Raw genomic sequence first — 112,131 nt, 5'->3', positions numbered from 1 at the left:
GGCATCCCCGTCGCCTCCTTCCGTGGATCCATCGTCCTCAGACTCCATTTCGGTTTCTGCCCCCTGGTCCTCCACGGGGGCAGTGATATCGTCAGGGGCGTCGGAGGCGCCGTCCGCCGCCTCCTGCTCCGCCTGCCGCAAGGCGTCCTCGATCAGCCCCAGGACGAACTCCCGCTGGGTTACCTTCCGTCCCTGGCGCTCACTCTCGCGGGCCAGATAGTCCTTGATCCTCTGGAACAGGTCCTCGCTGATTTGAAATGCCATTGTTCTCGTCTGTGCCATGTCGTTTTTTCCTCCGTTTTCATAGTAGTTGGTGAGCAGTTCCGTGATGTACTCGCTGAGGGATTGGTTTACCGCGACGCGCTCCGCCGTCACCCTGGCATGCAGGGATTCCGGGATCTGGCAGGAGAGACCCTTTGTCTGTTCCATGTCTGACTGCCTCCTTTTCTTGATTTGCAACGCAAGTATAGCCTGAAAGCATCACGAAAGCCATTACCAACACCACCAAGGAATGGCGAACAGACGCAGCAACTGCAACAATTTCATCCCGCGTTGGGGAGATGGAAATAACCGGCGTCCTTATGGTCACGGTAGAACTGTTCCACGGCCCGCAGGCACCCCGTCACCGGCATCTCCGGCAGGGCCTCCACCATGCTCTGGAAATATCTCCGGCCGCGGGCGGCGCGGGGATCCAGCATGGCGACGGCACAGGTGTCCGTTTCCGTGCGGATGGCCCGGCCAAAGCCCTGCCGCAGTTTGATCTGCATTTCCGGGACAACGACGGAGCGCAGGAACTCCCGCAGGTTCGGGTAGTCCTCCCGCTCTTTTTCTTTTACAGCGTCCGGGTAGGCGAAGGGCAGGCGCGGGATGATGAGCAGGGACACGCCGTCGCCGGCGAAGTCCAGCCCCTCCCACGCCGCACCGGTGGCCAGCAGGATACTGCCGGGAGCGGCGCGAAATGCCGCCAGGGTGCGGGCCGGGCGTCTGCCCATCGTAAATACGGGGAAGGGCAGCGCCGCGGCCTGCAGCCGTTCCTTGACCGCCGACATGGCGAGGTAGGAAGTGAACAGCACCAGGGCGTGGCCGTGGGATGCCGCCGCCAGCTGCCGGATCTGTGCGGCCAGCCGGTCGTAGTAGTCCGCCGCATCCAGCGGGATCGGGTCCGTGGGAAGATAGAGGAGGCAGTTGTGCTGATAGTCAAAGGGTGACGGACACACAGTTTCCGTCACGGGCCGTTCCTCTGTCAGGCCGGCGGCGGTGCGGAACCGGCTGAAATCCTTCCCAACGGCAAGGGTGCCGGAGGTCAGGATGATGGGCTGTTCCTGCCGCCAGAGCGTGGCCTGGAGCTGCGCGGCCAGTTCCGACACCGTGCCGCACAGCATGGACCCGCCGTGGTCGTCGTCTGCCGCGTAGAAGATCATCTCGGGATTCCCCAGGTAAAAGAGGGATACTGTGGAGGCGACGGCGGACAGCAGGCGCCAGGTTTCCCTGGTCAGCAGGCCCTCCAGCTGCCGGCAGATCACCGTCAGGACCTGATGCGGCCGCTCCAGGAACATCTGGTAGGCGTCAAATCCGGCCCCTTCCTCCACCGGGAGCGACAGTTTCTCCGCCAGCGGCTCCACGGCCTCGGACAGCAGTTCCGCCGCGAGGACATACCGCTCCACATGCAGGCTGCAGATCAGCTCCGCGAAGTCCTGGGCGGTCAACGTCACGCCGAACATCTGCCGTGCGGTTTCCGGCAGCTTGTGGGCCTCGTCTATGATGATGGCCGCGCTGTCCGGCAGGAGGGGCTTTTTCTTTTGGCTGCGGTGGATGAGGTCCGCCAGCAGGAGGTTGTGGTTGCAGATCTGAACCGTGTACTGCCCGCTCTGGCAGGCGTCCAGAAAACAGCGGTATCGGCAGTCCTTCCGCCGGCAATTACACCGCTTGGGAACGCAGATCCGCTCCCGGTCATAACTGCTCATCCCGGACAGCTGGTCCAGATCCAGCACATGCCAGGCGGTGTGCAGGGCTTGGCGGGCGGCGGGATTCTTATGGCTGCCCTCCACCTGACGGACCCGCCGTTCCAGCCGGGCGTCGCAGGCGTAGTGAGCCTTGCCCTTGCGGATGACCGCCTCAATGGGCGCGGAGATCAGCCCCTCGGACAGCAGCACGCCGGACAGCAGGGGCAGGTACTCCTTCTGGATGGCGCTCTGCAGCGCGATGCTGGAGGTGGAGATCAGGATAGGACGCTGCGGTTTACCCTCTGCCGCCCGGCACTTGCCATGCAGGATGCCGGCGATCAGGTAGGCGAAGGTCTTGCCGATGCCGGTCCCCGCGTCGCACAGGGCGATGCTGCCGTCCAGCATGGCGTCCAGGATGCTGTGGCACAGCCGGATCTGTTCCGGCCGCTCCGCCATGCCCCTCTGAGGCAATAGGGTTTTAAAAATATAGTCGATTTCCTCATGGGCCTTTTCATGGGTATATTTCTTCATGGATACTTCCGTCCTTTTATCTTTTTTCGTGTTCCCATCGTATTCGCACGCGCTCCCCGATGGGTTCGGGAACAATGCGGGCAGGCCCCTGGCCGGGGCCTCACGGGCATATTTCCGGGATCTCTACTGCTTTCAATCCCGGAGCAGCGCCGCCTGTCTTACGCGCAGGCCGTGCTTGGTGTGTCATTGTATGAGCCGTCCCATCTCTTGCCCGGCCTGCCGGGGCCGGCCACAGGCTGAATCGCTCGCCGGCCGCTGGGGCCGGGTCCTGGCGCGCGCTGTGGGGTGGGTACGGCTGCGTGTTACCCGCATTGCTGGTATGCACTTTTCAAGGAGCAGCGAAGGGGGAGGTATTTCCCCCTTCCGCTGTCCTCCCGAAAAAGGGGCTGGGTGAATACCCTCACGCCGCAAATTTTTCAAAATATTTTTTCATGTCCCGCAGGATCCGGTCCCTGCGCTTGATAACGGCCCGCTGGGTCACGCCGATTCGCCGGGCGTATTCTCTGGTGGAGAGGTGGTCGTAGAACAGCGCGGTGATGAGCTGCCTGTCCCGGTCCTCCAAGGCGATAAGCGCCGCCAGCAGCAGGCTGGTCAGTTCTTCCCGCTCCCGTTCCGACTCCCGTGCAAGGACGCAGTCCTCGGCGCTGGGCGCCGTTTCCGCGCCCACATAGTCCGGCAAAACGCCGTCCTCTGCCATCTGTTCCATGGAGAGGACCTTGCCAGTGGGCAGATCCTCGCTGAGATACCGCTCCCGCCGGTCCATCTGGGCATACGCCGCGAATACGTCCTCTGTGACCGCTACATCCCTACCATCCACGGTGATGATGTTGGCGATGACAGTTCCATTCTCGTCCCTGATTTTTCTGTAGTTGCGATTTTCCTGCCATTTTTCCATAGTCGTGATCTCCAATCTCAGATTTTTTAGGGGAAACTTCTGAGTTGGGGATCATGGGTACTTTGCTATGTAGGGCTGCCAGGCGTTCCGCATTTCGTGCCTTTCCGCTGTTCTGCCGCGGAAAAGCGCAAAAAAAGAGCCTTACAGCACAGCAGAACTGCTGCCTGTAAGGCTCCGAACACGGTGGATCCCGCTGCTGATGCGGGCGGTTGGTGCGCTTGACGAGGTCGATACTCTATATTTTATTTGCTTTTAGGAATGTCCTGCCTTTTCAAAGGAGATGCCGATCTGCAGCCCACACTTTGGACATTTGGAGAACAACTCCGCTTTGTCCGCATGCTCCGGGCCATAGAGGCGCAGGCGCCCCGGATACACGTCGGCTGCGGCATCAATGACGCGCCCTTTACCGCACACAGGGCAGCGCACCGCATGGGTTCTTTTCACTTGTTGCATGGCGTCCCTCCTTCTAAAGTGTTCTCAATTTTGAGAACACTACAGTAAAAAATTTTACAGCAGATGGTGGTTGGTGAGCCGGATCCGCATGGCTTGGCGGGATACCTGAAACACCTCCGACATGGCCTGCACAATGGCCTGATTATCCCGGCCGGACCGCATTTGGTAGAAACACCGCTTGACCATTGGCATGGGCATGAGCAGGGCGGACCCGAGCATATTCGCCTGGATCTCCATACTGGTTTCCTTGACGGCAGGCTGCAGCGCCGCGCTCTCCCCGGTGCCCACATACAGCCCCTTGTGCAGGATCCAGTGGGACAGTTCGTGGGCCTCGGTAAACCGCAGGCGGCCGGTGCTGGTTTCTTCTTCACACAGCGAGGCGTCTATGAGGATCGTGCCGGCTTTCACCGGGAACAGGGTATACTCGCCCAGTTCCATGTCGTACACGGCCTCCAGGCCGGTGTCAAACACGGTTTTCCCCAGAATCCGGCCATTTTTGCGGAGGTACTGGAACTCCAGCGTCAGTCCGTGGCGCTCGATAATGTCCTCGATGGGGATGGCGCGGGGCTGACCGCGGTAGAGGTGCGTATCGTAGGCATCCAGCACACGCCGGGCGATGCTCTCCATCGTCTGCTCGGTATAATACTTCCGCATGCGCTTGCCTCCCTTTTCACTCGTCCCGCTTTCCCCGCTGGGTGATGCGGTCTATAAACTCCTGCCATTCCTCGTCTGTGGCGTCCACTTCCTTGGCCGTCCGCAGGGCGGCCCGGACGATATCCCGTTCCATGATGTACTCCGGCAGGTCCGCGGAGACTCGCTGCGTCTTAGATTTGGCGGCCAGATCCAGCAGCAGTTCCGTGTCCGCCTGGCATAGTCCCAAAATCTCGATAAGGCGGTCCAGTTTTTCTTTCGTGGGCGCCGGCCTACGGTCATTCTCCATGTTGCTCATATAGACCGGGGACACCTCCAGCTGTGCCGCGAGACCACGCAGGGACAGTCCGCGGGCCATCCGCTTTTCCCGCACATAACTGCCGAATGTCTGCTCCATTATGGCGTGCCTCCTATTCTGTGTTCTCTTTTTCGAGAACGGCTACGCTTAGTATACACGCCTCCATCTCATGCCGCAAGAGGCCAAACGCGAGGTGCTCCTTTTATGGAACACCTCGCGCCTTTTCTTAATATGGGTATTCACTTGCCCTGTTTTTCGGGAGGTGGATGAAGGGGATTTTTCTTTTCGGGCATAAACGTAAGGCGGGACCGGGTTTGGCAACGCTGCCGGACCCGATATGCCGTTTCCTGGCCCCTCACATTTTGTAGAGGAGGGACGCAATGCCCAAAGTCATTCCTATGCCCGGCTGGGCGGAAAAAGTTGTGGCCGAGCGCGACCAGCTGAGTCACGGACGGCTGATTCATGTGGTTTCCGTGTTCCCCGCGGACGGCGCCTGTTCACCGGAGGAGAAACTGAAAACACTCATTGACATGGACCTCAAAAATTCCCACACAGTTTCGGAAAGGGGTGGACAAACCGCCCCGGCAGAGGTAACATCACACAAACTCTGGACGGTTTGACTGGAGAGAAGGAGGATTGCATGAGTCAGTCAAACCAAATGAAAATCACCGCCCTGTACTGCCGTCTGAGTCAGGATGACGGTCTGGACGGGGAGTCCAACAGCATCCAAAACCAAAAAAGAATATTAGAGCAGTACGCCCGGGACCACCGCTTTCCCAACATCCAATTCTATGTGGATGACGGATACTCCGGGGCCAGTTTCAACCGGCCGGATTTCCAGCGCATGATGTCCGACATGGAGGACGGGAAAATCGGGATCATCATCACCAAGGATCTCAGCCGTCTGGGGCGAAACCAGTTGCACACAGGGCTGTACATCGAGGAGCGGTTCCCGCAGTTCGGCGTCCGCTACATCGCCATCAACGACAATGTGGACACGGAAAACGCCGAGAGCAACGACCTGATGCCCTTCAAAAACCTGTTCAACGAGTGGTTCGTGCGGGACACCAGCCGGAAGATCCGGGCGGTACAGCGGGCCAAGGCTCAGCGCGGGGAGCGCCTGGGGACACGGGCACCCTACGGCTACAAAAAGGATGAGAATGCCAAGGGCAAACTCGTTGTTGATGAGGAGGCCGCCGCTGTGGTGCGTCGCATTTTTGCCCTCTGCGCTGCCGGCCGCGGCCCGAGTCAGATTGCTAAACAGTTGAGAGCCGAAAACGTGCTTTGTCCGGCGGTCTACACCTACCGCAAGTTGGGATCCGGCCATACCTGCCTCGATCTGTCCCAGCCCTATAACTGGTCCGACAGCACCATCGCCAACATCCTGGAGAATGAAACCTACCTTGGGAACACGGTCAACATGAAGTTCACCACAAAATCCTATAAGGACAAGCGGTATGTGCAGCATCCCAGGGAGGAGTGTCTGGTGTTTGAGGGGACCCATCCGGCGCTGATCACGCGGGAGGTTTGGGATATCGTCCAGCGGGTCCGGCAAAACCGGAAGCGCCCCACAAAGATGGAGGAACTCAACAAGTATTCCGGCCTCGTCATCTGTGCCGACTGCGGTTCCACAATGGTCCTGCATAGGGCGCGCACCATGAAACCAACGCAAAACAATTTCACCTGCCGAACCTATAAGAAAGCAGGGTCTGAGGTCTGCACGGCCCACTACATTCGGGAGTGTGTCCTCGACGAGATTGTGCTGGAGGACATCCGCAGGGTGACGGCGATGGCGCGGGAGCATACGCAGGAGTTCGCCGCCTATATCTGTGACCGGCAGTCCGCTGAACTGCGGCGGGAGATCCGCAGGCAGGAGTTGGAACTTTCAGGGATGAAAAAGCGCGAGGCGGAATTGGAGGCCATCTTCAAGCGACTGTATGAGGACAGCGTACTGGGCCGCATCACCACGGAGCAGTTCCAGACCCTCTCCGCCAGTTATGTGGCGGAGCAGGAGCAGTTGAAAACTGCCATCCCGCAAAAGGAGCGGGAGGTCGCCAAACTGAAGGCCACGGTGTCCGGCGCAGACAACTTCATTGCCAGGGCCAAACGCTACACAGACATTCAGAAGCTGACACCGGAGTTGCTGCGGCTGTTTATTGAGAAAATCGTGGTGCATGAGAAGGATGTGAAGTGGTCCAAACACGCCAGCCAAACGGTGGAAATCCATTACACGGATATTGGCGTGATTGGGAATATGAACATCACGAAAAGTGCGTAAAGGAACAGGCAGGTGCTGCCAATGCAACACCTGCCTATCCTTAAAATTTGTAGTTGTCCCTGTCAGGCCGGACCTAAGGCGGCCCCGGGTGTCCTTACATCTTGGGGAACAGGTCCTGTTCGAGCGCTACTTCGAGCGGCAGACCCGAGAACCCGACCGCCGCAAGGCCGTCAATGAACCGGGTGACCGCTGCCATGAGCAGCGAGATGTTGTCGGCAAAGAAAGTGATGATCTGCTCGAGTTCGAGCGAACCGTCGATCAGGGTGTTATGCTTTAAATAGAGCTGTCCGGCGTCGGCAAACAGGCCGAGATGCCCGAGCGCACAAAAATCATTGCAGTAGTCGCACGCAGCGCGCAGCTGCTTGGCGTAGGTTTCGGGCGCATTCTGGAACAGGGTCACAAAGAACTGCAAAAGCCCGGTATCCTCGCTCGGCAGGCCGATCGGGATGAAGCAGCACTCGACCGTAACATCCTTGGCGACCTTGCCCTGGCGTTGTGCTTCGCACCGCAACAGAAGCGGCGCACCTTCCTGCTGCATGACCTCGGCACGGAACCCGTTCTGGTTCAGGACATCGGCCATGCAGGAAAAAATCTGCTGTTGTTTTTCCAGTTTCATGGTGTTCCCCTTTACTTGACTCCGATGTCGGTGCGGTAATGCGCCCCATCGAAGTGGATTTTCTTCACGTCTGCATACGCCTTGCGGATGGCTTCGTCGAGCGTGGGCGCGGTTGCGGTCACGCCGAGTACACGGCCGCCCGCGGTAAGCATCTTACCGTCCTGCACCTTGGTACCCGCGTGGAAGACGAACGAATCGGTCACGTCCGAAAGGCCGGTGATCTCTTTGCCCTTTTCGTAGGCCTTGGGATAGCCGCCCGACGCCATACACACGCAGCAAGCCGCGTTATCCGCCCACTGGATGTCCATTTCGTCCAGCTTTTCATCGATGACGGCGTTAAAGATGTCAAACAGGTCGCTGTCCAGACGGCTCAAAACCGCCTGGGTTTCCGGGTCGCCGAAGCGGGCGTTGTATTCGATGACCTTGGGGCCCTTGGGGGTCAGCATCAGGCCGAAATACAGTACGCCCTTGAACGGACGGCCTTCCTTGGCCATGGCTTCGACCGTGGGCTTGAAAATGGTTTCCATGCAGGTCTTTGCGATGTCATCGGTGTAGAAGCGCGAGGGCGAGAACGCACCCATGCCGCCAGTGTTCGGGCCTTCGTCGTGGTCGTAGGCACGCTTGTGGTCCTGCGCGGAGGGCATGGTCTTGAGGTGCTTGCCGTCCACAAACGCCAGCACCGACACTTCGGGGCCGGTGAGGTATTCTTCGATGACCACGCGGGCGCCCGCGCCGCCGAATGCGCCGCCGTCGATGGCGTCCTTGACGGCTGCAATCGCGTCGTCTTCGGTCATCGCGACCGTGACACCCTTGCCGAGTGCCAGGCCGTCGGCCTTGACGACAATCGGCGCGCCCTGCTCTTTGATGTAGGCGATGGCGTCGGCCGAGTTTTCAAACACGGCATAGCCCGCGGTCGGGATGTTGTACTTGTGCATCAAATCCTTGGCAAAGGACTTGGAGCCTTCGATGATGGCCGCATTCTTCTTGGGGCCAAAGGCACGCAGGCCGGCTTCCTCCATAGCGTCTACCATGCCGAGGGCGAGCGGGTCGTCGGGCGCAACCATCACGAGGTCGGGCTGCACTTCCTTGGCAAAGGCGACCATTTTTTCGATGTCGGTGGCCTTAATGTCCACACATTCGGCTACGTCTGCGATGCCGCCGTTGCCGGGAGCGCACCAGATTTTATCGACTTTGGGGCTCTTGGCGAGCGTCACGCAGATGGCGTGTTCGCGGCCGCCGCCGCCCACAACCAAAACTTTCATGGGGTAACCTCCTTGATTTTCCGTCGTTTGATGAGTAGGAACACAGCCAGCAGCGCGCCGCCCAGCGCATGGAACGCCAGCGCCATCGCTTGCGCGATGAGATAAATGGGCATCTGCAAGCCGCCAAAAATGCTGAGTCCCAGCAGTGTGCTCGAAAGCATGAGCGCCGTGTACAGCAAGGTCGCGCACAGGGCCGCGCGGCCCAGGCGGTTGCCGTCCGCGCACATGCGGCCAAAGGCCTGCCATACAGCATAGACCAGCAGGGTTTCGAGCACGGGTAACGCAAAACAGACCAGCGCTGCCGCTACGGTACTGGACAGTACAAGGCAGACCAGCGCGCACAGGCTGGCAAAAAGCTGCACCCGGTCAAAGCCCGGCCGCAGCGGCCGCATCCGGATGGCATACAGGGCCAGCAGCAGAAAGCCGAGCACCCCGGCCAGCCAGTGGACCGGATGCAGGATGGTGAGGATGCTGCCGAGCGCCATGCAGCGGGCAGCCGTAGCCACCTGGCCGCGCTGCTCAGCATCCATATCGTCGATGTGCATATCCTTCTCCTGATAAATCCATAGGGGACGACGGGAGTCGCCCCCTATTTTGATGCTTAGTGATGGAACAGCCGGATGCCGGTGAAGCTCATCACGATGCCATACTTGTTGCAGGTGGCAATGACATGGTCATCGCGGATGGAGCCGCCCGGCTGGGCGATATACTGTACACCCGACTTGCGCGCGCGCTCGACGTTGTCGCCAAACGGGAAGAAGGCATCCGAGCCGACGGTCACGCCGGTGTTCTGCGCGATCCAGGCCTTCTTTTCTTCCGGAGTGAGCACTTCGGGCTTGACCTTGAAGGTGTTCTGCCAAACGCCGTCGGCCAGAACGTCCTCATACTCGTCCGAAATGTAGATGTCGATGGCGTTGTCGCGGTCCGGACGGCGGATGCCGTCCACAAATTGCAGGCCGAGGACCTTGGGATGCTGCCGCAGGAACCAGTTATCGGCCTTGCTGCCCGCGAGTCGGGTGCAGTGGATGCGGCTCTGCTGGCCCGCGCCCACGCCGATGGTCTGGCCGTTCTTGACGTAGCAAACCGAGTTGGACTGGGTGTACTTGAGGGTAATCAGCGACACGATCATATCAAGTGCCGCCGCGTCGGGCAGGTCCTTGTTATCGGTGACGATGTTGTCCAGCATCGCGCGGTCGATCTTCAGATTGTTGTGACCCTGCTCGAAGGTCACGCCAAATACGTCGCGCTGCTCGATGGCCTTGGGCTCATACGCCGGGTCAATCTTCACGACATTGTAGCCGCCCTTGCGCTTGCGCTTTAAGATTTCGAGCGCTTCGTCGGTGTAACCGGGCGCGATGATGCCGTCCGATACCTCGACGAGCAGCAGGTTGGCCACATCGGCGTCGCAGGTGTCCGACAGAGCGACCCAGTCGCCGTACGAGCACAGGCGGTCAGCGCCGCGCGCACGCGCATAGGCGCAGGCGATGGGGCTGAGTTCGTGGTCCGCGTCTACGAAATACATAGCCTTGTCGGTGTCGGTCAGCGGATAGCCGAGCGCGGCGCCCGCCGGAGATACGTGCTTAAACGAAGCCGCGGCCGGATACCCGGTCGCTTCTTTCAGTTCGCGCACGAGCTGCCAGGAGTTGAAAGCATCCAGGAAGTTGATATAACCCGGCTTGCCGTTTAATACCTCGATGGGCAGCTCGCCCTCGGTCATAAAGATGCGGGACGGCTTCTGGTTGGGGTTGCAGCCGTATTTGAGTGCGAGTTCATTCATAAAAAATCCCCTTTCTGCCATGGGTGCAGCCGGATGGCCCGGTCTGCGGATCATTTCGTTTGGATAAATACGCCGCGCTCTGCGCTCCAGTCCACATGGAATCCAAGAGCATTGCCCAGGTCACGCAGCTTGTAGTAGGTGTAGTCGCCGCCGGCGTCGTCGGTCAGTACGATCGCGTCCAGCGCGGTCGGGGTACCGTTGACCTTGGTCATCGACTGCGGCACAGTGTAAGTCCGGTTGCCGGAGAAGGGCGTGCGCATTTCGTCCCCCGTCGCCTGATAAGCCTTCCCGCTGATGAGGTTGACTGCGCCGTCCCAGCTTACATCGAACTTGGCCGGGGTGCTGTTTAGCACAGAGGCCAGGTCACGCACCTTGATATAGTTGGTGTCGTTGCCGTTTGCATCGCGCAGGGCATACATCTGGAAGGAAACATATTTCCCGTCGATCTCGACGTTTTGCGTGGATGCATAGGCCAGTTGGGTAGGCGCGGGGATGTCCGTCAGCGGGACAAAGGCAATGCCGGCCGCTTTGGCCTTTTGTTCCGCCCGGCTGCCTGCCTTGGCGCAAATGGTGACCGGACCGTTGGCACCCCAAAATTGCAATGCCGTGACGAAATTTGTATCCTCACTGACATCCCCATAGAAAGTGACGCGTTTGAGATTAGGACACCCCGTAAAGACATAGGTCGGTTTAATATTGGCGCAAGCGAATGTCACTTCAGTCAGGTTATCGCAGTAGCTGAAAACCTGGTATTCAAAGTCGGTCACGCTGCTCGGGATGGTCATTGACCGCAGACTGTCACAATCCGAAAATGCATTGTGTTCAATGGTGGTCACGCTGCTCGGGATGGTCATCGACCGCAGACTATCACAGTTCAAAAATGCCTTCTGTTCAATAGTGGTCACGCTGCTCGGAATACTGACAGACACAAGGTTGGTGCACTCTGCAAATGCCCAAGGGCCGATAATGGTCACCCCATTCGGGATTGTGACCGATGTCAGGCTGTCGCAATTATAAAACGCACTATTCCCAATCAAGGTCACGCTGCTCGGGATGCTGGCAAACTCCAGATTGACACAGTCTGCAAAGGTGTTCATATTGATGCAGGTCACGCCGTTCGGAATAACCGCCGATTTCAGATTGGTACACTCCCGAAATGCGTTATCTCCGATGGTGGTCACACTGTCCGGGATATCCACCGAGAGCAGGTTCTCGCAGGCCCCAAAAGCATTGTCCCCAATGGAGGTCACACCGTCTGGAATGGTCACTGAGGTCAGGCTGTCACAAGCATAAAATACGCTTTCCCCGATTCGGGTCACGCCGCTTGGAATCGCAACAGCGCCGCCATTCCCCTTGTACTCAGTCAGTACGCCGTTTTCAATCACAAAGTCGCTGTTTGCAGCAGATGCCGTTACCGATACAGCACCCACGCAGAGCAGCAAAGTTAAAATACAGCCAAAAATCTTGCGTAGCATCCTTTTCTCCTCCTCATACATGGTTCGCATATCCCCCTGCGAACCTGTATCTTACTTTTGGTGCTTGTTGTAGATGATGGTTTCGGTTTCGCCGGTGGCCAGGTCGATCGAGCGGACAAACAGCGAAACCTTATTTTGTTCGTTCAGGTTTTCCCACAGACGGGCGGCAAATTCGGGCATGGGATATTCCATGCGGATGCACTTGGGTTCGCCGCGGAAGGGCGGGACCGGGTCGCCGTCGCACATGTAGGTGTGGATGAAGTGGCCCAGACTGGCAACCGGATCGTATTCATAGAAGAAACGCTTGTTGGCCGTGCGGTCGGAGGTGAAGTTTTTGAGGATGGACAGGCTGTACGAGCCGTCCTCGTTGACTACGCCCGAAATGCGGGAGGTGTAGTTGGGCGCATCGGGCTCAAACTGACGGGTGCGCAGCGCGTCGATGTAGCTCTTGCCCTCGAGCAGATAGTCGCGGATGGTGTCGGTCTGATCGCCGTTGGTGACAATGGTCTTGCCGCCTACGACGCGCACCGGGTGATAGATGATGAGCGACGGGTCGGTCATCTTGGACGGGTCGAACGCTTCGGTGCGGATGCCGTCCTCGGTTTCGACAAACACGCGGTTGCGGCTGTTTTCCGACCGGCCCATGATGAAATAGGCGATGATGTTCTTCTTGTTGTCCGGGGTGCGGCCAAAGATGATGCCGCGGCCCGGATACGCATTGCTCTGGAGCTCTTCTTCGATCTGGTATACAAAATTGCTGAACATGGGTGGTTCCCCCTTCTGTTTAAGAAATATGGACCTTGCCGTCGGCAATGGTCAAGCGGCCTTCGCAGTAAAGCGATACGGCGCGCGGCAGTATTTTCCACTCGGCTTCGCGCATGACGCGCTGCTGGAGTGTTTCGGGTGTGTCGTCCGGCTCGACCTCCACCGCTTTTTGCAGGATGATCGCGCCGCCGTCCACCACTTCGGAGACAAAATGTACGGTTGCGCCCGTGACCTTGACGCCTTTTGCGAGCGCGGCCTCGTGCACATGCAGGCCATAAAACCCTTCGCCGCAGAACGACGGAATGAGCGACGGGTGAACATTCATCACCTTGCCGGCCCAGGTTTTACAGAACGAGTCGGGCAGCACGGTCATAAATCCGGCCAGCACGACCAGTTCAGCCCCCACCTGACGCAGCAGGGTGTCAAGCGCCGCGCCATAGCTTTCGGCGTCCGCGTATTCCTTCCGGCGCAGCACATAGGACGGGATGAAAGCCTGGTTGGCTCGTTCGAGCGCATAGGCGTTCGGATTGGACGAGATGACGGCGCACAGTTCGCCGTTTCGGATGTCCCCCCGGGCCTCGGCGTCGATGAGCGCCTGGAGATTGGTCCCGCCGCCGGAAACCAAAACTGCAATCTTCACAGAGTTTACCTACCTTTTTTCATCACTTGAGCGTGATGCCCTTGTCGCCAGCGACCGTCCGGCCGATGATGTAGCCGGTTTCGCCTGCGTCCTTCAGGGCAGCGAGCGCCTTGTCGGCATCGTCTGCCGCCACGGCAACCACCAGGCCGACGCCCATGTTGAATGTATTGTACATATCCCGTTCCGGAATCTTGCCGGTCTTGGCGATTACATCGAACACCGGCGGCACGGGAGCCGCCGCCTTTTCGATCTCGGCGTGGATGCCGTCGCCCAGCATACGCGGGATGTTTTCATAGAAGCCGCCGCCCGTGATGTGGCTGATGGCCTTGACGTCTGCGGCTGCGATCAGGCGCTGGATGGCTTTGACGTAGATCTTGGTCGGGGTGAGCAGCTCTTCGCCCAGCGTCTTGCCGAATTCGTCCATGTACCGGCCGACCGACTTTTCGTTGATGCCCAGCGTCTTGCGCACGAGCGAATAGCCGTTGGAGTGTACGCCCGAGGAGGCCACACCGATGAGCACATCGCCCGGCACCAGACGGCTGCCGTCGATCATCTTGGGCTTGTCGACCATACCGACCGAGAAACCGGCCACGTCGTATTCGTCCTCCGGGTAGAAGCCCGGCATTTCGGCGGTCTCGCCGCCGACCAGCGCGCAGCCAGCCTGGCGGCAGCCTTCGGCAATGCCGGACACGATGTCCGCGATGCGGGTGGGGATGTTCTTGCCGACTGCGATATAGTCGAGGAAGAACAGCGGCTGGGCGCCGCAGCAGGCGATGTCGTTGACACACATGGCGACCGCATCGATGCCGATGGTGTCATGCTTGTTCATCAGGAAGGCCAGCTTGAGCTTGGTGCCCACGCCGTCGGTGCCCGATACGAGCACCGGTTCGCTCATGCCCGACAGGTTGGGCTGGAACAGGCCGCCAAAACCACCCAGGCTGCCGATGACGCCCGGGATGAAGGTGCTCTCCACCATGGGCTTGATGAGTTTTACGGATTCATAGCCCGCGACGACGTCTACGCCCGCGGCCTTGTAGCTTTCAGAACGGCTCTCACTCATAATTCAATCTCTCTTTCAAACATATTTTTATCCACTTGGTCGGGAACTTCCATGGGGTATTCGCCGGTAAAGCAGGCGTCGCAGAAACCGAGCTTGCAATCGAGCGCAATCCGGCGGGTGGCTTCGATGGACAGGAAGCCCAAGCTGTCCACGCCGATGATCTGCCGCATCTCTTCGACCGTGCGCTCATGGGCGAGCAGCTGGGTTCGTTCGGGGATGTCGGTGCCGAAGAAGCAGGGATGACGGAAGGGCGGGGCCGAGATGCGCATGTGTACTTCCTTGGCGCCCGCGTCGCGCACCAGCTGCACCAGCCGGGCGCTGGTCGTGCCGCGCACGATCGAGTCATCGACCATGATGACCCGCTTGCCGTTGACCGCTTCGCGCAGGGCGTTGAGCTTTAAGCGCACCGACCGTTCGCGCTTGGACTGGCCGGGCTGGATGAAAGTGCGCGCGATGTAGCGGTTTTTGATGAGACCCACACCATAGGGGATGCCCGAGCACTTGGCGTAGCCGATGGCGGCCGGGATGCCCGAATCGGGCACGCCGATGACGACATCAGCGCCGACCGGATGCTCGATGGATAGATACTTGCCGGCCTCCTGGCGGGCACGCTCGACGCTTGCGCCGTCGATGACCGAGTCCGGGCGGGCAAAGTAGATATATTCAAACACACAGGCAGCGGTCTTGCACTGGGTCTTGCAGTGCAGCGAACGCATTTCGCCGTTTTCCACCACGACCACTTCGCCCGGTTCGACGTCGCGGACAAATTCCGCGCCCAGCGCGTCCAGCGCGCACGATTCGGAAGCAAACAGAATCGCGCCTTCCCGGGTTTTGCCGATGCACAGCGGCCGCATACCGCGCGGGTCACGCGCGGCGATCAGCTTGCGCGGGGACATGATGCACAGCGAATACGCGCCCTGAATGACGTCCATGGTATTCAGGACTGCCTGCTCGATCGACCTGCACTGGAGTCGTTCGCGGACAATGGTGTAAACCAGCACTTCGGTGTCCGAGGACGAGCGGAAAATGCCGCCCGTGCTTTCAATTTCGCGGCGCAGCGGACCGGCGTTGACCAGATTGCCGTTGTGCGCGACCGCCAGATTGCCCTTGATGTGGGTGATGGACAGCGGCTGGGCATTTTCGCGGTGGGCGTCGCCGGTGGTCGAGTAGCGCACATGGCCAATGGCCATCTGGCCGGGCATGGAGTCCAGGATCTCCTGGGTGAATACCTGGCTGACCAGGCCAACATCCTTATGGCACTTGATGACGCCACGGTTGTTGACTGCAATACCGGCGGCTTCCTGGCCGCGGTGCTGCAAGGCAAACAGGGCGGTATAGGCTTCGTGCGCCGGGCTGAGATCGACGCCTTCGGGCACATAGATGCCGAACACGCCGCATTCTTCATGCACAGTGTCGCCGTCAAACGGAGTGTGGGATGCTTTTTTCATCGTATATTTCATGGATTACCTCGAGTTTCGATGCGCGGGCCGCCCACCAGGAGCGGCGCAGGGGATGGGGTTATTCTTTGCCATTCCAGCAGTAGGTGCAGACCTTGTCGCGGTCCAGGCCGATGGCCTCCAAAAGGCCGTCGAGCGACTGATAACCGAGCGAACTAAAGCCAAAGTCCTGACAAATCCGGCGCAGCATGCACTGGCCGCGCTCGGTGTCCGCGTCGGCGTATTCATCCAGGTGTTTTTGGCCTTCTTCGCCTTCCAGGGCCTGGATGGTGCGGCGCGAGAGCAGTTCCATTTCGGAATTGCTCGAGGAGAAGTTGAGATATTTACAGCCGTACATGATCTGTGGGCAGGCCGAGCGCATATGCACCTCGGCAGCGCCCGATTCGTAGAGGAATTCGACCGTTTCGCGCAGCTGCGTGCCGCGCACGATCGAGTCATCTACAAACAGGAGCTTTTTGCCTTCGATCAGCTCCGGCACCGGGATCTGTTTCATTTTGGCGACCTGGTTGCGGATCTTCTGGTTTTCCGGCATGAACGAACGCGGCCAGGTCGGGGTGTATTTGATAAACGGACGGGCGAACGGGGTATGGGATTCGTTGGCATACCCGATGGCGTGCGGCACGCCCGAATCGGGCACACCAGCGACATAGTCAATGTCCTGTGCCAGACCGCGGGCCTTATCGTTGCGGGCCAGGATGGCGCCGTTTTCGTAGCGCATGACCTCCACGTTGCGGCCTTCATAGTTGGAATTGGGATAGCCGTAGTAGGTCCACAGGAAGGAGCAGATCTTCATTTCCTTGCCGGCCGGGGACAGCGTCTTGCAGCCGTCGGCCGTCAGGTGGACGATTTCGCGCGGACCGAGTTCATAGGCGTCCTCATAACCGAGTTTATGATAGGCGAACGATTCGAACGAAACGCAGTAGCCGTCCTCACTTTTGCCGACCAGGACTGGCAGGCGGCCGACCCGGTCGCGTGCGGCGATGATGCCGTCCGGGGTTAAAATCAGGATGGTCGCCGAGCCGTCGATCTGTTCCTGGGCGTGCAGGATGCCGGATACCAAATCGTTTTTCTGGTTGATGAGCGCCGCGATGAGTTCGATCTGGTTGACCTTGCCCGAGCTCATGGCCATGAACTGGTGGCCATGGTCGGAAAAATACTGGCTGACCAGTTCTTCGGCGTTGTTGATGGCGCCGACCGCTGTGATGGCATACAGACCCAGATGCGAACGCACCAGAAGCGGCTGGGGGTCGGTGTCGCTGATGCAGCCGATGCCGCTGCATCCGTGGAAATCCCGTAAGTCTTTTTCGAATTTGGTGCGGAACGGGGTGTTTTCGATGTTGTGGATCTGGCGCTGGAATCCGGTTTTGGCGTCATGGATGATCATGCCGCCGCGCTTGGTGCCCAGATGGGAATGATAGTCTACGCCAAAGAAAATGTCGAGTACGCAGTCCCGCTTGGAAACTGCGCCAAAAAATCCTCCCATTCGATAACTCCTTTTTGTGTGTGATGGGTTTGAAAAAGCCATAGAGCCCCGCGGCAGGGCGGGGCTTTGGCATAGGGATGTCAGTTGCAGGGATGCGCAGAGGTTTGCGCGGCAGGGCGAATCTTATTCGCCCATGAGACGGCGCATCACTTCCTGATACGCCTCCTCGACGCCGCCCATATCGCGGCGGAAGCGGTCCTTGTCCAGCTTTTCGCCCGTGTCCTTATCCCACAGGCGGCAGGTGTCCGGGCTGATCTCGTCGGCCAGGATGATGGTGCCGTCGGTCGTCTTGCCAAACTCCAGCTTGAAGTCAACCAGGGTCACGTTCAGGTGGTCAAAGTAGGTCTTCATCACTTCGTTGACCTTGAATGCCATTTCCTTGATGTGCTCGATTTCTTCGCGGGTAGCGAGCTTCAGCGCAATGGCATGATAGGCGTTGATCAGCGGGTCGCCCAGATCGTCGTTCTTGTAAGAAAATTCGATGGTCGGCGCGTCAAAGACGATGCCTTCTTCCACGCCGTAGCGCTTGGCGAAGGAACCGGCCGAAATGTTGCGGATGATGACTTCGAGCGGTACGATGGAAACCTTCTTCACAACGGTTTCGCGCTCGGAGAGCTGCTCCACAAAGTGGGTCGGTACGCCCTGCTTTTCGAGCATCTGGAACATGTGATTGCTCATCACATTGTTGATGACGCCCTTGCCGGCAATGGTGCCCTTCTTTTCACCGTTGAATGCGGTGGCGTCGTCCTTATAATCGACGATGACCAGATTGGCATCGTCGGTTGCAAATACCTTCTTGGCCTTGCCTTCGTAAAGCTGTTCCTTTTTCTGCATGATGACTGATTCTCCTTATCTTTATCTAAAAAATCCGGGACGTTAACCTTGATATTCGGCGCGGACCTTTTCGTCCTTGGCGGCAACTTCCTTGGCCATATTTTCTTTAAAAGCGGCCAGTTTGTCCGCAAGCGACGCATCCTCGAGCGCCAGCATCTGCGCTGCCAGGATGGCGGCATTTTCCGCGCCATCGATCGCGACCGTTGCCACCGGGATGCCCTTGGGCATCTGGACGATAGACAGCAGGCTGTCCATGCCGCCCATTACGCTCGTGCCCATCGGTACGCCGATGACCGGAAGGGTGGTGTAAGCGGCCAGCACACCGCCCAGATGTGCTGCCTTGCCTGCGGCGGCGATGATGACGCCAAAGCCGTCGGCTGCTGCGTTTTTGGCAAGCTGCTCTGCCGCAGCCGGGGTGCGGTGGGCCGAGATGACACGCACATCAAACGGGATGCCGAAATCCTTCAGCTTGTCCGCACATTTGCTCATCACCTTCAGGTCGCTGTCCGAACCCATGACAATGCAAACTTTTTTCATAAAAAAGACCCTCCCAGTCGGAAAATATATCGTTTGACCAAAAAACAAAATGCAGGATACGGCTGTATCCTGCATGGTTTGTCATTTGTGTGCAAAAATGCCTGCACGAAGGCCGTTCATCCGCTGCTTTTGTCTATCTAATAACGCATGCAACATACCGGCACTTCCTTTCCAGCATTTCTGATACCTATTCTATCGGCATTTGCGTCCGGTTTCAAGCGTTTTGCGGGTTCTTTCGAAAAATCATCGACTTGCCCAAAACCAAACGGCCGCGGACTGGAACATTTGTTGCCTTCGACCTTGGAAAATGCACCAAAAAGCTGGCATGGAACGCCGGATTACGGACGGGAAGCCTGGTCCAGCAGTTCGCGGGCTGCCGCGGGGTTTTGACGTTCGCGATCGCGCAGCATTTCGGCGGTCTGGCGTACCTCGGCGTCGAGCGCACCGGACACGCATTCATCGATGAGGGGGATGAGCTTATCGCGGGTCACATCGCGCAGCTGGATGCAGGTGCGGCTGCCGATATATTTCAAAAAGCCGTCGACCTTGATGTCGTAGCTCATGCCGATGACCGGCACACCGGCCGCGGCCGAGAACATCAGCGAGTGCAGGCGGATGCCGATGACCGCTTTCATGCGCGCCAAGATGCCGATGGTGGTCTCGATCGACTGGCGCTTGGTGACCATATAATGCGGGCATTTGAGCTTGCCGCCCAGAATCTCGGCGGGCATCAGGTCGGAAGGGTATTCGATGGGCACAAACAGGGGAGTCAGGCCGTGCGCCGTATAGGCGTATTCGGCGGCGGCCACCACCTCGTCGATGACATCGTCAAAGCCCTTCCAGTACCGCAGGCCAAAGCCGATGTAGTTGCCCTCGGGCGGGATGCCGCACTGTTCGAGTGCTTCATCGACCAGGGCCGCCGAAGCGGGTTTTAGGATGATCGTCGGGTCGGCCGACAGGCGCACATCCGGTCCCTGGATGCCCATGCGGGTCAGTTCGCCGCGCGACAGGTCGTCGCGCAGGGTGATGATGTCCACCGACCGGTTGATGGTCGCGGCAGCGCGGCGGCGGTTGCCCGGTCGGTTGATGGGGCCAATGCCGCAGCCATACATCATAACTTTACAGCCCGCGCGCTTGGCCTGGTCGAGGGTAAACAGATAATAGCGCAGCGAGCGGGTGGAGGTCACGTCCTGCATCAGGCTGCCGCCGCCGTTGATATACAGGGCCGCATGCTGGAAGCGGCGCAGCACCTGGTCGAGCCGGAAGGTATAGACCGCGCCTGTGCGGTAGACCATGCGGGTCTCCTTGGGGCGGCGGCTCATGACCGTGATGCGGCGGTCGGGGTCGAGCTCGCGCATCTCCTGCACGATAGCCTTCAAGATGGCGTCGTCGCCCGCGTTGCCCTTGCCGTAGGCGCCGCAGATGACCACCTGGTCTCGCTTACTCTTGGGACGGGCAAAGCGGCGGATGACCATGCGGTAATTTTCCTCCTGGGTGCGGCACATGGTGCGCAGGGAAAAGTCCCGGTCGGCCTTTTCGTAGAGCCGCGCTGCAAAGGTCTTGCGCTTTTCCGGGTCGCGCGCAAAGGTCAGCAGGTGTTTGGTGAGGGTTTCGTAATCGCCCGGCTGGAAGATGAAGCCGTTTTCGCCGGTGTCGATCAGTTCGCTCATGCCGCCCACGTCCGAGCAGATGGTCGCGCAGCCCTCGCGCACGCCTTCCAGAATCGAATAGGGGAAGGTCTCGGACACCGAGGTCAAAAGATTGATGTCCATGGACGCAAAGAACTTGTCGATCGGGGACACCCAGCCGCAGAAGACCACCCGGTCTTCGATGCCGAGCTCCTTGACCAGACGGCGCAGCCGGGGCTCGTCCTCGCCGTCGCCGGCCAAAAACAGGCGCATGTTGGGCTGCTGCTTAACTGCACCGGCAAAACCCTTGACGCAGGTGAAAATGTCCTTGACTGCCGTCAAACGGGCGGCAATGCCGCACAGGACCTCGTCGTCGGTCACGGTCACGCCCCACTGCTCTTTGATGTAGGCCGTGCGGTCGAGGCCTTTGACCGGCTCGGTGAAGTCCATGCCGTTGTAGATGACGCACATGCGCTCGGGGTCAAAGCCGCGGGAGATGAGCGTGCGCGCCATGCGGTCAGCCACCGGCTGGTAAAAATCCATGAAGCGCAGCGCGATTGCATTGATGGTGCCGCGGGTATACTGTTTGAGGGGAGAACCCATGTAGTCCAGCCGGTAGTCCGAGTGCACGGTGGTCATCAGCGGGATGCGCCGCTTGGCGCGCACCATGGCGCCGATCAGGTTGGCCTTGGAGCCATGGGTGTGGATGACTTCGGGCTGGAACTCGTCGATGAGGGCCAGGACCTTGTCCCGGCAGGTGTAAGGGTTCATGTATTCGTAAACTTTGACGTTCAGGCCGCGCGCTGCCGCTTCCTTGGGAAAGGGGCCGTCGCGGAAGCTGACCAGGCAGACGTCATTATGTTCGCTGAGCGCCTGTACCAGAGTCATGATATGGGTCTTGGCGCCGCCTACGTCGCCGCCGCCCATCATCTGTAAGATTCGCATGTCGTTCCTCCATCCGCGCTACGCGCGGTGTTTTGTGAAAGATATCCAGTATCTATTATACACATTTTCCGCGTTTTCGCAACGCGGACACGTCCAAAAGTGCGAAATTTCCGCCTGCCTGATTTTTGTTGATTTTATCTAGTAAAGCAGCGAACAAAAAATATTTTTTACGTAAAAATTCAACAAGGCCTTGCCTTTTGGGAACGGAACCTTTATGATGGAGAAAAAGTTCGGCCGGGCGGCGCGCATGTCGCTGTGACACACAAGAAAGAGGGGTCTTATGAAGAAGAGAAAAATCGGGCTGGTCCCCAAACTCATCCTTGCCATCCTCCTAGGCATCCTGATCGGACAATTCCTTCCCGAAAGCATCTGCCGGGTTGTGGTCACCGCATCCGGCATCTTCAGTACCTTCCTGAAATTTGTCATCCCGCTGATGATCGTGGCCTATGTCACCATGGGCATCGCCGACCTGAGCCGCGGCGCCGGACGCCTGCTGCTCATCACGGTTGCGCTCGCCTATGGCTCCACGCTCGTGGCGGGGTCCTGTTCCTATCTGGTGGCCAGCAAACTCTTTCCCCATTTCATGAGCGCTGAGGCGATGGAGCAAATCGCCGCCACGGCCGGCAATTCTCTGGAAACCTATTTCAGTTTGTCCATTGCACCGCTGCTGGACACGCTGTCGGCGGTCACGCTGGCCTTTGTGCTCGGCCTGTGCCTGTCGACCATGCGCGGCAAGGAGATTGGCCACACGCTGTACGACGGCATGAAGGACTTTGCCGGCATCATCGATAAGGTGCTGCACACGGTCATCATCCCGCTGCTGCCGCTTTACATCTGCGGCACCTTCACCGACATGACCAAATCGGGCAAGACCTTCGCCATTTTGAGCATTCTGTGGAAGGTGTTCCTGGTGGTCATCCTGATGCACCTGCTGTGCATCACCATTCAGTTTACCATTGCCGGACTGGTCAGCCACAAAAATCCGCTGACGCTCATCCGCAATCAGATCCCCGGCTATGCCACCGCGCTGGGCACCCAATCGTCGGCGGCGACCATTCCGGTCAATCTGGAATGCGCCGAAAAAGACGGCGTGTGCGAGCAAATCCGCAATTTTGTGGTACCGCTGTGCGCGAATATCCATATGGCAGGTTCCATGATCACCATCACCGCGTGTGCAACAGCGGTCTGTCTGATGAATCAGCTCCCCATCAGCCTGATGACCGTTGTGCCGTTTATCATGACGCTCGGCGTGGCCATGGTGGCATCCCCTGGCGCGCCGGGCGGCTCGATCATGACCGCGCTGCCGTTTTTGTATATGATTTTCGGCGCCGAGGCTGGCGATCCGGACGGTCCGATCTGCGCGATCATGGTCGCGCTGTATATCACCCAGGACTCGTTCGGCACGGCCTGCAACATTTCGGGCGATAACGCCATTGGCGTGGTCGTGGACCAGATCTACCGAAAATGGATGAAAGCCGAATAAAACCATCCCTTTGGAGTGAAACACACATGCACGTATTTGATATTATCGGCCCGGTGATGATCGGGCCGTCCAGTTCGCACACGGCAGGCGCGGTGCGCCTGGGCCGTGTGGCCTGGAAAATCCTTGGCGAGCGCGCCGTCCGCGCCGACATTACTTTAAGCGGCTCGTTTGCCCAGACCTACCGCGGCCACGGTACCGACCGTGCTATCATCGCCGGCATCCAGGGGATGCACTCGGACGATGAACGCATCCGCCGCTCGCTTGAGATCGCGCAGGAAACCGGACTGGCCTTTTCCTTTGAAACCACCGACATTCCGGGCGCGCATCCCAACACGGCGCGCATCCACCTGACCGGGGAAAACGGCGCCCAGTGCACGCTGCAAGGTGCGTCCATCGGCGGGGGCAACATTCTGGTGACCGAACTCAACGGCATGCAGGTATCGTTCACCGGCCAGTTCAACACCCTGCTGGTGCTGCATTACGACAAGCCGGGCACCATTGCCGCGGTCACCAATTTCATGGCCTACTCGGGCACGAATATCGGTAATTTCCGTCTGTCTCGTCCCAAGAAGGGCGGCGAAGCGGTCATGACCATTGAAGTTGACGGCGATGTGCCCGAAAATCTCATCCAAAGCCTGCGGCTCTTGCCCAACATTCTCAATGTTGTGCTCATCCGGGCAATTTAAGGGGGAGGACCGTATGCTCGATTATGTTTCGATCGCCGCTTTGTGTCAGGCGGCAGAAGAGGCCGGAAAACCGGTTTCCGAAATCGTGCTGGCCGATCAGGCCGAGCAGATGGAAACACCGGCCGAGGAGTTATATGCGCGCATGGCGCGCAGTCTGCAAGTCATGCGCGATGCCGTGCGGGAGGGCAAGCATCCCGATCTGCGGTCGGCCTCCGGACTGACCGGGGGCGATGCCGCCCGGATGGAAGCTTATGCCGAAACCGGCGGCCTGACCGGTGGATTTTTGAACCGGGCCATCGCCCGGGCGCTGGCGGTTTCCGAATACAATGCCGCCATGGGTAAGATCGTGGCCGCGCCCACGGCGGGCTCGTGCGGCATTTTGCCGGGCACAATCATCTCCATGCTGGAGGAAGGGCGGTGCGACGAGCATGCCGCTGTGATGGCGCTGTTCACCGCAGGCGCCATCGGCATGGTCATTGCGCAGAACGCCTCGATTGCCGGCGCGCAGGGCGGCTGTCAGGCCGAATGCGGTTCGGCGTCCGCGATGGCGGCCGCGGCGCTGGTAGAACTGGCGGGTGGGACACCGACCAAGGCCGCGCATGCGTGCGCGATGGCGATCAAAAACCAGCTCGGCCTGGTGTGTGACCCGGTCGCGGGGCTGGTCGAGATCCCGTGCATCAAGCGCAATGTATCCGGCGTCGCGATTGCGTTCACTTCGGCCGAGATGGCGCTGGCCGGGGTGGAGAGCAAAATCCCGGTCGACGAATGCGTTTCTGCCATGCGGCAGGTGGGCGATACCATGCCCTGTGCGCTCAAGGAAACGGCGCAAGGCGGTCTGGCTGCCACACCGACCGGTATCCGGCTGAAAAAACAGATCTTTGGCGAACAAGCCTAAATAGTACCCGCTGTCCAAATTTAACGGCAGCGGGTATTTTTTACGGCAAAACCAAAAGCAATGCGTCTGCGGGTTGCACGAATTCCATTCCAATGGTAGACTATGGGTAGTAGAAAAAAATAGGGAATGATACGGCCCTGTGGCAGAGCGTTCGTCTGCTTTTTTGAAGGAGAGGGAAGCATGGAAATACAATTTATCTGGGAATTTTTCGAGAAACTCGATGAAATGGTCTATGTGACCGATATAGAGACCAACCTGTTGGTTTACATGAACGCACATTTACGCCAGACTCTGGGGTTCCAAAGCCATGAAGAGTATCGGGGCAAAAAGTGTTATGAAGTATTGCAGGGATGCCAGGAGCCCTGCCCGTTCTGCACCAACCAGGCGTTGCAGCCCGGCGAGTTTATCTCCTGGAGCCACAAAAACCCGGTCATGAACAGCCACTTCCTGATCAAAGACAGCGTCATCTACGCCGATGGACACAAATACCTCATCGAAATCGCCATCGACATCGATACCCGGGTGGTGTGCAAAGCGCCGTATTACTATGCGCGCAGCGAAACCATCTTAAACGAATGCCTGCACCAGGTGTTCAGCGGCACCACCCCGCAGGAATCCATCCACAAGATGCTGTCCTATATTGGGGAAACGTTTTTGTGTGACCGCACCTATATTTTTGAGATCTATGAGGACGAACGCACCAGCAATACCTATGAATGGTGCGCGCCGGGGACCATGTCCCAAAAGGATATTTTACAGAATGAACCGCTCGACAGCATTCGGTGGTGGATGGACCTGTTCCGGGAAAACAATGTGGTCGTCATCGAAGATATGGAGGAGATCCGCACCAAATATCCGGCTTCTTATGCGCTCTTAAAGGCGCAGGGCATTTCTTCGCTGGTGGTGGGACCCATTGCCATCGACGGCAAGATCGTTGGTTTTCTGGGCGCCGACAACCCCGACAACCAGATGTTCAGCCTGATTACGCCGCTGCTCAATGTCATCGGATATTTTGTGTCGTCGCTCCTGCGGCGGCGCGATCTGCTCACCTGCCTGCACGACCTGAGCTACCGCGATCAGCTCACCGGGGCCTTCAACCGCAATGCCATGGCGGAGTATTGCCAGGGCGACCTGAAAATGGAGTCCATGGGCGTCATCTATTGTGACATTACCGGTCTCAAGCGCATGAATGATTCCATGGGCCATGCGGCCGGGGATGAGATGATCCGGCATTGTTATCAACTGATGAAACAGACCTTGGACACCGACCTGATTTACCGCATTGGCGGGGACGAGTTTGTAGCGCTGTACCCCAGCTGCGAAGAAGGCTTCTTTGAACAGCAGGTGCATGCGTTGCATGTACGGGTCCATCAGGACGAATATCATCTTGCAATCGGCTATACTTGGTCCAATCGTCATCCGCTCAACTTGGAAACGCTGATGACCCAGGCCGACCAGATCATGTATCAGGACAAGCGGGAGTATTACCAGCAAATCGGCCAAAAACAGAGCGTCCGACTGGCTACAAGGGACATCCCGGTCGATCAGCCGGAGAGCGTATTCCAGCGCTTTTTGTCGGCCACCTATTGCAACAGCGAATCGTTCTTTCAGTCGATTGCCCAGCAGAACCCGTCAAGCTATTTCTACTTTGGCGATATGCAGAAGAATCTGTTCTATGTATCGGACAATCTGCGGGAAGACTTCGGTTTTCACAGCAATGTGGTGCCCGGTCTGCTGCGGCAGTGGTCGCTGCGCATCAGCACCCCGGAGTTCCAGGACCTGTTTTGGCAGGACATCACCCGCATGCTGCGGGAAAAGCGAACGCTGCACGATCTGCGGTATCAGGTGCGGGACATCCATGGAAATATCAAATGGGTACGCTGCTATGGCCTGCTCAAATGGGATTTGGAAAAGACGACCCCCTTGTTCTTCTCCGGTCGTATTACCCATCAGGATAAGGAGTTTGTCATCGACCCGATCACCAACTTCCCGCGCGAACAGGCAGCCATTGACCCCTTGCGCAGCTTGAAGCAGCGCGGGGAAAAGACCCTCATCATTGGCTTTAGCTTAAACAACATCACCGAGATCAACAACACCAAGGGCCGCAGCTTCACCGATGCACTGTTAAAGAATATCGCGGGCAGCCTGATGGAGAGTATGGCATGGAAGATGTCGTTCTATCGGTTGGAAGGCATGCGCTGCATGGCAATCGTGCAGTCGCTGTGCGCCGACGAGAGGGACAGCCTGGTGCAGCAGATTCGGGAAGTCGTTGAAAACTGCTATCGGGAGATGGGCATTTCGGTACAGAATGCCTGCTCGTTCGGCCTGATGGAATACCCGCATGAAGACCTGACGCCCGAGGACCTGATCGAAACCATCGTATCGCTCATCCGGGTGGCGCGGCAGGATGTCGACCAGCCGTATGTGGATTACTCCACCCACAATGTACAGCGCATCCGGCAGATGTCCACCATGGCGCTGACGCTCAACCAGGACGTGCTGCATGGCATGGAGAATTTCCGCATTGTGGTTCAGCCGGTGGTTTCGGCCGTTGACGGCAATGTGATCGGTGGAGAAACGCTGCTGCGGTGGACGTTCCAGGGGAAGGATATTTCCCCGGCGGTGTTTATCCCCATTCTGGAACGAGGCAACATGATTCACACGGCCGGACGCTGGGTGTTCGAGCAGGCGGTGCGCAACTGTATGCGCCTGATTACATACAATCCGTCGTTCTATTTGACCTTTAACGTCAGTCTGCATCAGCTTTCGGATGTTCACTTTTTGGATTTCATGACAGCCACACTGGAAAAGTACCGTCTGGATGGCTCGCATCTGGTGGCAGAGCTGACCGAAAGCTGCTTGGATGAACAGCCCGAAAAGCTGACCAAGTTTGTGGAAGGCTGTGACCGACTGGGCATCCGCATTGCGCTGGACGACTTTGGCAGCGGTTACTCCTCGCTGCGCATGTTGCTGCAATATCCGTCCAGCATCATCAAACTGGATCGGTCGCTGCTGACCGAGATGACCGAGTCGACCGACAAAAAGAATTTCATTGCCAGCATCGTCTATGCCTGCCATCGCTTTGGCAAAAAGGTCTGCATGGAAGGCGTGGAAACGCAGGTGCAGGATACGCTCATCAAGGACGCAGGCTGCGACACCATTCAGGGGTATTATTACTATCGTCCCATGGAAGTCTCCAGCTTGTACAAGTTGGTCAGTCGAGAATAAAAAAGTGTCAACCCATATCGGGTTGACACTTTTTTTATCCATAAAACGATTATTTCCGATTGACGGCTTTGACCTGCAAAGCAAACAGGTCCTGGAACAAACGGTCCTCCTGCCGCTCGGTGATCTGATCGAAGCTGCAACCATAGGCAAAGAGCGGTGTTTGGCCAAAGTCCAGCTGCTGGATACGCTGAACCGTACATGTGAAGGTATGCGGCCATCCGCCGGGGGAAAGCTGGAGCGAAGAAACGATGAGATGCTCGCCTCTTTCATAGGTTTCATGCGTGCTGAAACGAAGGCCGGTCAGACTGACATCCAGGGTTTTGCAGAGCACCTCGACCGCATCCGCATCGGCCACGCGGGAAATCATAGCGGACACCGCAATGGGCTGACGGAAGCTGCTGCGCCGTTCGGTGCAGGAAAACGTGTGCTTGAGTGCGATCTTCCAAAAATCGGCGGCACACCGGGTGACAAGACCATATAGCAAAAGTACATTCCCGCTGGACTGCTTGGTTTGAACATGGAGTTTGACCGGGGTGTGATAGATGATCCCCTGGGGGGTCTCCATCCCTTTGCGCAGAGAAACGGTCAATTCCTCATCGGCATCGTTGTAAGCACGGATGGCACCTGCAAATAAAAGCTTGTTATCCAGTTTTAAGACTTCACAGGAAGCGCCGATGTAGTCCTCAACGAGTTCTTTGTAATTTTGCATGGGTTCCAATCCTTTCTATGTAAAGTGGTCAGCCCTGGCTGAGCAGGCGATAGAGCGCCGGCAGCTCCATCGGACGATAGTAGTAAAAGCCCTGAATCATATCGCATCCGGTGCCCAACAGGATGGTGTTCTGGTCTTCGCGCTCGACACCCTCCACGCACACCTCCTTGCCAAACTGATGGCAGGCATACACGATACTGCGGATGAAGTGCATCTTTTCATCCGACTTGGTGATCTCCTGCAAGAGCGAGCGGTCCAGCTTGATGATGTTGGACGGATATTGCAGCAGCATGCGCAGCGAGGAATAGCCGCTGCCAAAGTCGTCGAGTGCAATGCGCATGCCCATCTGATTGCAGGATTCTACAAAACCGGTCAGCTTTTCCGGTTGTTCATCCAGACAGCTTTCGGTCAGTTCGGCCACCAGGTGCGAGCCGTCCAACTCATATTTTTGCAGGGTTTCGTGCATAAAATCGATGAATTGGGTATCTGCAAGCTGATGCAGACTGACGTTGAAGGTAAGATAAAAATCCGGGTCATAGGCGATGATGCGGGTGCAGCTGCAAACCGCCTTTTCAAATACCCATCGGCCAGCCAGATGGATCATGTTTTCCTTTTCCAAAATGGGGATAAACACAGAAGGCGGGATGTCCTCTCCTTCGAATTTCCAACGCAACAGGGTTTCGCCGCCGATGACCTTGCCATCCTTGGCCGAAACCACCGGCTGGATGACGATGCGGAAATTTTCCATGCCATTGATGACATCCTGGTTCAGGGCAAGCGCCATGTTGGCGATTTGCTTGATTTGCCGGATGTTCTGCGTGGAATAATCCACATAGGCTTGCTTGGTATTATGTCGCGCGACCTTGAGCAGCGCCACGATATTCTCCAAAATATCTTCGGGTTCCAGCGAGTCGCAGGGATATTCCATCACACCAAACGAACAGCTGTGGCGCACCGAGATGCCCATTTCCAGATAGCAATTTTCCACGATCTCCTGGATTTCCTGCACCAGTTCGTCCGCGGTTTCGGTGCAGAGCGGGTCGACCACGGCGACGCAGCGCATGCCGTCCAGCCGGTGGAAGGACATTTTCCAGTACAGTTGCTCCATCAGCTGCTCGGCAATGTTTTTGAGCAGATGATCGGAATAGGCGCGGCCGCGGGTGTTGTTGATCTCGGTGATGTTGTTCAGGCAGAAACCGATGACCAGCGAATGCTGACCATTTTTATTCATTTCGTACAGGCTGGCCAGTACCGCATGTTCACGCGGGAAATTGGTGATGGGGTCGATCAGGAAATCGTTGTCCTGATGGGTCACACGGCCGGAGAAGAACAGCGGAACAGTTTTATCTTCGTTCCATTTCAGGATGCCGAAGCAGCGGATCCATTTGGTGTTGCCACGGGCATCGCGTACCTGATACCGCAGGTCATGCAGGGTGCGTTTTTCCCGCAGCATGCTGTTGATGTCTTCCCAGAACATATCCTGCGATTCGGGTGTGCTGATGAACCGTGCCCAGATGCGCAACAAGCCGGGGACAATATTGCTGTCAAAGCCAAAGTCCTCCCGCATGTTGTCCGAAATATAGAATACATCTTTCTGCATGTCGCCGAAATAGAAATAGCTCGAGGAGTTGTCCTCTGCTATGGATCGGAACAGCGCTTCGACGTCATGATAGGTCGTCGCGAGAAAATGCTGAAATTCGTTATGGTCTTCGCTGAGCTGGGACTTGGGAAAGAGGCGCGTGGGATGCCGGCTGTTGGGGCCGTCCATGATGTAACTGTGCTCATAATAATCGCGCTTATCTTCGTACATGACTTCATCGGCCTGAATGATCAGGGATTCCAGATGGAGCGGCTGCTGGTCAGACCAGACATGTCCGACGGCAATGTGGTATTCATCCTGTCGGATGAGTTTGCGCAGCCGCTGCACCATTTCCAGAAAATCTTCTTTGGTGCAGTCCGGACACAGGGCAATGAATTCATCCCCGCCGGTGCGATAGATGAGGTCGGTATCCAGATTGTCGTTGACGAGATTATAGCAATGGCAGATCATCTGGTCGCCGGCCAGATGGCCGATCGAATCATTGACCCGTTTCAGACCCGTGATATCGAAGTAGATGACACCCACCGATTGCATGGGCAGTTGTTCATAATATTCGGCCAGGGCGTTGCGGTTGAGGGCGCCTGTGAGCTGATCGCGATAACTCAGATCGTGCAGACGGCGAACCAGATCGCGCCGCCGCAGCAGCGAAGCGACCGAATACCCGATGACGCTCAGCAGCGGCGTGATCAGATTGAGCATTTGGTCATTGGGCTCATCGACTGCCAGAAAGCCGATGACCTGTTCACCGCTGAGAATAGGGCCTGCAGCAAAGGAAGAGATGTGCAGCGACTTTAAAAAGACATAGGCCGAAGGATATTTGTGCGCAATCTCTTCCCGGTCGCGAATGACAACCACTTCATTGTTCTCAAACTCCCGGAGCCAACTGCTGATGCTGTCGCACGATTCGTGCTGTAACAGGTCTTTTTGGGAGACGACCCCGGGGGCACACCATTCGTAGGTGTTGCACATATGGTGGGAGTCATCGATTTCGAAAATGTAGGCGCGGGCACACAGGAAGGTTGTGCCAATGTAGGAAAGCATATTGTCCAGCTCATCCTCCGGATTGGTGGTCGAAAAGACTTTGTGCAGGCATCCGGTGAGAATGGCGCTGCTGTGCGCGTAATAGTGATATGGTGTCTCGCTAAGCTCTTCCGCGTCAAGATCAATGGCGATCTCGATGCGGTACCGTTTGTTTTCCACACAGATCATGCTGTCCTTGACCAGAAAACGGCGGTTGAGCACCGGGTTTTTATAGATCCATGAAATAAATTTGCCCGGTTTCAAAGCATGATTGTTACAAAAGGAGCAGGGAACTGGACTTTCCTGCAAGACTGCATGGCATTTTTTGCCGATGTATCCATTGGAAGAGTTGTATCCCAATGTGCGGCGCAAGTGCGCGTTCATGTAGACTAGGGAATGGGTGTCGATGTCAGAAACATACACCATTTCATCCAGTTCTTCGAAAAAACTCCACATGAAATCCATATGCAAACTCCTTCCGTCATAAATAAGCGGGGCTTGGCCAAAATCACGGAAACAGGGAAAAATTTTCCCTGGGTGGCGATATTTTCATTATACCAAAAAAACCATTATATGTCTTGTTGTTTTTCTCTTTTGTAAATATTTTTTCACACCGATTGGGCGGTTGCCAGATCGAAGTATTCCATATAGATGCGCTCAAATGTTTCTTCGATGTCCTGGCCTGCCTGCAAGACAGTGTGATAGACTTCCTCCTGGTGGTCGGACAGCACTTGCAGCACATAGGGGCAGATGCGTCCGGCGCGGCACATGTCGTTGAGGATCTGCATGACTTCCTGGATGGGGAAGGCCGGTTTATAGCTGCGCTTTTCCGAAAGGGCGCTGACAATGTCGCCCACTGCAACGATGCGCTGCGGCAAGGTGAGCTGGTCGCCGGAAATGCCGTAAGGATACCCGGTGCCGTTGAGGGTTTCGTGGTGGCGGATGGCGATTTGCAGTATCTCATCACTCACGCACCCCCGCAGGATGTCTTCGGTGATGGTCACATGGGATTTCATGATCTCCCACTGGCGGGCATCCAGCTTATCGGGGGATTCCAGGGTTTCGACCGGGATGGCGATCTTGCCCAAATCGTGCAGAAAAGCACCCAGATAGACGGCCTCGCGTTCATGTTCGCTCAGGCCACACAGTTCGGCCAGCGTGACGCTTGCCCGCACCATCATCGAGCAGTGCAGGGCCGTGTAATGGCTGCGGAAGTCAATGGAATAGACCAGCGTGTGCAGCAGCGCCCGCTTTTCCTCTGGAGTGAGCGCCATGTTTTTCAGCCGGACCAGCAGTTTTTGATGGATGTCGTCTGCATCGTCCAGGAAGGGGCAAGAGGATACGTTCAGGCCCGTGGGAAACTGACGGGCGACCAAACCTTCAAAAAACTGCTGGACTTCTTGCGGCGTTTTACGCGGATGGTTGACGTGGTAGAGGTCGGCTTCATCTACCAGCTTGAGGTATTTGGTGGCCCGATTCAATTTGGCATCGGGCAGCGCCCGGTCTACTTCCGCATAGGAGGTGTGGTGATACCGGACAAGGGGCGCATATTCGGCAAAGGGGAAAAAGGTCTTCAAAAAGATATAGCCATACCGGGCATGAAAATCGTCTTCGTCGTTTTCCAGCTGGGCCAGATTCCAGATATCGGCCTTGTGGAAGTTGCCGATATCGTGAAACAGGACCGTCCAGATGATGCGCACGATTTCCTCATCGGTAAAACGGCCATCCTGTTTCAGAAGCTTGGCAACACCATAGGCGACTCGCTCCCCATGACCAACCAGCAGATTGTTGACATGGTTGAGCGAACGAATGGTAATTTCGAAAAGATTTTCGTTGGATAAATAAATCATATTGGGTACCTTCCTTTGACGTTCCGGGAGCCGAGCCGCAAAGCGCGGATGAGGGAACAGCTCGTTTTCGTTCTGTCTTTTGGGAACGGTTTGGGTTTGGGCCGTGCTGCAAGATGGGGATGCAGAAAGACGGTCCGGTCTTTGCTCTTATTGTACCATGGGATGTATGTACGTGCAATTTATACCAACCAGGTTTTCATAAGTTTTCCACGCATTCGGCAAATGCCGGATGAGCTCTTGCAATCAGGGCCAAGTCATGGCAAGATAGTAGGTAATCAAGGGGGTGTGCAGCATGCTGAAAAGGCTGGGCGGATGCCTGTTTTTACTCCTCTGTACGGTGGCGGCCATTGCGCTGACCAGCTGGCCCGAACAGCCGGCCGAGCAGGCGCCGGTGATGGGCATTGTATGCACCGCGTCGGAGGACGACTGGAAGGACGAACAGTACCGGCTTTTGGAAGCCGAGGCGCAGGCGCATGGCTTTGACCGCATGGTGCTGCGCACCGAGCGCACCCAACAGGCGCAGATCGACGCCATCCGCGCGCTTATCGTCTACCGCGCCGACGTGATCGTTTTTTCGCCCATGGTGCAGAGCGGCTGGGAAAACGTGCTGCACGAGGCCAAACAGGCTGGCATCCCGGTGCTGGCGGTGGATAAGTCGCTGGCGCAGACCGACGGATTGGCCGGGTATGTGGGATTTGGATATCGCAAGGCCGCGCGGCAGGCGGCGGCCTATCTGGCGACCCAGGGGCATACCGTGGCAGCCGAGCTATACGGCACACTCAACGCGTCAAACGCACAGGAGATCGCGCGCGGTTTCCGGGAAGGCTTCGAGGATACCCGAACGACGCTCAAATACAGCCTGTGCGGCGATTTTTTGCGCTCGCGCGGGTATGAGATCATGGAGATCTTTGAACAGGAATATACGGGCATCACGCTGGTGCTCTGCCAGAACGACGCCATGGCCCTGGGGGCCATCGATTATTTGAATGCCCAGGGATTGCAGCCAGGGGTGGATGTCAAACTGTGCGTGTTTGGCGGCGGGGATGAGGTGCAGGCCTGCCGGGAAAAGGGACAAATCGACCTGGTTGCGCAGTGCGACAATGAGGAACTCGCGCATGAAACCGCCCATGCGGCCCTGCATCTGCTGGACGACCCGACCACATCGGTGCAGCGGGAAATCCCCATTGCGCTGCAAACAGGGGAGGCGGCGCCATGAGAAAAGTACGAAGCAGCATCGGCTCTATTTTACAGCAGTCGTATGTGACCATCATCCTCAGCCTGACCGTGCCGCTGGCGGTCACGCTGCTGGTTTTGCTGCTATTTGTCCATCAGTACAATGGGGTCATCGACCGCATCGACTGCGCCGTGCGCGCGCAGAACATTTTGGAAGAGGAACTGCCGGGCGAGATTTGGAACATCGTATCCGGGCGCAAATCGTTCGACGCCGGGGAGCAGGATACCTTGCAGCAGTCGCTGGATGGTCTTTTGCAAAATATGCAGCAGACCGAAGCCGAGGAGCAGCAAAAATACTTACATGCCGCCAGCCGCGCGGTGGATACCATGCAGGGATACATCACCGAGCTGGGCCGGCAGATGGAGCGCAGCGCCGCCGTCAGCCGCAACGAGAGTCTGTATGAAGAAATCGCCAGCGTGACCGGACTGGCCGCTGATATGCTCGATCAATATGCGGCCGAGGCCATCGCCCAGATGGCGGCGCTCAACCGGCGCATCAGTCTACTGACCTGGCTGCTCGCCGTCCTGACCGTGCTGACTGTTGGCGGCGCGGTGTATGCCGCCGTGCGGTCGCATCGGCGGGTCGAACACGCCATCCATGCCCCCATCCGGCAGATGGAAGAAATGGCCGCGCGCATCGCCAAAGGCGATTTGGACGTCCACCTGCCCACGCCGCCGATTGCCGAGCTCTATCCGTTGGCCACCGACTTAAACCGCATGGCCGAACAGCTGGACCGCCTGATTGCCGAACAGGTCGAGCAGGAAAAAACGCTCAAAAAGGCCGAACTGCGCGCCTTGCAGGCGCAGATCACCCCGCATTTTGTCTACAACACCCTGGAAACCATTGTCTGGCTGGCTGAGGAAGGCCGCACCCGCGAAGTGGTCGAAGTGACGCTGGCTTTTACCGACTTTTTGCGCATCAGCTTAAGCGGCGGCCAGGATTTCATCGAGGTGCAAAAGGAAGAACAGCATGTGCGCAGCTATCTGTGCATTCAGGCGTTCCGGTACGGCAGCCGCATGCGCTACGAGATCGACATCGACCCCGCGCTCGCCGGTGAGCGGATGCTCAAACTCATGCTCCAGCCGCTGGTCGAAAACGCCATCTATCATGGCATCAAAAATAAGCGCGGCCGGGGCCTGCTGCGCATCACCGGACGGCGGGAGGGCGACTGGATGGTCTTTGCCGTGCAGGATGACGGCTTGGGCATGACCGAAGAAGATTTAAACGCGCTGCGGCAGCGCCTGGAGCAGCCGGGCGGCACGAGCGGGTATGGCCTGCGCAACATCACCCAGCGGCTGCGGCTGTATGGCGGCCGCGGGCTGGAAATCGAAAGCGAGTGGCACCACGGGACGACCGTGCGGTTTGCCCTGCCCTGCACGGGGCCAGAAAGGAAGGATGACTGATGTTTCGCGTTTTTGTCGTGGACGATGAAGAGATCATACGCACCGGAATCCGCAATGCGCTCGACCGGTCGGACGGCCGCTTTTCCTTTACGGGCGAAGCCCCGGATGGCGAGATGGCGCTGCCGGTGCTGCTGGAAATCAAGCCCGATATCCTCGTCACCGATGTGCGCATGCCGTTTCTGGACGGGCTGGAACTGGCCGAGCTGGTGCGCAAGGCCATGCCCTGGGTGCGGATTATTTTTCTAAGCGGGCACGATGAGTTTGAATATGCCCAACGCGCCATCTCCTTGCAGGCAGATGCCTATATTTTAAAGCCGGTCGATTCGCACAAGCTGCTGGACGTGCTCGAACAGACCGGGCAGCGCATCCACGAGGAGCGTGAACGCCTGCGCGCTGCCGCCCAGCACTCCCGGCGGCGGGAGGAGGAACAGGACGTTCTGCGCAGCCACTTCCTCAGCGAACTGCTGACCGGCGGCATGTCGACCGCCCAGGCCATCGAGCAGGCGCGTGAATGGGACCTGTCGCTTACAGCGCGGTCTTATGTGGTGAGTCAGGCCGCCTGCGGGGCGGACAGCGCGGTGCGGCAGCAGATTCGCGCGGTGCTCGAGCATCTGTTTGCTCAGCAGAGCGATGTTATTTGGTTTTTTGAGGGCAGCGACCGGCTGGTGTGGCTTATTTTAGGCGACGATAGCAGCGCGGTGCGCGACCGCGCCTATGCCGTGGCGCAGAGCATCTGCCACGAACTGCATCAGGTGCTGGGAATGGACGTACAGGTCGGCATCGGCGAAGCCGCCGACCGGCTCAGCGGCCTGCCGCAGTCCTATCAGCAGGCCCGGCAGGCGGCCGGACAGCTGCGCGGCCTTTCGGGCGGCATTGCCGGATATGGCGACCTGCCCGCCCCCGAGGAAGGGCGGCGGTTTGACATCCGGGCCAATGTACCGCTGGTGGAAAAGCTGCGGCATGCCCGGCTGGACGACATCCCGGTGCTGCTCGAAAACCACTTCGGCGGGGTGTCCGACGACGACATCCAGAGCGTCTTGTACCGGTATTACCTACTCATGGATTTGCTGGTCACGGCCGCGCGGCTGGACAACGGCGAAAAGACCTGGGAACAGGACCCCCAGCAGGTGCTGCGCGCGGCGCAGACCCGCGAAAGCACACTGGGGTATGCGGCCGATGCCCTCCGGCAGGTGATCGGCCGCCGGGCAGGCAGCGGCCAGGTGCGCTATGCCGCCGAAATCCAGCGGGCGCAGGAATACATTGCCGCCCACTATCCCGAGGAAGAACTGTCGCTGCACGCGGTGGCAGCCGCCGTGGGCTTTAGCCCCAACCATTTTTCGACCGTCTTTTCCCAGCAGACCGGGGAAACCTTTGTCGAATACCTGACCCGGGTGCGCATCGAGGCCGCCAAGGAACGGCTGCGCACCACCAAGGACAAAATGAGCGACATTGCCTTCGATGTGGGCTATCACGACCCCAATTATTTCAGTTATCTGTTCAAAAAGCGCACCGGCCAGTCGCCGCGCGATTACCGCGCCGCGGCACAATAGCAAAAATATATCGGAAGAAAACAAAGAAATTCGCTGTACGCCCGGCAAAAGGGATTTTTTCTCATAAGCGGGCAGATGGCGGCGCAAAGGGGTGGATTGTTATAATGAGGAGGAAAGGAGGACTGTGCCGTTTCCAAGCGGTAAGACGCTGTCTGGTGCTGGCCGGTTTGGCTGCCTGGCTGCTTTGCGGATGCACCCCGCAGCAGCCGTCCGAACAGCCGCAGGCCGATGCATCGCCGCCGCCCGCGGGGCAGGCGACGTCAGGTGGCAGACTGACGGTGTACAGCGCATTACCCGAAGAGGAATTACCCGTATACCTGCATGCTTTTACCAAGGATACCGGGATCGAAGTCCAATGCGAGCGGCTATCCGCCGGCGAAATGATGCAGCGTGTGGAGCAGGAAAGGGATGCCCCGCGCGCATCCGTCGTGTTGGGTGGGCCGTCGGAACATTATGAAAATGCCGCCCAGGCAGGGCTTTTGGAGCCGTATCAAAGCAGCCAGCTGCAAAACGTGCCCGAAGCCTATTGCGATGCACAGGGTTACTGGAACCCCATCTATATCGGTGTGATCGGGTTTGTGTGCAATCAGGAATGGTTCAGCCGGACCGGGACCCCCTATCCGGACACCTGGGATGACCTGCTGGACCCGGCCTTTGCCGGGCAGGTGGTCATGGCGTCTCCGCGCAGTTCGGGCACGTCGTACACCGTTCTGGCAGCGCTGATGCAGAAATTGGGCGAACCGGCGGCGTGGACTTATTTCGCCGCATTGGACGAGAACGTCGCGTTTTATACGTCCAGCGGGCTGGGGCCGGTGGATGCGGTCAAAACCGGGGAAGTGGCCGTAGGGATCGCCTTTTCCCACGATGGAAGGCGAGCGGCATTGGATGGGTATCCGGTCGAGCTGCGGTATCCGCAGGATGGGACCGCTGTGGAGGTGGGCGCCTGTGCTTTGGTGCGAGGCGGCCCGCCGGACGAGCGGGAAAATGCCAAACGGTTCATCGATTGGTTTTTGTCCCGCCGGGGACAGGAGTGCTTTCTCGAGGCCAAAAGCTGCCGTCTGCCGGTGAACGCTTCGGCGCGCACGGCCGATGGGCTGCCCGAACTGAGCACCCTCGATCCCATTGAATCCGACTCCTCCTGGGCAGGCACAGTCCAAAAAACACTCAGCCAGCAATTCTGCGACCGGATCGAGCGAGCGCGATCCCCGCGGTCAGATTGACCTGTAATTGCTGCACTGAAAAAGAGGAGTGCGATATGCGATGAAAAAGCAGTTTTTGCGTAAGAGCCGGATCGTCAGCTTCCTTCTGGCCTGGGCGATGGTGCTGACCATGCTGCCCATGCAGGCGCTGGCGGTCAACGAACAAAACGGCCCGGCATCGTTTTTGGCAGGGCCTTACCTGCTTACCCCCAAGACCGACGGCATGGTGGTCGCCTGGGAGCTGGACAGCCCTATGAAATCCACCCTGTCTTACGGCACCTCGGCCGACGCCATGCAGACGCTGGACGTGGCCGTGGAGGAAGGCGAAGCCTTCCAGGGCAAACCGATGCACATGTACCGTGCCCGCCTGACCGGCCTGACCCCGGACACTAAGTATGTCTATGAAGTCAAGGCCGAAAACGGGCAGTCGGTCCAGGGTTCGTTCCGCACCCTGCCCACCGACCCGGAAGAGATCCGGTTTGTCGTTGTCAGTGACAGCCACCGCTTTGAAACTGCCGAACAGGTCTCGGCGGCCATCACCAAATTCGACCCGCACTTTATCCTGCACACCGGCGACACGGTCGAAGGAACGGGCAGCCAGAAAGACCAGTTTGCCTACTGGTTCCGCAACGCGGGTGACTTCTTGCACAACGTGCCGGTCATCTACAACAGCGGCAACCACGACTATGGCGTTTATTTCGACGAATACATCTCCAAAACCCAGAAGGAACAGTACCATTCCAACGAGAATGGCCGCAATGTCTCCTTTAATGTGGGAGGACTCCATATCACCATGATGGACAGCAACCCCTGGTCGCTGTTCGAGCTCAATTCTTCTTCCGGTGGCACGGTCGATGCCGCCACCCGTAAGCTGGTTGACGATTCGCTCAACTGGCTGAAGGCTGACTTGGCATCGGCCGAAGCCAAAAATGCGGACTTCCGCATCCTCACCATGCACCATCCCTATGAGGATGACCTGACCCGCAAGTACATCCCCGCCATTGCCGAAGCCGGCAATGTGAACATCATGTTCGGAGGTCATACCCACGTTTATTCGCGCGGCGTTTCCAGCGACCCCACCCGCGGCGCCAAGACGCTGTATGTCACCCAGGGCGATGCCCGCATCGGCGACTCCAAGATCGATCTGGGCTCGGATACCTCGCGCCCGAACGAGAATTTCCCCGAAATCCTCGCCACCGGTAAGGGCGATATGCTCCAGTGCACCGTTCGCGGTGACGTGCTGACCTACTCCAACGTGGGTCTGAGCGGCAGCGAAGAAAAGATCGCGGAAACCGTATCCATCACGAACGGCGACCCCTCGCTGCAATTTGACAACATTTCCATCACGCCCGATTCGGTCCTGTCGAGCGGCACCGTCAAGGTTTCCGCCAAGGTGACCAATACGGGCAAGGGCCTGGCAGCGGTCGCCTTCAAGATCAGCGACAACGGCAAGGACCGGTATCTCTATGAATTTGGCGATCCGGCGACCAGCCGCGTCATTGCCCTGAATCCGGGCGAGTCGCGCGAGCTGTCGGGCGAACTGAGCCTGCTCGAACTGGGCAAGCATACGCTTACCATGGCAGGCTACTCCAAGACGGTCGACGTGGGCTTCCGCAGCGCGACCTATTCGTACAGCAATCTGCGCGTTAAGCTGGGCGATGGCGAAACCAGCGACTTGACCAGCGATCGCCTGCACATCAAGGCAGATGTGAAGAACATCGGCAACGAAAGCGGTACCGCGACCGTTCCGTTCAAGGTAAACGGCCAGACTCTGGGCACGCAGTCGGTAGCGCTCCAGGCGGGCGAAACCAAGACCGTAGAATTTACCTACAATTTCCCGGCGGGCGGCGACTATCCGGTTACGATCGGGGACGCCCCGGCACAGACGGTCACCATCCTGGGTGACATGCAGGGTGTGCCGATTGTCAAGGACCAGTCGGGCATGGGCAATGATGGCCTGATTCGCGGCAATCCGACCCTGGTACAGTATGACGGCGGCTATGGCCTGTCGCTCGACGGCGTGGACGACTATGTCGAAATCCCGGACAACCGCAACTACACCATCGACAACGGCGTGACCGGTATGGTCTGGGCCAATGTCGACCGGCTGGCTAAGGAAGGCGAATGGGACCACAACCCGCTGCTCGTCAAGGGCGCTTCCATCAGCTATGGCACCAACTACCTCTTCCGTATGGCTGTCCGTCAGACCGGCATGGTCACCTACGGCATTGGCTTCAACAACGACAACGGCGAATATTTCTGGAACGACGACGACTCGATCGACGGCGCAGGCGTTCAGCTGGGCAAGTGGGTCCAGTACACCGGTGGCTTTGACCGTGCGACCGGCGGCATCAGCTGGGAGAACACCAAGCAGTCGGGCTCGATCGATGCTCCGGATTTTGATTCCGAAATCAAAAACTGGCCGGGCGCTTCGATGTATGCCGGTTTCTCGTTCCACCGTCATCTGCTGACGGGCCGCAACCGCGGCAAGACCCATACCATGCTCACCGGCGACATTGGCCAGATTCGCTTCTACAAAACCAAGCTGTCGGCCGATGAAAATGCAGCCATCTATGCAGCACCCCAGTCCAAGGGCCCGAAGAGCGAAAGCCTGGTCGTTTGGCTGGACTTTAACCCCAAGAACATCGTCACCAACGGCAAGCACACCACCGAATGGCGCGCGGTCAGCGACAGCCTGAAGGACCTGGCCTATGATGTTTCCATTCCGGGCGCAGCATCGGCCAAGATCACCGTCGAAGCATCGGACGATGGCAAGACGGCCAAGAACAGCAAGAGCGCCGACCTCAAGGACGGCAAGGGCACCATCGACCTGTCCGACCTGGGTGACGCCAAGTATGTACGCATCGTGACCGACCTGCACGCATCGGTGACCGAAAAGGCGACCGATGTGCCGGTCATCCATTCCTACACGGTCAATGCCGGCGAGAGCACCACCTGGGCGACCCTGGCCGCCTGGAACAAGGGCTCGTTTGAAGGCGCAGCCGGTTATGAGCCGACCGACTTCCTCAAGGACTATGCAGCCGACTTTGACGATTATTCGGGCAAGGCCGACGCAACCAGCGAAGTTACGGGCAGCACCAGCGGCACCAGCACGATTGGCGTCGATGTGCCCAAGACCCATTGGGCATATGACACCATCCAGAAGATGATCGAAAACAAGATCGTCAGCGGCGATGCAGGCAACGGCTACATCCGTCCGGATGACACCATCACCCGTGAGGAAGTCGCGACCGTTCTCCTGAAGACGAAAAACATCCCGATCACCGAAACCGGTACCATCGCGCAGGGCGACCGCTCCTCGGCCTGGGCCAAGGACATCCTGGCGACTGCCAAGAAGGCTGGTATCCTGCAAGGCGATGAAAAGGGCCACATGAACGGCCAGGACCGCGCGACGCGCGCCGAAGTGGTCACCATGGTTGCCCGTGCCGCAAACCTGGCGAGCGATGACCTGAGCGTGCTCGACCGGTTCACCGATGCGGCGAATATCCCGGAATACGCCAAGGCCAGCGCCGCCGGTCTGATTGCCAAGGGCATGCTCAGCGGCTATGAGGACGGTAGCCTGCACCTCGAGCGTCCCATCCTCCGTGCGGAAACATTTACACTCATGGTAAAATTGCTCCCATAATCCATAAGGGGTTTTCCTGAAAACGCTCGCAAACTTAGAGAATCGGGAAAACCAAAGGCCCGCAGCCGAGTACATTCGGCTGCGGGCCTTCTATTTGCAAAAAAACAAAATCACGGATTACAGTCCATTCTGTGCCCGCCAGCGACGGACCAGCGCAAGCGCTTCCCCAAGCTGCCGGCCACGCTGAGAGAAAAAGGTCTGGTATGCCTCACAGTATTGGTTCAGGCCACTGGTGCCATCGGGCAGGACAGCACGGTCGCGGCGGCAGCCGTTGCGGCACAGGGAGACATACGGACAGCTTTGGCAGGCGTCCGGCCGGGGGAGCGACTGGGCGATGAATCGCTGAGCGACCGGGCCGGATGCCATGTCGGCCAGCGGGGTCTGGCCGATGGTGCCCATGCGCCATTCATCGAGCACATAGAAGTCGCAGGGATACACCCCGCCGTCGCCCTCGACAACAAATTGAATGGAACACTGTCCGGCCATATTGCACGCCTCAGGCGGCTGGCCGAGCAGCATGAACAGCCAGTTGTCCAGGTGGCGGATGCTGATGTATTCGCCCTTGCGGAAATCATCCAGCCATAAATCAAAAAGACGGATGAGAAACTGGCCATATTCTGCTGTGGACAGATGATAGGCTTCCTGGCCGCGCTCTTGTCCGAGCGGCTCGAGGCAGGGGATGAACTGCAAATACCGGAAGCCCTGCCGCTTGTAAAACCGATAGATTTTTTCGATTGAGCGCGCATTGCGGCCGGTCACGACGCAAAGCACATTGTATTCGACGTGATAGCGGTCAAAGAGCTGCGCGGCATGCAGCACACGGGAAAAGGTGCCTTTCCCGGCGGTATCGATGCGGTTGAGGTTGTGCAGGTCGGACGGGCCGTCGAGCGACAGGCCGACCAGGAACTGGTTTTCGGCCAGAAAAGCCGCCCATTCTTCATCGATGGCCAGACCATTGGTCTGGATGCTGTTGACCACGCGCAGTCCACGGGTGTTGCAGGCTTTTTGCAGCTTGACCACCTCCCGGAAAAAATCCAGTCCGCGCAGGGTGGGCTCTCCGCCTTGGAAAGTGAAGGAACATAAATGGTCGGCATATTCAAAAGCGCTGCGGATGACGGTCTCCATGGTTTCCAAGGAAAGCATACCTTCAAAAGCAGTTTCCCGGTTGGAAGACACGTCGCGGTAAAAGCAGTAGGCGCACGCCATGTTGCAGGCCGAAGAGGCTGGTTTGATGAGAATGTTGACTGGTGGCATAAAAGATTCCCCCTTGGGATGGTGGTAAATGGGTCGAAATCCCACAAAAAACGGGTCGAACGTGGGGCGGCATGTCATTTCTTTTGATGATACCATGAAACAGAAGTCCAGGCAAGGGGCCGATGGTCGGTCCAAGAAGATATACAAATGAATTTTCGGTATATAAAAATGGGGCGTCCTACGGGATACGGGACACCAGTCTGCCGCAAGTTGCCGCGGTTGGTTCGTGCTTACTGCGTGGGGAAAATCCGCTGATTTTTGAAACTTTGGCCGCTTGTCCTGCTCGTCTTGTGCAAGAAAATGGAGATTTTTTTGTCTATTTTGTACGAACATTTGTGTTTCTAGAGTTTTCCCTTTCTTTTAAGGTGTAAAACTGCTATAATACTGATTTGTATTCCCTTTATGTTGCGGGAAAGAGAAAAAAAGAAAGGGTTTTTTGGTATGTCCAACAAAAACAGCGATTTTAAGCCATATATTCCGGCTGATCGCGTCGTACCCGAATTTACGGTCACATCGATCCTCATCGGTATCGTACTGGCCATTGTATTCGGTGCGGCAAACGCTTATCTCGGACTGCGCGTAGGTATGACCATCTCGGCCTCGATTCCGGCTGCGGTTGTGTCCATGGGCGTAATCCGAATCATTTTGCGCCGCGATTCCATTTTGGAAAACAACCTGGTGCAGACCATTGGTTCGGCCGGTGAATCGGTCGCAGCTGGTGCGATCTTCACCCTGCCCGCTCTGTTCCTGTGGGCAGATGACGGCATCATCGACCCGCCCAGCCTGCTGACCATTTTCCTGGTTGCACTGGTCGGCGGTGTGCTGGGTGTCATCTTCATGGTGCCGCTGCGTCAGGCCCTCATCGTCGAAGAGCATGGCACGCTTCCCTTCCCGGAAGGCACGGCCTGCGCCGAAGTGCTGCTGGCCGGCGAAGAAGGCGGTAGCAAGGCTGGTATCGTCTTTTCCGGCTTGGGCGTCGCAGCGCTCTACAAGCTGCTGTCCGACGGCTTCCAGTTCTTCCCGAGCGAAATCGGGCATGACATCGCCTCTTACAAGGGTTCGTCGGTCGGCATCCAGGTGCTGCCCGCCCTGGTCGGTGTCGGCTATATCTGTGGTCCCAAGATTTCCAGCTACATGCTGGCAGGCGGTACGCTGAGCTGGTTTGTCATCATGCCGCTCATCGCGCTGTTCGGCGCGGATGCAACCGTATTCCCGGGCACAGCTCCCATCAGTGCCATGGCACCGAACGCTCTGTGGAGCAATTATATCAAGTATATCGGCGCGGGCGCGGTGGCGACCGGCGGTATCATCAGCCTGATCAAGAGCTTCCCGCTCATCCTGCGCACCTTTAAGCAGGCTATGAGCAGCCTGAGCCACAAGCACACCTCGCAGGGCAGCACCCTGCGCACCCAGCAGGACCTGCCTATGCCGGCGCTGCTGGTGGTCCTCGTCATCATCGTTCTGGCCATCTGGCTGGTACCGGCCTTCCCGGTCAGCCCGATCGGCGCCCTGATCGTTGTCATCTTTGGCTTCTTCTTTGCAACCGTTTCGTCCCGTATGGTCGGCCTGATCGGCTCGTCCAACAACCCGGTTTCGGGTATGGCGATCGCGACCATCATCATCACCACCCTGCTGCTCAAGGGCACCGGCACCACCGGCACCCAGGGCATGATCGGTGCGATTGCGATTGGCGGCATCATCTGTGTCATCGCAGCTATTGCCGGCGACTGCTCGCAGGACCTCAAGACCGGCTTTATTCTGGGCGCAACCCCGAAGAAGCAGCAGCTGGCTGAGATCGTTGGTGTCATCGTTTCGTCGGCAGCCATCGGCTTTGTGCTGTACCTCTTAAATGAGGCGTGGAGCTATGGCGGCGAGGAACTGCCTGCACCGCAGGCGACCATGATGCGTATGCTGGTCGAAGGCATTATGAATGCCGAACTGCCGTGGGCGATGATCCTGACCGGCGTTGGCATTGCCATCGTTGTTGAGATCCTGAAGGTTCCGGTCATGCCGTTTGCAGTCGGCATGTACCTGCCGTTCAGCCTGAGCGCTGGCATCATGTCCGGCGGCATCGTGCGCTGGTTCATGGAAAGACGCAAGAATGTTTCCGATGAGGAGCGCAAGGAAAGCGTGGACCGCGGTGTTCTGTACACCTCGGGTCTGATCGCGGGCGAAGGCCTGATGGGCATCGTCCTGGCAGCGATTGCAGCCCTCAAGATGGACATCAATATGTCTGAAATCCTCTCGATCGGCAAGATCGGCGGCCTGGTAGTCTTCTGCCTGCTGCTGGCAAGCCTGGTCTATGTCTGCACCAAAAACAAGAAGAAATCGTAAGAACAGCAGCCTGCCCGGTTTCGGGCAGGCTGTTTATCCCATCAGAAAGGAACGGTAGGAGCTATGGCAAAGTGCAAATCCCAGCCGAATTATCTGGAATTTATCCCGGTGCGCAATCCGGAAAACGAATTTACGACCGATGATGCGGGTGTGATTATCATCTCCAAAGAGTGGAAAGGATTTTATCACACCATTGCCCAGAAATTTTTCCACAAGCCGCGCGTCAGCCAGATCAAGCTGGACAGTTACGGCAGCTTTGTCTGGAGCCTGATTGACGGCGAACGGGATGTGCATGCGATCGCGCAGGAACTGGACCGGACCTATCCGGACATGGAAAAGTCGCTTTCGCGGCTGATTCGTTTTCTGGAAATCTTGCATGACCACCGTTTTATCCTGTGGAAAGGGGAGAAAGCACGATGAACCTGCTCCGGTATATCCCCTATGTGCTGTTGTTCATGGTGGTGACCATGCTGCTGTACGGCTGGGGCATGTGGCGCAGCCAGCGCGCCGCGCAGGATGATACCAAGCTGCTGTATGCCAAAGGCGCGGCCAAGATCCGCCGCGCGCTGGCCAAGTCCGAGGGCATGACCCGGGCCGAGCTGGCCGCGGTGGTCGACGGCCTGACCGCATCCCGACCGTTTTCCAGCCGGCGCATTGCCGTGACCGATGTGAATGCGTTTTTGGACGCTCTGCTGCCGTATATGCTGACCCAAAAGCAGATCACCTGCACCAAGGAGGCAGGGGTGCCGGTCTACCGCGCCCGGTAATCATGCAGAACAGTTTGGTCCAAGGGCCGATCACCCGCAGCCTGATCGCATTTGCCGCGCCCATGATGGCCGGCAACCTGCTCCAGCAGCTTTATAACATCGCGGACACCATCATCGTGGGCCGCGTTCTCGGGGCCGACGCGCTGGCCGCCGTGGGCTCAGCCTATACGCTGATGACCTTTTTGACCTCGATTTTGCTTGGGCTGTGCATGGGCAGCGGCGCGGCCTTTTCCATCTATTTCGGCCAGAACAACCAGCAGCGGCTGCAAGCCTGTCTGGTGCACTCGTTTGGGCTGATTGCCGTGGCCGCCGTGGCACTCAATCTGGCGGTGTTTGCGCTCTTAGACCCCATCGTCTGGTTTTTGCGCACCCCGGCCCAGGTCGCACCCCTCATGCGCGAGTATTTGAGCGTCATTTTCTGGGGCATCCTGGCCGTGTTCCTGTATAACTATTTTGCCGCCCTGCTGCGCGCGGTCGGCAATTCGGTGGTGCCGCTTTTGTTCCTGGCCCTGTCGGCTGGGCTCAACATCGGGCTCGATCTGCTGTATGTGCTGGTGTTCCGGTGGGGGGTGGCCGGTGCGGCCTGGGCGACCGTACAGGCGCAAATCGTATCCGGTGTCGGCCTTGCCCTGTATACGCTGGTGCGGTTCCCGCAGTTTCGTCCCAAGCGGGAGCAATGGCGGTGGGACGGGTCAGTCCTGCGGGAGATCGCCTCGTTTTCGGTGCTGACCTGTGTGCAGCAGTCGATCATGAATTTCGGCATCCTGATGGTGCAGGGACTGGTCAACAGCTTTGGGCCTGCCGTCATGGCCGCTTTTGCCGCGGCGGTCAAGATCGATTCGTTTGCCTATATGCCCGTGCAGGACTTCGGCAACGCCTTTTCCACCTTTGTCGCGCAGAACTACGGCGCCCGCCAGCCGGACCGCGTGCGGCAGGGCATCCGCAGCGCGGCCATTAGCGCGCTGGTGTTCTGCGGGATGGTCAGCATGTTGGTCTGTGTCTTTGCCCAGCCGCTCATGCACATCTTTATCGACCCGGCGAAAACCGAGATCATCGCCATCGGCGTGCAGTATCTCCGCATCGAAGGGCTGTGCTATGCTGGCATTGGCATCTTGTTTTTGCTGTACGGCTTTTACCGGGCCGTGCGCCGGCCGGCCATGTCGGTGGTGCTGACCATTGCATCGCTCGGCACCCGGGTGGGGCTGGCCTATGCGCTCGCGCCCTTTACGGGCGTGGTGGGCATCTGGTGGTCGGTGCCCATCGGCTGGGCGCTGGCCGACCTGCTTGGCATCTGGTATTATCACCGCAACCGCACGCGCCTGCTGGACGACCCAGGCGCATGACAAAAGCCCTCCATCTGGAGGGCTTTGTTTATTCCTGTTTCATTTCCCAGTGGATGAGCAGCGTCAGCGCGGCGCGCAGCGCAATGATACCAGCCACAATGGCGATTTCTTTCCATTCGCGCACGATCACGGTGCGCAAAATCTCGCTGCCGAGCTTGAATTCCAGACCCATCGCCAGCCCGCGGGCCAGGTAGATGCGGGTATCGGGCGCCTTGCGGACATAGCGGACAAAACCGCATACACCGCTGACGATAATAATGCCCACGCCGATGAACTCAAACAGCAAAATGGCAAGACCGGAAACATTGGCTAAAAAATCTTCCAGCACAAGGATGGTGTTTTCCATAGACGGTGCCTCCTTGGGGTGCCGGGCTTACCGGCAGCCGGGGTATTGAATCTGGGTGAGGATAAGCCCCTGCGGCGGCATGGTGATGCCGGCGTCCTGCCGGTTCTGCGAGGCAAACGCGCGCAGGATGCTGTCCGGGTCCCGTTCGCCTGCGCCGATCTCGACCAACGTACCGGTCAGGATGCGCACCATGTGATAGAGGAACCCGTTGCCGCGAAAGTCCAACCGGACTTCGCCGCCGTTGGACGTGATGGTGATGGAATCGATGGTGCGCACGGTCGATTTCTGAAAGCGGCGGTTCACCGAGCTGAACGCGCGGAAATCGTGGGTGCCGCAGAGTAGGTCAGCCGCTTTGCGCATGGCGTCCAGATCGAGCGGTTTGTCCCAAAGCGTCAAATACCGGCGCTCGAACACGTTGGGCAGCTTGGAACACCACAGCCGGTAGGTGTAGTGCTTGGACGAGGGAGTGAGCCGGGCATGGAACCGCTCGGGCATACTTTCGCAGGACAAAATGCCGATGTCTTGCGGCAGATAGTGATTTAAATAATCGCGGATTTCATCCGGCTGCATGGCGGTGTTGATTTTGAAGCTGGCCACCTGTCCGGCCGCATGTACGCCCGCATCGGTGCGGCCTGCGCCGTGAATCTCGACCGCATGGCCGGTCATTTCGCTCAGCACACGCTCGATTTTGCCCTGGATGGTGTTGTCGGTATTGCCCAGCCGCTGCCAGCCGTTGTACCGGCCGCCGTCGTATTGAATGACGAGTTTAAAATTGGTCATCGTCCCTGTCCCCCCTGGCCGTTTTCCCCAAGTATAGCACAGGTTGCCCTTTTGCGCCAAGCGGCTTGCCAGAGTTTTTTCCATGCGGTATGCTAAAAAGAAGAAAGCGAGGAACATCCCATGGCCATTCCCTATCCCATTGTCCGCGCGCGGCGCAAGACCATCCAGATCCGGGTGGACGAACAGGGCAGCGTGACCATCCGTGCGCCGCGCCGGGTGCCGCTGCGCGAAATCGAACGCTTTGTGCGCGAAAAACAGGACTGGATCGACGCGCATGTCGCCGCCCAAAAGGCGCGCGCCGCGGCGCGTTATCACCCGACCGAGGCCGAGATTGCCGCCTGGAAGCAGGCAGCGCGCACCGAACTGCCCGCCCTGACGGCTGCCTGGGCCATCCGCATGGGCGTCACCTGCACGGGGGTAAAAATCACGTCCGCCGCCCGGCGGTGGGGCAGCTGCTCGGCGAAAAACAGCATCTGTTACAGCTTCCGCGTCATGCGCCTGCCGCCCGCTTTGCGGGAATATATCGTGGTGCACGAGCTGGCGCACATCCGGGTCAAAAACCACAGTCCGGCCTTTTATGCCGAGGTCGGGCGGTACCTGCCCGACTACAAACAGCGCATTGCCGCCCTGCGCGCATTCGAGCGGCAAAACCCCATGGCCTAATCGGTCAGCGGCAGGCCGTAGACCTGTTTGAGCTCCAAAAGCGGGCTGCGCGCCAGGTCGCCCGGCGTCACCAAGCCGCCACCGTTGGCGTCCAGGTCGTAGCCAAAGGCGGCAAAGGCTTCCCACACCAGATGGGCGCACTGGGTGCCGGTCACGGCGCCCGGCGTGCGCTTGGCCGATAAGATTCCTACGGTCAGTGAATAGGGCACATCGGTCAGCCGCCGGGCGGCCGTCTGCGCAATGGCCGACCGGGTCTCGGCGTCCACCCCGCGCAGACGGTACACAGCCACGGCCGGGAGCGCCTTCCAGTGGTCGATCGACCGCAGGGTGGAGTTTTGCCCGATGACGATGGCTTCCAGCGTGGTGCCTTGCTCGGCGTCGACGACCAGAGCGGCATGGCCGTTGCGCCAGCCAAACACATGCGAGCAGGGCGTTAGGAGAATGTCGCCGTCCTCCAGAGCGGTGAGAGGCGCAGCCCCTTCGGTCAGCCGCTCGGAGCGGGAAATGAGCTGATTTGCCGTACAGGTCGCGGCCACCGGCTGAAAATAGGCGTTCTGGATGTCCGGAATGGTGTCCAGTTCGCCCCGCTGCCGCAGCAGGTCGAGCGCCGCGGAGGTCAGACCGGTCTGCTCGGTGAGCATCCGATAATCGGAAGCGGTCCACGTTGTCTTTTCCAGCAGACCGGTCAGGTCGCACGGCTGCGCCGCGGGCATGGTGTGGACAGTGGGTTCGCCATGCACGGTCCAAAATAAAAAGCAAATGGATAGGCAGGTCAAAAGACCAAAGATACGGCCAATCTTGCATTTCATGCGCATTAGTGTATCCCGAGCGGTATGGTTTTATACGTTCAGGGCAGAGAAAAGCGTGCCCCGGGCTGCGGCCCGGGGCGTTTTCTGTGTCCGGCATAAACGGCGCTATGCAAAATATAAAAGAAATTATGTAAGATATAGTTGACATAATGCAAGGGATAGTATATACTAAGAGCCACAAGGAAGGTGATGGCATGAAGAACAAACGCATGCGTATGGCGCGCATGGAATGCGATCTCTCCCAGGCGCAGCTCGCCGAGGCGGTCGGCGTGACGCGGCAGACCATCAGCCTGATTGAGTCCGGGGGCTATAACCCCACGCTCAATCTCTGTCTGGCGATCTGCCGCACACTGGGAAAGACACTCGATGACTTATTTTGGGAACCGGAAGGGGCGAACGAACATGAAAAAGAAAATGGTCGATGAGCGGGTGGCGCTTGAAGTCAACCGCATTTACAAGGTGGGGTATATCATCCTGACCGTTGGGATTGCACTCGATACGCTGTTGCAGGCTTGGAGCGGCCGCATGGGGGAAATTTCGTTGCGGCCGATCGAACTGGGCACCTTTTTGCTCGCGCAGATCGTCTGTCTGGTGATGATGATCCGCCGCGGCTTGGGGGACGACAACCAGTACGCCGAAGCCGATGTATTCCCGCTGCGCTATAATATGAAGGTCGGGTTTGTGTCTGGCGTCATCATCGCGGTGCTGTTTATCGTACAGCGGCTGTGGTCGGGCAAACTGGACGGAGTGGATGCCGTGCAGCAGGCGATGATTTTGGCCATTTGCTTTGTTTCGTTTGTGGTGGTGTGCGTGGTCGGCATTGTACTGGCACAGTATCTAGTGTTCCGGCTGGCCAAGCGGCAGCGGAAAAAATGGCAGGACGAAGAGGAATAAAATACGCAGCGGCGCACCCAGAACTGGGTGCGCCGCTGTTTTCAGAATAGGGAGGATAAGAAAGGGAAGGGCTTACATGGGGTGCTGCTGCTCCTCATAGGCGCGCAGCACGGTTTTTTCCAGCGTTTCGCGCAGGCTGGGGCCGATCGGATGGACAATGTCCCGGTATTTGCCGTCCGGCATGCGGCGCGAAGGCATGGCGAGGAACAACCGGTCGTTGCCGTCAATGATCTTGATGTCATGCACGGCGAACACATCGTCGAACGTGACCGATACCAGCGCACGCAGGCGGCCCTCATCGTGAAAATGGCGAAATTTAATGTCGGTGATTTCCATAATTGAATGCTCCTTAGAAACTGTCTAAATCGGGAGATTTGCTATTTATATTTTGGACAGGTTGGCATATAATATACAAGTACGCGGAAAAAATTTTCGTTTTTTGAGAAGTTCAAATAGAGAGAAGGAGCATTTCCAAATGGAACATTCCCTGAAGCCTTATATAGATGAAAAGAAATCCATGCACCTGATTGGCATCGGCGGCGTTTCGATGAGCGCCCTGGCCGAGTTGCTGCTGTCGCTCGGCGTGCCGGTCACCGGGTCCGACCGTGCCCATTCGGCGGTGGCCGAACGGCTGGAACGGCTGGGCGCCAAAATCACCTATGCTCATCTGCCCGAAAATGTCGAGCAGGCATCGGTCATCATCCGCACCGCAGCTGTCCATGATGACAACCCGGAGATCATGCGCGCGCATGAACTGGGCCTGCCGGTGCTCGAACGCGCCGAAGCCTGGGGCAGCCTGATGAAGGATTATCAAAACGTCATCTGCCTGTCGGGCACCCATGGCAAGACCACGACCACGTCCATGATGAGCTTGATCGCCATGCACGCCAAGCTGGACCCCACGGTTATGGTGGGCAGCCATCTGCCGGCCATCGGCGGCACGCTGCGCATCGGCGGCCATGGCTGCTTTGTGGCTGAGTCGTGCGAATACTGCAATTCGTTTTTGAGTTTTTCGCCCACGGTGGCGGTCATTTTGAACATCGAAGCCGACCATCTGGACTTTTTCAAGGACCTGGATGACATCATCCATTCGTTCCATGAATTTTGCCTGCGCACGCCGGAAAACGGCCTGGTGGTCGTCAATGCGGACGATGCCAACGCCCTGCGCGCCGTGCAGGACGTGCCGCGCCGCATCCTGACCTTCGGCACATCGGAAACTGCCGATGTGCGTCCGGTCAACATCTCGATTGAAAAGGGATACTATCATTTCACCGTCGAAGTGCACGGCCAGCCGTATACGACCGTGACGCTCAATGTGCCGGGCAAGCACAATATGCTCAACGCCCTGGCCGCCTGCGCGGTATCGTATTATCTCAATCTGGACAGCGCACGCGTCGGGGAGGGCCTGTCGGCCTTTACCGGCTCGTCCCGCCGCTTCCAGCGCACCGGCACCCTGCCCAACGGCGCGGTGGTCGTGGACGACTATGCCCACCACCCCAGCGAGATGCGCGCTACCCTGACCGCGGCGCACGACATGGGATTTGACCGCATTTTGTGCGCGTTTCAGCCCCACACCTATACCCGCACCAAGGCGCTGTTTGGGGAGTTCGTAGAGGCCCTGAAATTGTGCGATCTGGCTGTTTTGGCGCCCATTTATGCCGCTCGTGAAAAGAATACCATCGGCATTTATTCGAGCGATCTGGCTGCTGCCGTGCCGGGCGCACGCTGCTTTGACAGCTTTGACGAAATCGCCGATTTTCTGCGCGAAGAAGCCCGTCCGGGCGATTTAATCCTCACCATGGGCGCCGGAAATATCGATACGGTAGGCCGAATGTTGGTCGGGGACCAAGCATAAAAGGTTACAAACAGTCAACAATAAGCAAAATGCCAGTGAAAAACGCTTGACAAATCTGCCCAAGTGGGGCATAATAATAGCATAGTTCATTGGTTAATTTGTATAAGCCCCGCGGAATGGAGGGATCGGCAATGACAGATAACCTCATCATTACAATCAGCAGACAGTACGGCACCGGCGGCCGCGAAATCGGACATAAACTGGCCAAGCGTCTGGGAATTTCGTTTCTCGACCGTGAGCTGATTACCCGTGCGGCGAAGAAATCCGGCTTTAGCGAAGAACTGTTCGAGCAGCTCGACAAGCGTGCGACCAACAGCTTTTTGTATTCGCTGACCATGTTCGGGTCCACGGGCCTGAACGGCATGAGCCTGACCGACCAGCTGTATCTGGCCCAGGCCAAAGTCATCCGCGAAGCGGCGGAGTCCGGCCCCTGCGTCATCGTAGGCCGTTGCGGCGACCACGTTTTGCGCGAATGCACCAATAAATTTGACTTCTTCATCCACGGTACCATTGAGGACCGTGTGCGTCGCATCCAGGCCCATGGCGACTATGAGATCACCGGCAAGACCCCGGAAGCCGCTCTGGAAAAGATGGATAAACAGCGTTCGACTTACTACAACTACTATACCGGCAAGGTATGGGGCAAGTGCGAGCATTATGACCTGTGCGTCAATGCTGGCCGTCTGGGCGTGGATAAGTCGGTCGATCTGTTGGCACAGTATGTAGACGCTTTGCGCAAATAAACAAACCAATACCGGTTGCTTGAGAAAAGAGAGGGAGAGAGGCAGCGCGGACCGATCGGTTCGCGCTGTTTTTCGTGTACGAAAAAAGGCTGGATGTTTCCAGCCTTTTTTTAATGCGCCAGCAGCCAATCGGCCATGGCAGCCGGGGTTTCGGCAAGTGCAGCGGCCCCAGCGTTTTGCAGTTCTTCGGCGGACCCAAAGCCAAACAGGACCCCAAGCGTGTCCAGTCCATGGGCCTTGGCGCCCTGCACATCGTGCCGCCGGTCGCCGACCATGATGGTTTCCGCGGGAGAAGGATTGTTCAGACGGCGCAGCGTTTCCTCGATGACTTCGCCCTTTTGAGAAATGCGGCCGTCGATGGTCGCGCCGCAGATGACCGTAAAGTAACGGGTCAGGTCAAAATGGTCCAAAATGCGCTGGGCGAATACCTCGGGTTTGGAGGTCGCCAGCGCCAGCGTGCGCCCGGCGGCCTGCAAGCGGGCGAGCGCTTCCGGGATGCCGTCATAGACCCGGTTTTCAAACAGCCCGACCTTTTCATAGCGGCTGCGGTAAGCATCCTTGCAGCGCACCGCGGTGTCGTAGTCTAGATGATGGTTTTCCATGAAGCCATCGATCAGCGGAGGACCGATGTAGGGCGTGAGCGTGGAAAGGTCATCGGTATGGATGCCGGCCACCGTGCGCAGCGCATAGTCGGCCGACTTGGTGATGCCCTCCTGGGAATCGGTCAAGGTGCCGTCCAGGTCAAAGAGAAGATAACGATACATAGTTTCTCCTTTGTGAAAAGACGGCGGAGACATGCTCCGCCGCTTGTATATTTTTTACTTGGCCAGCAGCTTTTTCAGCCGTTCGGCTGCTTCCAGCGTCTTCTGCTTGTCGCCAAAGGCGGTCAGGCGGAAGAAACGGTCGCCGTTCTTGCCAAAGCCAGCGCCCGGTGTGCCGACCACATTGGCATTTTCCAGCAGATAGTCAAAGAAGGTCCAGGAATCCATGCCGTTCGGGCATTCCAGCCACAGATACGGGCTGTTCTTGCCCCCCGTGTACCAGATACCCAGCTCGTCGAGCGTCTGGGCGAGCACCTTGGCGTTTTCCTTGTAGTACGCCAGGGTCTCGTGGATCTGCTTCTGGCCCTCGCGGGTAAAGACCGCCGCCGCGCCGCGCTGCACGACATAGGGCACGCCGTTGAACTTGGTGGTTTGACGGCGCAGCCACATCTTGTGCAGGTTCATGCCGCCGCGCTCGAGCGCCATGGGCACGACCGTGTAGCCGCAGCGGGTGCCGGTAAAGCCAGCCATCTTGGAGAACGAGCAGAACTCGATCGCGCAGTCCTTGGCGCCCTCGATCTCATAGATCGAACGGGGCAGGCTTTCGTCCTCGATAAAGCATTCGTAAGCCGCGTCGTACAGGATGACCGCATTCTGCGCATTGGCGTAGTCGACCCAGGCTTTCAGGCCCGCGCGGTCATAGGCCGCACCGGTCGGGTTGTTGGGCGAGCACAGATAGATGATGTCCGCCTGGACTGCCGGGTCGGGCAGGGGCAGGAAGCCGTTTTCCGCATTGGCATCCATAAAGACGATCTTGCGGCCTGCCATCACGTTGGTGTCCACATACACCGGATACACCGGGTCGGGGATCAAAACCGTGTTGTCCACATCGAACAGGTCCAGAATGTTGCCCAGGTCGCTCTTGGCGCCGTCCGAAATGAAGATCTCGTCCGCGTCCAGTTCGGTGCCGCGGCGGGCATAGTATTCCTGGATTTCATCCTTGAGGAAGCTGTAACCCTGTTCGGGGCCATAGCCGCGGAAGGATTCCTGTACGCTCATTTCGCACAGGGCCTGCTGCATGGCGTCGATGACCACGGGCGCAAGCGGCAGGGTCACGTCACCGATGCCCAGACGGATGATCTTGGCGCTCGGATTGCGCTCGCCGTATTCGGCAACCTTGCGGGCAATGGTGGAAAACAGATAGCTGTCCTCTAAATTTTGATAATTTTGATTGACTTTCATCGGAAAAAGGCTCCTTTCCAGGGAATTAAACTTCTACGGTGCCCTCAAACACCGTGGTGGCCGGACCGGTCATAAACACGGTCTGGTCGGTGTAGCGGATGGTCAGGTCGCCGCCGCGCAGATGGACTAGAATGTCCTCGCCCTTCTGGAACAGACCGGCCAGCACGGCGGTCACGCCCACAGCGCAGGCGCCGGTGCCGCACGCCCAAGTCTCGCCGCTGCCGCGCTCCCACACGCGCATCTTGAGCGTGCCGTCGGGCAGGATGTTGACAAACTCGGTGTTCACCCGTTCGGGGAACAGGGGATTGTGCTCAAACTTGGGGCCAATGCGGGTGAGATCGATGGCATCCACGTCCTCCTTGACAAACACCACGCAGTGCGGGTTGCCCATGGAAACGCAGGTGATGTGATACACGCGCTCGTCGATGACCAGCGGGGCGTCGACCACCCGGTCGCCGTCCAGATACACCGGGATACGCTTGGGGTCCAGGATGGCCGGGCCCATGTCCACGCGCACCGACTGCACCTTGCCGTCCTGCGGGTAGAGAATCAGGGTCTTGATGCCGCTGAGGGTCTCGACCGTGATCTCGGTCTTGCCATCCACCATGTTGTTATCGTATAAGTATTTGCCGACACAGCGGATGCCGTTGCCGCACATCTTGCCTTCCGAGCCGTCGGCGTTGAACATACGCATCTTGGCGTCCGCCACTTCGGACGGGCAAATCAAAATCACGCCGTCGCCGCCGATGCCGAAATGGTGGTCGGACAGGCGCACCGCCAGCTCTTCGGGGTGCTCAACCGGATGGGCAAAGCAGTTGAAGTAAATATAGTCGTTGCCACAGCCGTGCATTTTGGTAAAGGGAAGCTTCATGTTGTCAGGCTCCTTTAGATCAAAAAAATTAAGATTGAAAGAAAATACAGAATCTATGAATAAACTTGCAAAACTCACATCGGCCTTATTATAGCACAGGGCCGCCGGGGATTCAAACAAATCCGCGGTTTTTCGGCCATCCGGCGGCCAGTTTTTACAGGGCCCACAGCCAGACCGGCCTTGGCACGGCAAAATGTGCGCACATTGCATAGAAAGTATCCGAAAGGCATAAGTTTCTTCGGTGAATGCGTGGAATCTAAGACAGGGGGCAAGATTTCGCACAGCCGTGCTTGACGTGGGCTAAGCCCAAACCCTATAATGGAATCCATAAGGATGCGTGACAAGGCAGCGGCATGCGCCCGGAAGGGGCGGCGGCTGCTTTTGTGATACGAAGGAGGAGGTAGCTAGATGGATAGCTGTGAAACAAAACGGGTGCCGGAATACTTCGGCAGCATGGTGTTCAATGAAAGCGTGATGAAGGAGCGTCTGCCCAAGGAGACCTATAAGGCACTCAAGCGCACGATCGAAGAGGGGACCGCGCTTGACCCTGCCATTGCGGGTGTGGTTGCCAATGCGATGAAGGACTGGGCGCTCTCCAAGGGGGCCACCCATTTCACCCACTGGTTCCAGCCGATGACCGGCGTGACCGCCGAAAAGCACGACAGCTTTATCACCCCGGTCGACCACGACAGCGTCATCATGGAGTTTTCGGGCAAGGAACTCATCAAGGGCGAACCGGATGCGTCCTCGTTCCCGTCGGGCGGCTTGCGCGCCACCTTTGAAGCCCGCGGTTACACCGCCTGGGACCCGACCAGCTATGCGTTTATCAAGGACAATACCCTGTGTATCCCGACGGCGTTCTGCTCGTATACAGGTGAGATTCTGGACAAAAAGACCCCGCTGCTGCGCTCGATGGACGCCATCAGCAAGCAGGCCTGCCGGGTTCTCAAACTCTTTGGCAAGAACTGCCGCCGTGTCAACACCACGGTCGGCGCCGAGCAGGAGTATTTCCTCATCAACAAGGCCGATTATGCCAAGCGCCGCGACCTGATCTTCACCGGCCGTACGCTCTTTGGCGCCATGCCCCCCAAGGGCCAGGAGATGGAGGACCATTACTTTGGTTCCATCCGTCCGCGCGTCAAGGCGTTCATGGAAGAACTCGACGACGAGCTGTGGAAACTCGGCATCACCTCCAAGACCGAACACAACGAAGTGGCGCCCTGCCAGCACGAGATGGCGCCCATCTTTGAAACGACCAATGTTGCCACCGACCACAACCAGCTGACCATGGAGGTCATGAAGCGCGTGGCCGACAAGCATGGCTTTGTCTGCCTGCTGCACGAAAAGCCGTTTGCGGGCATCAACGGCTCGGGCAAGCACAACAACTGGTCGCTGTCCACCGACCGCGGCGAAAACCTGCTCGAACCGGGCTCTACCCCGCACTCGAATGCCCAGTTCATCCTGTTCCTGACCGCGGTCATCAAGGCGGTCGATGAATATCAGGACCTGCTGCGCATCTCGTCGGCCTCGGCCGGCAACGACCACCGTTTGGGCGCCTCGGAAGCGCCTCCGGCTGTGGTATCCATGTTCGTCGGCGACGAACTGGAAGCTATTTTGGATTCGCTCGTGCGCGGCATCGACTACACCGATGTGGAAAAGACCATGATGAACATCGGCGTATCCGCCCTGCCGCCCATCCCCAAGGACACGACCGACCGCAACCGTACCTCGCCCTTTGCCTTTACGGGCAACAAGTTCGAGTTCCGTATGCCCGGCTCGTCCTTCAACATCGCGTGCACCAACTTTATTTTGAACACAGCTGTGGCCGAATCGCTGCGACAGTTCGCCGATGAGCTGGAAGCGGCGACCAACTTTGATACCGCTCTGGCCGGACTGGTACAGCGTGAACTGAAGAACCACCGCCAGATCATCTTCAACGGCAACGGATACAGCGACGAGTGGCAGGAAGCGGCTGCCCAGCGCGGTCTGATGAACCTCAAGACCACGCCCGACGCCCTGATGCACTACACCGACGACAAGAATGTCAAGCTGCTTGCGCGGCACGGCATCTGTACGGCGACCGAAGTGCAGTCGCGTGAGGAAATCCTGCTCGAAGAATACTGCAAGACCTTACATATCGAAGTGCTGACCATGCTGGAAATGATCGCGCGCGAGATCATGCCGGCGTGCATCGCTTATTCCAGTAAGGTGGCGAGCAGCGTAGCGACCAAGGCGTCCATCGGCATTTCGGCGCAGGCAGAAAAGCTGCTGGCGGCCGATTTGACCGCTTGGATGGACAATCTGGCAAGCTGCCAGGCAGCCTTGCAGGATGCCGTAGAGGCCGTTCCGCAGAGCGATGTGCTGACCCAGGCAGGCTATTACCGCGATACCGTTCTTCCGGCGATGGATGCAGCCCGTGCGGCAGCCGACAAGCTGGAAACCATGGTCGGCGAAGCCGATTGGCCGTTCCCGACCTACGGCAAGATGCTGTTTTACGTTTGAGTTTGAAAGCCTTCCCCATCTTGGGGAAGGCTTTTCCCTAGATTTCACAGGAAAGGCGGATCGAGATGTCCCTTCCCACCGCATTTTGCGCGCGCATGCGCGCCTTGCTGGGCGACGAGCAAGCGCCCGTTTTTTTGGAAAGCTTTTGGGCGCCGCGCGCTCACGGCCTGCGGGTCAATCCCCGGTATCCGGCGGGCAAAGACCATCCGGCGCACCGGTATTTCACCCTGACGCCCGTTCCCTGGTGCGCCGAGGGGTTCTATTATCCGGCCGACGAGCGGCCGGGCAAGCATCCACTATACGAGGCGGGCGCGTATTATATCCAGGAGCCGAGCGCCATGGCGGTCGGCGCGCTGGCCGCGCCCGGACCGGACGAATGGGTGCTCGACCTGTGCGCTGCCCCGGGCGGCAAGACCACCCATCTGGCGCCGCATGCGGGATTCGTGCTGGCCAATGAGATTCATCCGGCGCGCGCCAAGACGCTGGCGCAGTCGGTCGAGCGCATGGGGCTGACCAACACGGTCGTGACCAACGAAACGCCCGCCCGGCTGGCAGCGCGCTTCCCCGAAGCGTTCGATTGCGTGGTCGTGGACGCCCCCTGCTCGGGCGAGGGCATGTTCCGCAAGGATGAGGATGCTGCCAGTGAGTGGAACGAGGATTCCCCAGCGCTGTGTGCCGCCCGGCAGGATGAAATTCTGGACGAGGCGGTCCGGATGCTCCGCCCGGGCGGACGGCTGATTTACTCGACCTGTACCTTTGCGCCTGAGGAGAACGAGGGCACGCTGACCCGCCTGCTGGCGCGACACCCGGACTTTACCGTGCAGGCGGTGGAAGGTTATCCGTGGTTTGCGCCTGGCGAACCGGCCTGGTATCCGGGCGCGGACGAGCGGGTGCGCCATGCCTTCCGGCTGTGGCCGCACAAGCTGCGTGGGGAGGGGCATTGCTGCGCTGTCCTGACCCGGGCGGGCGATGCACCCCGGCGCATGCCGCCCGCAGTGCAGCCGCTCACGCGCCTGCCGGACGAGCTGACCGCCTTTTGGCGGGATACCATGGCGCTGCCGCTGGACGGCCTGCGGTTTACCCAGGCGGGCGACCGTCTGTGGCTGAGCGCCCAGCCGCTGCCTGACACGGCAGGGCTCAAGACCCTGCGCACCGGCGTTGAGGTCGGCACACTCAAAAAGGGCCGTCTGGAACCGGCCCATGCGCTCGCGCACGCCTATGCGCCCGAAGAGTTTGTCCGGCGGCTGGAATTGGCAGCGGACAGCCCGGAAGCCGAACGCTACCTCAAAGGCGAAACGCTGCCGTGCAGCACCGAAAACGGCTGGACCGCCGTGTGTGTGGATGGCTGCGTACTCGGCTGGGGTAAAACGGTGGGCGGTGTGCTCAAAAATCATTATCCCAAAGGACTGCGCTGGAAATAAAAACAGCCCCCGGAAGTGTTTGGACTGCCCCAGATTGTGCGGACAGTATAAAAAAGAGCCCTGGTAGGAAAGATTGAGTTTTAAGTGGAGAGGCGTCGCGTAAGCGGCGCTTCTCCAGTCTTTAGCTGGATGCGCTCATGGTTGTAAAAGTAGATGTAGCGGTCAATCATTTCATTGGCTTGCGAGAAGGTAGCCGGTTTGTGGCGGTAGATGCACTCTGTTTTGAGGATAGAGAAGAAATTTTCCGCCATAGCGTTGTCATAAGGATTTCCACGTCTTGACATAGATGGCGTAATGCCGTATGTTTGAGTTAGCTCAAAATATGCTTGTGAGGCGTACTGAGCACCCTGGTCGCTGTGGAGCTGCAACTCTGCAGCGGCCCTCTTTTTCTCTTGCTTCATTGCCAGACGAATGGTGTCCAGAACCAGATTCACCGTTTGTTCCGTTCCGGTTTTGTAAGCCACAATACTGTTGTCATAGAGATCCCGGATCATGGACAGGTACAGTACGCCCTGCTTAGTGTGGATGTAGGAGATGTCCGTTACCCATTTGCTGTTGGGCTTGTCGGCCTGAAACTGCCTGCTTAGCAGATTCTCGTACTTGTGGAGCTGCTGCCCCATCTGCTGCCATTTCCTGCGTCGGCGGATTTCTGAGAGCAGATCATATTTCTTCATAATCCGTAGCACTGTTTTTGGATTACAGAAAATATTCTGGTTCTTCAGCCATAGACACATCCGCCGGTAGCCGTAGGTGCGGAAGCTGCGTTCCCGCTGTTGTCCAATTAGTTCTGCAAGAGCTGCGTCCTTCTCCGGCTTACCAAGGCGATGGACGAAGGCATAGTATCCGCTTCTGGATACTCCAAAGAATTTGCACATAACTGCCACGGAATACTCTGCTCTGTGACGATATATAATGTGATATTTTACCTTTGCCCTCACTTCCTTCCTATGCAGTGCAGAAAATCCCGCAGCAGCTTATTCTCCATACGAAGTCGCTGGATCTCATGTGCCTGCTCGGTTATAATATCTCTTGGTGCGGCATTTGTTCTTGGCCGCCCTTGGGGCCGCGCAAGGATGCCAGCTTCTAACATACGTTCTTTCCTCCGTTCACGCTTAAGTAGACTTTTTATCACCTGCTTATCCTGAAAACCGTAATATTCTGCAACTTCCCGCTGGGTTTTCCCCGCTGCCAGCATAGCCTTGATTTCTGGCAACAGCACTTGAATGTGTGTGTATTTTCGTTTCTCCATGACAAAACCCCCTGATGTAGTCTATTTTCCTACATCAGGGGGTTTTTGTCACTGTCCATTTTTACTGGACCGGTTCAGTTTCTTCCGGGGGCTCTTCTTATTCGGTGGATTCGTGGAAGTTTTTGCGTTCGTAGTATTCCAAGCAGCGGTATTCGTCCACGATTGCTTGGTTTTCTTTGGTCAGGGTGTCAGTGACCACACCGTCCTGCAAGTACAGACCGGATACGCTCAGCACCGGTACAGCCTCCGCACAAGCGCGGGTGGCCTGCATGTAGGCCGGACCATCCCAGCCGCACAGCGTAAACAGCTCATTCATCAGGAAGTAGGGACCCAGGTCGCGTCCTTCGCCGATGAAGTCATTGCCCAGCGCCTGCTTGGCCGCATCGTTGGCCCAGATGAGGTAACGAGTGCCATAGTAGTTATAGAAGCCTTCTTCCGAATCGGCATAGTTCAGGTCAATGCCCAATTCTTCATAGACGCTGCTGTTGTCGCCCAGCCAGGGCTTGTGGTCGCCAAACAGAACGATCACGACCGGGTCATCCGACGCGCGGTAGTGGTCGAACATGGTCTTGAGGTTTTCATTGGTGTCTGCGATGGAACCGAAATAATTGTTGAGGATGTTTTCCGATTCCTGCGAGTAGACACCCGGCTTGACATAATCGACCCCGTAGTCGTTCTCCTCAGTGTTGTAGGGGCCGTGGCCCTGATAGGTCACGCTGAAGGAGAAATACGGCTGGTCGCTCTCAGCCTTGTGCTGGTCATGCAGATTGACGATATCCGGTATGAGGATGCGGTCCATGGCAATCTCACCGTCTGCCATTTCCCCATAGCGGTTTTCCAGGAAATTATAGCTTTCAAAGCCCAGATTGGCATTGATGTTGACGCGGTTGTAGAACCAGTCATAGCTCGGGTGGCTGCCGGTGACCGTGTAGCCCTGATCGGCAAAATAGCGCACATACGAATTGGTCGCCGAGCGATAGGAACCCTGGTCGCAATAGCCGGTCAGGAAGGCGCGCTCGGAATCGATCGTGCCGCCGGCAAAAATATTGGTGAGCAGGTTGCCCGAGATGCCCTCGGCTTCCAGTTTGTGATATTCCTCGTACGGGTCGACGTTGAATTCGATCTGGTCATAGACCGAGAAGTCGGCATAGGCTTCCATCATGATGCCGATGATGTCCACCTTTTGGTTGTCCGGGATATCGGCGTCTTCATATTCGGCAAGGATTTCGGCAGCCTGCTTTTCATCATAACCAGTAGGCGGGGTGTCGATGGCATCCTGCACGCTGTACAGGAAGGGATAGACAAAGCCCTTGGAGATGTAAAGCTGGGTGGTCGACCAGCGGTTGATGAGGTCATAGTTTTCGGTCTTGGTGTTGTAGATGTCCTCGTTGGTGTAGAGATACACCATGGGCACGAGCAGCACCAGCATGACCACACAGCCGATGATGCGCGCCTTGCCGGGCAGGCGGCCGCGGGCGACAAAGGCCAGCACGGCCACAGCGACGAGCAGGATGACCAGCGCTGCGATCATGGATTTGGTCACAAACAGCGTGTACCGCTCGGACATGTTGCCAGCCTCTTTGATGAGCAGCAGATCTTCAAACAGGAGCGGGTCGTTGCGGAATTGGAGTTTGAACCAGCTTGCAATGCTCAGCCCCATCACGACCGCACTGGTCAGCGCAAACGAAAGCGCCGCGCGGCGGGTGGCAAACCACAAAAGAAACGCCAGCCAGACACAGGGAAGAATGTTGAGGAAGGCGATCCAGTGGTTTTCAAAGTAGCTGTCAAACATCTCGTCCGCCCGTAATACAGCGGCAAAATGCAGCGACAAAACGCCAAGTCCAATGGAAGAGAGCAAAAGCAGCACCGCGCTGAGGATACGGCTGCGGCACAGCTTGGAAAGCAGTTCTTTTGCGGGCATAGACAGGAGATCCTTTCTGAAAAATATCGGGTAGGCGACAAAAAGTCAATTTTTGCGCAAATATAAACCTTATTATATACCAAATCGCCGGTTTGTCAATGTAAATTCCATGGGAGCGCGTTCGCTGCGTGCACAAAAAATGCGCAAATACGCCGCAAATTGGCGTAAAAGAAGTTTAACAGATAATTTACCCGGGAATCCTTGACTTTACATGGTATTTACTGTACTATCGACATTAGTACGGTAAGGAGAGAAGGAAAATAATGATTCAAGATATCTTTGACTGGCTACTGGGCGCCGGGCGTGAGGTCGCGCTGCTGGTGATCTCCATGCTCCCGCTGATCGAGCTGCGCGGCGCGGTGCCGCTGGGGCTTGCAGCCGGGATGCCGTGGTATGAAGTGCTGCCAATTTGTTATCTGGGCAACCTGCTGCCCATTCCGTTTGTGTTGGTATTCGGTGTGCGCCTGCTCGACTGGCTGGCCGGTTTGGGCCCCTTCAAGGGCATTGCGACCCGGTATAAGCAAAAGCTGATGAGCAAATCGACCCAGGTGACCAAATATGCGCGCATTGGCCTGTTTTTGTTCGTGGCCGTGCCGCTGCCGGGCACCGGCGCGTGGTCGGGCGCTGTCATTGCAACGCTGCTGAAAATGCCGATGCGCAAAGCGTTTTTGTCCATTGCAGCCGGGGTGGTGGCGGCCGGGCTGCTCATGACCGCGGGCACGCATGGTGTACTCGGTGTCTTTAATTTAGGATAATACGGTGGGAAGACGGCAAAGAGGCCGTCTTTCTTTTTGCTTGCCCTTTGGCGCGAATGCGGGTAAGATAGAAGGAGGAACATCCGCGCCCAGGGCGCGAAAGGAGCAAGACCATGCGAAGAGATAAAACCAACTACTATTTGGACATGGCCGATGTGGCGCGCGAACGCAGCACCTGCCTGCGCCGCACCTATGGGGCGGTCATCGTCAAAAACGATACCATTGTATCCACCGGATATTCGGGCGCGCCGCGCGGCCGCGCCAACTGCATCGACCTGGGATTCTGCATGCGGGCCAAACTCAAGATTCCGCGCGGCGAACGGTATGAGTTCTGCCGCTCGGTGCATGCCGAGGCCAATGCCATCATTGCCGCCTCGCGCGAGCAGATGCTGGGCGCGACACTGTATCTGGTCGGCCGGGAGGCCGACGGCACGCTTATGCCGGATGCCAATTCGTGCACCATGTGCAAGCGTATGGTCATCAATGCGGGCATTGAGAAGGTGGTCGTGCGCCGCACCGAGGATACCTATGAGGAAATCCCGGTATCCGACTGGGTGGCCTACGACGAGCTGCTGGACGGCAAGATGGGGTATTGACGAATGGATGCGCGTTCTATCCTGCTGGCCGTGGGCATCAACGTCGTTCTGTTGGCCGTGATCGTCGCCCTGTTCCGGCTGTGGCGCGTCCGGCAGCCCATGACGGCCGCCCGGCTGCGCCGGGAAGCGGCCAACCAGGCAAAACCAATCGATGCCGCACCGCTGGAAGGCGATTTCTGCCGGATGCAAGCCATGCTGGAAGCGCTGGACGAGAGTCTGACCGATACTCGGGCGGTGGCAGCGCTGCTGTGCGGCTGGGCCGCCGACGGGACGACCATCCTGTCTCGGACCGAGAAAAAGCGGCTGAAAAGCTTTGGCGATGCGATGCAGGCCACCATCACCTTTCCGGGGGATGAGGAACATCCCTTTACGCCGAGCTCGAACGGTGCCGAAGGCAAGCTGCTCGGGCTGCTGTACGGCTGGACCGACGAAACGGCCACCTTGCAGGCCAGCGAGATTTACAACCAGGCCCGTGCCTATCCCGAAGCGGTGAAGGGGCGACTGGACCAATTTTCGCTTCAGGGCAAACACAGTCTGCGCGCGACCGGCGCCATGCAGCCGGAAAAAAAGACCCGACGGTTTGGTTTTGTGGACGAGCGCCGCTCGATCTACACCCCGCGCGGCGTGCGCGAAGCGGCTGCGCTTTTGGGCTATCGTGCCTGGCTGGGGCAGCAGGACAGCCTGCCGCCCGAAAAATGGCGAGACGCGGTGCTGCTCGGTGCGTCCCAGGCGGTCGATGCCGACGTGCTGGACCTGGCGCAGACCCTGGCCAAAGCGCTCACCGGCGGCGCCCAGGCGGGAAGAAAAGTAAATCGGGTATAAAAAACGGCGCGGGAGCGAGAAGCTTCCGCGCTTTTGGCATGCAAAAAGGGCTGCCCCAGAGGGACAGCCCAAAGTATCCTGTATGGTGTTGCTTATTCCGCCGTGAAGGGCAGGAGAGCAACGTGACGGGCGCGCTTGATCGCTTCCGTCAGCTGACGCTGATGCTTTGCGCAAGTACCGGTCATGCGGCGGGGCAGAATCTTGCCGCGCTCAGACATGTAGCGCTTGAGCTTTGCAACGTCCTTGTAGTCAATGCACTCCACCTTGTCTACGCAGAACGCGCAAACCTTTCTGCGGCGACGGCCGCCGCGCTGGCGCTCCGGACGGGGAGTAAATTCCTTTTTGGTCTCTTCCATTGCCAAGTACCTCCTTTGATAGAATATCCGGCCAATCGGCCGTTTTCGGGAGATTTACGGTTTAGAACGGCACATCGCCGTCGTCGTCACCCAGTTCCGCGAAATCCGAATCCCCGACCGGCAGGTCAAAGGACGGCGCGGGCGCCTGAGAACCGTAGTTATTTCCCTCGGGACGGATCTGCGAACCATTGTCGAAGCCGGCGTAACCGCCGTTCTGTTCGCGGGATTTCTTGGTTTCGCCAAACGAAACCTCATCCACATTGATCTCAATGGATACACGCTTGTTTCCGTTTCGGTCTTCCCAGTTTCTCGACTGGATCCGCCCTACCACGATGGCGAGCATGCCCTTCGTGAACCACTGGCTCACAAATTCGGCCTGACGGCCCCAGGCTACGCAGTCGATAAAATCAGTCTGCCGTTCGCCGTTTGGACCTTTGCGGTCACGGTCGATCGCCAAAGAGAACGATGCAACCGCCATGTTGCTCTGGGTGTGACGGAGTTCGGGGTCGCGGGTCAAACGGCCCATCAAAATTGCTTTATTGAGCATTTTGGGCGCCTCCCTTAGTCGAGGGAAACGATGATGGAACGCATGATACCGTCCGTGATCTTAAAGATACGGTCCAGTTCTGCCGGGAAAGACGGAGCGGACGTGAACTCGATCAGGGTGTAGCAACCTTCGGTCAGGTCGTTGATCGGGTACGCCAGACGACGCTTGCCCCAATCATCTACCTTTTCGAGCGTGCCGTTCGACTCTACAAGAGCCTTGAACTTGTCCACGATCGCGGCAACCTCTTCCTCGCCGAGGGTCGGGTTGACAATGAAAAGAGTCTCGTACTTGCCACTTACCTTTGCCATTTTAGCACCTCCTTTTGGACTTTAAGGCCCACATCCCACGATGTGAGCAAGGATACCTTACTTATTATATAGAACAACAGGAAAATGTCAAGCGATTTCTCCAAAAAAATTTGAAAAAAAGATTGACGCGGCTGCTTCCGTATGCTAAAATACTCTTGTTGTCACGCTGGTATGGCTCAGTTGGTAGAGCAGCGCATTCGTAATGCGCAGGTCATCGGTTCGAGTCCGATTACCAGCTCCAACGGAAAACCGCTCATTCGTTTGAATGAGCGGTTTTTTTATGTTTCGGGCAGGTTGCACACGACATAGGCCGTTCGTTCGCCGAGAAATTCCCGCAGTTTGAAGATGCTGCCGGTGAGCAGATCGCGCTTTTGCAGGACCATCACCGTCTCGTCATACGTCACCAGAAGCAGATCGTCGGTTTCCAGCACCCATTCCAGCGAAGCATAGGGGATGGTTTTGCCCTCGTCCGGGGCGTCGAGCTGGAAGGCGTGCATGCCATCTTCATTAAAAACAAGCCGCATTTGCGCGAGGCCTTGCCGCTCGGACAGCGTTTGCAGCAACTTGGTGGCCGAGCGGTTAAAGTCGGTCACACGAGTCTGCTTGCGGGTCAGTAGGCTGACAAGACCCATCATGAACCCGACGATGCCGAGAATGAGCAGGACACCCAGTTCTTCGGCGTTTGCGAGTGCGACGAAGCTGAAGAACACGCCCTGGATCAGGCTGATAATACCCAGCAGCGTGCGCTGCGTGCGCCAAAGGGCGACAACACCGGACAAATAGCCCAGCACACCCACCACCAGCGGGAACGGCCGAAGGCGCGGTTCTAGCAGTGTGGGAATCAGCCAGCACAGGCCAAGTAGCCAGTTGGCAAGCCCCCAACAGGCGCGCCGCCGGCGACGCTTTTCCAAAACCTCGGGCGTCTGTTTTTCTACACTGTTTAGTTTATCGATCAGTTCCCAGCGCTGGGGGAACTGCTTGCGCGAAATTTGTTCGGTTCGCTTTTCCAGAGCCAAGCTCACTTGGGGATGCAGCGAATCGGCATCCAAAGGCGTGAACTGAAACGAAAATGTCAAAGGCGCTCCACCTTTCTGTCAGGTTTTCGTTTCGAGTATAGCACAGCGCGAAAAGCGATGCTACGGATTTTGCGAAAATTTGTCTGTGAAGCGGTAGAATGTGCAAGAAATTATCAAATAATATGCAGTTTTGATACAAAAACGGCTGTCTATCGAAAATAGACAGCCGTTTTTTTTAGTTGCCACCGCAGCCGTGCTTGTGTTCGCCGCACTGGTGCGCCCCATCGTGATGATGGTTGCACATCGTGTTCGGGTCAAAAGCCAGCGTGCCGCCGAGCAGGGCTTTGACGCTTTCGTCCGCGTCGCCCGTAACGCCCGGATAAAGTTCAATGCCGGCGTCGGCCAGCGCGGTGCGCGCGCCGCCGCCAATGCCGCCGCAGATGAGTGTGTTCACGCCGTGGCTCTGTAAGAAGCCGGCCAGCGCGCCGTGACCGCTGCCGTTGGTGTCCACAACCGCAGACGACTGCACGGCGCCGTTTTCGACGTCATAGATCTTGAACTGTGCGCAGTGGCCAAAATGCTGGAACACCTGGCCGTTTTCGTATGTTACTGCAATTTTCATCGTATCAGACCTCCTTCTCGGTCAGTTTTATTATACTCCCCGAAGGACAAGGCTGCAATCGAAAAAGCGCAGTTTCAGGAATGGATGCGCAGCCCCAGTCGCGCGCCCAGGCGGGAAAGCAGTTCGTTGGTGATGGTGCCGCACCAGTCGGCCAGCTGTTCGGCACGGATTTCGCACCCACCGTCTCGGCCGATTAGCGTGACCGCATCGCCCGCCTGCACGCCGGGGACATCGGTCACATCCACCAGCAGCTGGTCCATGCACACCCGGCCGACCACCGGGGCACGGCGGCCGTGCACCAGCACCTGTACGCCCCGGTCGGCAGCATCGCGCGGCACGCCGTCGGCGTATCCGATGGACACGACCGCCAGCCGGGTAGGCCGCTCGGCGTGGAAGGCCCGACCATAGCCAGCCGTGTCGCCCGCCGCGAGCGGGCGCACGAGCACGACCCGCGCCTTAAGCGCCAGCACCGGCCACAGGTCGAGCGCGCGCTGGACGGGCGAAGCATCGCTGCCCACGCCGTACAGCGCAATGCCCACCCGAGCAAAGGCGCACGGCTGGGGCGGCAGGTTCCACACCCCGTAGCTGGCCTGGATGTGCGTCTGGCCGGGGTCATAGCCCGCGCGGCGAATGGTTTCGACAGTTTCAAAAAAGGCGGAAAGCTGGGCTTGGGTAAAGGAAGTGTCATCCGCCGTCAGGCTGTCGGACACGCCAAGGTGGGAAAACATGCCGTCAATGCGCAGGTTGGGCAGGTCATACACCCGCAGAAAGGCCGAGATCTCCCCGGCAGGCAGCCCCAGCCGGTGCATGCCGGTGTCTACGGCCAGATGAACGTGGATGGGCACGCCCTGCGCGGCCAGCGCCCGGGCATGGGACTCGTCGGCCACGGTCTGGGTGATGCGCCAGCGCCGCAGCGTGCGCACATGGATGGGGTCGGTGTAGCCGAGCACCAGAATCAGTCCCCGGATGCCATGTTTGCGCAGATGGACCGCCTCCTCCAGTGTGGCCACGGCAAAGGCGCGCACGCCGCTTTGCTGCAAGGTGCGCGCGGTCAGCACCGCGCCATGGCCGTAGGCTTCGGCTTTGACGACCGCCATCAGGCGGGAGTCCTTGCCCAGCCCGTCCTGCAATACGGCGGCATTGTGCCGCAGCGCGGCGCAGTCGATGTCACGCCAGGCGCGGGTGTTCGGCAGTTTGCCGCGGGGCAGCCAGGCATCCAGCAAAAAGGCGCAGGCCACGCTGGCCGCGGTGACCGCCGCAAAATGCCCCAGGCTGTTCTGCACCAGCAAGCCGTCCAGATGCAGCATCTCGGCCGCGCCGCGCACCAGCACAATCCACCACGGATGTAGGATATATACCAGGATGGATACCCGCCGCAGGCGGGGATTTTGGCCTGCATCGGCCCCCCACAGCAGCGAAAACAGAAAGAGCATACACAGGGGCAGAAAGACATACATGCTGTCGTGGCGCTGCCAGCCCAGGCGGTGAAGGGCGAACCCTTCGGCCGTCATGGCGGCAAAGGACAGCGTCAGTCCCACAGCCGCCGTGCGGGTGGAAAACCGCCGTCCGGCGGCGCCGAGCAGCAAAAAGAGCGGCGCGAAGAACAGGCCGTTGCGGGTGTAGGAAAAGACATGGAACAGGGCGGAAAACACCGGTTCCAGCCCAAGCTGCACGGCAAGACCGTAATAGCTGTCGCCCAGCAGGCCGAACAGATACAGCACCCCGGCCACGGGTAGTGCACAGCGCAGCCCCATCCGGGCCAGATGGGACGCGAGGAACGCGCCCAGCAGCACGGCCGGGAAGTACCACAGATGGTACAACGTGCCGTCAAAAAGCAGGCTGCGTACGACCCCGGCGGCGTCCCAGCCGCCCTGATACAAATTAAGCGGCAGATATAGGACGATTGAAACCGCGTAGTACAGCGCGGTCTTTTGCGCGAAATGGGGCAGGCGTCGCCAGCCGTTTCGCCCCAGAAAATACCCGGATACCATGAAAAACAGCGGTACCGCCAGCCGGGCCAGCACCCGGGTGAGGAAAAAATCCCCATCCGCCGAAACGCTCATCAGTGGGGAGGTGTGGATGGCGATGACCAGCAGCGCGGCGGCAAAACGCGCATCGTCCAGCGCGGCAAAGCCCTTTTTCATGCGCTTTCCCCCCAGACGGTGACGATAAAGCCGCCGATGTTGTCCCCCGAAACCTGACAGCAGGCATCGGGCAGCTCGATCTCGGTCTGCTCGCCCGCGCAGGGCACGTAAAACACCTGCGCCATGCGTCCGCCGTCCAGCGTGCAAGTCTGCGCGCCCGCCTGTCGCAAAAAATCCGGGTATTCTTCCAGACACAGGCCGTGCTTTTGCAGCAGCGCGGCATGGGGCGCGCCGACATAGCGGAAATGCCAGGGCTCGGGCGAAATGCCGGTGAGGGATTCCTTGCCGGCCTGATAGCGCTCGATGAAGCCGTGGCGGGCGGCGGCACGGCGGAACGCGCCGCACACGCCGTCATAGGGGAAGGCCGGCCGGATGAAGTCGATGTGGGACGCCGCCCGGCCCAGGTCGATGGCCAGCCCGGTCTGGTGCTCGCTGCACCCGGGCAGGGCCACATATTGCCGGGTGAAAGCTTCGCCGCTTTCGGCCAGGGTTTGGTCCCAGATGGCCTGCTGCTCGGTCTGGCTGCGCCAGCCGGATACGGGCACGATCTCCCGTCCACCGCGCACCGCGCCGATGCAGCAGGCGAGCAGCCGCCCGGCGGCTGCCTCCAGCAGGATGTCCGGATGCCGGGCGTCCACGGGGGCGAGCTTGCCGGCCGCCCCGCTTTGCAGCGGGTGGCGGGCATTGACTACGATCAGCGGCCCCTGATGGACGGCCTGCCGCGGAAAACGTCTGCATGTCATGCGCTCACCCCCAGTTCGACCAGGCGGGTCAGCAGGGCGGGGAAGTCCAGCCCCGCGGCGCGCATCATGCCCGGATAACGGCTGTGGGCGGTAAAGCCCGGAATGGTATTGACCTCGTTAAAGACGATCTCGCCCGCCGGGGTCAGGAAAAAGTCCACCCGCGCACACACCCGGCAGCCAAGCGCTCGGTAGACCGTGCAGGCCGCTTGCCGGATGGCGTCCTCCTGCGCCGGGGCGATGCGCGCCGGGCAGTGGATGCGCGAGGAAATCAAGTTGTATTTTTCGGTGTAGTCAAAGAAGCCGCCTGCAAGCTCGATTTCATCGACTCGGCCGGTCTGCAAGGCGTCGTTGCCGAGCACCGCGCACCCGACCTCAAAGCCCGGAATGGCCTCCTCGAGCAGGATTTCCGCATCGTGGGCAAAGGCGGCGTCCACCGCCGCGCGCAGATCGTCCGGCTGGGTCACCCGGCCTACCCCGAACGACGACCCGGCCCGCACCGGCTTGACGAACACCGGATACCCGAGCGCCCCAGCCGCCTGCGCGATGGCGGTAAAATCGGCGCCGCGGGCAAAGACCGCGCTTTGGGGCACGCGCACGCCGGCCAGGGCAGCCAGCTTGTGCGCGCGGTCCTTGTCCATGCACAGGGCGCTGGCCGCCGTGCCGCAGCCGATGAGCGGGATGCCGGCCAGCTCCAACAGGCCCTGGACCGTGCCGTCCTCACCGTTTTTGCCGTGCAGCACCGGGAAAGCAGCGTCTACATGCAGGCTTTCGGGCTGCGCGCCCAGGGTCAAAAGGGCATGGCTGCCGCGGTCGGGCGAAAAAGCGCAGGGCACGCTATTTGCCGTGTCCTCACACCAGGTGCCGTCCGCGATGCGCGCGAGCGGGCCGCGGTACAGCCGCCAGGCGCCTTCCCGCGTGATGCCGACCGGAAGGACGGCAAAGCGCGTAGGGTCTAAATGGGTCAGCACCGCGTGGGCCGATTCCAGGGATACGCTGTATTCGGTAGAGCAGCCGCCGAACAGGACGGCCAGGGTCATCTTTTTCATCATGGGAAACCTCCTTGGCAGCACAAAGCGCCTTGTTTTTTGACATCTTCAGGATATCAAAACAAGGCGCTTCATGTTTTTCGGTTTCCCCAAGGATTCCTTGCGGTTTTGGTGCAGAAATCTTACGATTTTCTTTCGGTCGGCAGCGTCACCACAAACGACACCGTATTGTCCCGGCTTTCGGCCCGGATGGCGCCGCCGTGCAGTTCGACGATCTCTTTGGCAATCGCCAGCCCCAGTCCGGCGCCGCCTGTGCGCGTGCCGCGCGACGCATCCAGCCGGAAGAACTGCTCAAACAGACGCCCCAGCTTGTCGGGCGGGATGGTCTTGCCCGGATTGGTGAACCGCAGCACGATGGAATCGGCCGCAGTCTGGGCGGAAATCTGGATGGTGCTGCCCGGGAAGCTGTAATGGCAGGCATTGCGCAGCAGGTTGCCGAACACCCGCGCGAGTTTGTCCGGGTCGCAGTCATAGGGCATCGTGTCCGGCAAGTCCAGCGCATAGCGCAGGTCCTTTTCGGCGAACATGGGCTCAAATTCGCTGGCGATCTGTTCGAGCATGCGCGTTAAGTCGACCGGGCAGGTTTCCAGCGTCAGCTGGGACAGATTAAAGCGGGTGATGTCGAAAAATTCGTTGATGAGGTCTTCCAGCCGCTCGGCTTTGTCCAGCGCGATGCCGGTGTATTTGGCGCGCAGTTCGGGCGAGATCTGCGGCTCGTCGCGCAGTAGCGACAGATAGCCGATCACGCTGGTGAGCGGGGTCTTGAGGTCGTGCGCCAGATAGACGATCAGGTCGTTTTTGCGCTGCTCGGCCTCGCGGGCTTGGGCCGCGGCGCGCAGCGCCTGCTGCCGCACGAGGTTGAGCTGGTCTTCCACATTGCGCATGGAAGCCGGCAGTTCGATGGGCGTATCGTCCGGTCGGGCCAGCCGGCCGGCGGCATCGACGAGTTCGTCCAGATAGCGCAGCGGCTTGGAAATAAAATAATAGGTGACCGCCAGTGCACCCACGCCCAAAATCAATGCGCTCCAAAAGATCAGGTTTTCACGGAACGGTTCCAGCACCTGATAGATCAGTTCGTCGCCGTACCAGGTGAACTGGGCCAGAAACGACCAGCCCACCATCACCAGCGCGGCATAGCCAATGACCAGACCGACCAGCGCGAGCAGATACTGCATGAGAAGCTGACGGGAAAGCTGGCTGCGGTAGCGCCGCTTGTGTTGCTCCTTATTCAATGGTGTAGCCCACCCCCCAGACCGTTTTGATGAATTTGGGTTTGCGGCTGGGTTCGTGCATCTTTTCCCGCAGCCGCGCGATGTGGGTCATGACCGTATTGTTGCTGTTTAAGTACTTTTCGCCCCACGCGGCCTCAAACAGCGTTTCGCTCGGCACCACCTCGCCCCGGTGGTCGCACAGGTACCACAGGATGGCAAACTCCAAGGGGGTTAAGTTCAGTTCCTCCCCGTAGAGCGTACACTTGTGGGTGGTCTTGCAGATGGTCAAGCCGCCGAAATCGTGCTCGGTGGCCTCTTCGGCCACGCGTTCGCCCAGATTGTAGCGGGTGTAACGACGCAGCTGGGTCTTGACGCGCGCCATCAGTTCGAGCGGGTTGAAGGGCTTGACGATATAGTCGTCTGCGCCCAGCGTCAGCCCCAGGATCTTGTCGCTGTCCTCGACCTTGGCCGTCAGCATCAGGATGGGATACAGGTGCTTTTCCCGAATGCGCTGCAAAAGCGTAAAGCCGTCCATATCGGGCAGCATCACGTCCAGAATGGCCAGATCGATGTGCGTGTCCGCCGCACACGCCAGCGCATCGGCGCCATTGTAGAATTTGTGGACGGCAAAACCGTCGTTTTTCAGGTAGACTTCCACCAGGTCGGCGATGGCCGCCTCGTCGTCCACTAGCAGGATGCTTTCTTGCAAGTGTCATTCCTCCCCAATTGTTTTTTCATGTTGCATCCTCTGTATTATAGCACAGACCGGGCAGAGAGAAAACCGCCCGCGCCCTGGGGGAAAACGGGCGCGGGCGGGCTATCAATGCGCCGTACCGCGGAAATGATCGACCGCGCGGCGCATGTCGGTTTCGGTGCGGAACACCACACCGCTTTGCAGGATGCTTTCCTGCACGCTTTTGGGCAGGGTACGGAAATACGCGCCCATGGCGTTGTTCATGTGATAATAATCGGTCATTCGGCTTCACCTCAAGCAAAGTATGCCCAAGGGGAACGGACCGCATACAAAAAAACCGTCCGGAAAACCGGACGGTACACTTTAAGATTCTTCGGTGGCTTCGAGGATGGAGTCCTCATGGCAGACGCATTTTTCGCGGAAGAGCGCACGGTTTTGCTCATAGATCATGCGCAGGCCGTCAAGCGTCAAATTGGAGTCAACCTCGTCGATGAGCGGGCAGTGCTCGGCCATCATGCGGCCCATGCCGCCGGTGGCGATGACGCGCACGTCGCCCTCCAGCTCTTTTTTCATGTCTTCGATGATGCCGGTCAGCGCGCCGACATAGCCGCGCACGGCGCCCGACTGCATGCTCTGCACGGTCGTGCGGCCGATGGCGCATTCGGTGGCGGCAATGTCCACCCGCGGCAGCTTGGATGCCTTCATAAACAGGGCTTCCATGGCGACCTTGATGCCTGGGAAAATTGCGCCGCCCAGATAGGCGCCGTTCTGGTCGATGGCGTCAAAGGTGATGGCGGTGCCGATGTCCACGATGATGAGCGGCTTGCCATAACGGGCCACAGCCGATACGCCGTTGACCAGACGGTCCACGCCGACTTCGCGCGGGTTGGTATACAGATTGACCATGCCGGGGTCGACATCGGTGCCCACCACGAGCGGGCGCAGCCGCAGATATTTGCGGATGGCGTTGATGAGCGAATACATGGCCGGCGGCACGACCGATGCGATGATGACCGCACTGGTCTTGGCTGCGTCGAGACCGCGGAAATGATAATACTGCAAGATTTTCAGGCCGATCTCGTCCGACGTGGCGGTCGCGTCGGTAGACATGCGGAACGTGCCGACCAGGTTCTTTTTTTCAAACAGGCCGAATACCATATTGGTATTGCCGACATCAATCGTTAATAACATAGGTCAAAACCACCTGAATTTTTTGTGTTGTTTGGGCTGCTCAGGCAGCAGGGGAGCACCGTCCGGGTCCAGAAAGCAGGCCGATACAAGCGCGCCGTTTTGCACATCGAGCATCAGGCAGCTGGCCCGGCCGTCGCGCGGCAGGCTGATGCTGCCAGGGTTCATCACCCGCACCCCACCTTCGGTCCGGTCGTAGCGCAGATGGGTGTGGCCATACAGCGCGATCGTGCAGCCTTCTTCGGCGGCGCGCGCCGCCACATTGCCCGATTGCAGCCAGGCCGCGCGTTCCCGGTGCCCGTGGGTCAGATACATGCGTACACCGGCGGGCGCGATGACCGAAAACAGCGGCGCATCCGGGTCAAAATCGTTGTTGCCCCGCACCGCATAGACGGTCAGGTTGGGATAGCTGCGGCGTAGATCGCAAGCATCCTCATAATGATCGCCCAAATGAATGACCGCATCCGGCTGCTCGCTTTCGATCAGGCCGTACATATCCAGCGTGCGGCCGTGGGAGTCGGAAAACACCAGGATCTTCATAGCAAAGCATGCCCCTTTCTTCCGTAACACGTCCACTATACACGAAAAGGAAGGTCTTGTAAAGCGGCGCGCAAAGATTTTGCCAAGTTCTTTTGGATTTTTTTGGCCGGGGCCGGACCGGTAGCACGTTGGGCACTACCCGCGCATATCTTAATTATGAAAGACAACAGGAGAGGATGAAACACATGTTTGATGCCAACGAACTCATGCGCAAGCTGCAAATGAATGCAAACGATCCCAAGACTCAAGCAGCCATGAACCGGCTGCAAAGCGCCATGCGGTCGGCCGAAGGGCAGCGCATGGCCAAACAGATCGACCGCTCCACCGCCGAACGCATCGAACGGGCGGCCAAGGCCGCGCAGGCGGGCGATGCGCGCGCGGCGCGCGAAGCGGTCGGCGAGATCCTGAAAACACCCGAAGGGGCGGCCCTGGCGGTCCAGCTGCAAAAACTCCTGGGAAAATAAGGAGGAGCGCGATATGGAACAAAACGATCTGCTTTCCGATCTGTTAAATGACCCGGAAAAGCTGCAAAGCGCCATTTCCATGGCCAGTTCGCTGCTTGGGGGCGGCGGGGATAACATCGCCCCGCCCGCCGGACAGGCGGGGGGCGCGTCTTTGGGCGCGGACAGCTATGACCCGTCGGCCGAACTGATGCAAAAGGCGATGCCGGTCATTGCCGCCATCGCCCAAAGCGGCCAACAGGCCGTCAGTCCGGAAAAACGCAATTTGTTAAACGCCGTCAAGCCCTTTGTCACCGACAACATCAGCGCCCAGATCGACCATGGCCTTCGCCTGGTGAGTATGGCGCGCATGGCGCGTAGCGCCATGAAGCAGCTCGGCGGCAAGACCGATGGAAACGGGGGGACCCATGTATAACCGCTATTTGACCGAAGCCCAGGGGGCCGAACCCGAGCCGCCCATGCAGGATACCGCGCAAGCCTCCGGTCTGCTCGAAGGGCTGACCCAGCGCATGGGCAACTTCAAGCTGGATGCCGATACGCTTATCCTGCTGGCGGTCATCTGGTTCATCCTGCGCGAAGGCGAGGACGAGATCGATACCGAATTGCTCATCGCCCTGGGGGTGCTGCTTATTCTGGGGATGTAGCCTTGGCGGCCAGACGGGCCGCAGCCGCATCGGCCAGACGGCCGTATTCGGCAAGGCTCAGCTTTTCGCCGCGCACGCGGGCATCCAGCCCGCAGCCGGTGATGAGTTCCAGGATTTCGTCCTTATTCAGCCGTCCGCCGAACGCGGGCGACACCGCATTGGCCAGCGTCTTGCGGCGCTGGTTGAACGCCGCCCGCACAATGGCGAAGAACAGTTTTTCATCCTGCACCTGTACGGCCGGGGTCTCGCGGGGCGTCAGGCGCAGCACCGCCGAATCGACCTTGGGCTGGGGCACGAAGCACCCGGCCGGCACATCGAATAAGATGCGCGCATCCGCGTGATACTGTACATAAATGGAGAAGGCGCTGTAATCGGACGACCCGGCCGGGGCGCAGATGCGCCGCGCGACCTCCTTTTGCACCATGACGGTCACACCCTGAAAGGCGTGGCTGTCCAGCAGGGCGGCAATGGCCGGGGTGGTGATGTAATAGGGCAGGTTGGCGCAGGCATAGACCGGCTTGTCGCCGAACTTCTCGCGACACAGGGCCGCCAGGTCGGTTTTGAGCACGTCGCCGTGTACGACCTCGACGTTGTCGCACCCGGCCAGCGTTTCGTCCAGCACCGGGAAGAGCGCGCGGTCCAGTTCAATGGCCACCACCTGCCCGGCGACCTTGGACAGCTCGACCGTCAGGCAGCCCATGCCTGGGCCGACCTCGAGCGCCGCCGCGTCCGGTCCGGCGCCGCATTCGGCGGCAATGCGCTCGGGCACCCATTGGGCGGTCAGAAAATTCTGCCCGAGCGATTTGGAAAAATGAAAGCCGTGCCGCGAAAGCACGTCCTTGATGACATGAATATCACAAAGTCCCATAAAAGACCTCCAAACGATTTCGGTAAGTTCCTTCTCCCGATTATACCATACAAGCCCGGTTCCGAAAAGGGCAAATGGTACAAGGGAAGGCTTGCCAAGAATTTTGCCATCTGGTAAAATGAGGACAGAAGCGCGCATGGGCGCGCGGTTTTTGGACAAGCGTTATACTTTGGAAAGGATCATGCGTATGCACGATACATGGACGGTCACGGCCGCGCTGCGCATCACGCGCGGCGGGCGCAAGGGCTTTGGGCCGGGCGTGGCCCAGCTGCTGGACGGCGTGCGGCAGAGCGGCTCCATTCGGAGCACGGCCGCCGCCATGGGCATGAGCTACAACAAGGCCTGGCACATCCTGCGCGCCTGCGAGGACGAACTGGGTTTTGCCCTGCTCGAGCGCCGCACGGGCGGTGCACACGGTGGCGGCGCCCGCCTGACCGAACAGGGGCAGGCGTTGCTCGAACATTACGAGGCGTTTGCAAAAGAAGCACACGCGGCGCTGGAAGCGCTGCTCGATAAACATTTGGGAGGCGAACTGGATGGCAAATGAGATTCAATTTTGCCGGGGCGGGGGCTGCACGGCCAAACTCGGCCCGGCAGCGCTCGCCCGGGTGCTGGAAAAGCTGCCCCGGCCGACCGACCCCAATTTGCTCATCGGCGCCGAGTCGAGCGACGATGCAGCCGTCTACCGGCTGACCGACGACCTTGCTATGGTGCAGACGCTCGATTTCTTCCCGCCCATGGTCGAAGACCCCTATGTGTTCGGCCAGATCGCGGCCACCAATGCGCTCAGCGACGTGTATGCGATGGGTGGCCGGGTGGTCACGGCGCTCAACATCGTCTGCTTCCCGGAAAGCTGGGATTTGAATATTCTGGGGCGCATCTTGCAGGGCGGCAGCGAAAAAGTGACCGAGGCGGGCGGCTCGCTCGCAGGTGGGCATTCGATCGCGGACAGCGAGGTCAAATACGGCCTGTCGGTCACCGGCGTGGTGCATCCGGCCCGCATCCGGCCCAACAACGGCGGCCATGTGGGGGACAAGCTGCTGCTGACCAAGCCGCTCGGCGTGGGGCTGACGTGTACGGCGGCCCGCGCGGGCGCGGACACCGCTGAAGCGATGGAACTCGCCGTGCGCAGCATGACCACCTTAAACCGCTATGCCGCCGAAGCGGCCGACCGGTATACCATTCACGCCTGCACCGACGTGACCGGCTTCGGTCTGCTCGGCCATCTGCACGAGATGCTGCGGCCCGACCTGTCGGCACGGGTCTGGGCGGACGCCCTGCCGCACATCCCGCAGGCGCGGTTTTTCGCCGAGGAATTTTATTTGACCGCCGCTGCCCAGCGCAACCGTAACGCCGCCGAAGGCCGGGTGCGGTTCCGGGGCGCGGATTTTGCTACCGAGGAACTGGTTTTTGACCCGCAGACCTCGGGCGGGCTGCTGTTTGCCGTGGCGGCGGATGACGCCGACGCCCTGCTGCGCGATGTGCGTGCGCTCGGCCTGCCCTGCGGCATCATCGGCGAACTGCTGCCCCGGCTGGACACCGAAATCATCGTCGAAGGAACAATATAAGGAGGAAATTATACTATGGCAACCATTGTAGACGCGCGCGGCAAAGCCTGCCCGCAGCCAGTCATTGATACAAAGAACGCGATTCGGGAGCATGGCGCCCCGGTCATCACGCTGGTCGATAACGACATCGCCCGGCAGAACGTCGAAAAAATGGCCGCCCAGATGGGGCTGGCCGCGGTCACCGATGTGATGGAGGACGGCACCTTCCGCATCGTTTTGCAGCCGGTGGCGTCCGAGGTGCTGGGCGCGGTGCTTGGCGGCGGCACCGAACCGGCCGCGAGCGGAAATATGCGGCCCGAGCCCTGCCCGGTGTGCACGCCCATGGACTTCCCGCCCGCAGGCGGGCCGACCGTGGTGGCGCTGACCTCGTCCTGCATGGGCACGGGCGACGATACCCTGGGCGCGGCGCTGATGAAGGGCTTTGTCTATGCCCTGACCCAGCTTGACCGCGCGCCGGACACCATTTTGCTTTATAACGGCGGTGCCAAACTGTCCACCGAAGGTGCCGAAACCGTGGCAGACCTCAAGATTTTGGCCGAAAACGGCTGCGAGGTGCTCACCTGCGGCACCTGCCTGAACCATTACGGCCTGACCGACAAGCTGGCAGTCGGCGAGGTGACCAATATGTACGTCATCGCCGAAAAGCTAACGAACGCCGGCAAGGTGATTCGTCCATGACCGGGCTGGTTATCGTGCGCGGCGCGGGCGACCTGGCCACAGGCACGATTTTAAAGCTGCACGCGGCAGGGCTTCGCGTGCTGGCCGTCGAATGCGCGCAGCCGAGCGCTATCCGCCGCGCAGCGGCGCTGTGCGAAGCGGTCTACGACGGCGCGGCCGAGGTCGAGGGCGTCATTGCCCGCCGCATCGATACGCCGGATGAAGAACATCTCATCCGCTGCTGGGAGCGGCATGAGGTGCCGCTTGTGGTAGATGAAGCGCTGGCCTGTGCATCTACGCTGCACCCGGCGGCGGTCGTGGACGCCATTTTAGCCAAGCGCAACCTGGGCACCACCCGCGCGATGGCGCCCATCACAGTCGGGCTTGGCCCCGGCTTTACGGCGGGCACGGACGTGGACGCGGTCATCGAAACCATGCGCGGCCACGATCTGGGGCGTATTTTGTATGCAGACGCGGCCAAACCCAACACCGGTGTGCCCGGCCTGATCGCGGGCGAGGGGGCGCGACGGGTCATGCACGCCCCGGCGGACGGGGAAATGGTGCATTTGTCGGCCATCGGCGACACGGTCGAAGAGGGGCAGGAGATCGCCCGGGTGGGCGATACGCCGGTGTACGCGAGCCTTTCGGGTGTGCTGCGCGGCCTGATCCGCGCGGGCTACCCGGTCACCAAGGGGCTTAAAATTGCCGATATTGACCCCCGCCGCGACCAGAAGAACAACTGCTTTACCGTATCGGACAAGGCGCGGTGCATTGCGGGCGGTGTGCTCGAAGCGCTGCTGCATCTGGCGCACGAAAAGGAGGTCCGGCTGCTGTGATCTATCTCGACTGCGCGGCCACCAGCTTTTTAAAGCCGTCCTGTGTGGCGCAGGCGGTGTTTGACGCCATGCACACCATCGGTTCGGACGGTCGCGGCGCACATGGACTGGCGTTGGCCGCATCCCGCGTGGTGTGGCGCTGCCGGGAACAGGTCGCGGAGCTCTTTGGTCTCACCGACCCCGCGCGCGTGTGCTTCACGTCGGGCTCAACCGAAGCGCTCAATACCGCGATTTTGGGGCTGTTCGGGCCAAAAGACCACGTTATCACCACGGCTTTGGAGCACAATTCGGTGCTTCGGCCGCTTTATCACAGCGGGGCCGAACTGACCGTCCTGCCTGCGGATGAAAAAGGACAGATCGACCTGTCCGGCTTGGAAGCCGCCCGGCAGCGGAACACCCGCGCGGTCGTGTGCACCCACGTGTCCAACGTCACGGGGGAGGTGGTGGATATCGGCCGCATCGGCGCATTCTGCCGGGAACACGGCTTGCTGTTTATCCTGGATGCGTCCCAATCGGCCGGGGTGTTCGACATCGACATGGAGCGGGACGGTATTTCGGTGCTGTGCTTTACCGGCCACAAGAGCCTGCTCGGCCCGCAGGGCACGGGCGGCCTGTGTGTGGCCGAAGGGGTGTCCATCCGGCCGCTCGTCGTGGGCGGCAGCGGGGTGCACAGTTTTTCGCGCACCCATCCGGGCGAGTACCCGACCCGGCTGGAAGCGGGCACGCTTAACGCGCATGGTTTGGCCGGACTGTCGGCTGCCTTGGATTGGCTGGATGCTCAGGGGCTGGAACCGCTCCGGCAGCGTGAGCAGGCGCTCGCCCGCCGGTTTTACCAAGGCGTGTGCGATGCGCCGGGGGTGAAAATCTACGGCGACTGGTCAAACCCTGACCGCGCCGCCATTGTGGCGCTGAACCTCGAAGGCGAGGACGCGGGCGCGGTGTCCGATGCGCTGTATGAGGATTTCGGCATCTGCACCCGGCCGGGCGCGCACTGTGCGCCGCTGATGCACCGCGCCCTGGGCACCGAAGAACAGGGCATCGTGCGCTTTTCGTTCTCGCACTTCAACACCGAAAGCGAAGTGGATGCCGCGGTGCAGGCCGTGCGCAGCCTGTGCGGCGCATAAAAGGGGGATACCGGGACAAGTCCCGTTTCCAAAAATACATTTTATAGGGGGAAATCCATGGATTTTCTGAAAAAGAAGCCCGGACTGTTTGTCCTGGGCGTGCTGGGCGGCGTGCTGGCCGCCATTCTGGCCGTGGCCGGGAACCCGGGCAATATGGCCCTGTGCATTGCCTGCTTCATCCGCGACATTGCGGGCGGTATGAAGCTGCATACGGCGCCCATCGTGCAGTACATCCGCCCCGAGATCGCGGGCATCGTGCTGGGCGCATTCGTGTTGTCGCTCGTCACGCGCGAATACCGCTCGCAGGCCGGTTCGTCTCCGGCCATCCGCTTTGTGCTCGGCTTTGCCATGATGACCGGCGCGCTGGTCTTTCTGGGCTGTCCGCTGCGCATGGTGCTGCGTATGTCGGCCGGCGACCTGAATGCTTATGTGGCCTTGATTGGCTTTGTGCTGGGCGTCGGCACAGGCGCGCTGCTGCTCAAAAAGGGCTTTTCGCTCGGCAGAACGTATGATACCCGCCCGGCATCGGGCGCAGTGCTGCCGGTCGCGCTGGCGGTTTTGTTCATCCTGTCGGTGACGGCGGCCGGGCTGTTCGCCTTCTCGGCTGAGAGGCCGGGCAGCATGCACGCCCCGGCGGCGCTCGCTTTGGTGTGCGGCCTGGCCTTCGGCGCGCTTGCCCAGCGCAGCCGCATGTGCTTTGCCGGCTCGGTGCGCGACATCCTCCTGATGAAGGATTTTACGCTCATCTGCGTCATCGGTGGTGTGTTTGTGGCCATGCTGGTGTATAATATTGCAAACGGCAGCTTCCAGCTCGGCTTTGCCGGCCAGCCGGTGGCGCACACCGAGCATCTGTGGAACATTCTTGGCATGTATGTGGTCGGTCTGGCCGCTGTGCTCGCGGGCGGCTGCCCGCTGCGTCAGCTCATCCTGGCCGGGCAGGGCTCATCGGACGCAGCAATGACCTGTATCGGTATGCTGGTCGGCGCGGCCTGCGCGCATAACTTCCAGCTTGCCTCGTCGGCCGACGGCACGACGTCGGGCGGCCGGGTGGTCTGCGTGGCGATGATCGTTCTGCTGCTCGTCATTGCGGCCGCCTGCTCGCGCCGCGCGAAGAATTAAAGGAGGAAGAAACCATGCTTACCGTAGACGCCCGCGGGCTGTCCTGCCCCGAGCCTGTCATGCTGATGCTGGACGCCATCGGCAAGACGACCGAACCGGTCGTGGTGCTGGTCGATAACGCGACCGCGCGCGGCAATGTATCCCACATGGCCGAAGAACGCGGCCGCAAGGTGACGATCACCAAAGAGGGCGGCGATTTCCGCCTGTTGCTCGAATGATCCGCCGGGAGCGTAAGCCCCGGCTGGTCATCGCCTTCCACACCACGGCCGACGCGCTGCATCTGGAACAGGCGGCCAAGGTCGCCGGATTTCCGGGGCGGCTCATCCCGGTGCCGCGGGAAATCACAGCCGGATGCGGCCTTGCCTGGCGGGATGAACCAGAAAACGAAAAAAGTCTGCGCGATTTACTCGCACAGACCGGCATCGAAGCCCAAGGGCTACACATTTTGACGTTATAAGGAGGGACCGTTATGGACCCGAATGGATACCGTGCGCTCGCGCGGCTTTTAAAGGGCGGCAGCGGTGTGATACGAAAAACCTGCCTGGACGAAGCGGCCCTCGGCCGGGCTGAGAACCTGACCGGCGCAGTCGGGCTCGTCGGCATGGACGCGGGCGGCCAGCCCTTCACCGGCTTTCCCTGCGAAGTCGAGCTGGACGGCGAGCGGGTGCTTTTTGAGCAGTTTTCGCGCGAAAAGGTGCTGCTCATCTGCGGGGGCGGGCATGTGTCCCGTCCGGTGAGCACGTTCGGCAAGCTGCTCGGCTATCAGGTGCTGGTGGCCGACGACCGGCCGGAGTTTGCGGCCCGGGAGCGGTTCCCGGACGCGGACGAAACCGCCTGCGCCGATTTTACCGACCTGTTGCGCCGGTACGACTGGGACGCGTATCCGGATACCTCGGTCGTCATCGTCACGCGCGGCCACGCGGCCGACATCGCCTGCCTGCGGCAGGTTGTGGGCCGGGACCTGCCCTACATCGGCATGATCGGCAGCCACAAGAAAAACGCCGCCGTGTTTGATGTGCTGCGGCGTGAGGGCGTGACCGACGCGCAGCTGGCCGCTGTCCATGCGCCCATCGGCCTGCCCATCGGCGGGCAGACGCCCGAGGAAATTGCGGTATCAATCGCCGCCGAGTTGGTGCAGACCCGGCAGGGCAAGGGACAGGCTGTGTTCTCCGAAGCCATGCTGGACGCCCTGCTGGACGAGGGCAGCGCGGGCGGTATCATGGCGACCGTAGTGCGCAAGCGCGGCTCGGCGCCGCGCGGGCCGGGTGCACGCCTTTTGCTACTGCCCTCGGGCGAAGCGCTGGGCACCATCGGCGGCGGACTGGCCGAATACCAGGCGCTCGAAACCATGCGCGGCCTGTTGGCTGCGCCCCGGCCCATGCTCACGCACATCGACATGGCCAACGGCGAAGCTGGGAAGGATGGACTCATCTGCGGCGGGTCGGTGGACGTACTGTTTGAGGTGGTCACGTGACCGCGGCCATCGTGCTCGCGGCCGGGCTCAGCCGCCGCATGGGGGAGACCGACAAGCTGTGGCTGCCGGTCGGCGGCGTGCCGATGTACCGCCATGCGCTGGCGCTCGCGGCAGCGGTGGGTGACACCTGCTTTGTCGTGACCAACGACCCGACTATCACCGCCGAAGGGGAAGGGATGGGCTTTCGGGTCGTGCTCAGCCCCCGCGCTGCCGAGGGCATGGGATACTCGGTCGCGGCCGGGGCCGCGGCGCTGGATGCGCGTGCCGATTACGCCCTGTTCCTTGGCGCCGACCAGCCCTTTCTGCGGCCCGAAACCGTGCGGCAGCTCGTGCGCCTGGCGCAGGAGAGCCACTGCATCGCCGTCCCGCGTGTGGACGGGAAACCGTGCGCGCCCTGCGTGTTCCCGCACCGGTTCTTTGGGGAACTGGCCGCCCTTGCGGGTGAGACCGGCGGTCGGGCGGTGTGGAAGCGCCATGCGGCTGAAGTCCGCTTTTGGGACGCCCCGAACAAAGCCGAATTTGCCGATATTGACACACCGGAGACCTATCAGCGCCTTGCTGGCCTTGACTTCCCGTCTGGTTTGTGATACCATGATGCCAAATAAGGTTTTCATGCGACGAACGGGAAGAGTACCCGCACAGTGCGCGCAAAAGAGAGGGACTTCACCGGCTGAAAGGGTCCTGCGCGGCGCGGCGGCGAACGTGCGCCCGGGAGCATCGGGGGCAACGCCCCGCGGGATTCGCCCGTTACAGCGGCCTGTAAGCGACAAACAAGAGTGGAACCGCGACCAGATTGGCCGCCTCTTTGGACAGACCAAAGGGGCGGTTTTTTGATTTTACAAAAGGAGAATGCATATGAAGCTTTTTAACACCCTGACCCGTAAGAAGGATGAATTTGTCCCCATCACGCCCGGCGAGGTGAAGATGTACTCGTGCGGCCCGACCGTGTACAACTATTTCCACATCGGCAACGCTCGCCCGTTCATCATGTTCGACCTGCTGCGCCGCTATTTCGAGTACCGCGGCTACAAGGTCACTTTTGTCCAGAACTTCACCGACATCGATGACAAGGTTATCAACAAGGCCAACGAGGAAGGCGTGGACTTCAACACCATCGCCGAGCGCTACATCAAGGAATACTACGTCGACGCCGAAGGCCTGGGCGTCAAGGCAGCCACCTTCCATCCACGTGCCACCGAAACCATGGACGCCATCATCGGCATCGTGCAGAAGCTGCTCGACAACGGCCACGCCTATCTGGCCGAGAACGGCGACGTGTATTTCCGCACCAAGTCCGACCCCGAGTACGGCAAGCTGTGCCACCAGCCCATGGAGGAGCTGCAAGCCGGCGCGCGCATTGGCGTGGGCGAGATGAAGGAAGACCCGATGGACTTTGCCGTCTGGAAGGCTGCCAAGCCAGGCGAACCGGCCTGGGATACGCCGTGGGGCTCCAAGGGCCGTCCGGGCTGGCACATCGAGTGCTCGGCCATGGCCTGCAAGTACCTGGGCGAGACCATTGACATCCATTCCGGCGGCCTGGACCTGATCTTCCCCCATCACGAGAACGAGATCGCCCAGTCCGAGTGCGCCAACGGCTGCGAATTTGCCCATTACTGGGTACACAACGGCTTCCTGACCATCGACAACGAGAAGATGTCCAAATCCAAGGGCAATTTCTTCATGGTGCGTGACGCGGCCAAGGAATTCGGCTATGAGACCATCCGTATGTTCATGCTGTCGGCGCACTACCGTTCGCCGCTGAACTACTCGGCCGAGTCGCTCGAGATGAACAAGGCCTCCCTTGCGCGTCTGTACGAGAGCCGCAACAACATGGAATTCCGCATCGAAAAGGCATCGGGCGACACCATGACCGCAGACGAAGCGGCCAAGATGGAAGCGCTCATGGCGTATAAGCAGAAGTTCATCGACGCCATGGACGACGACATGAACACCGCCGACGCACTGTCTGCCATCTTTGAGCTGGTGCGCGAGATCAACGGCTACATGTCGGCGCATGATGATGCCACCAAGGCATTCCTGACCGCAGCGCACGATTTGTTCATGGAACTGACCGGTGTGCTGAACATTGTCCAGAAGCGCGACGATGCCAAGGATCCGGATGCCGACAAGATCGAGGAACTGATCGCCCAGCGCGCAGAGGCCAAGAAGGAGAAGAACTTCGCCGAGGCCGACCGCATCCGCGGCGTGCTGGCCGACATGGGCGTCACCATCAAGGATACCCGTCAGGGCACCCAGTGGAGCCGCGTGTAAAATAGTCGAAACAGCGTCCGCACCGCACGTTATTTATACCGCGTGCGGTCGGGCGCCCAGCCGTCGAGCGGATAGCGCTGGATGGCGCCAAACACCCGGTCGCGCAGGCCGGGGAACTGCTTTTCCAAATCCTTGAGCAGGACCTTGACTTCTTCCCGCTTGGTGCTGCCGTCCGCCGGACAGGGATTGTGCACAATGGGAAGTTCATGCCGCCGGGCAAACGACTTGACATAATACTCCGGCACATAGAGCAGCGGCCGGATGAGGGTCACGCCCTTGCGGTCCAGAAAAGTTACGGGTTTGAAACAGGAGATGCGTCCCTCATAAAACAGGGACAGCATATAGGTTTCGACCACATCGTCAAAATGGTGGCCAAGGGCCACCTTTTTGCATCCTGCCGCCAAAGCGGCTTCGTGCAGCGCGCCGCGGCGCAGCTTGGCGCACAGCGAGCAGGGGTTTTCCTCCTTGCGGATGTCGAACACGATCTGCTTGATCTGGGTCGGGATACGGATGTATTCCACGCCCAGCGTTTCACACAGCGTAGCCACCGCCGAAAAGTCCATTTCTTCATACCCCATTTCAAGGGTGATGGCAACGACTTCGAATTTCTTGGGGTAAAACCGCCGCAATTCGGCCAGAGCGACCAGCAGCGTGAGCGAATCTTTGCCGCCCGAGACCCCGACCGCAATGCGGTCATTTTCTTCGATCATATGGTAATGGTCCACCGCGCGGCGGACATAGGAGAGCATTTTCTGCATAAGAATCCTCCAGGAATATCATTTCTATATAGATATAGCAGAAAACGCGGCAAACCGCAAATAAAAATTTTAAAATCGAAAGCGAGAAAACGAGAGTATACAAGAGAATAAGAGAGTATAAGCGAGAACACACAAAGATGAAAGGAAATGTTCGAAAAAGCGGTTGACATTCGAAATTCGGTGTGGTTTAATAAGGAAGGCTCGATTTGAGCCGTTTTCAGTTTGGAATCGATTAGATTTAAAATACAATGGAGGAAAAGCACTATGTCTACTTTTATGGCAAAGGCAGGAACCACCGAGCGCAAGTGGTATGTACTCGACGCTGCTGGCAAGCCGCTCGGCCGCACCGCTGCGACCGCTGCGATGCTCCTGCGCGGCAAGCATAAGACCGATTTCACCCCGCACGTGGACGGCGGCGATTTCGTCATCATCATCAACGCAGAGAAGGCGGTTCTGACCGGCAAGAAGCTGGAGCAGAAGTATTACCGTCATCACACCGGCTGGGTTGGCGGCCTGAAGGAAGTGCAGTACCGCACTCTGATGGCAGAAAAGCCCGAGCTGGCAATGCAGCTGGCTGTTAAGGGTATGCTCCCGAAGAACAGCATCGGCCGTCAGTCGGCTACCCGTCTGAAGATCTTCAAGGGCGCTGAGCACAACCATGCAGCGCAGAAGCCCGAAGTTTGGGACAAGTAATTCTTGTAAGGAGGAAATAATCCATGTATACGCCTAAGAAAGCATATTTCTACGGTACCGGCAGAAGAAAGTCCTCTGTTGCAAGAGTACGTCTTTTCCCGGGCGGTACCGGCGAGATCAAGATCAACAACCGTACCATTGACAACTACTTTGGTCTGGAAACCCTGAAGCTGATCGTTCGTCAGCCGCTGGAAGCAACCAACACCATCGGCAAGTTCGACATCGAATGCACCGTAACCGGCGGCGGCTTCACCGGCCAGGCTGGTGCAATCCGTCACGGTATTTCCCGTGCTCTGCTGCAGGCGGATTCGGATGCTTACCGTCCGACCCTGAAGGCTGCTGGCTTCCTGACCCGTGACCCGCGCATGAAGGAACGTAAGAAGTACGGCCTCAAGGCTGCCCGTCGCGCTCCGCAGTTCAGCAAGCGCTGATTTCAGTTCAAAACAGCTCAAAAACCCCGAAACCATGCGGTTTTCGGGGTTTTTCCTTTTCAGATTGTTTGGCCTGTTTTGGCATGGTCTGACCTGTTTTGAACCGATTTTTATGGGTTAAATAAAGGACAACCACCCCTAAAATGAGGGCCAATGGGTTAAATTATAGGACAACTTTTTTGCCCCTGCACCCTCCCATGAGGTCATTTTTGCATTTTTGCCCCTCCGAATTTTTATGCAAAATCGGTTTGGCAGAGTTTGACCAAATCTGAACAAATGAATATGATTTTATTGCGAAAGCGCTCAGTGTTCCTGCTGGGCGCTTTTTGCATTTCCGGGGACTAATGTTCCGGGATCAGAAAAAGCCGTCACTCTTTTTTCAAGAAAGTAGTGGCGGCTTTTTCTATTTCCAGAACCAAACACGACAAACAGAAACGAGGTGAAATACGATGAACCCACAAATCATCGCCGTCGCCAACCAGAAAGGCGGCGTCGGCAAAACGACCACCTGCGCCAACTTGGGGATAGGGCTGGCGCAGGCCGGAAAGAAGGTGCTGCTGGTGGATGCTGACCCCCAGGCCAGCCTCACCATCAGCCTGGGCAACCCCCAGCCGGACAAGCTGCCCTTTACCCTCTCGGACGCGATGGGCCGCATCCTGATGGACGAGCCTATCAAACCCGGCGAGGGCATCCTGCACCACCCGGAGGGCGTGGACCTCATGCCCGCTGACATCCAGCTCTCCGGCATGGAGGTATCGCTGGTGAACGCCATGAGCCGCGAGACCGTCCTGCGGCAGTATCTGGACACCGTGAAGGGACAGTATTCCCATATCTTGATCGACTGCCAGCCGTCTTTGGGGATGCTCACGGTCAATGCACTGGCGGCAGCCAACAGGATCATAGTCCCCGTCCAGGCGGAGTATCTGCCTGCCAAGGGCCTGGAACAACTGCTGTCCACCATCAGCAAGGTCAAGCGGCAGCTGAACCCCAAGCTCCAGATCGACGGCATCCTGCTGACGATGGTGGACAGCCGAACCAATTTTGCGAAAGAGATCGCCGCCCTGCTGCGGGAGACCTACGGCAGCAAAATCAAGGTATTCGGCACCGAGATTCCCCATTCGGTCCGGGCCAAGGAGATCAGCGCCGAGGGCAAGAGCATCTTCGCCCACGACCCCGGCGGCAAGGTGGCCGAGGGCTACCGCAATCTGACAAAGGAGGTGTTGAAACTTGAAAAGCAGCGCGAAAAAAGTAGAGCTGGCCTCGGTCGATGATCTGTTTTCCACCGAGGAAAGCCGGGCCGACGCCCAGCGGGAAAAGGTTCTGGAAATTCCCCTGTCGGAGCTGCATCCGTTCAAGGACCACCCCTTTAAGGTCAAGGACGATGAGGCCATGATGGAGACCGCCGACAGCATCCGGCAATATGGCGTGCTGGTTCCGGCCATCGCCCGCCCGGACCCCAACGGCGGCTATGAGCTGGTCGCCGGGCACCGGCGTCATCGGGCCAGCGAACTGGCTGGCAAGGATACCATGCCGGTCATTGTCCGTGACCTGGACGACGATCAGGCCACCATCATCATGGTTGACAGCAACTTGCAGCGAGAAAGCCTGCTCCCCAGCGAGCGGGCTTTTGCTTATAAGATGAAGCTGGAGGCCATCAAGCATCAGGGGGCCAGAACAGACCTGACTTCTGTTCAAGTTGAACAGAAGTTAAGCGCCCGTGACCGCGTGGCGAAAGATGCAGGTGAGCGCAGCGGCATACAGGTTATGCGCTACATCCGCCTTACCGAGTTAATTCCCGAACTGCTGGACATGGTGGATGAGAAGAAAATCGCCTTCAACCCGGCCTATGAGCTGTCCTTCCTCAAAAAAGAGGAACAGGTGGATTTGTTGGACGCGATGGACAGCGAACAGGCCACGCCATCGCTCTCCCAGGCTCAACGGCTAAAAAAGTACAGCCAGGAGGGCCACCTGACCCTCGACATGATGCGGGTCATCATGGGAGAGGAAAAGAAAAGCGACTTGGACAAGATCACCTTTACCAGCGACACCCTGCGCAAATATTTCCCCCGGAGCTATACGCCCCAGCGGATGCAGGAGACCATCATCAAGCTGCTGGAACAGTGGCAGCGCAAGCGCCAGCAACAGCATGAACGCTGAGAAAGGAGAGCCTATGAGGGATATTTCAGCCAGAGAGCTGAAAGGACATAACATTTTGGCTGTGGAGCGTTTTCGGGACAATACCCGCTGGATGATCGAGTTTTCCGTCCTGCGCCCCTGCACCTACGGCAGCCCCGGCGATGAAATGCGGCTGTTTCTCACCGAGGACGGCTATCAGGCCGCCTTGCTCAGCCAGCAGCGCCGGGCAATCAAAATCAAAAAGTGCGCCCATGTGATTGAGGGCCACGTCCTGTATGTAAAGAAAAAGCGGAGGAAATGAGATGTTCAGAGAAAAAGAAATCTGTGATGCCATTCGCACAGCGTATCTGCACCTGTTCCCTGATAAAAAGGAACGGAAACGGGCGCTCTCCAGACTGGACCTGGAGCTTGTGGCACAGGGTGTGCGCCATCGTGGGGAAAACGTCCTTGCCTATCATCAATAACGGCCCAAAGGAGCCGACAGTGGCCCAGCTGGAACAACAGGCCCGCAGTGGTCAGCCCATTTCTCTTATGGACTTGGCAGCAGCCGTCCATCGAGAGGAACGGGAAAAGAAAAAGTCCGTAATGGAGCAGCTGAAAAGCCAGCCCAAGACGGAACACAAAAAGACAGCGCAAAAAAAGAGCGCGGAAAGGGAGCTCTGATATGAACAACTTCACCTTTGAGGAAACGAACCTTCTTTGCATCTACAACACCGGCAGCCGCACCGGGCTGATCGACGCTCTGACGGAGATGCGCGGTGAGCTTTCGCCGGAGGAAGCCGAGCTGCGGGAACTGACGGACAGCGCCCTGGGTAAACTCCAAGCTATGAACGACACCGAGTTTGCCGAACTGGAGCTGTACCCAGATTTCGACGAGTAAAAAACACACATAAAGACCTGATGGGACGGCCTGATATGCCGTCCCATTTCTATTCAACATGAAGGGAGGACAGAAAACCATGCCATCCAAAGCTGAATTTTACCGGCAGATGGCCGAACAGGTATCGACCCAGCTTGTAGGCAGCTGGAAGGAGTGGACGGCTTTTCTCACCACCGCCGCCCGCCTTTATAAATACCCATTCCACGAGCAAATGATGATTTACGCCCAGCGCCCGGATGCCACCGCCTGCGCCGAGTATGACCTGTGGAATGAAAAAATGGGACGGTATGTGCGCCGTGGCTCCAAGGGTATTGCCCTGGTGGACGATTCCGGCGACAAGCTTCGCCTGCGCTATGTGTTCGATATTTCCGATACCGGCACCCGTGAACATTCCCGTACACCCTGGTTGTGGCAGCTGGAAGAACAGCACATTGGGCCTGTGTCGGCCATGCTGGAGCAAAACTACGGCGTTGCCGGTGACAATCTCGCCCAGCAGCTCACGGATGTAGCCGGAAAGCTGGCGAGTGAGTATTGGGACGATCATCAGAGAGATTTCCGCTATATCGTTGACGGTTCGTTCCTGGCGGAGTACGATGATTACAACATCGAAGTCCAATTTAAGTCCGCCGCCACCGTCAGTATCGCCTATGCCCTGATGTCTCGCTGTGGGCTGGATACGGAACAATATTTCCAGCATGAGGACTTCATGCCGATTTTCGATTTCAATACCCCGGCCACGGTTGGGGCGTTGGGCGCGGCGGTCAGCCAGATTAACCAGCAGGTTTTGCGGCAGATCGGCGTCACCATCCAGATCTATGAGCGCGAGCAACTCGCGGAAAGGAGCGTTACACATGGAGAACAGCCTGACTTACACGATGAACGGAGATTATCAGATTCCCGACCTGAAGCTGACCGAACAGCCGGAGAAGCCCCTGGGCAAGTACGGCAGGATGCGGAAAGCGTACCTGAAGGAACACCGGCCCCTGATTTACAATCAGCTGCTGCTGACCGAGAAGCTGTACCCGCACCTCATCGAGATCGACGAGACAGCGCAGAGCCGTCTGGAGCAGATGATGCCCCAGCTGGCGAAAGACGCGGGCGCGACGGAGCAGCTGAAAGCCAGCGACCCGATGCGCTGGGTGGGCCTGATGAACACCTGCAAAGCACAGGCCGAGGAGATTCTGATGGCGGAGCTTATTCACAGCTGAGTTTCTTCCTCTCCGAAGCAGAACAAATCAGAATCATAGATGAAGCAGAGAATGTGAAAACATCCTCTGCTTTTTCTTTTGCCCAGGCTGACATCGACCATGTGCTGCGGCTGGGCGGCAACACCTATCGCCAGAGAGAGCGCATTGTCGCGGCCTTTGAGGAGCAGAAGTCCACCACCGAGATCGCAGACACCCTGAAAACCCTGTACCATGGCGGCAACGGGATTGGCAGCATCACTGCATGGTATGCCGAGGATGGAATCCATCTTTCCCACGGCAAAACTGCCCGTTACGATAAGTCCGCCCAGGTCATTTCCTGGGAGAGTGCCGCTGAGCGTATCGGCCAGCTTTTGCAGGACGGCCAGTTTGCCACCAATGTGGAGCTGGCTGAGGCTGCGGGCTATGAACGCTCCCTCCTCGCGGAAAAGTTCTGGAATCTGTACCACGATTTCAGCGAGGAAGCCAGAGAAGCTGGGTATCTGCCCATCCTTTCCAACAATCCGGGGCGCGGTTTCCCGGAGGAATCTGCATGGCTCACCGAACAGCTGAAAAGCCCGGAGTTTCGCCAGAACCTTGCGGAAGAATATGCTGCCTTCTGGACGGCCTACCAGCAGGATCGGGATTTGCTGCGCTTCCACTACCATAAACCCAAAGAAATTTGGGAGAACCTGCAAGATCTGTCCTTGCCTCGCACCACCTTTACCTCTCAGTTGACGGAAGTACCTTCGGTCAAGCAGTTTATCTCTGAGGACGAGATCGACGCCGCCATGACCAGAGGCAGCGGATTTGAGGGCGGTAAGGGCCGAGTTTTCACCTTTTTCCAGGAACCCCATACGGATAAGGAAAAGGTGGATTTTCTCAAACATAAGTATGGTATTGGCGGTCACTCCCATGCCCTGTCCGGTGCAATGAAAAGCGATGAAAGCCACGACGGAAAAGGTCTGCACTACAAAAAAGACGGCTGCCCGGATGTGCATTTCACCTGGGAGAAAGTCGCCAAACGGATTACCGACCTGATCCAGAAGGGACGCTATCTCACAGAACAGGAACAGGCGGAGTATGACAAAATCCAGGCAGAAAAGGCCCTGGCGGAAGAAGATGCCCTGCAAGCCCAGCAGCCGGACCCGGCTGTGTGGGAATACAACGGCGTCAAGGAGCGCCACCCGGATGATATAATCCTCTACCAAATGGGGGATTTTTTTGAGCTGTACGGTGAGGACGCCAAAACTGCTGCTGCGGAACTGGACCTCAATCTCACGACCCGCGCTATCCCCGGCGGTGGCCGTGTGGAAATGTGCGGCTTTCCGGCAAACCGGCTGGAGCAGGTTGTGGAACAGCTGCGGGATAAGCATGATGTGACCATTTCCGCTGTCCCGAAGGGCGGCAGGGAGCGGCAGGAGTATTCCATGCCCTCTATCGACCATGAGGCGGAACAGCACATCAATGCCCAGGAAGCGGAGTTTGGCGCAGACGGGACCAGAGTATTTCAGGAGACCGAAGCAGCCGCAGCCCCTACGATTCGAGAACTGCATGAGCAATACAAGCCCATTGTACTTGCCGCTGTTATGGAAGATGTGCCATATCGCAATGCCTGCGGTCACAGTGACCATGAGAACGCCGTGATCGAGGGCAATGCCGCTATTCGCCGTGCTGTCCTGGGATCTGGCAACATGGAGCTGCTCCGCCTCTATTCCGACACACCGGAGTTCCGCCAGCGCCTTCATCGAGAAATCATCGACGAGACCTATCCCAAGCTCCATGAGCTGCTGCACCCTCTCACGGACAATGACATCGACAAGGCTATCCAGGACTGGAACGGCAAAATCGAAAGTAAACACGCCGTTGTCCGTTACATGGAGAAACATGGGCGGGAAAAAGATACCGCTGCATGGCTGGCCCATGAGTTTGACGGCGGCGATGGCAAAACCCCGTTTTCGGTTCGCCCGGAAAGCCCCGAAGGAACGGTGCTGCCCTGGCCCAAGGTACAGCGCCGGATCGCTCAGCTTATCAAGGAGGACCGGTTCTACACCGAAGCGGAACAGGACCGGTTCGACAACATCGACCCCATCGCCATTCGGGAGGCTTTGGCCGAGCGCGGCATTGTGAATGGTGAACTGGTGGATGAGGAAAAACTGGATAATGACCCATTCATCCAGCGTGTTATGGCGGATGTGGAGGCCATATCCAGAGAGAGCGTCCCGGCAGATGAGCCGGAACAGCCTTCTCCCCATAATTTGCGTGTTCTGGTTTCAGATGAGGAATACGCTGCGGCTCGTGGCACACTCCGGGAGCGAACCTCCTACGATCCAGCGGTTCCTCCTTACAATGTGGGTGATATTGTCTATCTGGATGACCGGCCCCATCAGATCACAGAGCTGCGGGATGACACGGTGCAGCTGCTGCCCACCGGCATGAGCTATCCCATCTACCGGGCTGAGAGCCGGGAACGGTTTGAGCAGCTTTTGCGGGAGGATAACCGCAACGACTTCTATACCGAATTCCTGCCTGCAAATCTGGATACGGTGGACCAGGACCTTCGGGATGTGCTGGCCCATGGCCTGATTGGTGAGGCGGACAAGGCGGAGCTTTCCGAGCTTCTTCGCAACGGCAAGAGTAACCAGGAGGTAGCCTTGTGGCTGAGCCGGGCCTATCCCAACATCGTGGAAACGATGGAGCTGGAGACCGGCGAGACCGCCGATTACCGCACGATGCCGGAAGGTATCGAGCTGGAAGTGCTGGATGCAGATGAAAAGCGTCTGGCCATGCTGTTCTTCCAGTGGAGCGAGGTTGCGCCTTTGCTGCGCGGGATGTATGCCCGTCAGTTGGACGGTTTTGAGCAGGAACGCCCCGAACCGGCTGCCGAAACCCCGGCCTTCCAAGCCGAGACTGTGGCTGTCTATCCGGGCGATAAGAACAATCTGCCCTATGATGTGGTTGTTCAGACCCTGCGAACCAATGAGCCGGAGCCGCCCACGCCTGCTGTCGAGCCGGAAAAGACTCTGGATGAGGTACTGGACGAACACCCCGTTTCCATTCAGGTAAACGGCGAGTGGCAGACCTTCCCCAATGTCAAAGCTGCCGAGGAAGCCTCTTATGAGGAATACAAGGCCAATCTGCGTCGCACCGCCGAGAATTTCCGTATCACTGACGATCACCTGGGCGAAGGCGGCCCCAAGGCTAAGTTCCAGGCCAATGTCGAGGCAATCAAGCTGCTGAAATACCTGGAGGAAACCACCGAGCAGGCAACGCCGGAACAGCAGAAAATCCTTTCTCGGTATGTGGGCTGGGGCGGCCTTGCCGATGCCTTTGACCCCGACAAGGAAAGCTGGAGCAAGGAATATGCCCAGCTGAAGGAACTGCTGACCCCGGAGGAATACGCTGCTGCCAGAGGTTCCACCCTCAACGCGCACTACACCAGCCCTACGGTCATCAAAGCGATTTACGAGGCTGTGGGCCGCATGGGATTTGAGACCGGCAACATCCTGGAGCCGTCCTGTGGTGTAGGCAATTTCTTCGGTATGCTGCCGGAGGAAATGCGAAACAGCCGTCTTTACGGCGTGGAGCTGGATTCCATCAGCGGGCGTATTGCCCAGCAGCTCTACCCCAAGGCCGACATCACCGTGGCAGGGTTTGAGACCACCGACAGGCGGGATTTCTACGATCTGGCGGTGGGTAATGTACCGTTTGGCCAGTATCAGGTTCGGGATAAAGCCTATGACAAGCTGAATTTCAGCATTCACAACTACTTTTTCGCCAAGGCTCTGGATCAGGTTCGTCCCGGTGGCGTGGTGGCCTTTGTCACCAGCCGCTACACGATGGACGCCAAGGATTCCACCGTGCGCCGGTATCTTGCTCAGCGCGCCGAACTGCTGGGGGCCATCCGTCTGCCCAATGACGCTTTCAAAAAGAACGCAGGTGCCGAGGTCGTTTCGGACATCATCTTCCTGCAAAAGCGTGACCGTCCGTTGGACATCGTGCCGGAGTGGACGCAGACCGGGCAGACCGAGGACGGCTTTGCCATCAACCGCTATTTCCTGGACCACCCGGAAATGGTGCTGGGCCGACAGGAACCGGAAAGCACCGCCCACGGCATGGACTACACCGTGAACCCCATCGAGGGGCTGGAGCTTGCCGATCAGCTGCATGATGCCGTGAAGTACATTCGCGGCACCTACCAGGAGGCCGAGCTGCCGGAGCTGGGCGAGGGCGAAGCCATCGACACTTCTATCCCTGCTGACCCCAATGTGAAAAATTACTCCTACACCGTTGTGGACGGCGATGTGTATTACCGTGAAAACAGCTGTATGGTACGGCCTGACCTGAATGCCACCGCCGAAGCCCGTGTGAAAGGACTGGTGGGTCTGCGAGAATGTGTCCAGCAGCTCATTGATCTGCAAATGGACGCCGCCACACCGGACAGCGCCATCCAGGACAAACAGGCCGAACTGAACCGGCTCTATGACAGCTTCTCTGCAAAATATGGTCTTATCAATGACCGGGCGAACCGGCTGGCCTTTGCTGATGATTCCAGCTACTATCTGCTCTGCGCGCTGGAAGTCATTGACGAGGACGGCAAGCTGGAGCGCAAGGCGGATATGTTCACCAAGCGCACCATCAAGCCCCACAAGGCGGTGGACACTGTGGATACCGCAAGTGAAGCTCTGGCCGTATCAATTTCCGAAAAAGCCTTTGTCGATATGGCGTATATGGCGGAGTTGACCGGCAAGACCGGCGACGAACTGGCCGCCGAGCTAAAAGGCGTGATCTTCCGTGTACCTGGGCAGTTGGAGAAAGACGGCACTCCCCATTATGTAACAGCCGACGAATACCTGTCCGGCAATGTGCGGCGCAAGCTGCGTCAGGCACAGCGGGCCGCACAGCAGGACCCTTCCTTTGCAGTCAATGTGGAGGCCCTTACCGCTGCCCAGCCCAAAGACCTGGATGCGTCGGAGATTGAGGTGCGCCTGGGCGCTACCTGGATCGACAAAGAGTACATCCAGCAGTTTATGTATGAGACCTTCGACACGCCGTTTTATCTCCAGCGCAATATCGAGGTCAACTATTCTTCTTTCACCGCTGAGTGGCAGATCACCGGCAAAAGCTCTGTAAGCCAGAACAATGTGGCAGCCTATACCACCTACGGAACCAGCCGTGCCAATGCCTACAAGATTCTGGAGGACAGCCTGAACCTGCGGGATGTCCGTATCTACGACACCATAGAGGATGCAGACGGCAAAGAGCGCCGGGTGTTGAATGCCAAAGAGACCACCCTGGCCGCCCAAAAGCAGCAAGCGATCCGGGACGCTTTCAAAGACTGGATTTGGAAAGACCCGGACCGCCGCCAAGCTCTGGTCCGCCAGTACAATGAGGAAATGAACTCCACCCGTCCCCGTGAATACGACGGCGGACACATTACTTTCGGTGGTATGAACCCGGCCATCACCTTGCGGGAACACCAGAAAAACGCTATCGCTCATGTGCTGTACGGCGGCAATACGCTGCTGGCACACGAGGTAGGCGCTGGCAAAACCTTTGAAATGGTGGCTGCCGCCATGGAGAGTAAGCGCCTGGGCTTGTGTCAGAAATCCCTCTTTGTGGTGCCGAACCATCTGACCGAACAATGGGCGTCGGAGTTTCTGCGGCTCTATCCTTCCGCCAACATTCTTGTCACCACCAAAAAGGACTTTGAGACCCACAACCGCAAGAAGTTCTGCGCCCGCATTGCCACCGGCGATTATGACGCCATCATCATGGGACACAGCCAGTTTGAGAAAATCCCCATCAGCCGAGAGCGTCAGGAACGGCTCCTTCAGGAGCAGATCGACGAGATCACCGAGGGCATTGCCGAGGTGAAGTACAGCGGCGGTGAGCGTTTCACGGTCAAGCAGTTGGAACGCACCAAGAAGTCCCTGGAAGCCCGGCTGGAGAAATTGCAGGCCGAGAGCCGCAAGGACGATGTGGTAACATTCGAGCAGTTGGGTGTGGACCGCCTGTTCGTCGATGAGGCGCATAACTATAAAAACCTGTTTTTATACACCAAGATGCGGAATGTGGCAGGTCTCTCCACAAGCGATGCCCAAAAGTCCAGCGATATGTTTGCAAAGTGTCGCTATATGGATGAACTGACCGGAAACCGTGGTGTGATTTTCGCCACTGGCACCCCCGTATCGAACAGCATGACCGAACTTTACACCATGCAGCGGTATCTCCAGTATGACCGCCTGCAAGAGCTGAACATGACCCACTTCGACTGCTGGGCCAGCCGCTTCGGAGAAACCGTCACGGCGCTGGAGCTGGCACCGGAAGGCACCGGCTACCGGGCAAGAACGAGATTCAGCAAGTTTTTCAACCTCCCGGAGCTGATGAACTTGTTCCGTGAAGTTGCCGACATCAAAACCGCCGATCAGCTGAACTTGCCCACCCCGGAGGTGGAATACCACAACATCGTGGCCCAGCCTACTGAACACCAAAAAGAGATGGTGCAGGTTCTCTCCGAGCGCGCCTCCAGGGTACACAGCGGCAGCGTTGACCCCTCAGAGGACAATATGCTCAAGATTACCGGCGATGGCCGCAAGCTGGGTCTGGACCAGCGTATCATCAACCAGCTGCTGCCGGATGAACCCGGCACCAAGGTCAATCAGTGTGTGGGTAATATCATGCAGATCTGGCGGGACGGCGAGGCTGACAAGCTGACCCAGCTGGTATTCTGCGACATTTCCACGCCCCAGGCAGCCCCCTCCAAAAAGGCAGCCAAACAGCTGGATAATCCCACACTTCATGCGCTGGAACAGGCTGTGCCGTTGGATGAGCCTGAGCCTGCCTTTACCATCTATGAGGACATCCGCCAGAAGCTCATCGCCCAGGGAATGCCCGCCGAGCAGATTGCTTTTATCCACGAAGCCAAGACCGAGGTGCAGAAGAAAGAACTGTTTTCCAAGGTTCGCACTGGGCAGGTGCGCGTCCTGCTGGGCAGCACCTCCAAAATGGGCGCTGGCACCAATGTGCAGGACCGGCTTGTGGCGCTCCATGACCTGGATTGTCCGTGGCGTCCGGGAGACCTTGCCCAGCGCAAGGGCCGTATCGAGCGCCAGGGCAACCAGAATCCGCTGGTCCATGTGTACCGCTATGTTACCGAGGGAACTTTCGATGCCTACCTGTGGCAGACGGTGGAGAACAAACAGAAATTCATTTCGCAAATCATGACCAGCAAAAGCCCGGTCCGCTCCTGCGATGATGTGGACGAAACGGCGCTGTCCTTTGCCGAGATCAAGGCCCTGTGCGCCGGAGACCCCCGTATCAAGGAGCGCATGGATTTGGATGTGGAGGTTGCGCGTCTGAAGCTGATGAAAGCTGACCATCAGAGCAAGCAGTACCGCCTGGAGGATCAGTTGCTCAAATACTTCCCCCAGGAAATCGAAACTAACAAGGGGTTTATTAAAGGCTTTGAAGCGGATCTGGAGACCCTGGCCGCCCATCCTCACCCGGAGGATGGCTTTGCTGGAATGGAGATCCGGGGCGATGTGCTGACTGACAAAGAAAACGCCGGTGCAGCCTTGCTAGACGCCTGTAAGGAGGTCAAAGGCTCCGAACCGGTGCAGATCGGCAGCTATCGGGGCTTTACTATGTCCGTGGAGTTTTCCGCTTGGAAACAGGAATATACGCTCCTGTTGAAAGGCCAGATGACCCACCGGGCAAGCCTCGGCACAGACCCGCGCGGAAACCTCACCCGTATCGACAATGCACTGGCTCAAATGCCTCAGCGTTTGGAAGCCGTGAAAAACCAGCTGGACAACCTTTACCAACAGCAGGCCGCAGCCAAAGAGGAAATCGGAAAGCCGTTTCCCTTTGAGGATGATCTGCGAGTCAAGTCCGCCCGTCTGGTGGAACTGGACACGCTGCTGAACATTGACGGCAAGGGCCATGCCCAGCCGGAAACTGTGGTTGCCAAGAGCGCACGGCCTTCGGTGCTGGACAGCTTGAAGCGCCCGGTGCCACCCCGTAGCCCTGAAAAGAAACCGAAACAACATGAGGAGGTGCGATAACATGAATACCAACGATCTGAATACGGCCCTTTATGAGAAGATGGCCGCTGAACAGGACAAATACCGGGACTGGCTGAAAAGCCAGCCCCCGGAGGAAATCCTGCACCATACCTATGAGTACACCGTCCGGGAGGACATTGTGATGGCGATGGAGGACTTGGAGCTGACCGATGCCCAGGCCCAGGCGCTTTTGGATTCGCCTACACCGCTGGCCGATGTGTACCGTCACTTTGAGAAGCTGGAGACCGGCTACATGGATGTGATCCGGGACAGCATTGAAAACCGAGCGGATGATGTGTGTAAGGTTTTGGAAGAACAGCGGTCCATCCCTCTCTATCTCCATTCTGCCGCCTATGCGTCCCAGCATGGGGAGATGGCACAATATAACCGCTCTTATCAGGCAAACTTTGACTGTAAAGAGGCCATTGAACACGCCATCAGCGCCCACTATGCGGATAACCGACTGGATACGGAGTCTGCGGTTAAGGCGGTGCTGGAAAAGTTCGGGTCGGAACGAGTACAGTTCATCCTTGCCAACACCATCCAGCATAAGGACAGCGACGGTCGCGTTTCCCGTGACAACAAAGCCTGGGCAAAGACCATTCCCATGCCGGAGGACAGCGGCACTTCGCGCCACTGTGCTTATCTGGTTGTGGATGAGGTCAATCTTGGTCTGACCGATCTGTTTACACGGCAGGCACGAAAAACGCTTCAGGAACCGGAGAAAGGCTCTGTCTTGCAAAAGCTCAAACAGGAGCCTACCACCCACAAGCCTGCTTTATCGAAGAAACAGGAGCCGGAACGATGAGCGCCAAAAAGCGTAAACGGGATGTGCCGGTCCTGTTTTGGGTTTCCGATGCGGAGATGGAAGCGATCCAGCAGAAAATGGCACAGTTCGGAACAAAAAACCTGAGCGCCTATCTGCGGAAGATGGCTGTGGACGGCTATGTGGTACAGCTGGACTTGCCGGAGCTGAAGGAACTGGTATCCCTGTTGCGCCGAAGCAGCAATAACCTGAACCAGCTCACCCGACGGGTACATGAAACGGGGCGGATTTATGATGCTGACCTGGAGGATATAGCCCAACGGCAGGAGCAGTTATGGGAGGGCGTGAAAGAAATCCTAACCCAGCTTTCCAGGCTTTCGTAACAGGGATATATGCCCCAACTGCGGAGGGAGGAACGGCGTTCTTTTCGCCGCGCCTTCCTCCGTTTTTTCTTTTGCCCATATCCTTGTCTTTTTGAAATGTTGGAAGGATAATATGGGTAGAAAACAGATTGCCGCAAAGGAGTTGAGAATAGATGAAAACCTTTGAGAAGGTGTTGGAGATTTTTCGTGAGTATTTGGACTGTGATCTAGAGGAAGAAGTCCTCCCTTGTCGAGAAGGTTATCTCCGCGTCACATGGAATGGAGATTCCCGCTACTGTGTGGATGGACTTCTCAGCCGGACACCGGACGAACTATTCGAGGTGCTGTTATCTGATTATCGCAGCTATGAGGAACTGCGGCTAACCAAAGGATGCCGAGAAGTGACGGAAGAAGATGAAAGACAGGCAGAAATTCTCTGTCAGAGCTTTCGGGAACGATGGAAGGAGGAAGAAAAATGAGGGCGATCTGGTTCATTCTGAAACTGCCGTTGAAGATTTTAATGGCTCCGGTGATTCTGTCGCTGACCCTGTTCGTCTGGATTTGTGTGGGGATTGTCTATGTCTCCGGTTTGGTGCTGGGGCTTATCAGCATGGTGGTTGCCCTGCTGGGTGTGGCAGTTCTGATTACTTACTCCTTGCAAAACGGCATTATCCTGCTGGTGATAGCATTTCTCATTAGTCCCTATGGTTTGCCAATGGCTGCAATCTGGCTACTGGGCAAGGTACAGGACTTGAAGTTTATCATTCAAGATTTGGTTTATGGATAATATGAAAACCTCCGACGAATTTCGTCGGAGGTTTTATGGTTCTAGGTTATCTTCTTGAAAAAGCGGCGATGCAAAAAAGGTATCTATCCCAATCCCCATTCCTTGGCACATCTCATGAATGATCCGTAGCTTAACCGAATCATACGAGCAGTTGATGACATTTCCAATCGTAGACTTGGGAACACCGCTTTTCATATACAGTTGATATTGTGTCATTTTTCTTTCATCTAGTAATTCTAACAGACGTTTGCTTACCGCCTCGTTTAGCTTCATTCTATACACCGCCCCTGTGACTGTACTATATTTAGTATATGGGCAGTTTTGCTAAAATTGGTCCCTGTACCTGTACTAATAGAGCTATTTGCAGTATGATGGTAATAGGGGTGCCATCGTATGAACGTAACTTTTTGTGGCCATTCGCAAATCACAAAGGCAGACAATATTGCGAATTGGCTTCGCAATGTAACACAAGACCTAATTGAGCAAGGAGCAACAACTTTTTATCTTGGAGGATATGGAGAGTTCGACAGTTTAGCAGCGTCTATTTTACGGGAACAAAAGAAAAAGTATCCGCAAATCGAGCTGGTTCTTGTATTGGCATATTTGAACACTGGCCGGGATGTTTCTGGCTATGACAGTACCGTGTATCCACCGCTGGAAAACGTACCGCGCCGTTTTTCGATTTCTCATAGAAATCGCTGGATGGTAGAGTCCGCCGATGTAGTGGTGGCCTATGTTCTCCATGATTGGGGCGGAGCAGCCACAACGTTACGGTGTGCCAAACAGAAAAAGAAGCAGATTATTTCATATCGTGATGAAATGGGCAGCTGAGGTTGTCTATTTTGCTGCCACTTCATATTTCCAAAACTGTTGAACGTTAAGCTGTCGGTAAAATTATGCCGAATTTTCATCACTTTACTTTTGAACTAATATTGCTTATAATATTAGTGTGAAAGGAAGTGGTACGGTGGGACAATTTGAACAGCTGGATCAGCTGCTGGAAACACAGGATGGGATGCTGCGAACAGCTCAAGTAGTATCTGCTGGTATTTCTAAGCCTGTTTTTTATGATTATGTGCACTCACGGGAATTGGAGCGGGTCGCGCATGGAATTTATCTTTCCAAGGATGCCTGGGTCGATGCCATGTACTTACTTCATCTGCGGGTCGAACAGGCAGTGTTTTCCCATGAGACAGCTTTATTTTTTCACGATCTGACAGACCGCGAGCCGCTGGAATATACGGTCACAGTCAAGACCGGATATAATCCCTCCAAGCTGAAAGCAGAGGGCGTACAGGTATTCACCATTAAGGCGGAACTGCATGGGGTGGGCCTGACAACGGCTCAGACACCATTTGGGCATACAGTTCCTGTCTATGACCTGGAGCGCACCATCTGCGACCTGCTCCGCAGCAGGAACAACATGGAGATGCAGACTTTTCAAGGGGCATTAAAGATGTATGCCAGAAGAAAAGACAAAGACCTGCGGACATTGATGCGGTATGCCGGTATGTTCCGGGTAGAAAAAATTCTGCGGCAGTATTTGGAGGTGCTTTTATGATAAAAACAGCAAGGCAGTTGAAGGATCTGATCCGCAATCTTTCCAGAAAAAAATCTGCGGACGCCCAGCTCTTGATGCGGAACTACATGATGGAGCGTTTTCTGGAGCGTATCTCCCTTTCTGAATATCGTGACAAATTTATTCTGAAAGGCGGTATGCTGGTAGCGGCTATGGTTGGTCTGGATGCCCGTTCCACGATGGATTTGGACGCTACTGTAAAAGGAGCCAATGTCAATGTGGAGGACATAGAGAATTTGATTTCCGCTATTGTGAGTGTCCCGCTTGATGATGGCGTCAAATTCCAGCTGAAAAGTATTTCGGAGATTATGGATGAGGCGGAATATCCGGGGATTCGCGTAAATATGACTACAACCTTTGACGGTGTGGTGACGCCTTTGAAGATTGACATTTCCACAGGGGATGCCATTACCCCCAGGGAGATCCGCTACTCTTTCAAGCTGATGCTGGAAGATCGCTCCATTGATATTTGGGCGTACAATCTGGAAACGGTTCTGGCCGAAAAGCTGGAAACGATCATTACCAGAACTACCACCAACACCCGCATGAGAGATTTCTATGACATTTATATTCTGGAACAGCTGCATGGGAATACATTGGACCCTCAGATTCTCCATGATGCGCTGCGGGCCACTGCTCACAAACGCGGGACAGAACGACATCTTGCAGAAGCTGCCGAAGTTTTTGAGGAAGTGGAGAACAGCTCGGTTATGCAGAAACTTTGGGAATCGTACCGCAAAAAATTTTCCTATGCGGCAGATCTGGAGTGGAACATCATCATGGGGGCGGTGCGCAGTTTATACGCTCTCAGTGAAAAGGAATCGAGCCTATGAAGAAGCACGGCCATTATTGTAAAGTCTGCGGAGAATATAAGGCTAATGAAAAATTTTCCGGCAAAGGTCATGCGGCGCACGTCTGTAAATCCTGTGCTTCTTTGCCGCCGGAGAAGCAAGCGGAGCAAATGACAATAAACCGCTTGCTGAATCTCCCATGGAGATTATCAAAGGAGCAGATTTCCTGGCTGAAGAACCGAATGAAAGATAAGCGCCGGGAAGTTCGTGCGCTGGCAAAAGAACAATACGAGATGAGGTTTCCTCCGAAGCGGTTAGAGGACATCGAGGACAATTTTGATTTTCTCGATGAGGACGATTTAATAGAATAACAAAAGCGGTCTGCACCATGCAGGCCGTTTCTTTTTTGGAAAGGAGGTCTCCCTTATGGCAACCACACGCATCATGCCGCTGCATATCGGCAAGGGTCGGACTGAGAGCCGTGCCATCAGCGATATTATTGACTATGTGGCAAATCCCCAAAAGACCGACAACGGAAAATTGATTACCAGCTATGGATGTGACAGCCGCACTGCTGATGCAGAGTTTCTGTTGGCAAAGCGGCAGTATATTGCCGCCACCGGACGAGTGCGCGGTACAGATGATGTGATCGCCTACCATGTGCGCCAGTCGTTCAGGCCCGGAGAGATCACACCGGAGGAAGCCAACCGGCTGGGCATAGAATTTGCCAGGCGGTTCACCAAAGGCAATCATTCCTTTGTGGTCTGCACCCACATCGACAAATCGCATATTCATAATCACATCATCTGGTCGGCGGTCAATATGGATTGTGACCGGAAGTTCCGTAACTTTTGGGGAAGCACCAGAGCTGTTCGACGTTTAAGTGACACCATTTGTATCGAGAACGGACTATCCATTGTGGAGAACCCCAAGCCCCACGGAAAAAGCTACAACAAGTGGCTGGGCGAACAAGCCAAGCCCTCCCATCGGGAACAGCTACGGGTGATGATTGACCGGGCGCTGGAGCAAAAGCCAGCAGACTTTGACACACTTCTGCAACTGCTTTCCGAGATGGGCTGCGAGGTATCTCGGCGCGGGAAAGCAATCCGCCTTAAAGCTCCCGGCTGGAAGAATGTAGCCCGTATGGATGACAAGCTGGGAGCCGGGTACAGCGAAACAGAAATCCGTGCGGTGCTGGCTGGAGAAAAGCAGCACACGCCCCGCAAGAAATCCACCGTGCAGCCGGAGCCACCCAAGGTCAATTTGCTGGTGGATATTCAGGCAAAATTGCAGGCCGGGAAAGGTGCTGGATATGCACGCTGGGCCAAGGTTTTTAACTTAAAACAGATGGCGCAGACCGTGAATTTTCTTACCGAACATCACCTACTGGACTATACAGAGCTGGAAGAAAAAGCGGTGGCGGCTACCGCCCATCACAATGAGCTGTCAGCGCAGATTAAGGCGACGGAGAAACGCATGGCAGAGATCGCCGTCCTGCGTACCCATATCGTTAATTATGCCAAGACCCGCGAGACCTATGTTGCCTATCGCAAGGCCGGTTATTCCCGAAAATTTCGGGAGGAACATGAGCAAGAAATTCTGCTCCATCAGGCGGCAAAAAATGCCTTTGATGAGATGGGAGTGAAGAAGCTGCCCAAGGTCAAAGACCTGCAATCTGAGTATGCCAAACTGCTGGAGGAAAAGAAGAAAACCTACGCCGAGTACCGGCGTTCCCGTGAGGAAATGCGGGAACTTTTGACGGCAAAGGCCAATGTGGATCGGCTGCTGAAAATGGATGAGGAACAGAAAAAAGAACAAGAAAAAGACCACGGCCAGCGGTAAGCCGGTCATGGTCATAAGCGTCCATCGGACGCGTAGCCGCAGAATGAAATTCTGCGTTCAAAGGGGCTTGGGGGCGCTGCCCTCAACAAGCAAAGCAGAGGGGGAAATCACGTCAGGATTTTTCCCTCTGTGGGCCGAGTGTATTAACACCGGCATTGCTTGCCACTTTTGTTCGCAAACAATATCCGTATCCTTTACACGATGATTTACTTTTATTATCATAGTCGTAATAAGTATATAAACTACTTACATATAAGCACCTAAAATATGAAAGGGCTGATAAAATGATGACCTTTGAAAAGGTTTTAGAAGTATTCAACGATTACCTAAATAAAGATAGTGTTTTGGAGGTGGTGAACACTAAGCGAGGATACACCGTTATGATTTGGGATGAAAAAGATGAGCAATGGTTTGGTGTGGAACATTGCAAAGCCCCCGAGCTTTTACGGGATGCCTTACTTGATGGCTATCGTGATTTTTTAGAGCAACAACTTACTCATAACCGCAGGAGTTTAACCGAAACAGAAATCTTAGATATTCAAAACCGATGTGAACAGCTTTATGATTTGTGTGGAGAATAAAAAAATAACCTAAAAAGTGCGATAGCCTGTGTAGGTGTCGCACTTTTTTCAGTTGGCTTGGCTTACGAAAACAGCGTTAATTATTCCGCAGTTTCTCTTGCCTTTTTCAAGCCTTGAGCCGTAGCTTCCATCACGATAAGCTCCTTTTCTTCCATATCATTCAACAGTACATCAACTTGTTTGCGGCGATTGTTGTCGCCATCTTCATTGCATGGAAAAAAGAACTGGTCTACAGAGATGTCAAGCAAGGTAGTAATGAGATAAAATTTGTTAAGCCTTGGGTGCTGCCCCCTGTTCTCTATATACATAATAGAGCGTGGCGTAAGGTCTACCAGTTGGGCAAGATATTCCTGTGTCCACCCTTTTGCTTCCCGAGCTTTTTTTATCGCTATACCTAACGGCTTAAAATCAAGTTTTCTTTCATCTTGGTACATTTTAATATCATCCTATATCATTGTACATTTCGGGTGATGATATTTGAACGAAGTATGATTTTATGTTTAGTAGTGTATAATTTCGTATTAGTGGAGAGAAACTTGCTATTATTCGTCATTCCGTATATAATAATTATATACTCTTTGCGAAAGGAAGTTGATATTATGAATTACATTTCTGTGAAAGCCGCTTCTGAAAAATGGGGCATATCGGAAAGACGGATACAAAAATTATGTGAGGAAAATCGCATTGACGGAACTGAAAAATTTGGTCGTGCATGGATGATACCAAAAGATGCAGAAAAACCCGTTGATGGACGTATGAAAACAAGGAACAAACAGGAGGAGAATCATGGAATTTAATGAAAAGCTACAACAGCTTAGGACTGGAAAGAACTTAACGCAGGAACAACTTGCGGAGCAATTATATGTATCAAGAACAGCCATTTCAAAATGGGAAAGCGGAGTTTCACATAATTAAAGATACCACACCAATCCCATGCTGACTTTTGCTCAACCGATACAGCCGGAGGGCTGGATAACAAGAAAAGGCGGTATGCGCCCCGTGGAGGGGTAGCGTACCGCCTTTTCTTGTGGGGGTTTCCAAAGGGGGCAAAGCCCCCATTTGGCACACGACTTTGCGAAGCAAAGTGTAGTGTGTTATACCTGCTGGCGTGGCTGGCGTGGAAAACGGGGTGCGGTGCTTCATGCGCCCTGTTTGCTCCGGCAGGAAAACAGGCTGAATTTTTGCGAATGGGAATGAGCGAAAAATCGGGCTGTTTTCAGAGAACGGCGGCAGGTATATGAAAGCCCCCGTCCCTCGTCCTACGCTCCGACTTGTGGACAAAGTGTCCCGAAGTTGTGGCCACACTCCCGGAAAAGTAGCAGGACAGCGGGCAACCGTCAAGGCTGAAATGAACGGGTTTACACCCGGCCTTGACCTCCGCCCGCTGTCCCGCTGAATGGGTGGACAAGGCGGCCAATCCCTCAAAGTGCTTGGCCGCTCTCTTTCTGATTTTGGAGCGTTTCTTTTCTAAAAATTGAAATGGGCGGGAAGCCATTTTAGGGCTTTCCCGCCTTGATTACTTTTTAGCAAAGACGGGCGTGACTGTCAACGGCGGCGCATGAAATGTGAACTGCACCCCAAAAGTTGGACAAGAAAGTCAACGAAAGGGGTGCAGAAATCTATGGGAAAAGAATTGTTCAGTGAGGAATTAAAATTAGCAGTTGTTCAGTATGTACTGGAAGGGCATACACGCAAAGAGGCATCCGAGAAATTTTGCGTATCCTGTACGCCGATTGAAAAATGGGTAAACTTGTATAAGCTGCATGGTGCAAAAGGACTTCTAAGCAGAAATCTGGTTGGCCGACAAAAAGGCTTTGATGGCGAGTTTCGCCTAAAAGTGTTACAATACAAGCAGGAACATCACTTATCCTGTACACAGACAGCTATGCACTTTTGCCTTGATGTTGTAACAGTGTGCCGGTGGGAGAAGAAATTCCAAAAGGAAGGTGCACGGGGACTTATGAAAAAGCAGGCGACAAAAGGTAGCGAAAAACGACAAAAGAAGCAGGAACAGTCGGAGCTGCAACAGGAAAACAAGCGGCTGTCAGAAGAAAATTACCGGTTGAGAATGGAGAATGATTACCTAAAAAAATTAAACGCCTTAATTCAGAAGCGGGAAGAACCCGAATAAGCGATGTTGTGGCTGCTGTTACAGAATTAAGGCGTGATTATCCTCTGGCAGCATTACTTAAACTGGCCGGCATTCCCCGAAGTACATACTACTATCATTCCCGGAAAGCCAATGCTGTGGATAAATACGCAAAAGAAAGGGCGGAAATCATAGCAATTTATCAGGAGAATCAAGGCCGGTACGGGTATCGGCGGATTGGTATGGAATTACGCAACAGAGGCTTTTGTCTGAACCACAAGACGGTACAAAAGCTGATGAAGGAGTCAGGCCTAAAATGTATGGTACGAATGAAAAAGTATCGTTCTTACCGTGGAGAAGTCGGCAAGATTGCACCAAATCTACTGGCTAGAGATTTCCATGCGGAAAGGCCGAATCAGAAATGGGTAACTGATGTGACTGAGTTTTCCCTGTTTGGAAACAAACTTTATCTTTCTCCTGTGCTTGACCTGTATAATGGTGAGATCATCAGCTATGCCATCAGTGAACGGGCTAATTACCGCCAGGTGGATGAGATGCTGGATAAAGCATTCTCCCGGCTCCCGGACAGCAGCGGGCTGATCCTTCATTCGGATCAGGGCTGGCAATATCAGAACGTCAGGTATCAAAAAAGACTGTTAGAAAAAGGCATTCGGCAAAGTATGTCCAGAAAGGGAAACTGTCTGGACAATGCGGTTATGGAAAACTTCTTCGGACTGTTAAAATCGGAACTGCTATACCTGCGGACGTTCCAATCATTAGACGAGTTCTGCCAGGAACTGATCGCTTATCTTGAATACTATAACCATAACCGAATCAAAGAAAAATTGAATGGGTTAAGTCCTGTCCAATACAGAATTCAAAATGGCTTTGCCGCATAACTTTTGTCCAACTTTTGGGGAGCACTTCAATGCGCCGTTCATCTTGACCGTTGACTGGCTCGGCTGGCTTTGCTATCTTCCTGACAAATGGGAATGTCTAAGATAGTAAAGACGTCCCACATGCAACTCTTTCTTTTATTGCGGAAACCGTATCTTTAATTGTGAATGTAGTTGTGTCTATGACATTTGATTCATATACTCCCAAACCGGAAAATTGCTCCCACATTGTTTCCACTAATTCAATATTTGTTTTTCTATCTAATTTTGAGCGTTCCACAGCTCGCTTCATAGTTTCTTTTTTACTCGCTCTTAATACAATATAGTGTACCTCGTAATCTTCTTGGGCAAGAGCTTTCCATGGCTCCAAAAACCATGGCCCGACAATCCCATCTACAATTACATCATATCCGCCACGAGCATATCGCTTTGCAGCCTCTAAAAAGGCTTCAATGACAACCAGATTTTGCTTGTTGGATTCTGGCAAATGTGGTGGTATTGCGCCTTTGCTTAAGTAATGAAAAAAGTCATCGGTGTGCATATGCACTGATTTATCCATATCTGATTCCTTTGCGACAATTGACGCAGTTGTTGTTTTTCCTGTCCCCGGTGAGCCTGTAATCACAATAATTCTTCCTTGATTCATCTATATTTTCCCTCACAATTTGAATTTATCACTTTGTTCCTGCCTGCTCAATCATCTTCTTCGCAAACTCGTTTTCCCTGACCCTGGTTGCCCACCAAGTAAAAAAGCGGTTGGCGATTCAACCGCTTTTTTTCCTTGAACCAATTCTTCTAAATTATCATTTAAGCGATTTTCAAATTGTTTGTCAGTAAAATTGACTATATTTGCCATATTAAGCCACTTTCTCTTTATTCAAAACTTGTTTTGAA

At 57.5% G+C, this 112,131-nt stretch carries 113 protein-coding genes, 1 tRNA gene and 4 pseudogenes (3 of these 118 cut by a window edge); 64 read left to right on the top strand and 54 right to left on the bottom strand.

Annotated features, from left to right (window positions below):
- A protein-coding gene (locus EFB11_RS07800) for a hypothetical protein (RefSeq protein ID WP_122789646.1) crosses the window boundary here: on the bottom strand, positions 1-5 show its 5' end (the start). 319 nt of this gene lie to the left of the window's left edge; only the first 5 of its 324 coding nucleotides appear in the window; it begins with the start codon at positions 3-5; its stop codon lies beyond the left edge, outside the window.
- Positions 1-429, bottom strand: the 5' portion of a protein-coding gene (locus tag EFB11_RS07795; protein ID WP_206424152.1) for a translation initiation factor 2. 9 nt of this gene lie to the left of the window's left edge; only the first 429 of its 438 coding nucleotides appear in the window; the start codon lies at positions 427-429; its stop codon lies beyond the left edge, outside the window. The genes EFB11_RS07800 and EFB11_RS07795 overlap by 14 nt, the downstream gene beginning before the upstream one ends.
- 113 nt (positions 430-542) lie before the next feature.
- Positions 543-2,474, bottom strand: a complete 1,932-nt coding sequence (locus tag EFB11_RS07790) for an ATP-dependent DNA helicase (RefSeq protein WP_122789645.1) — start codon at positions 2,472-2,474, stop codon at positions 543-545.
- Between the two features lie 400 nt (positions 2,475-2,874).
- Positions 2,875-3,369 carry a sigma-70 family RNA polymerase sigma factor gene (locus tag EFB11_RS07785; RefSeq protein WP_122789644.1) on the bottom strand — a complete coding sequence of 165 codons (495 nt, stop codon included), beginning with the start codon at positions 3,367-3,369 and terminating at the stop codon, positions 2,875-2,877.
- A gap of 252 nt (positions 3,370-3,621) precedes the next feature.
- On the bottom strand, positions 3,622-3,822 hold the full coding sequence (locus EFB11_RS07780; protein WP_122789643.1) for a hypothetical protein: 201 nt from the start codon (positions 3,820-3,822) through the stop codon (positions 3,622-3,624).
- A 54-nt stretch (positions 3,823-3,876) separates the two neighbouring features.
- On the bottom strand, positions 3,877-4,476 hold the full coding sequence (locus tag EFB11_RS07775) for an ImmA/IrrE family metallo-endopeptidase (protein WP_122789642.1): 600 nt from the start codon (positions 4,474-4,476) through the stop codon (positions 3,877-3,879).
- 16 nt (positions 4,477-4,492) lie between these two features.
- Entirely contained in the window at positions 4,493-4,870 is a 378-nt protein-coding gene (locus EFB11_RS07770; protein ID WP_122789641.1) for a helix-turn-helix domain-containing protein, read from the bottom strand.
- Positions 4,871-5,151: 281 nt separating this feature from the next.
- On the opposite strand from EFB11_RS07770, the gene EFB11_RS07765 reads away from it, so the two are divergent.
- Both EFB11_RS07765 and EFB11_RS07760 read left to right on the top strand, forming a co-directional pair.
- The gene (locus EFB11_RS07765; protein WP_122789640.1) at positions 5,152-5,391 is read left to right on the top strand and encodes a hypothetical protein; all 240 of its coding nucleotides are present in this window, start codon (positions 5,152-5,154) and stop codon (positions 5,389-5,391) included.
- Between the two features lie 20 nt (positions 5,392-5,411).
- Positions 5,412-7,049, top strand: coding sequence for a recombinase family protein (locus tag EFB11_RS07760; protein ID WP_122789639.1), 1,638 nt, complete (start codon positions 5,412-5,414; stop codon positions 7,047-7,049).
- 94 nt (positions 7,050-7,143) lie between these two features.
- Here EFB11_RS07760 and EFB11_RS07755 read toward each other — a convergent pair whose 3' ends face one another.
- From EFB11_RS07755 to csaB, 13 genes are all read right to left on the bottom strand, one after another.
- Positions 7,144-7,665 carry a hypothetical protein gene (locus EFB11_RS07755; RefSeq protein WP_122789638.1) on the bottom strand — a complete coding sequence of 174 codons (522 nt, stop codon included), beginning with the start codon at positions 7,663-7,665 and terminating at the stop codon, positions 7,144-7,146.
- Between the two features lie 11 nt (positions 7,666-7,676).
- Entirely contained in the window at positions 7,677-8,927 is a 1,251-nt protein-coding gene (gene purD / locus EFB11_RS07750) for a phosphoribosylamine--glycine ligase (protein ID WP_122789637.1), read from the bottom strand.
- A complete protein-coding gene (locus tag EFB11_RS07745) occupies positions 8,924-9,472 on the bottom strand; it encodes a hypothetical protein (RefSeq protein ID WP_122789636.1) in 549 nt (182 codons plus the stop codon). Before EFB11_RS07745 ends, purD begins: the two co-directional genes overlap by 4 nt.
- 56 nt (positions 9,473-9,528) lie before the next feature.
- A complete protein-coding gene (locus EFB11_RS07740) occupies positions 9,529-10,704 on the bottom strand; it encodes a phosphoribosylaminoimidazolecarboxamide formyltransferase (RefSeq protein ID WP_122789635.1) in 1,176 nt (391 codons plus the stop codon).
- A 50-nt stretch (positions 10,705-10,754) separates the two neighbouring features.
- The gene (locus tag EFB11_RS07735) at positions 10,755-12,179 is read right to left on the bottom strand and encodes a leucine-rich repeat protein (protein WP_164706656.1); all 1,425 of its coding nucleotides are present in this window, start codon (positions 12,177-12,179) and stop codon (positions 10,755-10,757) included.
- Positions 12,180-12,230: 51 nt separating this feature from the next.
- Entirely contained in the window at positions 12,231-12,944 is a 714-nt protein-coding gene (locus EFB11_RS07730; RefSeq protein WP_122789633.1) for an IMP cyclohydrolase, read from the bottom strand.
- 19 nt (positions 12,945-12,963) lie between these two features.
- Positions 12,964-13,584, bottom strand: a complete 621-nt coding sequence (gene purN / locus EFB11_RS07725) for a phosphoribosylglycinamide formyltransferase (protein ID WP_122789632.1) — start codon at positions 13,582-13,584, stop codon at positions 12,964-12,966.
- Positions 13,585-13,606: 22 nt separating this feature from the next.
- Complete coding sequence (gene purM / locus EFB11_RS07720; RefSeq protein WP_122789631.1) at positions 13,607-14,644, bottom strand: phosphoribosylformylglycinamidine cyclo-ligase; 1,038 nt, start codon at positions 14,642-14,644, stop codon at positions 13,607-13,609.
- On the bottom strand, positions 14,641-16,104 hold the full coding sequence (gene purF / locus EFB11_RS07715; RefSeq protein ID WP_122789630.1) for an amidophosphoribosyltransferase: 1,464 nt from the start codon (positions 16,102-16,104) through the stop codon (positions 14,641-14,643). Before purF ends, purM begins: the two co-directional genes overlap by 4 nt.
- A gap of 58 nt (positions 16,105-16,162) precedes the next feature.
- Entirely contained in the window at positions 16,163-17,584 is a 1,422-nt protein-coding gene (locus EFB11_RS07710) for an amidophosphoribosyltransferase (RefSeq protein ID WP_122789629.1), read from the bottom strand.
- A 123-nt stretch (positions 17,585-17,707) separates the two neighbouring features.
- Positions 17,708-18,418, bottom strand: coding sequence for a phosphoribosylaminoimidazolesuccinocarboxamide synthase (purC, locus tag EFB11_RS07705; protein WP_122789628.1), 711 nt, complete (start codon positions 18,416-18,418; stop codon positions 17,708-17,710).
- A 42-nt stretch (positions 18,419-18,460) separates the two neighbouring features.
- Complete coding sequence (gene purE, locus EFB11_RS07700; protein ID WP_122789627.1) at positions 18,461-18,955, bottom strand: 5-(carboxyamino)imidazole ribonucleotide mutase; 495 nt, start codon at positions 18,953-18,955, stop codon at positions 18,461-18,463.
- Positions 18,956-19,293: 338 nt separating this feature from the next.
- Positions 19,294-21,528, bottom strand: a complete 2,235-nt coding sequence (gene csaB, locus EFB11_RS07695) for a polysaccharide pyruvyl transferase CsaB (RefSeq protein WP_122789626.1) — start codon at positions 21,526-21,528, stop codon at positions 19,294-19,296.
- 280 nt (positions 21,529-21,808) lie between these two features.
- Here csaB and EFB11_RS07690 point away from each other — a divergent pair, with 280 nt between their 5' ends.
- The 4 genes from EFB11_RS07690 (at position 21,809) to EFB11_RS07675 (ending at position 27,820) form a co-directional block, all read left to right on the top strand.
- The gene (locus EFB11_RS07690; RefSeq protein ID WP_122789625.1) at positions 21,809-23,011 is read left to right on the top strand and encodes a dicarboxylate/amino acid:cation symporter; all 1,203 of its coding nucleotides are present in this window, start codon (positions 21,809-21,811) and stop codon (positions 23,009-23,011) included.
- Between the two features lie 26 nt (positions 23,012-23,037).
- Positions 23,038-23,697: an L-serine ammonia-lyase, iron-sulfur-dependent subunit beta gene (gene sdaAB, locus EFB11_RS07685; protein ID WP_122789624.1), complete on the top strand. Its 660-nt coding sequence runs from the start codon at positions 23,038-23,040 to the stop codon at positions 23,695-23,697.
- Between the two features lie 13 nt (positions 23,698-23,710).
- Positions 23,711-24,592, top strand: coding sequence for an L-serine ammonia-lyase, iron-sulfur-dependent, subunit alpha (sdaAA, locus tag EFB11_RS07680; protein WP_122789623.1), 882 nt, complete (start codon positions 23,711-23,713; stop codon positions 24,590-24,592).
- A gap of 180 nt (positions 24,593-24,772) precedes the next feature.
- On the top strand, positions 24,773-27,820 hold the full coding sequence (locus tag EFB11_RS07675) for an EAL domain-containing protein (RefSeq protein WP_164706655.1): 3,048 nt from the start codon (positions 24,773-24,775) through the stop codon (positions 27,818-27,820).
- 49 nt (positions 27,821-27,869) lie between these two features.
- Here EFB11_RS07675 and EFB11_RS07670 read toward each other — a convergent pair whose 3' ends face one another.
- From EFB11_RS07670 to EFB11_RS07660, 3 genes are all read right to left on the bottom strand, one after another.
- Entirely contained in the window at positions 27,870-28,529 is a 660-nt protein-coding gene (locus tag EFB11_RS07670) for a PilZ domain-containing protein (protein ID WP_122789621.1), read from the bottom strand.
- Positions 28,530-28,557: 28 nt separating this feature from the next.
- Positions 28,558-31,614, bottom strand: a complete 3,057-nt coding sequence (locus tag EFB11_RS07665) for a bifunctional diguanylate cyclase/phosphodiesterase (RefSeq protein WP_122789620.1) — start codon at positions 31,612-31,614, stop codon at positions 28,558-28,560.
- Positions 31,615-31,757: 143 nt separating this feature from the next.
- Entirely contained in the window at positions 31,758-32,999 is a 1,242-nt protein-coding gene (locus tag EFB11_RS07660; protein WP_122789619.1) for an HD-GYP domain-containing protein, read from the bottom strand.
- A gap of 292 nt (positions 33,000-33,291) precedes the next feature.
- Between EFB11_RS07660 and EFB11_RS07655 the strand changes: the two genes are divergently transcribed.
- From EFB11_RS07655 to EFB11_RS07635, 5 genes are all read left to right on the top strand, one after another.
- Complete coding sequence (locus EFB11_RS07655) at positions 33,292-34,215, top strand: substrate-binding domain-containing protein (protein WP_122789618.1); 924 nt, start codon at positions 33,292-33,294, stop codon at positions 34,213-34,215.
- A complete protein-coding gene (locus tag EFB11_RS07650; RefSeq protein WP_122789617.1) occupies positions 34,212-35,636 on the top strand; it encodes a sensor histidine kinase in 1,425 nt (474 codons plus the stop codon). Before EFB11_RS07655 ends, EFB11_RS07650 begins: the two co-directional genes overlap by 4 nt.
- Positions 35,636-37,186, top strand: a complete 1,551-nt coding sequence (locus tag EFB11_RS07645) for a response regulator transcription factor (protein WP_122789616.1) — start codon at positions 35,636-35,638, stop codon at positions 37,184-37,186. Before EFB11_RS07650 ends, EFB11_RS07645 begins: the two co-directional genes overlap by 1 nt.
- A gap of 104 nt (positions 37,187-37,290) precedes the next feature.
- The gene (locus tag EFB11_RS07640; RefSeq protein WP_122789615.1) at positions 37,291-38,406 is read left to right on the top strand and encodes an ABC transporter substrate-binding protein; all 1,116 of its coding nucleotides are present in this window, start codon (positions 37,291-37,293) and stop codon (positions 38,404-38,406) included.
- Between the two features lie 40 nt (positions 38,407-38,446).
- Positions 38,447-42,031 (top strand): S-layer homology domain-containing protein, encoded by a 3,585-nt coding sequence (locus EFB11_RS07635; RefSeq protein ID WP_122789614.1) that lies wholly within the window; start codon positions 38,447-38,449, stop codon positions 42,029-42,031.
- Positions 42,032-42,148: 117 nt separating this feature from the next.
- Here the strand turns inward: EFB11_RS07635 and EFB11_RS07630 are convergent, their stop codons facing one another.
- A complete protein-coding gene (locus EFB11_RS07630; protein ID WP_122789613.1) occupies positions 42,149-43,285 on the bottom strand; it encodes an anaerobic sulfatase maturase in 1,137 nt (378 codons plus the stop codon).
- Between the two features lie 441 nt (positions 43,286-43,726).
- Between EFB11_RS07630 and EFB11_RS07625 the strand changes: the two genes are divergently transcribed.
- From EFB11_RS07625 to EFB11_RS07610, 4 genes are all read left to right on the top strand, one after another.
- Positions 43,727-45,619: an OPT family oligopeptide transporter gene (locus EFB11_RS07625; protein ID WP_122789739.1), complete on the top strand. Its 1,893-nt coding sequence runs from the start codon at positions 43,727-43,729 to the stop codon at positions 45,617-45,619.
- 63 nt (positions 45,620-45,682) lie between these two features.
- On the top strand, positions 45,683-46,039 hold the full coding sequence (locus EFB11_RS07620; RefSeq protein WP_122789612.1) for a PqqD family protein: 357 nt from the start codon (positions 45,683-45,685) through the stop codon (positions 46,037-46,039).
- On the top strand, positions 46,036-46,386 hold the full coding sequence (locus tag EFB11_RS07615; protein WP_122789611.1) for a hypothetical protein: 351 nt from the start codon (positions 46,036-46,038) through the stop codon (positions 46,384-46,386). Before EFB11_RS07620 ends, EFB11_RS07615 begins: the two co-directional genes overlap by 4 nt.
- Before the next feature lie 2 nt (positions 46,387-46,388).
- The gene (locus EFB11_RS07610; RefSeq protein ID WP_122789610.1) at positions 46,389-47,729 is read left to right on the top strand and encodes an MATE family efflux transporter; all 1,341 of its coding nucleotides are present in this window, start codon (positions 46,389-46,391) and stop codon (positions 47,727-47,729) included.
- 28 nt (positions 47,730-47,757) lie between these two features.
- Here the strand turns inward: EFB11_RS07610 and EFB11_RS07605 are convergent, their stop codons facing one another.
- The gene (locus EFB11_RS07605) at positions 47,758-48,075 is read right to left on the bottom strand and encodes a DUF1622 domain-containing protein (RefSeq protein WP_122789609.1); all 318 of its coding nucleotides are present in this window, start codon (positions 48,073-48,075) and stop codon (positions 47,758-47,760) included.
- A 27-nt stretch (positions 48,076-48,102) separates the two neighbouring features.
- Positions 48,103-48,855, bottom strand: a complete 753-nt coding sequence (truA, locus tag EFB11_RS07600; protein WP_122789608.1) for a tRNA pseudouridine(38-40) synthase TruA — start codon at positions 48,853-48,855, stop codon at positions 48,103-48,105.
- Positions 48,856-48,975: 120 nt separating this feature from the next.
- On the opposite strand from truA, the gene EFB11_RS07595 reads away from it, so the two are divergent.
- Positions 48,976-49,518, top strand: a complete 543-nt coding sequence (locus tag EFB11_RS07595) for a M48 family metallopeptidase (RefSeq protein ID WP_122789607.1) — start codon at positions 48,976-48,978, stop codon at positions 49,516-49,518.
- Here EFB11_RS07595 and EFB11_RS07590 read toward each other — a convergent pair.
- Positions 49,515-50,327, bottom strand: a complete 813-nt coding sequence (locus EFB11_RS07590) for a hypothetical protein (RefSeq protein ID WP_164706654.1) — start codon at positions 50,325-50,327, stop codon at positions 49,515-49,517. The genes EFB11_RS07595 and EFB11_RS07590 overlap by 4 nt on opposite strands.
- 194 nt (positions 50,328-50,521) lie before the next feature.
- Between EFB11_RS07590 and EFB11_RS07585 the strand changes: the two genes are divergently transcribed.
- Together EFB11_RS07585 and EFB11_RS07580 are read left to right on the top strand one after the other, a co-directional pair.
- Positions 50,522-50,752 carry a helix-turn-helix transcriptional regulator gene (locus EFB11_RS07585; protein WP_122789605.1) on the top strand — a complete coding sequence of 77 codons (231 nt, stop codon included), beginning with the start codon at positions 50,522-50,524 and terminating at the stop codon, positions 50,750-50,752.
- Complete coding sequence (locus tag EFB11_RS07580; protein ID WP_122789604.1) at positions 50,730-51,221, top strand: DUF6773 family protein; 492 nt, start codon at positions 50,730-50,732, stop codon at positions 51,219-51,221. Before EFB11_RS07585 ends, EFB11_RS07580 begins: the two co-directional genes overlap by 23 nt.
- Positions 51,222-51,293: 72 nt before the next feature.
- Here the strand turns inward: EFB11_RS07580 and spoVG are convergent, their stop codons facing one another.
- Positions 51,294-51,557 carry a septation regulator SpoVG gene (gene spoVG, locus EFB11_RS07575; protein WP_122789603.1) on the bottom strand — a complete coding sequence of 88 codons (264 nt, stop codon included), beginning with the start codon at positions 51,555-51,557 and terminating at the stop codon, positions 51,294-51,296.
- A gap of 139 nt (positions 51,558-51,696) precedes the next feature.
- Here spoVG and murC point away from each other — a divergent pair, with 139 nt between their 5' ends.
- Positions 51,697-53,076: a UDP-N-acetylmuramate--L-alanine ligase gene (gene murC, locus EFB11_RS07570; RefSeq protein WP_122789602.1), complete on the top strand. Its 1,380-nt coding sequence runs from the start codon at positions 51,697-51,699 to the stop codon at positions 53,074-53,076.
- Positions 53,077-53,207: 131 nt separating this feature from the next.
- A complete protein-coding gene (locus EFB11_RS07565) occupies positions 53,208-53,819 on the top strand; it encodes a cytidylate kinase-like family protein (RefSeq protein WP_122789601.1) in 612 nt (203 codons plus the stop codon).
- Positions 53,820-53,929: 110 nt separating this feature from the next.
- On the opposite strand, the gene EFB11_RS07560 is transcribed toward EFB11_RS07565, so the two are convergent.
- The 3 genes from EFB11_RS07560 to dapF are packed head-to-tail and all read right to left on the bottom strand — an operon-like array spanning position 53,930 to position 56,693.
- Positions 53,930-54,583: an HAD hydrolase-like protein gene (locus EFB11_RS07560; RefSeq protein ID WP_122789600.1), complete on the bottom strand. Its 654-nt coding sequence runs from the start codon at positions 54,581-54,583 to the stop codon at positions 53,930-53,932.
- 54 nt (positions 54,584-54,637) lie between these two features.
- Positions 54,638-55,822, bottom strand: a complete 1,185-nt coding sequence (locus tag EFB11_RS07555; protein ID WP_122789599.1) for an LL-diaminopimelate aminotransferase — start codon at positions 55,820-55,822, stop codon at positions 54,638-54,640.
- 25 nt (positions 55,823-55,847) lie between these two features.
- Positions 55,848-56,693, bottom strand: a complete 846-nt coding sequence (gene dapF / locus EFB11_RS07550; protein WP_122789598.1) for a diaminopimelate epimerase — start codon at positions 56,691-56,693, stop codon at positions 55,848-55,850.
- Positions 56,694-57,101: 408 nt separating this feature from the next.
- On the opposite strand from dapF, the gene EFB11_RS07545 reads away from it, so the two are divergent.
- On the top strand, positions 57,102-59,195 hold the full coding sequence (locus EFB11_RS07545) for a glutamine synthetase III family protein (protein WP_122789597.1): 2,094 nt from the start codon (positions 57,102-57,104) through the stop codon (positions 59,193-59,195).
- A gap of 65 nt (positions 59,196-59,260) precedes the next feature.
- Positions 59,261-60,616 (top strand): RsmF rRNA methyltransferase first C-terminal domain-containing protein, encoded by a 1,356-nt coding sequence (locus EFB11_RS07540; protein WP_122789596.1) that lies wholly within the window; start codon positions 59,261-59,263, stop codon positions 60,614-60,616.
- A gap of 80 nt (positions 60,617-60,696) precedes the next feature.
- On the opposite strand, the gene EFB11_RS07535 is transcribed toward EFB11_RS07540, so the two are convergent.
- The 3 genes from EFB11_RS07535 to EFB11_RS07525 form a co-directional block, all read right to left on the bottom strand.
- A complete protein-coding gene (locus EFB11_RS07535; protein WP_243115141.1) occupies positions 60,697-61,500 on the bottom strand; it encodes an IS3 family transposase in 804 nt (267 codons plus the stop codon).
- A gap of 50 nt (positions 61,501-61,550) precedes the next feature.
- On the bottom strand, positions 61,551-61,865 hold the full coding sequence (locus EFB11_RS07530) for an imidazolonepropionase (protein WP_122788647.1): 315 nt from the start codon (positions 61,863-61,865) through the stop codon (positions 61,551-61,553).
- Between the two features lie 97 nt (positions 61,866-61,962).
- Positions 61,963-63,786, bottom strand: a complete 1,824-nt coding sequence (locus tag EFB11_RS07525) for an LTA synthase family protein (RefSeq protein WP_122789595.1) — start codon at positions 63,784-63,786, stop codon at positions 61,963-61,965.
- Between the two features lie 263 nt (positions 63,787-64,049).
- Between EFB11_RS07525 and EFB11_RS07520 the strand changes: the two genes are divergently transcribed.
- The 3 genes from EFB11_RS07520 (at position 64,050) to EFB11_RS07510 (ending at position 65,959) form a co-directional block, all read left to right on the top strand.
- On the top strand, positions 64,050-64,541 hold the full coding sequence (locus EFB11_RS07520; RefSeq protein ID WP_243115178.1) for a COG2426 family protein: 492 nt from the start codon (positions 64,050-64,052) through the stop codon (positions 64,539-64,541).
- Between the two features lie 113 nt (positions 64,542-64,654).
- Positions 64,655-65,137, top strand: coding sequence for a deoxycytidylate deaminase (locus EFB11_RS07515; RefSeq protein WP_122789594.1), 483 nt, complete (start codon positions 64,655-64,657; stop codon positions 65,135-65,137).
- Positions 65,138-65,140: 3 nt separating this feature from the next.
- The gene (locus EFB11_RS07510; protein ID WP_122789593.1) at positions 65,141-65,959 is read left to right on the top strand and encodes a hypothetical protein; all 819 of its coding nucleotides are present in this window, start codon (positions 65,141-65,143) and stop codon (positions 65,957-65,959) included.
- A gap of 92 nt (positions 65,960-66,051) precedes the next feature.
- Here the strand turns inward: EFB11_RS07510 and rpsR are convergent, their stop codons facing one another.
- From rpsR to rpsF, 3 genes are all read right to left on the bottom strand, one after another.
- Positions 66,052-66,315 (bottom strand): 30S ribosomal protein S18, encoded by a 264-nt coding sequence (gene rpsR, locus EFB11_RS07505; protein ID WP_122789592.1) that lies wholly within the window; start codon positions 66,313-66,315, stop codon positions 66,052-66,054.
- A gap of 61 nt (positions 66,316-66,376) precedes the next feature.
- On the bottom strand, positions 66,377-66,862 hold the full coding sequence (locus tag EFB11_RS07500) for a single-stranded DNA-binding protein (RefSeq protein WP_122789591.1): 486 nt from the start codon (positions 66,860-66,862) through the stop codon (positions 66,377-66,379).
- A gap of 14 nt (positions 66,863-66,876) precedes the next feature.
- Positions 66,877-67,170: a 30S ribosomal protein S6 gene (gene rpsF / locus EFB11_RS07495; RefSeq protein ID WP_122789590.1), complete on the bottom strand. Its 294-nt coding sequence runs from the start codon at positions 67,168-67,170 to the stop codon at positions 66,877-66,879.
- Positions 67,171-67,335: 165 nt separating this feature from the next.
- Here rpsF and EFB11_RS07490 point away from each other — a divergent pair.
- A tRNA-Thr gene (locus tag EFB11_RS07490) sits at positions 67,336-67,411 on the top strand.
- Between the two features lie 37 nt (positions 67,412-67,448).
- Here EFB11_RS07490 and EFB11_RS07485 read toward each other — a convergent pair.
- The 10 genes from EFB11_RS07485 to EFB11_RS07445 all read right to left on the bottom strand — a co-directional run bounded on the left by EFB11_RS07485 (position 67,449) and on the right by EFB11_RS07445 (position 76,374).
- Positions 67,449-68,246: a YcxB family protein gene (locus EFB11_RS07485; protein ID WP_122789589.1), complete on the bottom strand. Its 798-nt coding sequence runs from the start codon at positions 68,244-68,246 to the stop codon at positions 67,449-67,451.
- 175 nt (positions 68,247-68,421) lie between these two features.
- Complete coding sequence (locus EFB11_RS07480; protein ID WP_122789588.1) at positions 68,422-68,808, bottom strand: NifB/NifX family molybdenum-iron cluster-binding protein; 387 nt, start codon at positions 68,806-68,808, stop codon at positions 68,422-68,424.
- 74 nt (positions 68,809-68,882) lie between these two features.
- Positions 68,883-70,952: a serine racemase VanT catalytic subunit gene (gene vanT / locus EFB11_RS07475; protein WP_122789587.1), complete on the bottom strand. Its 2,070-nt coding sequence runs from the start codon at positions 70,950-70,952 to the stop codon at positions 68,883-68,885.
- Positions 70,949-71,695 (bottom strand): D-alanyl-D-alanine carboxypeptidase family protein, encoded by a 747-nt coding sequence (locus EFB11_RS07470; protein ID WP_122789586.1) that lies wholly within the window; start codon positions 71,693-71,695, stop codon positions 70,949-70,951. Before EFB11_RS07470 ends, vanT begins: the two co-directional genes overlap by 4 nt.
- Entirely contained in the window at positions 71,692-72,741 is a 1,050-nt protein-coding gene (vanG, locus tag EFB11_RS07465) for a D-alanine--D-serine ligase VanG (protein ID WP_122789737.1), read from the bottom strand. The genes EFB11_RS07470 and vanG overlap by 4 nt, the downstream gene beginning before the upstream one ends.
- A gap of 122 nt (positions 72,742-72,863) precedes the next feature.
- Complete coding sequence (locus EFB11_RS07460) at positions 72,864-73,973, bottom strand: sensor histidine kinase (RefSeq protein WP_243115177.1); 1,110 nt, start codon at positions 73,971-73,973, stop codon at positions 72,864-72,866.
- Positions 73,966-74,661, bottom strand: coding sequence for a VanR-ABDEGLN family response regulator transcription factor (gene vanR, locus EFB11_RS07455; RefSeq protein ID WP_122789585.1), 696 nt, complete (start codon positions 74,659-74,661; stop codon positions 73,966-73,968). The genes EFB11_RS07460 and vanR overlap by 8 nt, the downstream gene beginning before the upstream one ends.
- Before the next feature lie 111 nt (positions 74,662-74,772).
- On the bottom strand, positions 74,773-74,928 hold the full coding sequence (locus tag EFB11_RS16825; RefSeq protein WP_164706653.1) for a hypothetical protein: 156 nt from the start codon (positions 74,926-74,928) through the stop codon (positions 74,773-74,775).
- Between the two features lie 81 nt (positions 74,929-75,009).
- Positions 75,010-75,837 (bottom strand): type III pantothenate kinase, encoded by an 828-nt coding sequence (locus EFB11_RS07450; protein ID WP_122789584.1) that lies wholly within the window; start codon positions 75,835-75,837, stop codon positions 75,010-75,012.
- Between the two features lie 3 nt (positions 75,838-75,840).
- Positions 75,841-76,374, bottom strand: coding sequence for a YfcE family phosphodiesterase (locus EFB11_RS07445; RefSeq protein WP_122789583.1), 534 nt, complete (start codon positions 76,372-76,374; stop codon positions 75,841-75,843).
- A gap of 185 nt (positions 76,375-76,559) precedes the next feature.
- Between EFB11_RS07445 and EFB11_RS07440 the strand changes: the two genes are divergently transcribed.
- From EFB11_RS07440 to EFB11_RS07430, 3 genes are read left to right on the top strand one after another with little or no spacing between them, the layout of a single operon-like run.
- Entirely contained in the window at positions 76,560-76,838 is a 279-nt protein-coding gene (locus tag EFB11_RS07440; protein WP_122789582.1) for a hypothetical protein, read from the top strand.
- A gap of 13 nt (positions 76,839-76,851) precedes the next feature.
- A complete protein-coding gene (locus EFB11_RS07435; protein WP_122789581.1) occupies positions 76,852-77,250 on the top strand; it encodes a hypothetical protein in 399 nt (132 codons plus the stop codon).
- A complete protein-coding gene (locus EFB11_RS07430) occupies positions 77,243-77,479 on the top strand; it encodes a hypothetical protein (RefSeq protein ID WP_122789580.1) in 237 nt (78 codons plus the stop codon). The genes EFB11_RS07435 and EFB11_RS07430 overlap by 8 nt, the downstream gene beginning before the upstream one ends.
- On the opposite strand, the gene rsmA is transcribed toward EFB11_RS07430, so the two are convergent.
- Positions 77,463-78,347: a 16S rRNA (adenine(1518)-N(6)/adenine(1519)-N(6))-dimethyltransferase RsmA gene (gene rsmA, locus EFB11_RS07425; RefSeq protein WP_122789579.1), complete on the bottom strand. Its 885-nt coding sequence runs from the start codon at positions 78,345-78,347 to the stop codon at positions 77,463-77,465. The two genes, EFB11_RS07430 and rsmA, sit on opposite strands and share 17 nt — an antisense overlap.
- Positions 78,348-78,534: 187 nt before the next feature.
- Between rsmA and EFB11_RS07420 the strand changes: the two genes are divergently transcribed.
- From EFB11_RS07420 to cysS, 11 genes are all read left to right on the top strand, one after another.
- Entirely contained in the window at positions 78,535-78,894 is a 360-nt protein-coding gene (locus EFB11_RS07420; protein ID WP_243115176.1) for a winged helix-turn-helix domain-containing protein, read from the top strand.
- Positions 78,884-79,915, top strand: a complete 1,032-nt coding sequence (gene selD / locus EFB11_RS07415) for a selenide, water dikinase SelD (RefSeq protein WP_122789577.1) — start codon at positions 78,884-78,886, stop codon at positions 79,913-79,915. The genes EFB11_RS07420 and selD overlap by 11 nt, the downstream gene beginning before the upstream one ends.
- A 15-nt stretch (positions 79,916-79,930) precedes the next feature.
- A complete protein-coding gene (yedF, locus tag EFB11_RS07410; protein WP_122789576.1) occupies positions 79,931-80,593 on the top strand; it encodes a sulfurtransferase-like selenium metabolism protein YedF in 663 nt (220 codons plus the stop codon).
- Positions 80,590-81,408, top strand: coding sequence for a selenium-dependent molybdenum cofactor biosynthesis protein YqeB (yqeB, locus tag EFB11_RS07405; RefSeq protein WP_122789575.1), 819 nt, complete (start codon positions 80,590-80,592; stop codon positions 81,406-81,408). Before yedF ends, yqeB begins: the two co-directional genes overlap by 4 nt.
- Positions 81,405-82,532, top strand: a complete 1,128-nt coding sequence (locus EFB11_RS07400) for an aminotransferase class V-fold PLP-dependent enzyme (RefSeq protein ID WP_122789574.1) — start codon at positions 81,405-81,407, stop codon at positions 82,530-82,532. Before yqeB ends, EFB11_RS07400 begins: the two co-directional genes overlap by 4 nt.
- Before the next feature lie 57 nt (positions 82,533-82,589).
- Entirely contained in the window at positions 82,590-83,651 is a 1,062-nt protein-coding gene (gene yedE, locus EFB11_RS07395; protein ID WP_122789573.1) for a YedE family putative selenium transporter, read from the top strand.
- A gap of 14 nt (positions 83,652-83,665) precedes the next feature.
- Positions 83,666-83,869, top strand: a complete 204-nt coding sequence (locus tag EFB11_RS07390; protein WP_122789572.1) for a sulfurtransferase TusA family protein — start codon at positions 83,666-83,668, stop codon at positions 83,867-83,869.
- Positions 83,866-84,108: a DUF3343 domain-containing protein gene (locus EFB11_RS07385; protein ID WP_122789571.1), complete on the top strand. Its 243-nt coding sequence runs from the start codon at positions 83,866-83,868 to the stop codon at positions 84,106-84,108. The genes EFB11_RS07390 and EFB11_RS07385 overlap by 4 nt, the downstream gene beginning before the upstream one ends.
- Positions 84,109-84,120: 12 nt before the next feature.
- On the top strand, positions 84,121-85,125 hold the full coding sequence (locus tag EFB11_RS07380; RefSeq protein WP_122789570.1) for an XdhC family protein: 1,005 nt from the start codon (positions 84,121-84,123) through the stop codon (positions 85,123-85,125).
- Positions 85,122-85,712: a nucleotidyltransferase family protein gene (locus tag EFB11_RS07375; RefSeq protein WP_122789569.1), complete on the top strand. Its 591-nt coding sequence runs from the start codon at positions 85,122-85,124 to the stop codon at positions 85,710-85,712. The genes EFB11_RS07380 and EFB11_RS07375 overlap by 4 nt, the downstream gene beginning before the upstream one ends.
- A 268-nt stretch (positions 85,713-85,980) precedes the next feature.
- Positions 85,981-87,396 (top strand): cysteine--tRNA ligase, encoded by a 1,416-nt coding sequence (cysS, locus tag EFB11_RS07370; protein ID WP_122789568.1) that lies wholly within the window; start codon positions 85,981-85,983, stop codon positions 87,394-87,396.
- Between the two features lie 29 nt (positions 87,397-87,425).
- On the opposite strand, the gene EFB11_RS07365 is transcribed toward cysS, so the two are convergent.
- On the bottom strand, positions 87,426-88,154 hold the full coding sequence (locus EFB11_RS07365; RefSeq protein WP_122789567.1) for a tRNA 2-thiocytidine biosynthesis TtcA family protein: 729 nt from the start codon (positions 88,152-88,154) through the stop codon (positions 87,426-87,428).
- A 264-nt stretch (positions 88,155-88,418) separates the two neighbouring features.
- Between EFB11_RS07365 and rplM the strand changes: the two genes are divergently transcribed.
- From rplM to EFB11_RS07330, 8 genes and pseudogenes are all read left to right on the top strand, one after another.
- Positions 88,419-88,847 (top strand): 50S ribosomal protein L13, encoded by a 429-nt coding sequence (gene rplM / locus EFB11_RS07360; protein ID WP_122789566.1) that lies wholly within the window; start codon positions 88,419-88,421, stop codon positions 88,845-88,847.
- A 23-nt stretch (positions 88,848-88,870) separates the two neighbouring features.
- On the top strand, positions 88,871-89,278 hold the full coding sequence (rpsI, locus tag EFB11_RS07355; protein ID WP_122789565.1) for a 30S ribosomal protein S9: 408 nt from the start codon (positions 88,871-88,873) through the stop codon (positions 89,276-89,278).
- Between the two features lie 449 nt (positions 89,279-89,727).
- Positions 89,728-90,549, top strand: a complete 822-nt coding sequence (locus EFB11_RS07350; protein WP_087384262.1) for a ParA family protein — start codon at positions 89,728-89,730, stop codon at positions 90,547-90,549.
- Positions 90,506-91,435, top strand: coding sequence for a ParB/RepB/Spo0J family partition protein (locus tag EFB11_RS07345; protein WP_087384259.1), 930 nt, complete (start codon positions 90,506-90,508; stop codon positions 91,433-91,435). The genes EFB11_RS07350 and EFB11_RS07345 overlap by 44 nt, the downstream gene beginning before the upstream one ends.
- A gap of 13 nt (positions 91,436-91,448) precedes the next feature.
- The gene (locus tag EFB11_RS07340) at positions 91,449-91,715 is read left to right on the top strand and encodes a DUF5720 family protein (RefSeq protein WP_087384257.1); all 267 of its coding nucleotides are present in this window, start codon (positions 91,449-91,451) and stop codon (positions 91,713-91,715) included.
- A 1-nt stretch (position 91,716) separates the two neighbouring features.
- Complete coding sequence (locus EFB11_RS16820; RefSeq protein WP_164706512.1) at positions 91,717-91,878, top strand: hypothetical protein; 162 nt, start codon at positions 91,717-91,719, stop codon at positions 91,876-91,878.
- Positions 91,868-92,077, top strand: a pseudogene (locus EFB11_RS07335) (hypothetical protein); the annotation flags it as partial. The gene EFB11_RS16820 and the pseudogene EFB11_RS07335, both read left to right, overlap by 11 nt.
- A gap of 1 nt (position 92,078) precedes the next feature.
- Positions 92,079-92,294 (top strand): transposon-transfer assisting family protein, encoded by a 216-nt coding sequence (locus EFB11_RS07330; RefSeq protein WP_002588921.1) that lies wholly within the window; start codon positions 92,079-92,081, stop codon positions 92,292-92,294.
- Positions 92,295-92,343: 49 nt separating this feature from the next.
- Here the strand turns inward: EFB11_RS07330 and EFB11_RS17160 are convergent, their stop codons facing one another.
- On the bottom strand, positions 92,344-93,147 hold the full coding sequence (locus EFB11_RS17160) for a hypothetical protein (RefSeq protein WP_072853160.1): 804 nt from the start codon (positions 93,145-93,147) through the stop codon (positions 92,344-92,346).
- Here EFB11_RS17160 and EFB11_RS17155 point away from each other — a divergent pair.
- The 7 genes and pseudogenes from EFB11_RS17155 (at position 93,146) to EFB11_RS07300 (ending at position 103,459) form a co-directional block, all read left to right on the top strand.
- Entirely contained in the window at positions 93,146-93,502 is a 357-nt protein-coding gene (locus EFB11_RS17155) for a TnpV protein (protein WP_072853158.1), read from the top strand. The two genes, EFB11_RS17160 and EFB11_RS17155, sit on opposite strands and share 2 nt — an antisense overlap.
- Positions 93,503-94,269: 767 nt before the next feature.
- Positions 94,270-94,803: pseudogene (locus EFB11_RS17540) on the top strand (hypothetical protein); the annotation flags it as partial.
- A gap of 369 nt (positions 94,804-95,172) precedes the next feature.
- Positions 95,173-101,544, top strand: coding sequence for an SNF2-related protein (locus EFB11_RS07325; protein WP_439777979.1), 6,372 nt, complete (start codon positions 95,173-95,175; stop codon positions 101,542-101,544).
- Position 101,545: 1 nt separating this feature from the next.
- Positions 101,546-102,352, top strand: a complete 807-nt coding sequence (locus EFB11_RS07320) for a DUF3848 domain-containing protein (RefSeq protein WP_002578490.1) — start codon at positions 101,546-101,548, stop codon at positions 102,350-102,352.
- On the top strand, positions 102,349-102,693 hold the full coding sequence (locus tag EFB11_RS07315; RefSeq protein WP_002578491.1) for a plasmid mobilization protein: 345 nt from the start codon (positions 102,349-102,351) through the stop codon (positions 102,691-102,693). Before EFB11_RS07320 ends, EFB11_RS07315 begins: the two co-directional genes overlap by 4 nt.
- Positions 102,694-102,845: 152 nt before the next feature.
- Positions 102,846-103,151, top strand: a complete 306-nt coding sequence (locus EFB11_RS07305; protein WP_002578492.1) for a hypothetical protein — start codon at positions 102,846-102,848, stop codon at positions 103,149-103,151.
- Positions 103,148-103,459: a CD1845 family protein gene (locus EFB11_RS07300; protein ID WP_002578493.1), complete on the top strand. Its 312-nt coding sequence runs from the start codon at positions 103,148-103,150 to the stop codon at positions 103,457-103,459. Before EFB11_RS07305 ends, EFB11_RS07300 begins: the two co-directional genes overlap by 4 nt.
- Before the next feature lie 33 nt (positions 103,460-103,492).
- Here the strand turns inward: EFB11_RS07300 and EFB11_RS07295 are convergent, their stop codons facing one another.
- On the bottom strand, positions 103,493-103,732 hold the full coding sequence (locus EFB11_RS07295; RefSeq protein WP_002578494.1) for a helix-turn-helix domain-containing protein: 240 nt from the start codon (positions 103,730-103,732) through the stop codon (positions 103,493-103,495).
- 120 nt (positions 103,733-103,852) lie between these two features.
- Between EFB11_RS07295 and EFB11_RS07290 the strand changes: the two genes are divergently transcribed.
- From EFB11_RS07290 to EFB11_RS07260, 6 genes are all read left to right on the top strand, one after another.
- Entirely contained in the window at positions 103,853-104,290 is a 438-nt protein-coding gene (locus EFB11_RS07290; protein WP_002578495.1) for a hypothetical protein, read from the top strand.
- 136 nt (positions 104,291-104,426) lie between these two features.
- Positions 104,427-105,020, top strand: a complete 594-nt coding sequence (locus tag EFB11_RS07285) for a type IV toxin-antitoxin system AbiEi family antitoxin domain-containing protein (protein WP_002578496.1) — start codon at positions 104,427-104,429, stop codon at positions 105,018-105,020.
- Positions 105,017-105,871, top strand: a complete 855-nt coding sequence (locus EFB11_RS07280; protein WP_002578497.1) for a nucleotidyl transferase AbiEii/AbiGii toxin family protein — start codon at positions 105,017-105,019, stop codon at positions 105,869-105,871. Before EFB11_RS07285 ends, EFB11_RS07280 begins: the two co-directional genes overlap by 4 nt.
- Complete coding sequence (locus EFB11_RS07275) at positions 105,868-106,200, top strand: hypothetical protein (RefSeq protein ID WP_002578498.1); 333 nt, start codon at positions 105,868-105,870, stop codon at positions 106,198-106,200. The genes EFB11_RS07280 and EFB11_RS07275 overlap by 4 nt, the downstream gene beginning before the upstream one ends.
- 55 nt (positions 106,201-106,255) lie before the next feature.
- On the top strand, positions 106,256-107,671 hold the full coding sequence (locus EFB11_RS07270) for a relaxase/mobilization nuclease domain-containing protein (RefSeq protein ID WP_002578499.1): 1,416 nt from the start codon (positions 106,256-106,258) through the stop codon (positions 107,669-107,671).
- A gap of 284 nt (positions 107,672-107,955) precedes the next feature.
- A complete protein-coding gene (locus EFB11_RS07260) occupies positions 107,956-108,252 on the top strand; it encodes a hypothetical protein (protein ID WP_002576327.1) in 297 nt (98 codons plus the stop codon).
- 80 nt (positions 108,253-108,332) lie between these two features.
- Here EFB11_RS07260 and EFB11_RS07255 read toward each other — a convergent pair whose 3' ends face one another.
- Complete coding sequence (locus EFB11_RS07255; RefSeq protein ID WP_425330774.1) at positions 108,333-108,692, bottom strand: helix-turn-helix domain-containing protein; 360 nt, start codon at positions 108,690-108,692, stop codon at positions 108,333-108,335.
- Between the two features lie 159 nt (positions 108,693-108,851).
- On the opposite strand from EFB11_RS07255, the gene EFB11_RS17445 reads away from it, so the two are divergent.
- From EFB11_RS17445 to EFB11_RS07230, 3 genes and pseudogenes are all read left to right on the top strand, one after another.
- On the top strand, positions 108,852-109,049 hold the full coding sequence (locus EFB11_RS17445) for a helix-turn-helix domain-containing protein (protein WP_009246557.1): 198 nt from the start codon (positions 108,852-108,854) through the stop codon (positions 109,047-109,049).
- Positions 109,039-109,152, top strand: a pseudogene (locus EFB11_RS07245) (helix-turn-helix domain-containing protein); the annotation flags it as partial. The gene EFB11_RS17445 and the pseudogene EFB11_RS07245, both read left to right, overlap by 11 nt.
- Before the next feature lie 721 nt (positions 109,153-109,873).
- Positions 109,874-111,240 (top strand): IS3 family transposase gene (locus tag EFB11_RS07230; protein WP_122789290.1). Its coding sequence is split into 2 segments (ribosomal slippage): positions 109,874-110,375 and positions 110,375-111,240, totalling 1,368 coding nucleotides; the frame shifts between segments, so codons are not numbered across the junction.
- 97 nt (positions 111,241-111,337) lie between these two features.
- On the opposite strand, the pseudogene EFB11_RS07225 reads toward EFB11_RS07230, so the two are convergent.
- Together EFB11_RS07225 and EFB11_RS07215 are read right to left on the bottom strand one after the other, a co-directional pair.
- A pseudogene (locus EFB11_RS07225) lies at positions 111,338-112,093 on the bottom strand (zeta toxin family protein).
- 1 nt (position 112,094) lies between these two features.
- Positions 112,095-112,131 carry the 3' end of an antitoxin gene (locus EFB11_RS07215; RefSeq protein WP_000301765.1) on the bottom strand. The gene runs 236 nt beyond the window's last position, so 37 of the gene's 273 nt are visible here — the last part of the coding sequence; the start codon falls outside the window, past its right edge; the stop codon is at positions 112,095-112,097.

The sequence above is a fragment of the Intestinibacillus sp. Marseille-P6563 genome, from assembly GCF_900604335.1.
Lineage (GTDB): Bacteria > Bacillota > Clostridia > Oscillospirales > Butyricicoccaceae > Butyricicoccus_B.
This window is presented reverse-complemented; position numbering and strand designations above follow the sequence as displayed.

What these genes read in the sequence shown, in the direction of transcription:
- purC (WP_122789628.1), bottom strand. Translation starts at nt 18,418, where the DNA reads ATGCAGAAAAAGGAACAGCTTTACGAAGGCAAGGCCAAGAAGGTATTT.
- EFB11_RS07590 (WP_164706654.1), bottom strand. Translation starts at nt 50,327, where the DNA reads ATGAAATGCAAGATTGGCCGTATCTTTGGTCTTTTGACCTGCCTATCC.
- EFB11_RS07650 (WP_122789617.1), top strand. Translation starts at nt 34,212, where the DNA reads ATGAGAAAAGTACGAAGCAGCATCGGCTCTATTTTACAGCAGTCGTAT.
- EFB11_RS07640 (WP_122789615.1), top strand. Translation starts at nt 37,291, where the DNA reads ATGAGGAGGAAAGGAGGACTGTGCCGTTTCCAAGCGGTAAGACGCTGT.
- purE (WP_122789627.1), bottom strand. Translation starts at nt 18,955, where the DNA reads ATGAAAAAAGTTTGCATTGTCATGGGTTCGGACAGCGACCTGAAGGTG.
- EFB11_RS07340 (WP_087384257.1), top strand. Translation starts at nt 91,449, where the DNA reads ATGAGGGATATTTCAGCCAGAGAGCTGAAAGGACATAACATTTTGGCT.
- EFB11_RS07660 (WP_122789619.1), bottom strand. Translation starts at nt 32,999, where the DNA reads ATGATTTATTTATCCAACGAAAATCTTTTCGAAATTACCATTCGTTCG.
- purD (WP_122789637.1), bottom strand. Translation starts at nt 8,927, where the DNA reads ATGAAAGTTTTGGTTGTGGGCGGCGGCGGCCGCGAACACGCCATCTGC.
- EFB11_RS07745 (WP_122789636.1), bottom strand. Translation starts at nt 9,472, where the DNA reads ATGCACATCGACGATATGGATGCTGAGCAGCGCGGCCAGGTGGCTACG.
- EFB11_RS17160 (WP_072853160.1), bottom strand. Translation starts at nt 93,147, where the DNA reads ATGTGTAACGCTCCTTTCCGCGAGTTGCTCGCGCTCATAGATCTGGAT.
- EFB11_RS16820 (WP_164706512.1), top strand. Translation starts at nt 91,717, where the DNA reads ATGTTCAGAGAAAAAGAAATCTGTGATGCCATTCGCACAGCGTATCTG.
- EFB11_RS07615 (WP_122789611.1), top strand. Translation starts at nt 46,036, where the DNA reads ATGAACCTGCTCCGGTATATCCCCTATGTGCTGTTGTTCATGGTGGTG.
- EFB11_RS07760 (WP_122789639.1), top strand. Translation starts at nt 5,412, where the DNA reads ATGAGTCAGTCAAACCAAATGAAAATCACCGCCCTGTACTGCCGTCTG.
- EFB11_RS07735 (WP_164706656.1), bottom strand. Translation starts at nt 12,179, where the DNA reads ATGCTACGCAAGATTTTTGGCTGTATTTTAACTTTGCTGCTCTGCGTG.
- EFB11_RS07545 (WP_122789597.1), top strand. Translation starts at nt 57,102, where the DNA reads ATGGATAGCTGTGAAACAAAACGGGTGCCGGAATACTTCGGCAGCATG.
- EFB11_RS07305 (WP_002578492.1), top strand. Translation starts at nt 102,846, where the DNA reads ATGAAAACCTTTGAGAAGGTGTTGGAGATTTTTCGTGAGTATTTGGAC.
- EFB11_RS07790 (WP_122789645.1), bottom strand. Translation starts at nt 2,474, where the DNA reads ATGAAGAAATATACCCATGAAAAGGCCCATGAGGAAATCGACTATATT.
- EFB11_RS07480 (WP_122789588.1), bottom strand. Translation starts at nt 68,808, where the DNA reads ATGAAAATTGCAGTAACATACGAAAACGGCCAGGTGTTCCAGCATTTT.
- EFB11_RS07270 (WP_002578499.1), top strand. Translation starts at nt 106,256, where the DNA reads ATGGCAACCACACGCATCATGCCGCTGCATATCGGCAAGGGTCGGACT.
- EFB11_RS07365 (WP_122789567.1), bottom strand. Translation starts at nt 88,154, where the DNA reads ATGCAGAAAATGCTCTCCTATGTCCGCCGCGCGGTGGACCATTACCAT.
- EFB11_RS07620 (WP_122789612.1), top strand. Translation starts at nt 45,683, where the DNA reads ATGGCAAAGTGCAAATCCCAGCCGAATTATCTGGAATTTATCCCGGTG.
- EFB11_RS07540 (WP_122789596.1), top strand. Translation starts at nt 59,261, where the DNA reads ATGTCCCTTCCCACCGCATTTTGCGCGCGCATGCGCGCCTTGCTGGGC.
- EFB11_RS07765 (WP_122789640.1), top strand. Translation starts at nt 5,152, where the DNA reads ATGCCCAAAGTCATTCCTATGCCCGGCTGGGCGGAAAAAGTTGTGGCC.
- EFB11_RS07260 (WP_002576327.1), top strand. Translation starts at nt 107,956, where the DNA reads ATGATGACCTTTGAAAAGGTTTTAGAAGTATTCAACGATTACCTAAAT.
- yedE (WP_122789573.1), top strand. Translation starts at nt 82,590, where the DNA reads ATGGATTTTCTGAAAAAGAAGCCCGGACTGTTTGTCCTGGGCGTGCTG.
- EFB11_RS07445 (WP_122789583.1), bottom strand. Translation starts at nt 76,374, where the DNA reads ATGAAGATCCTGGTGTTTTCCGACTCCCACGGCCGCACGCTGGATATG.
- EFB11_RS07625 (WP_122789739.1), top strand. Translation starts at nt 43,727, where the DNA reads ATGTCCAACAAAAACAGCGATTTTAAGCCATATATTCCGGCTGATCGC.
- EFB11_RS07390 (WP_122789572.1), top strand. Translation starts at nt 83,666, where the DNA reads ATGCTTACCGTAGACGCCCGCGGGCTGTCCTGCCCCGAGCCTGTCATG.
- EFB11_RS07320 (WP_002578490.1), top strand. Translation starts at nt 101,546, where the DNA reads ATGAATACCAACGATCTGAATACGGCCCTTTATGAGAAGATGGCCGCT.
- EFB11_RS07555 (WP_122789599.1), bottom strand. Translation starts at nt 55,822, where the DNA reads ATGAAAGTCAATCAAAATTATCAAAATTTAGAGGACAGCTATCTGTTT.
- selD (WP_122789577.1), top strand. Translation starts at nt 78,884, where the DNA reads ATGGCAAATGAGATTCAATTTTGCCGGGGCGGGGGCTGCACGGCCAAA.
- EFB11_RS07470 (WP_122789586.1), bottom strand. Translation starts at nt 71,695, where the DNA reads ATGACATGCAGACGTTTTCCGCGGCAGGCCGTCCATCAGGGGCCGCTG.
- EFB11_RS07610 (WP_122789610.1), top strand. Translation starts at nt 46,389, where the DNA reads ATGCAGAACAGTTTGGTCCAAGGGCCGATCACCCGCAGCCTGATCGCA.
- EFB11_RS07530 (WP_122788647.1), bottom strand. Translation starts at nt 61,865, where the DNA reads ATGGAGAAACGAAAATACACACACATTCAAGTGCTGTTGCCAGAAATC.
- EFB11_RS07740 (WP_122789635.1), bottom strand. Translation starts at nt 10,704, where the DNA reads ATGAATGAACTCGCACTCAAATACGGCTGCAACCCCAACCAGAAGCCG.
- EFB11_RS07525 (WP_122789595.1), bottom strand. Translation starts at nt 63,786, where the DNA reads ATGCCCGCAAAAGAACTGCTTTCCAAGCTGTGCCGCAGCCGTATCCTC.
- EFB11_RS07430 (WP_122789580.1), top strand. Translation starts at nt 77,243, where the DNA reads ATGTATAACCGCTATTTGACCGAAGCCCAGGGGGCCGAACCCGAGCCG.
- EFB11_RS07670 (WP_122789621.1), bottom strand. Translation starts at nt 28,529, where the DNA reads ATGCAAAATTACAAAGAACTCGTTGAGGACTACATCGGCGCTTCCTGT.
- EFB11_RS07520 (WP_243115178.1), top strand. Translation starts at nt 64,050, where the DNA reads ATGATTCAAGATATCTTTGACTGGCTACTGGGCGCCGGGCGTGAGGTC.
- yedF (WP_122789576.1), top strand. Translation starts at nt 79,931, where the DNA reads ATGGCAACCATTGTAGACGCGCGCGGCAAAGCCTGCCCGCAGCCAGTC.
- EFB11_RS07295 (WP_002578494.1), bottom strand. Translation starts at nt 103,732, where the DNA reads ATGAAGCTAAACGAGGCGGTAAGCAAACGTCTGTTAGAATTACTAGAT.
- purM (WP_122789631.1), bottom strand. Translation starts at nt 14,644, where the DNA reads ATGAGTGAGAGCCGTTCTGAAAGCTACAAGGCCGCGGGCGTAGACGTC.
- EFB11_RS16825 (WP_164706653.1), bottom strand. Translation starts at nt 74,928, where the DNA reads ATGACCGATTATTATCACATGAACAACGCCATGGGCGCGTATTTCCGT.
- EFB11_RS07510 (WP_122789593.1), top strand. Translation starts at nt 65,141, where the DNA reads ATGGATGCGCGTTCTATCCTGCTGGCCGTGGGCATCAACGTCGTTCTG.
- murC (WP_122789602.1), top strand. Translation starts at nt 51,697, where the DNA reads ATGGAACATTCCCTGAAGCCTTATATAGATGAAAAGAAATCCATGCAC.
- EFB11_RS07580 (WP_122789604.1), top strand. Translation starts at nt 50,730, where the DNA reads ATGAAAAAGAAAATGGTCGATGAGCGGGTGGCGCTTGAAGTCAACCGC.
- EFB11_RS07420 (WP_243115176.1), top strand. Translation starts at nt 78,535, where the DNA reads ATGCACGATACATGGACGGTCACGGCCGCGCTGCGCATCACGCGCGGC.
- truA (WP_122789608.1), bottom strand. Translation starts at nt 48,855, where the DNA reads ATGACCAATTTTAAACTCGTCATTCAATACGACGGCGGCCGGTACAAC.
- EFB11_RS07595 (WP_122789607.1), top strand. Translation starts at nt 48,976, where the DNA reads ATGGCCATTCCCTATCCCATTGTCCGCGCGCGGCGCAAGACCATCCAG.
- EFB11_RS17445 (WP_009246557.1), top strand. Translation starts at nt 108,852, where the DNA reads ATGAATTACATTTCTGTGAAAGCCGCTTCTGAAAAATGGGGCATATCG.
- EFB11_RS07280 (WP_002578497.1), top strand. Translation starts at nt 105,017, where the DNA reads ATGATAAAAACAGCAAGGCAGTTGAAGGATCTGATCCGCAATCTTTCC.
- EFB11_RS07380 (WP_122789570.1), top strand. Translation starts at nt 84,121, where the DNA reads ATGGACCCGAATGGATACCGTGCGCTCGCGCGGCTTTTAAAGGGCGGC.
- cysS (WP_122789568.1), top strand. Translation starts at nt 85,981, where the DNA reads ATGAAGCTTTTTAACACCCTGACCCGTAAGAAGGATGAATTTGTCCCC.
- EFB11_RS07515 (WP_122789594.1), top strand. Translation starts at nt 64,655, where the DNA reads ATGCGAAGAGATAAAACCAACTACTATTTGGACATGGCCGATGTGGCG.
- EFB11_RS07635 (WP_122789614.1), top strand. Translation starts at nt 38,447, where the DNA reads ATGAAAAAGCAGTTTTTGCGTAAGAGCCGGATCGTCAGCTTCCTTCTG.
- EFB11_RS07565 (WP_122789601.1), top strand. Translation starts at nt 53,208, where the DNA reads ATGACAGATAACCTCATCATTACAATCAGCAGACAGTACGGCACCGGC.
- EFB11_RS07300 (WP_002578493.1), top strand. Translation starts at nt 103,148, where the DNA reads ATGAGGGCGATCTGGTTCATTCTGAAACTGCCGTTGAAGATTTTAATG.
- dapF (WP_122789598.1), bottom strand. Translation starts at nt 56,693, where the DNA reads ATGAAGCTTCCCTTTACCAAAATGCACGGCTGTGGCAACGACTATATT.
- EFB11_RS07645 (WP_122789616.1), top strand. Translation starts at nt 35,636, where the DNA reads ATGTTTCGCGTTTTTGTCGTGGACGATGAAGAGATCATACGCACCGGA.
- EFB11_RS07630 (WP_122789613.1), bottom strand. Translation starts at nt 43,285, where the DNA reads ATGCCACCAGTCAACATTCTCATCAAACCAGCCTCTTCGGCCTGCAAC.
- EFB11_RS07710 (WP_122789629.1), bottom strand. Translation starts at nt 17,584, where the DNA reads ATGGGAGGATTTTTTGGCGCAGTTTCCAAGCGGGACTGCGTACTCGAC.
- EFB11_RS07675 (WP_164706655.1), top strand. Translation starts at nt 24,773, where the DNA reads ATGGAAATACAATTTATCTGGGAATTTTTCGAGAAACTCGATGAAATG.
- rpsI (WP_122789565.1), top strand. Translation starts at nt 88,871, where the DNA reads ATGTATACGCCTAAGAAAGCATATTTCTACGGTACCGGCAGAAGAAAG.
- sdaAA (WP_122789623.1), top strand. Translation starts at nt 23,711, where the DNA reads ATGCTCGATTATGTTTCGATCGCCGCTTTGTGTCAGGCGGCAGAAGAG.
- EFB11_RS07325 (WP_439777979.1), top strand. Translation starts at nt 95,173, where the DNA reads ATGGAGCTGCTCCGCCTCTATTCCGACACACCGGAGTTCCGCCAGCGC.
- EFB11_RS07730 (WP_122789633.1), bottom strand. Translation starts at nt 12,944, where the DNA reads ATGTTCAGCAATTTTGTATACCAGATCGAAGAAGAGCTCCAGAGCAAT.
- EFB11_RS07755 (WP_122789638.1), bottom strand. Translation starts at nt 7,665, where the DNA reads ATGAAACTGGAAAAACAACAGCAGATTTTTTCCTGCATGGCCGATGTC.
- EFB11_RS07785 (WP_122789644.1), bottom strand. Translation starts at nt 3,369, where the DNA reads ATGGAAAAATGGCAGGAAAATCGCAACTACAGAAAAATCAGGGACGAG.
- EFB11_RS07275 (WP_002578498.1), top strand. Translation starts at nt 105,868, where the DNA reads ATGAAGAAGCACGGCCATTATTGTAAAGTCTGCGGAGAATATAAGGCT.
- spoVG (WP_122789603.1), bottom strand. Translation starts at nt 51,557, where the DNA reads ATGGAAATCACCGACATTAAATTTCGCCATTTTCACGATGAGGGCCGC.
- purF (WP_122789630.1), bottom strand. Translation starts at nt 16,104, where the DNA reads ATGAAATATACGATGAAAAAAGCATCCCACACTCCGTTTGACGGCGAC.
- EFB11_RS07775 (WP_122789642.1), bottom strand. Translation starts at nt 4,476, where the DNA reads ATGCGGAAGTATTATACCGAGCAGACGATGGAGAGCATCGCCCGGCGT.
- sdaAB (WP_122789624.1), top strand. Translation starts at nt 23,038, where the DNA reads ATGCACGTATTTGATATTATCGGCCCGGTGATGATCGGGCCGTCCAGT.
- EFB11_RS07440 (WP_122789582.1), top strand. Translation starts at nt 76,560, where the DNA reads ATGTTTGATGCCAACGAACTCATGCGCAAGCTGCAAATGAATGCAAAC.
- EFB11_RS07500 (WP_122789591.1), bottom strand. Translation starts at nt 66,862, where the DNA reads ATGCTCAATAAAGCAATTTTGATGGGCCGTTTGACCCGCGACCCCGAA.
- EFB11_RS07330 (WP_002588921.1), top strand. Translation starts at nt 92,079, where the DNA reads ATGAACAACTTCACCTTTGAGGAAACGAACCTTCTTTGCATCTACAAC.
- EFB11_RS17155 (WP_072853158.1), top strand. Translation starts at nt 93,146, where the DNA reads ATGGAGAACAGCCTGACTTACACGATGAACGGAGATTATCAGATTCCC.
- EFB11_RS07665 (WP_122789620.1), bottom strand. Translation starts at nt 31,614, where the DNA reads ATGGATTTCATGTGGAGTTTTTTCGAAGAACTGGATGAAATGGTGTAT.
- EFB11_RS07560 (WP_122789600.1), bottom strand. Translation starts at nt 54,583, where the DNA reads ATGTATCGTTATCTTCTCTTTGACCTGGACGGCACCTTGACCGATTCC.
- rpsF (WP_122789590.1), bottom strand. Translation starts at nt 67,170, where the DNA reads ATGGCAAAGGTAAGTGGCAAGTACGAGACTCTTTTCATTGTCAACCCG.
- rpsR (WP_122789592.1), bottom strand. Translation starts at nt 66,315, where the DNA reads ATGGAAGAGACCAAAAAGGAATTTACTCCCCGTCCGGAGCGCCAGCGC.
- rplM (WP_122789566.1), top strand. Translation starts at nt 88,419, where the DNA reads ATGTCTACTTTTATGGCAAAGGCAGGAACCACCGAGCGCAAGTGGTAT.
- EFB11_RS07585 (WP_122789605.1), top strand. Translation starts at nt 50,522, where the DNA reads ATGAAGAACAAACGCATGCGTATGGCGCGCATGGAATGCGATCTCTCC.
- EFB11_RS07435 (WP_122789581.1), top strand. Translation starts at nt 76,852, where the DNA reads ATGGAACAAAACGATCTGCTTTCCGATCTGTTAAATGACCCGGAAAAG.
- EFB11_RS07385 (WP_122789571.1), top strand. Translation starts at nt 83,866, where the DNA reads ATGATCCGCCGGGAGCGTAAGCCCCGGCTGGTCATCGCCTTCCACACC.
- EFB11_RS07655 (WP_122789618.1), top strand. Translation starts at nt 33,292, where the DNA reads ATGCTGAAAAGGCTGGGCGGATGCCTGTTTTTACTCCTCTGTACGGTG.
- yqeB (WP_122789575.1), top strand. Translation starts at nt 80,590, where the DNA reads ATGACCGGGCTGGTTATCGTGCGCGGCGCGGGCGACCTGGCCACAGGC.
- vanT (WP_122789587.1), bottom strand. Translation starts at nt 70,952, where the DNA reads ATGAAAAAGGGCTTTGCCGCGCTGGACGATGCGCGTTTTGCCGCCGCG.
- rsmA (WP_122789579.1), bottom strand. Translation starts at nt 78,347, where the DNA reads ATGGGACTTTGTGATATTCATGTCATCAAGGACGTGCTTTCGCGGCAC.
- EFB11_RS07605 (WP_122789609.1), bottom strand. Translation starts at nt 48,075, where the DNA reads ATGGAAAACACCATCCTTGTGCTGGAAGATTTTTTAGCCAATGTTTCC.
- csaB (WP_122789626.1), bottom strand. Translation starts at nt 21,528, where the DNA reads ATGCGAATCTTACAGATGATGGGCGGCGGCGACGTAGGCGGCGCCAAG.
- vanG (WP_122789737.1), bottom strand. Translation starts at nt 72,741, where the DNA reads ATGAAAAAGATGACCCTGGCCGTCCTGTTCGGCGGCTGCTCTACCGAA.
- EFB11_RS07450 (WP_122789584.1), bottom strand. Translation starts at nt 75,837, where the DNA reads ATGTTATTAACGATTGATGTCGGCAATACCAATATGGTATTCGGCCTG.
- EFB11_RS07780 (WP_122789643.1), bottom strand. Translation starts at nt 3,822, where the DNA reads ATGCAACAAGTGAAAAGAACCCATGCGGTGCGCTGCCCTGTGTGCGGT.
- EFB11_RS07350 (WP_087384262.1), top strand. Translation starts at nt 89,728, where the DNA reads ATGAACCCACAAATCATCGCCGTCGCCAACCAGAAAGGCGGCGTCGGC.
- EFB11_RS07315 (WP_002578491.1), top strand. Translation starts at nt 102,349, where the DNA reads ATGAGCGCCAAAAAGCGTAAACGGGATGTGCCGGTCCTGTTTTGGGTT.
- EFB11_RS07770 (WP_122789641.1), bottom strand. Translation starts at nt 4,870, where the DNA reads ATGGAGCAGACATTCGGCAGTTATGTGCGGGAAAAGCGGATGGCCCGC.
- EFB11_RS07690 (WP_122789625.1), top strand. Translation starts at nt 21,809, where the DNA reads ATGAAGAAGAGAAAAATCGGGCTGGTCCCCAAACTCATCCTTGCCATC.
- EFB11_RS07290 (WP_002578495.1), top strand. Translation starts at nt 103,853, where the DNA reads ATGAACGTAACTTTTTGTGGCCATTCGCAAATCACAAAGGCAGACAAT.